Raw genomic sequence first — 110794 nt, 5'->3', positions numbered from 1 at the left:
CGCCGTTCGGCAGGGTCTTGACGATGGCCTGCTGCAGGGCCCGGGCCAGCGGCTCCCACTGCGCGTACGCGTCCGGGAAGCCGGAGCGCTGCACGGCTTGGGCGGCCTGGGTGATGGTCATCTGCTGCCACCCCTTGACCTCCAGCAGTCCCTTGTAGAACTTCGTGGAGGCGTAGACGGGGTCGCGGATCTGCTCGGGGGTGCCCCAGCCCTGGCTGGGCCGCTGCTGGAACAGGCCCAGCGAGTCCCGGTCGCCGGAGTTGAGGTTGCGCAGCCGCGATTCCTGGATGGCGGTGGCGAGTGCGACGACCTGTCCGCGCTCGGGGACCTTCAGGGCGATGCCGGTGGCGACGATGGTCTTGGCGTGGGGGATCTGTTCGGCGGGCAGTTCCAGGCCCTCGACGCGGATCGAGCTGTCGCCGCCCTGGCCACCGAGGATCGCCGCAACCTGCTTGGCGACCGCGGAAGCGTCGACGCTGCTGCCGCCGGGAGCGCAGGCGGAGCTTCTGGAGGCTGCGCCGCTTCCGGCCGCCGCCATGGCGGCGGTGGTGGCGAGGACGAGGGGGGAGAGGCAGAGGACGCCGATGGCGGCGGCTACGGCCTTCAACCCGGGGTGCCTCCGCCCTCGCCGGTCAGGGCCGGCGGACGGGTTTCAGGCAGGGGAGGGCGCAGAAATGGCATAGCGGTGTCCTTGAAGTGTGTGAAGCCCCGGCCGCGCGGTGCCGTGGAGATGTGAGAAGGGCGCGGCAGGCCGGGTGATGGGTGAGCTGTGCCTCGGTACGTCGCTGCGAGTTGCCGCTCGCTGCGACGTACGGGCGGATCAGGGGTACCGGGACAAGGGGGTGCCTCTGTGTGGGCATGACGGGGGAGTACGGCCATCGGCACTGTGTGCGCCGGGCAGTTCCAAAACAGTAAGTGCGGATCCCCGGTTGACCAAGAAAAAGATGATCAAGGCTCTATTTCAAGGGTTCTCGCGGCGACCGTGGTCAACCGGGGATCGTGCCCTACAGTTTTGGAACTCCCCTCGCACGACCGCCTTATGGCCCTGTGGCACATCTATGTCCACATCCAGGCAGGCGTTGTTATTGCGGCATGCCGGAGCCCGCCCTCACCTTTCCCGAACCGATAATTGGGGTACCTCTTTGCCTTTCTCCCTGCACCAGGGCGACGCCCTCAGCGTCCTGTCCACCCTCCCGGACAACTGCGTCGACTCCGTTATCACCGACCCGCCGTACAACTCGGGCGGGCGGACGGCGAAGGAGCGCACGAGCCGGACGGCCCGGCAGAAGTACACCTCCGCGGACGCTGGCCATGCCCTGCCGGACTTCACCGGCGAGAACATGGACCAGCGCAGCTACGGCTTCTGGCTGACGCAGATCATGACCGAAGCCCAGCGGGCAACCCGCCCCGGCGGCACGGCGCTGCTGTTCACGGACTGGCGTCAGCTGCCCATCACCACCGACGCGATCCAGGCCGCCGGCTGGGTATGGCGCGGGGTGCTGGCCTGGCACAAGCCGGCCGCCCGCCCGCAGAAGGGCCGGTTTACCCAGAACTGCGAGTTCATCGTCTGGGGGTCCAACGGGGACATGGACGGCTCCCGTAACGAGGTCTACCTCCCGGGCCTGTACTCCGGCTCGCAGCCGACGGGCCGAAAGCGGCAGCACATCACGCAGAAGCCGGTCGAGGTGATGCGCGAGCTCGTCAAGATCAGCCCGCCGGGCGGTACCGTCCTGGACTTCTGCGCCGGATCCGGCTCCACCGGTGTCGCAGCCCTGCTGGAGGGCCGGGACTTCATCGGCGTCGAGAAGACCAAGCACTACGCCGAGATCGCCTCCGACCGGCTGACCGAAGCCCTCCAGCAGACCTATTCCCAGGACGACTTCGTCTTGTCCGCCTGACCCTCAACCGCTCGCCGCGGGGCCAGGAGACGGGTATCTCGCTCTTCTGTCCCCGCTGTGCGCGGGGCTTTGTAACACGCGATCCCCGGTCAGCCAAACCGGGGAATGTGTGGATGGTTGAACTCCAGCCCCTCTTTCGAATTCCGACGTGCCGCATGCGGCTGCGAGGAGAGACCTTCCGTGCTCGAACCCATAGACGGCCCCGACGGCCAGGCGATGGATCCGATCCGTGTTCCCGAAGCCGACCTGGAGAGCATCGAGGCCAGCGTCCGCAAGCTCCTGGATCAGTCGGCCCACCAGGCGAGGCAGCTCGACAGCCTGGCCGCCGCACCCGATCCGATGCCCTTCGCTGGCTTCTCCATGCCGGGCCTTCCCGGCATGCCCGCCCCCGTGCTGCCACCCGAGCCGAAACCGATCCTCGAGCTGGACGGCGAGGAGCGGGAGAACGAACTCGACTCGCTGACCGACTGGGTGGAGGACTTCCTCATGCCGGTCTACGGCGCGGAGATCACCACATCCGCGCCCTGGTGTGAACAGTGGCAGGAACACCTCGATGTCGTCGCCTGGCTGCACGCCCTGTGGATGGCCTACCAGCAGCACAAAGATCCCGAGGCCGGCCCGTCGGGGATGTTCGTGTGGCACCGGGACTTTCTTACCCACGCGATGGCCGCCGTCCGCGCGGCCGGCGGACCGCTGTCGGCCTGCCAGACCGACCCCGACCGTCCCGCCCACCGCCTGCTGCCAGGCCCCGGCCGATCCACCCGCCCGGCGACCACCGCGGCCGAGGAAACGGAAGACGCCTTCGAGGCGGCCTCGTGAGCGACCAACCCGCGTTCGGTCTGACCTTTGACCCGCGCGCCCTGACCGACCTCCTCCAAGCGCCCAGCGACATCCGCGACCTCGCGCTCGCCAAGCTCCAGGACGTCGTCAATGCCAACCTGTTCGGCGGGAAACTCACCCACGAACTGGACGGGCTCCGCAAGGTCTACGTCGACTCCCGCTCGGCCTGGCGCATCGTCTACGCCACGCGCCGGGCCCCCGAAGGATCCGCGTTCCGCACCGAGATCCACGTGGTCGCGGTCCGGCCCCGGGAACGGAGCGACGTCTATAGGACGGCCGCCGCCCGCCTGGGCATCAAGTCCCGGCCTGTCGACGCCCTCACCCACGCTGCCCGAGGCCGGTCCCCTCAGCTCGGCACCACCCGCACCGTCCCCAAGCCAGGGCCGCCGCCCTACGCGATGCCCGGACTTCCCCAGCCCGCCCTTCCCCTCACTTCGAAAGGCCCCACCCGTTGACGACCTTCCCCAACTTCCTCGACACCGTCACCACCACTGTCCTGGGCACCAAGCCTCTTAAGGAGAACCCCCGTCACCGGGCGCTGCTGGACGCCTTCACCAAGGTCCAGAACCTCGAAGAGCGTCTACTGACCGCGATCACTACCCCGCCGGAGCCCGGCACGGGAGTCTCCGGGCTGATGGAGGCGTGCACCGACCTCCTGATCGAACGCCTCGACGCCGGATACGACCTGTCCATGCTCCTGTCCGCCGATTGCTGCTGCGCGGCCGACGTCGCCGCGGTTGAGCGCTGCAGGCCGTGCGGTCTGGAGCAGGACGAGGAGTGCTGCCAGGAACCGGCGGAACCGACGGCCAACCTGCTCGATGCCTGCAGCAGCGTCTTCGCCGAGCTCGGCCACCCGCACGCCGTGGCCTCCGCCGACCTCGTGGACGCTCTTCGACACCTGCCGGGCACCGCCGGAAACCACTGGCGCTACAGCGACCTCACTCAGGCCCGCCTCGCCGAGCTCCTGGCCCCGCACGGCATGCGGACCCGCGACATCACTCTGCCGGACGGCCGGCGCCGCAAGTCCTACCTGCGCGAAGCCCTCCTCACGGCCATGGGCGTGTGCACCAGCTGCTGAACTCGACCGGAGCCGCCCGTATCCGGACCGCGACCCTCGCGGACTGGCCGCTCATCGAGACATTCCACCGCAACTGCTCAGAGCAGGCCTTGCACCGCCGCTGGGGCAGAACGCGGATCGTCCACCGCGACATCGAGCGACTGCTGCACCACTCCAGCTGCTGGATCGCTCTGCACGGCACCGACGAGGTCGTCGCCCTGGGCTCGGCCGGACCAGTCAGCCGACAACCGGGCGTCTTCGACCTCGGCCTGCAGGTCGCCGACGTCCATCAGCGCCGAGGCATCGGCCTGGCCCTCGCACGGCACGCCGCGGCCCATGCCCGCTCCCGTGGCCCGCACACCCTCTCCGTATACGCCGAGGCGTCGAACCTGCCGATGCTCGGCCTGGTTCGGCGGCTCGGCCACCCCACCGAAATCCGAGAGGGCGCACACCTCGACGTCCGCGTGCCGCTGTGCGGGGCCAGCGCCGATAGTCCGACGACACCAGCCCCCAGCCCCCTTCTAGGAGGTGATCTCTCTGCCGTCCATCACGCCGCCGGCGAAGGCCCTGACCAGCCTTGACCACCGCGTCGAGGCCGCCACCGGCCACAGCATCGACCGCCTGTGGACGTACCAAGACCGAGGGCTGCTCGATGAGCCGCTCAGCCGTCTCGCCGAAGCCCACCGATCCCTCGCCGACGCAGAGCGGGGCGTTACCTTCTACCGGGTCCTGCTCCAGCGCCTTGCCTCAGGCGAACTAGCCGTCGATCAAGACCTGTTCACGCGCATCGACAGGACCGTCGCCCAGCTCAAGGACGCCACCGCCACACGGGACAGCCGCCAGGACCTTGCGGTCGCCGTACTGGAACCGCTGGAAGCCGCCAACCCGGTAGCCGCCGAGGCAGGTGCGGAACTGATCGCCCACGAGTTCGCCGCGCTCCTCGCCATCACCCAGGGCGCCAAGCTCCATCAGCATCTGCAGACCGGCCGCATGTCCGTCGTGACGGCCTCCGGAGTACGGGTCGCCCACCCGGTCTTCCAACGACTGGAGGAGGCCGGACTGGTGGTACGAGACACCTCCCGCCCGCTCCACGCCGGACAGCCCGTCTCACTCACGGACAGCGGGCGTACGACGGTGACCGGCGCCGCCCGTCCTGCGGCCACGGCCGCACCCGCGCCCCGGATGGGCTCCTGGCCCGCGGCACCCACACGGTCCCGCTGACCTACCGGCCCCCTTACAGACACGAAATGAACTGAATGCCGCGAACCGACTACCGGCCTGACTTTCGCCTCGATGGCTTCGAGCCCGTCAACGACGCTGTGGACGAGGCGTTCTGGGATCACATCGACTCGGACCGCGACTCGATGACCACGCTCGCCGCCCACCACAGCCCCGATGGCCGCCACAGCTTTTACGTGATCCACAACGGCGCCGTCACGTGGGGAATCCCCGGCGAACCGCAGCTCATCGCGCTGCTCCTCGAACGCGACATCCCAACCAAGTCGTACAGCTTCGAGCACGCCACGCTGCCACTTCCGGCGATGGCCCAGTCCTGGCTCATCAAGCGCGGCTGTCCCGCCGAGGCCATCGCCTTGCCGCCGGGAATGGGCACCCAGCCCGCCGACACGGCCACCGTGGCCCTACAGCAGCGGCTCATGAGCGACGGAGACCACTACGCCCTGCTCCACAGCTACACCGACGACACCTCGTCCAAGCCGGAAACCACGGTGCTCCTGCGCGCGCTGGACGAGCGGGTGGAGAAGCCGTTCCGAATCCTGCTGGAGCAGGCCGACCTCGACACGTTCACGCACACGCTGCGCGAGGGCAGTTCTGTTGGGGTCCGAGGTGCGTCGCGCACTGTCGTGCTGGACAGGCCACCCGGTCGAGTGAGACAGGATCGGTAGGGGTGTCGCGCACGTCAGGAATGTCGTTCCCGTCGCGTGAGCGTACAAGCACATCCTTCTACGATCTTCCGGTCCTTCCGTGTACTGCTTCCCTCCGGAGTTGCCTACTGGACCGTCCTGGACTTCGAACTGCGCGTCGCCGAAGGGGCGGACGAGTTCCTGCGCCATAAGCGGTTCGGCAAGGACAGCGCGGAGTCCACGACGGAGGCGTACGCCGGTGCCATCGCTCTGTATCTGCGCTGGTGCGGGGAGAGCGGGCGGGGCTGGACCACCGGCGCCCGCCATCTGGGCATGTTCATGGTCTGGCTCAGACACGCGCCGAGGCGCCCGTCGCCGACACCGGTGTTCACCGGAACAGGAGCCAAGCAGGTTCGCGGTCCTCGCCGGGTAAACGCCGTGCTCGCCGCGGTCCGCGAGTTCCTGAAGTACACCGTGGGCACCGGTGCGGCCCCGGCCTGGGTCATCGACCAGCTCTACGAGATCGGCGACAGCCGTGATCTGCCTGCGGAGGTTCGGGGCGAGTACGGCATGCCTCGTGGCTACCTGAAGGTCCGCCACCGCCTGCACGAGCCGGACGACCCGATCGACAGGGCGAGTGACGAGGAGATCGTCGCGCTCGTGCGGGCGTGCCGCTCGGCCCGGGACCGGCTGATCGTGCTGCTGATGGCCCGCGCCGGTATCCGTCGCGGTGAACTCGTCGGTCTGCGCAGGGCTGACCTGCATTTCGTGCTCGATGCCCGGCCGCTTGGATGCCCCGTGCTGGGCAGTCACCTGCACGTCATTCGCCGAGACAACATCAACAGGGCCTGGGCCAAATCCCGTAACTCCCGAGCGGTTCCGGTCGATGCCCTGCTCTTGCAGGCCCACGACCAGTACGTCATCGAACGAGCTGCTGTTCCGGCTGCAGTCGACAGCGACTTTCTGCTGGTGAACCTCTTCCGCGGCCGCATCGGCGCCCCGATGCGGCCCGGCGCGATCAACGAACTCCTGGCCTCGCTCAGCCGCCGGGCCGACCTGCAACGCCGCATCCGCCCGCACCAGGGGCGCCACGGATTCGCGGACAACGTCATGGCCGCCGGCGGCCAACTCGATGAGCTGGCAGAGCTGTTGGGCCACACATCACCCATGTCATCACAGCCCTACCTGCACCCCTCGCACCAGCGGCTGCGGGACGCCGTCGAGCGAGTCCCCAGCCCCCGCCTGCCCCGACACGGAGACTGATCATGGCCCACGCCGCCCAGGCGAGCGCGCTCGCCGCCCCTCCGGACGACGACACGGTCGCCGACCGCCTGCGGGACCAGATGGATACCGGCTTCCTGACGAAGATCGGCTGGATCGAAGAGACGCTGACCTGGCACCCTCCACGCGAGGACCCGCTCGTCGGCTACGAGATCTGCCGCATCACCGGCTGCAAGACCGTGATCGGCCACCGCAGGCGGTGGTGCGTCGCCTGCACCAGGGCATGGAAGGCCAGCGGGCTTGCGGAGGAGGAGTTTCAAGCGGTACGCCGTCGTGACGTCAAGGAGTGGAACGAGACCATCTGCACGGTCGTCCGGTGCGAGCGACCCGCCAAGACCGGGCGGTCAATGATCTGCACCGCTCATATGTGGCACTTCCAGCAAAGCTGCCAGAGCCTGGAAGAGTTCGCCGCCCGCACGGATCTGACCCCCTACCCGCATCCGGGATTCTGCCGGGTGAACCTCTGCGACTGGCGCCGCTACACGACCCAGGGCCAATATCAGGGGCTCTGCCGCCCCCATACCAAGAGGGCGCAGGCCCTTCGGCGCGCAGACTCCGACGCTGACCTGGAACAGTGGATGCGGACCGCGCCCGCCCGGCGCGACGGCCGCCGGGTCGACATGCGCGGCCTGCCGCCGCAGGTCGTCGCGGAGATTCTCTTCGGACTCCAGGAACGCTACAGGGCCGGGAACATCACCGAGCTCGCCCGCATCCAGCTGCTCTGCAACCAGGCCCGCGACCAGCAAGTCACCACTCTTTCGGACTTGGCCCTCCTGCCCGGCAATATCGAGTCGCTGCGGTCCACCATCGCCAGGGCCGCCCGCCGGGCCCTGGCCGATCCCGAAACCGAACGCCACAAGGACATCTGGAACCTCGAAGCCTTCGGACAAGGCAACCGCACCGTCGACTTCACCGGCATCACACAGCCCTGGCTGCGAGAGGTGGTCAAGTACTGGGTCAGCGAGGAGATGCCCCGACGCCGCGGCGACGCGATCGGCTCCGTCATGCAGCACTACGTGCTCAGCCTGACCCGGCTCTCGGAGAGCCTGCGCCTGCACCGCGCCGACGACCACGGCGACATCCCCGCCCGGCTCACCCGCGGTGACGCGGTCTGCTTCCTCAACCGTCTCGCCTACCTGGTCAGCATCGGCAAGATCAGCCAGCGCAGCCGCATCGTGGACTGCCGCAACGTCAAGCGTGTCATCAACGGCCTGCGCAACCGCGGCAGGCGGATGCCCGGCGACATCACCCGCACCCTGCCACCGGAATTCACCTTCCTCGCCGAGGACATCCCCCGCCAGGACAACGGCGACGAACCCGGCCGGGCACTGCCCGAACGCGTGCTTGCCCAGATCTGCCAGGCCCTGCCCGAGCTGGAGCAACGCTCCGGGTCCTCGACCCGTGTCGCCGCCGAGCTCCTGATCGACACCGGCCGGCGCCCCGACGAGATCTGCCGCCTTCCCTGGGACTGCCTCGCCACCGGCGCCGACGGCAAGACCGTGCTCATCTACCACGACTACAAGGCCAACCGACCCGGCCGGCGTCTGCCGATCGCGGACGCCACCGCGAACGTCGTACGCAACCAGCAACGTGCCGTCCAGGCCCGCTTCCCCGACACCCCGCTCAGCGACCTCGCCCTGCTGCCCGCCCTGAAACGCAACCCCGCCGGCAGTCGTCGGCTCTCCGACGTCTCCCTCAGTTCCTCCCACCGGGACTGGGTCGATGCCCTGCCCGCGCTGCTGGCCGACGGCGACATCGAGTTCAATAAGGCGGCGATCGTCCCCTACGCCTACCGCCACAGCTATGCCCAACGGCATGCGGACGCCGGCGTCCCGCCCGACGTCCTGCGCGATCTCATGGGCCACCGAACCATGCGCACAACTCAGACCTACTACCGCATTACCGGCAAGCGGATGCGTCAGGCGGTCGAGCGGGTGGCGGCCCACCAGTTCGACCGCAACGGCCAGCGGACCTGGCAGCAGATCCAGGGCGCCCTGGACGACGAGCACACCCGCCTGCGGATTGGACAGGTCTCCGTCCCCTTCGGCATCTGCATGGAACCCAGCAACATCAAGGCCGGCGGACAAGCCTGCCCTTACCGCTTCCGCTGCCTCGGCTGCGGCCACTTCCGCACCGACGCCTCCTACCTCTCCGAGCTCAAGGACTACCTCCAGACCCTCCTGCGCGACCGCGAACGCGTCCTGGCCACCGGCGAACTCGACGGCTGGGCCCGAACCGAAGCGGCCCCGTCCGAGACCGAGATCAGCAAGCTCCGCCAGCTCATCCACCGAGTCGAGGACTCCCTGGACGAGCTCACCGACGACGAACGTGAACAGATCCAGGACGCCACCACCGCCCTGCGCCGCACCCGCCAGGTCATCGACCTCGGCATGCCCACCATCGGCTCCTTCATCGACCAGACCAGGAACACGCACCGCCCGTGAACAGCGCAAAGCACCTCACCGACGCCCGCCACCAGGACAGCCAACGCCGCCGAACCAAGGTCCTCGCCGCACTCGACCAACTCGCCGCCAGCGGCGCCGACATCAGCGTCTCCGCCGTCTCGCGGGCCGCCGGAGTCCACCGTAGCCTCATCTACCGCCACCCCGACCTGCACGCCGCCGTCACCACCCGCGCAGCCGAACCCCAGATCAACACCACAACCGGCCCCACCGCGAGCAAACAGTCCCTCCTGGCCGACATCGCGAACCTCACCGACCGCGTCCGCCGCCAGGACACCCACATCCGCCACCTCGAACAACGCCTCGCCGAGACCCTCGGTGAACAGGTCTGGCAACGCGCCGGACTCGGCGGACCGCCCGACCACGACGCCCTGCAAAAGCGCATCAGCCACCTGGAACAGCACACCACCGAACTGCAACAACAACTCGCCGACCGCGACGACGACCTCGACGCCGCACGCGCCGCAAACCGTCAGCTCATCGCCAGCCTGAACAACTTGAAGGACAAACCTTGAGTACCTATATCTGATCCGTTCATGACGTGTGGTGCATTTCAGGGTGCCCGGGATGGCTTGTGGAGCGGCCAGCCGGAGGGGAGGGGCGCGTGGCGTCCCGGGAGAGAATCGATTCGCCTCATTCGGGCCTGTTTAGCGTGGTCGCTGCGCATGGTGCGCAGCAATTTGTGTTCCTCAGACCTGAAGGAGAAGCCATGTCCAACCCGATCACCGGTGCCGCCGTAGGCGCCGTCAAGGGCGCTACCGGGCAGCTCAACAACAAGCCCGTCGACATCAAGATCGTTACTGCTGAGGGTGATCACATCGGCCGTGCGACCGAGGTCCGCGCACCCGCAGGCTACGTGGTGACCGGGGGCGGCCACAGCTCGGTGAAGCAGGTCCACCAGTCCCAGCCCAGCGCCGACGGGAAGGGTTGGATCGTGTCGGCCGAGATGAATCACGGACTGGATGGGGGGCCCTCCCCTTACACCGTCTACGCGGTCTGCCTGAAGGTGTCCTGACTCCCTCAGTCACGAGGCCCTGACGTCTATCAGTCCGCCATGCTGACCGCTCGACACCGCGGCGGTTCTCCACCGAGAAGGCCGCCGCGGTCCGTAGCTGCTGCACGCCCCGCTCGGGTGGTGTCCTGCGGGGCGTGCGTCCGATTGCGGGCGGGCTGCTATCCCTTCGTGGCTGTGTAGTTCACATAGGGGGAGCCGCTCGTTGGGTACCGGCCGGCGGCCGTGTTCTGGCCATTGGTGAACCAACCCAGGTCCTTGGGGCTGAGCTTCCAGTCGACGAGGGCGTCTGCGAACACGACACGGATCTTTGTGATTTTGAAGGGATCCCCGGAGCCGTCACCCGCGAAATCACGGCTCTTCGAGGCAGGCTTTTCGGGAGTGGACTCAAGGTATTCCCCGTCCATGGTGAACTTGAACTGCTTGACGGACCCTCCGCCGAGGAAGAGCTCGCTCACCTGGAGTGTGACCAGGTCCTCTCCCCAGACGACGGCGTCGTAGGAGGTGGTCTCGCTCATCTTGGCGGGGATACCGTCGAGGGTCTGGAGGGTGTAGCCGATCATCCCGTAACTCTTGAACTTCTGCGTCTTGGAGAAGTAGTCCTTGAGCGTGCCGTCGGTCAGGAGCCCCTTGACCATGTCGGGAGTGACCGATAGCCCGACGATGCGACCTCGGACTGGTTGATGACCTCCTTGTAGCGGGCCTTGGCCGAGGCGGAGACGTTCGCGAATCCGCTGTAGCTCGCCTTGAGCGTGGCGTTGATCTCGGCCTCGGACGTCTTGGCCGTGAAGGTGAACGTCAGGATGCGGCCGTAACTGACGCTATTGACCAGCAGCGGCGGATTGTCATGCCCCATCGCTCCGTTGGTAATCAGCTGGGTGAGCTTCTCCTCGGTGAAGCTGTCCTTGAACAGCGCGGCGGGCGTAGAGGTGTCACAGAAGGCGGTGAAGGCGCGTTCCCGCAAATACACCAGAACCGTGTTCTGCGTTTCCTTCCGCTTCGCCTCCACGTCCAGCGAGGCAGAGAACCCGCCGTACGTGGCTGAGATGCCCAGCTCCAGAGCGGCCTCCGCACTCGAGTACGCCTCGACGCGGCGATAGACGATGTCGGAGGAGCCGGGGGTGTCCTCGCCCACTACCTTCCCGATGGCGGCCGTCACATTACTCGCCGACGGCGGCGAGGCCGTCTCCTTCTTCCCGGTCAGCCGGTCTACCGTCACCCCCAGGTCAGCACGGTCACTGTCCTCGATCTGCGCCGAAATGAGGTAGCCGTTGCGCATGGCCGGCCGGGCCTGGACGATCGCCCCGGGAAAGCAGAGGTTTACGTTCGGGTTGAACGTGACCACCTCATTGGGGTTCTTCGTCAGGGTGTAGGACTGCTTGGTCCGCTTAACGCCCTTGACGCGGCTGACGTCCGGATCGCCGACCTTCGACTTGGCGTTCTTCTTGTGCGGCGCAAGCTGCGACCACTGCTGCCACTCCCTGAGCCGCTTACTGATATCCGCCTTGCCGCTTCGCTCACCAACACCCACTGCGGAGACCCGCAGGGGCACGATCGCGCCGTCCGAGTAAGCGGCGACGGCGTAGTGCCCGGCGCCCAGCTCTGCCGCTGCGGTGAACGCCAGCTCCTCGGCACTTGCACCCTTCGCCACCGCGGCCATCTCCCCGTCCTCCTCAGACCCGTCCGGCACCTGGTAGAGCTCGTACCGGGTGGCGCCTGGCACCTCCCACTCCACCCCCCAGCGCCCCGCGCCCCGATCCACCGCCCACGCCGGCGCGAAGCGTGCCTGACCCTGCTCCTCGTCCGTGCCACGCGTTGTCGTCATCTGATTCTCCTTTTTGACGCCGGAATCACCTGAGCACAGCTCGTCAGGCCGCTACGGCACGACTCTGACAACGACGCAGGACCTGGCCCCGGCCGCAGCGACACACGCCACCGATGCCGTTCAAGGCGGCGAACCAACGAGTGCACGCCAACCCTTTCCAAGATCGGCCCGAAGGTGGAGGCTGCACCGCTCCCATCACCCCATTCGGGGAAAGGTGCAACGGTTCTCCCGCTCACTTGCCGGAGCGCGCACCGGAGACCCACAGGGGCGCACACCGCTCTCACGCGCCTCCTCCCACGTGCCCCCTGGGCTAAGGAGAGGCGCCACTTGCGGACCCAAGGGGCCGAATCCAGCCGCAGAGATACACAGGCGCCCGGGCGCAGGCGGATGACTCGTGTACGACACCTGTCGCATCAACGGCGCAGTGAGGCCCGGCTGTGACCTGGGCCGACGCCCACCCACTCCGCCTGGCCGCCGGTTCAACCCAACAGAACGGCACCTTCGAGACCTTCGAGGCCGCCGTCGGGTGGATGGACGACCGCTCCACCCCCCTGCCGCCGGCGGTGCCGTCCACCCGGACCACCAGCCCCGCCGCCCCGCCGGTCGCTCCGCCACAGGCTCGCGGCCGGACCCGCTGAGACCGGGGCGCCGGAACATAGCAGCACATCCCCGGTCAGCCAAACCGGGGATTCTCCGGACCCTAGTAACTGGCCCCACCGCACAACTTGGGCCCCCTCCGTCCATTTCGCCTTGTCGCCCCATGCCCTCATGGAGAGGAGTTCGCCATGCCCGAAGAACTCGACGATCTGCTGGCCGCCTACACCCAGCAGATCGAAGCCCGCTTCCAGATGCCTCTTCGCCGGCTGCGCGATGCCGTAACGGCCGCCCCCGAGGCGAATCCCGATGTGACAACGGTGGTCCGCTGGTACGGGCACCTCGAAGAAGCCCAAGGGCTGCTGTCGCGGGCCGAGGACGACCTCGTCCTTGCCCTCGACCGCGCACCCGTGGGCGAGCTCGAAGACCCGGTGATGGCGCTCGCCGACCGCGTGAACACCCTGGTCGCCGTACGGGACGGCCGGGCAATGGTCGTGGCCCATCTCCTGGACGACAACGCCCCGAGGAGAGGTACGCCGGGAGCTTGGCGCGGGGGCGTCCGCACGGGGCCTGCGATCGAGACCACGCCCGTCGCCCGGCCAGCGGCAGTGCCCGCCGGCCCGGTCAGGGGAGGCATGCGATGAGTACCTCGACGAAGCCGACCAGCAAGGACGCGCACCTCGAAGAGGTCTTCGGTGCCCCCTTGGCCCGGCTCTACGCCGCTGCGACAGCCGGGACCGCCACGGCGGCCGAGCAGCGCGCGCTGGAGCTGCGGTCGTTCCTGGCTCTGGCCGAGGAACAGGTCGCCCGCGTCCGTGACCGCGTCCACCGATACACCGCCCCTGACACGGACATGGGCGCGCTGTCCGCCTCCGAGCTGCGCTTCGACTCCCAGTGGATGGATGCCGCCCTGTCTGCCCGCACCCAGTACGTCACCGCCCTGGACCAACTCCTTCGGAGCATGCCCCCGCCGGGTTCGCCCCGGCCGGAGAGCCGGGTGCGGTTCAACCAAAACAAGATCACCACCCGTGCCGCATTCAGAGTGCCGCCCCTCGCGGCGGACCCCGCGGCCCAGGGCGCGAGAGGCCACTGATTGCCCCACGACACCTCCCGGCTGATCGCCGAGCACATCGAATCCCTCTACGGCCGACCGCGTGCCGAACTTGAAGCCCACGCCGACTCCACCAGCCACCCGAACATGCTGTCCGCGCTCTTGGCAGCCCACGCCGCTGTCGAATTCGCGGAGCGCGACCTCGACTTCCAGCTCCAGCGCTTGCGGCAGCTGACTCACCCTGAGCGCGAGGTCAGCCGCTACACCGCCGGCCACCTCCACGATTGCGCCCGCCGTATCGGTGAAGCCGTCGCCGTCCGCGACACCCAGGCCCAGCACGTCACCGCAGTGCTGCAGAGCCTGCACCGCGCCCCCGCAGTGGAGACCACGCCCGCCGCCACGGTCGCGCCGCCAGTCCCTGCCGCTCCCGCGACAGCAGCCACGCCCGCCCGCACCCGCTGACCCCCGACACCACGTTCCAGGAGCACCCCCTTTTGGCTACCACCGGCTTGCCCGAATCCATATCGTCCGACCTGTCCCGCGTCACCGAAAGCCTGCAGATGCTGGCCCCGCGGTGGAACGTCTGGGTGCTGATGACCCTGTCCGAGAAGCCACTGCGCTACCGGGAGATCAAGAGCGCACTGCCCTGGCTCCCCGACGGCCAGCTCCACCCCAGGGTCGGCAAGCTCGTCGATTCCGGCCTCGTCGAACGGACCGAGTTCGAGTCCCACGACGTGCTGTACGGCCTGTCTGTCCGAGGTCGCGAGCTGCTGCCGGTCCTGGGCGTGATCGCTGCTTGGGGCGGCAAGCACCTGGAGAAGGAGATGGTGCTGGATCCGGCGACCGGCAACCGGGTACCCAAGGAGGTGCCCCGCGCACAGGACATCGAGGACACGATTGCGCTGATCGCACCTCGGCAGGCCACCCCGATCCTCTGGGCGCTGCGCATCCGAGGGGCATCCAGCGCCAAGGCCCTGGCCGCCACCGCCATGCCCGAGCGGCACCTGACCAATGTCTACCAGCCGCTGAACCGCCTGGCCGAGGACTTCCTCGTCACCAAGGACCGTCAAGGACGCGCCGAACTGACTGCCGCCGGGCGGGACCTGGCTCCCGTCTACCAGGCACTGTCCGCCTGGGCCGCCGGCAGCACCCTGACCGAGGCCGTGAACCACCCGGTGTGGGCGCCGAAACCCGCGCAGCCGCTGGACCGCCCCGCTATGTGGGCCACCACCCAGCCGCGTATCCCGGCGGTGCCGACGACCCCGGCCCATGCGACATGGAACCCGGGCGACCTCTTCTCCCACACCGCTCCCGTCCGCTCCGCCAGCGCGGGGGCGACCGGAGGCCGCACCCGATGAACACCCGCACCCACGCGGGCGCCCTGGCACCGGCCACGGCAGCCCTGTCGCACCCCGGCCTCATCCGGATCATCAGCGAGATCGACGACAACGGGCCACTCCAACGGCACCTCCTGAGTCGGACCCTCACGGGTCTCACCCGGTGGCAGCTGCGCCAAGCCTCCGCGGTCGGGCGCGCACTGGGCCTGCTGGAAGCCTCCACCGATGACGGGAACCCGAGCCTGGTACTTACGCCGGCAGGCGAGGAGCTGGCCGAGGTCTACGACACGGCGGCCCGCTGGGCCCGAACCCACCATCACCCCAGCGACGTGAGTGACTTCGTCACGCGGGTCCAGGCCACCCTTACCCTCGTCGGCTCCGGCACGCCCGGCACCACCAGCCACGCACCCGGGACGGACTACGGATCCCTGCACGGGCCCCGTACCGCGCTCGCGTCGTGGGTCCGCGACCACGGGTCGACCCTGGCCGCCCAGCTGACCGGCGCATCCCAGGACGAGATGGAGCTCGCCGCGTGAGCCCCCCACCGTACGAGGGTGCTGTGGCCGCGCTGGGGACCAGCGAGGTGGCACGCGCGGTCGGCATGGACCCCAACGTCTGGGCCTTCACCGCCATGCAGGGCGCACCCGGCCACATGCAAGAGACCGTGGCGGCCGTGATGAACACGGCACTGAACGTTGATGACGTGCAGCGCCAGCTCCTAGGCGAAGCGGCTCGTGCCATCCAGGAACTGTCCAAGACACTGACCGGCAAGGACACCGTCGGCCACCGCTGGACCGAGGGCCTCCTCGGTAACCGCGGCACCCGCATCGAACACCTGGCGATCAAGCGCGGCTACCTCCTCCGCCAGCTCGACACGCACCTGGCCATCTACCGCCAAGCCGCAGCAGAGCCGGGCTCCCCGGCCACCCCGTCGAAGGCCCCGGGCCCGACGCATCCGGCGGACATCTCGCCGAAGGCGCGCACCCCGCGCCGCTGACCCTCTTCTGATCTGCTCGCCCGCGGCGGGCGCCTTCTTGCGTGAAAGCGACGATGACCGATCTTGTGATCGCCGGCCCACGGCACGCCCTCCTCCCGCAGCTGTCCCTGCTGCGCCGCATCTACCTCCCCCGTACCGCCGACGCCGGCGCCTTCGCGATGACCACGTACGGCATCCCGCTCATCGTGCTCGCCACCACCCGCTCCGCCACCCTTACCGGGCTGGCGTTCGCGCTGGAGTGGATCCCCCGCCTCGCGGCGTTCAGCCTGGCAGGGACGATGGTCGACCGGCACGGAACCAAGAGGGTCTTCCGCATCGCCTCCGTGCTGCGCGCCCTGGTGGTCCTGGCCGCGGCCGTCATCCTGCCCACCCAGGCAGGTGGCCTTGGGGCGACGATCACGGTGATGGCGCTCGCCGCCATCACCGGTGTGGCCACCGAGTTCTCCTACATCGCGGCCGAGACGGCAGGGGCCACGGCCAGCAAGGACGCGGGGGAGCGGGCCCACCGGGTGCAGTCGGCTCTCCTGGGCATCGACCAGACCGCCACCCTTGCCGGCCCCGCAGCCGCCGGATTCCTCCTGCACTGGGCCGGAGTCACCGGCACCCTGATCACCATTGCCGCCTGCTCCCTCCTGGGCGCCGCCCTCGCCCCCTGGCACCGCGAGCCCCGGATGGTCCCGCCCGCCGCGTCCGCGCTCACCGGACTGCGCACCGGATGGAAGACCCTCGCCTCCCTTCCCGCCCTCGCGTGGCTGATCGCCGGACTCACCGTCTCCAACATCGCCACCGGCATGCTCCAGGCCGCCGCCCCGATCATCGTCGTGCAACACCTGGGCTACACCAGCGCCGCCGTCGGCATGATCTGGTCGGCCGCCGCCGCAGCCTCCCTCGTCACGGTCGCCTGCTGCCGCTACGCCATCGACCGCATCGGCCTGTGGCCCGCCGGAGCCGCCAGCGCGGCGGTCGCCGCACTGGCCGGCCTCGCCGTCTCCCAGGCCGGCACCTACACCCACTTCCTCGTCCTGACCGCCGTACTGATGGCCGGCGAAGGCGGCATGACCGTCGTCCTGCGCACCCTGCGCTCCCACCTCATCCCCGAGAACGTCTTCGGCGCCACCCTCAGCATCACCATCCTGATCATGCTCCTGCCGTTCCCGCTCGCCGGAGTCCTCGTCGCCCTCACCCCCGCGCCGGCACTCGGACACGTCCTGACCGGCTGCGCCGCCCTCCAGGCCATCGGCCTCCTCGCCGCCTTCTGGCGCCTGCGCCGCGAACCCGCTATGCGCCACCGCCGCTCTCCCGCACGCGAGCGGCCCTGACCTCCCCAGCCCCGCTCACCCGACCTGGGAGACCCATGCCCCCGAGCTCTTCGGCTATCTCCTCGCTCCACGCGGATCAAGCAGCCGCAGCGGGCAGCCTCGTACGCCTGCTCACCGACCGCTTCGACACCCTGCCCGCCGCCGCGACCACCGCCCTGGCCCAGACCCTGCTGGCCCAGGACGGCCTCGTCGCCGACGTCCACCACCTGCTCCGCGCCGTTTCCCACTGGGCGGGCACCACCGGCCCCACCCTCTACGAGGGGCCGCTCCCCTTCGAAGTCCAGGACGCACTGGGCCAGGCAGCAGACCAGCTGGAACCGCTCGCGCTCCTGGCCAAGGAGACGGCCTTCCCCCAGACCCTGCCCCGCAGGCAACCACCCGCCGCGGTAACACCCGCGGCCCGCACTGCAGCCTCCGCCCAGAGCCCCGGCATGCGCCGCTGAACTTCCCCGCCCCGATAGCTCCTCGCTCCCCGTCTGTTTCGAAAGGCCCCCTGACCCTTGACCCCGTCCGAGAACCTCCGTACTGCCCCGGCCCGCCCCGTTGTCCTGGTCGTCGCGCCCAACGATTCGCTGTACCGCGGCTACTGCCTCGAGTCCGTCGCCGCCGCCTACGACACCGTGGTCATCACCCCGGCCGCCCTCACCTGGGAGAAGTCCCTCGTCGTCGACCACGAGGTCGCCGACCCGTACGACATCGATGCGCTGCTGGCAGCGGGGGAGGCGCTGGCCGCACGACAGCCCATCTCCGGCGTGCTCACCTGGAACGAGATGCTCCTGGTCAACACCGCGGCCCTCGCCCAGCACCTGCAGGTGGCCACCGACGGCCCGGACGTCCTCCACGGATGCCGCGACAAGTCCCTCAGCCGCGAGCTCTTCGATCTCCACCGGGTTCCGTCCGCCCGGTCGATGAAGTCCGCCAACCTTCTGGAGGCAGCCCTCGCTGCCGAGTTCATCGGCTACCCCGTCGTCGTCAAACCGTCCGGGCAGGCCGGCAGCGTCGGCGTCATCCGCGTCGACCGCGCCGAAGAACTCCCCGCCGGCTTCGAGTTCGCGACCGAAGGAGCGGGCCTGTGGGGCAGCGAGTCCACCGACGTCCTGGTCGAGGAGTACCTCGACGGCGAAGAGATATCCGTTGAATGCGTCACCCACCACGGAGTCACCACCCCGGTCGCTGTCACCCGCAAGCAGCTCGCCTTCGCTCCGTACTTCGAAGAAGTCGGCCACACGGTGGACGGGGCCGACCCCCTGCTCCGCCGCGTCGGACCCGTCGCCCAGGCAGCCATCGCCGCCCTCGGGATTACCACAGGCATCCAGCACGTGGAGATGCGCCTCACGGCCACGGGCCCGCGGATCATCGAAGTGAACGGCCGGATCGGCGGCGACCTGATCGGCAAGCTCGTCCTGCTCGCCACCGGCATAGACCTGCCGCGCGCCGCCGCCGACCTCGCCCTCGGCCTGCAGCCCGACCTCACTCCCACCCGGCAGCAGGCCGCGGCCATCGCCCTCCTCTACCCCGAGGTCTCCGGCACCATCGTCGAGCTCGGCATCGACCCGGAGTTCGCGAAGGCCACCGACTGGCTGGAGCAGACCAGCTGGATCCTCTCCCCGGGCGAACAGGTCACCCTGCCGCCGGAGGGCGACGTCGATGTCGCCCGCGTCGGCCTCCTCGTCGTCACCGCCCCCGACGCCGACCAGGCCGAAGCGCGGATCCAGGCCGCCCGCGACCACATCACGATCACCGTCACGCCGACCGCCTAGCCGCCACCCACCCCTGCCCCCTGGACTGCTCTTTGACCGACACCGCACCTGACCCGATCGAGGGCGACGTCTACGTCACCCCCCGCTACCTGGCTGGCAGCGCCTGGATCGGAGACCCAGCCCTCCAGCCCCTGTTCGAACTCGGCTGGGACCGCCACCACGACGACGTCGGCAACCTGTACGTCGCCTCCCCGGACCGCAAGGTCCGACTCGGCTTCCTCCCCGAAGGAGACGATGACGGCCTGTGGCGCATCACGGCCTACCGCGACCCCTTCGCGGCTCCCGCCTGGGGCGTGTGCTTCAACGACATGACTCCCACGGAGCTGGTCACGGCCTTCACCACCGCCCTCGCCGCCGCGTACACCCAGGGCGCGGACGCCTACCTCGACAAGGAGCCGCGCGACCGGTTCGACGCCGTTGCCCCGCTCCTGAAGGGAGGTTGGGAACTTCAGCACCCCCGCTGGGGCGTCCTGGAACTCCAGAGCGCCGACGGCCTGGCTGGCCTGGAATACGTCACCGGCCGGCTCGACGAGACCAAGGAGCTGACCACCCTGGAGGCACGCTGGTACATGTGGGGCGGCCCGAAGGGACCCCGCTGGTACGCCACCGCCTCCACCGGCACCCCGGTCCACCTGGTCACCGCGATCACCACGGCTCTGGCCGACCCGGCACCCGTTCCTCGCTGGCAGGAAGGGATCCTCTCCTCCCTGCTCCCGCACATCCAGATCACTCCGATCGTCCCGCCCCCGCCACCGGCACCCACTCCGCTCGATGTGCACCGCCGTACGGCAGCCCGACCGCGGCCGGTGCTCACCACGACCAGCGTGCCGCGCTGGAGCACCAGCACCACTCCAGCTCCCGCCCGCCGCTGACTGGCCCTGGAGGTTCACCTGTCCCTACACGCAGTGGAGTTCTTCGCCGAACTCCAGCCACCCTTCCCCGTCGGCGCCGTCGTCGGGAACACCTACTACGGCAGCCCCGTAGCCGATTCCCCGGTACGGATCCGTATCGACTTCCAGAGCACGATCCGCCACCGGGAATACGACGGCCTGCGCTTGGCGGTGGTCCATCCCGACCGGGGAACCCTGGACACGACCTACCTCTGCTTCGCCGACCACCAGACCTTCGCCAGGCGTGACGCGGCAACGGGCATCGGCCCCGGACGGGACGGCTACGCCCGCATCCGCGACTGGCACGAGAACGGGCCCCCGCCCTGGAAGGGCGCCGACCTGACCGGACTCCGCCGCGCCATCACGCAGTACACCCAGATCTGGGCTCCCGCCCCGGCACCCGATCACTCCCGCCCGAGTCTGCCCACCCTGCCTACCGCGCGCCCCGCCTCCGGCCGCTCCCGCTGACCTCCGGCTTCCGACGCCGCCTCGGCACACCGCCCTCCACGATCAAGGACCTCACTCCCCCCATGCACTCCAGCGCTGCCAACCGCTTCCCGACCGTAGTCACCGCAACCGTCGCGGCCCTCGTGGCGAGCACCCTGCTCAGCACACCGACCGCCTGGGCGGAAGCCCACGAACCGCAGCCCGGCACCGTCGAGGTCACCAAGAAGGACCCCGACGGAGCCCTCCTCGCGGGCGCCGAGTTCAACCTGCTCGACACCCTCAACGGGACCAAGGCCCTGACCGGCAAGACCAACGCGGACGGCGTCTTTCGCTTCGAAGGCGTCACCCCCGGCGTCTGGCGACTCAAGGAGACCGCGACCGGCAGCCCGATCCACGACCTTGCACCGGACCAGGACGTCATCGTCACCCCCGGACAGACCGTGAAGCTCGCCGTCGTAGATCCATTCAAGCCCGCCGACCTCACGGTCACCAAGACCGACAAGGCCAGCGGCAAGCCGCTCGCCGGCGCCGTCATCAACATCGCCCCCGCCTCTGGCGACGGCAAGCCCGTCACCCTGACCACCGGCAAGGACGGCACCGCCACCTCCAAGCTCCCGGTCACCGCCCGCGCCGGCACCAGCTACACCGCCACCGAGACCAAGGCCCCCGACGGCTACCAGCTGAACTCCACCCCGGTGAAGATCACCGCCAAGCCGGGCGCCCCGGTCACCGCCACCTTCACCAACACCAAGAAGGAACAGCCGACCCAGCCGCCCACCACCCCGGCACCTACCCCGACCGCCCCCACCATCCCGCCGGCCACACCGTCCACCAAGCCGACCCCGAGCACGCCGGCCACCTCCCAGCCCCCCACCAGCTCCGCGACCCCGACCCCCGAGGAGTCCATCTCCAGCCCATCCTCGCCCGCCCCCACGGGCTCCCTCGCCCAGACCGGCGCCGACGCCACCGGATGGCTGCTCGCCGGAGCCGGAGTGCTGGTCGCCGCAGGCGGCGGCGCACTGATCGCCGTACGTCGGCGCCGCGATGCGGACCAGGATGACCAGACCACCGGCTGACCAGACCACCACCCAGAACTAAGCACCAACGCCACGAGGCCCCAGGAACCGAGCACAACCGGTTCCTGGGGCCTTCGTGCGTCTACGCGGCCGGTGGCGATGCGTCGCCGGGACTCGCGCAGGCCATACGTCCTGAGATGCCTTCGATCGTGCGGCAAGTGCCCCAGGAGGCGGACGCCGCGCCCACGGATGATCTTCAGGCGGCTGCGGTCGGGCCCGTTAGAGTTCTGCGATGACGACTGCTCCAAACGGGCGAACCAAGACGAGGAAGCCCGCCGATGCCGCCTTTTGGCTGGCGTATGAGATGCAGGTGGCCGCGCTTGTCCAGGCCCTGGACGCCAATGCTTCCATCACGCACAACGAGTTGAGGATCGGCGAACTGAGCGGCGTTGCTCGCCAGGTCGACGCGCTGGCAGTGGGCTCGATCGCCGGCCAGACACTCCAAGTGGTCTTCGAAGCTAAGTGCTACGGACGTCGCGTCTCGATCGGAACGGTCGATGAATTCATCGGCAAGTTGCTTGATCTGGGCGCAGAGCGAGGCATCCTCTACGCGGCTGGCGGCTTCACCGAAGGAGCAGTGAGGCGGGCGGAACGTGCTCTGAACCCGCGGGTCGGGCTGGAGCACCTTGCCGTGCCAGTTCCTGACTGCGCGGAGCCCGAGGCGCCCCTCGGCGGGGTCGACCCCCGTTTCGACCGTCGCCCTCCGACCGTCCACGAGTACGCGCGGCTTGAGTCCCGCCGGTACGAGGACTCGCTGGACCAACCGTGCAGGGTTGAATCCCCAGCAATCAGGCGGGAAGAGCCGTACGAGCCGTCGGCACCCACCACCAGGAGTTACCGGACGTTTCTGCTCGGTCAGGCCTTCCTCTACAAGCCGTAATCACCTCGTACACGCGACCGCCCCCTCCTTCCGTTCGGGCGGAGAAGGGGGCGGCGTGTTGTCCGACTTCGGTAGGGTGCTACCCCTTACGGAGGTAGGACATGACCGACGAACCCCTTGAACGCTGGGCCGCCCGCCGGCAAGGGCGTCTGCGCAAGCCCGGCGAACTCAAGGCCATCACCCTCGGCACCGGCCCGCAGCGCGCCGCCCACGTCGACCCCGATGCCCCGCGCCTGATCTTGGAGTGGGACGGTTTCGCATGGCAGCCGCTCATGCCCGTGGAAAACTACGCAGCGGCCCGGCGCGTTCTGAACCCGCAGCCTGAAAGCACGCCCGCCGAACAGGTCGAGGCAACCGGTACCGTCACGGGACGCAACCCCCTGGCCCCGGGCACCGGACGCCACCGCAAGCCCAGTCCGTGAGGCAGGCCAGCTGACCCGAGCCCGTCCCGGTGGCGGGCTGCATCCCTGCGGACGCCGGGGCTGCGTGGAGGCCGGCTGTTCTCCAGGAGCAAGTCTGCCCTCCTGTGCCATCCCGCCTCTACCTTTTCCAGGAGTAGGGGGCCAGGGGCTCAGGTGACCGGGTACGGCCTCGGGTAGCCCATCCGCTCGTACTTCACGGCCTTCGCGTCGACCTCCTCCAGCGCGCGGACACGGCCAAAGGCCTGCAGTGCCATGACCACAGTGCAGACCGAGATCGCGTGGACCTGGTCGGGTAGCGCCAGATCCCCCACTGCGGCAGCAAGCCCCGTCTCCCGCGCTGCGACTCGGCGTACGGCCGCCGTCGTCGCGAACTCGTTCTCCATGGGGGAGAGGGATGCCACCGCGTCGATCTCGCGCACCGCCATCGACGGCTCGCCCAGCCTGTCGAAGAGCTCGTCGTGTTCGAGGACCAGCCAGGTCAGCACATGCTCCAGCCGGGTGGTGTCCAGGCCCGCGAGGCACGCCTCGACCTGGGCCCGGTTCGGGGAGAGGTAGGCGCGTGTCAGGTCGGTCGCCCGCCACATCGCGTCGACCAGCCACGGATCATCGAATTCCGCCATGGCCTCCTTCTATCGGAATTGGGGAGGCCGCGGGGGCAATCTTCCCTCTTTACCGCTATCGGTGTCACAGTGGTATGTAAGACCGTTGGGCCTGGCCGCCCTTCCCCTCCGGGGAAAGCGCTTCGGCGGCAGTGCGATAAATGTGCGACACGGTCTGGCCGCCCTCTTGTCGGGCAGCTCCGAAGTGCAGTTCGCCCGGGGCAGACAAGAAAGAATCCCAAAAGACTGGTGCAATGCCGCAACGGATGTCAACGTAGACACCTTCCCAAGAAACCCCAGGTCAGAGAGGTGTCTGCCGTTGACCGTGGACACAACGAAACCCGGATTCTCCACGACGATCGAGGCCCTTCGGCTACGCACTTGGCGACTCGGCGCCGGACAGCCCGCCATGGTGATCGACCAGTTCACCGACGAGGACTTCAAACTCGTCGTGGACGACCGGGCCGATATGCACATCAACTCCCGTGACGGCCGCTTCTATCTCGGATGGTTCCCCACTGGGCGTCCCGGCACGGATGGCGACGGCTGGGTGATCGCCGTCACGGGCACGGCCACCGTTCCCGGGTATCGCGTCACCTTCGACACCGAGACCCCCGCCCAGGTCGTAGCAGCAGTGGTGGCCGAGGTCATCGCCACCTCCGCACCCCTACGCTCGCACTGAACCTCACCCCGCGTGCGCCATGGCACGAACGCCGCACACGCGTCCTGTTGACGATGAAGGAGAACACCTTGGACCCGGAGTACACCATCGGCGAGATCATCGACCGACTCTCCGTCTTCGACCGCGATGCCATCTTCCGGCTGGCCATCAACCCGCTCTTCGCGATGGAGCACACGGCAGGCTCCATCGTCAGCACCGTGGACCCGCAGGGGCGGACCGTCGTCTACCTCGCCGAAGGCGGCGAGCAACTCGGCCCTCTGCCCAAGTCTGTAGCCGTTGACCTGACCTGGCACGAGCCGGTCGAAGCCCCGCCCCGCCGGCGCCGAAGCGCCACCGGCAACCTGTAACCCGTTCCCCCGTTCCGTACCGCCTTGGAGGCGCCCCTGAACCCCCGCTCTTCCGGCTACCCGTCCACCCCCGACCCCAGCCCGTCCTACTGGGTCACTCCCCGACACCTCGCCGGCGACGACGGTGTCCTCGCCGACCGGATCTGCGACACCCTCGCCGAGTCCGGCTGGACGAGCTGGACGACGGCCCGCAGCACCCTGCTCTTCCTGAGCCCGAACGGGCTGTGCGGCGCCGAGTGGATCCGCACCGACCACGCCTTCCTACTGGGCGGACTGCCCGTGGCCTGGCAGATCTCCGCCCGCACGCACCGAGGCAGTGCCCTGGCCGAGTGGAACGCGTACTTCACTCCCGACACCCCGCCCGAGGCCGTCGCGGACTTCCTCCTCGCCGTCGAGGCCCGGATCGATCCCGCCGTCAACTACTGCGGACCGGAGGCCGTCATGTCGGCATTGACGGCCCTGGGCTGGCCCCGGGACTTCGACCACCCGGAGACCACCGCCTGGGACGTGGGAATGTCTGCCGGCTTCACCTGGGGGGAGCTGCCGGCGGGGATCCAGGACGGGGACCCGCGCCCGGACCTCGTGGGCTGGCAGGCGTGGGCCGAGCCCGTCCTCGGGGCCCCCTACCTCTGGTGCGCGACCTTCAGCGCCAGCACCCCTCACGACCTGGTCGCGGCCTTCGCCGCTTCGATCGCCTCGCCCTCCCCGGTGCGGCGCCGCATCCTGCCGGAACTCGCCGCGGGACGTCTTACCTTCAGCATCCCCGGCTGACACTGCCGGCCTGCACCGCAACGCGCTGCCATCCGCCGTTCCCTCCAAGCCGACGGCAGGCCCCTTCGGCATGTCCACTTCTCTGGCCGCCAGGAGGCCCTTTGCCCTACCCCCTGATCCGACTCTCCATCGGCCGCACCAACGGCGTCGCCCACTACGGCGTGATATTCGGAGGTGGCGAGCCCCTGACGGCGTGCGCCACGCACTCGCCCGACCTCGCCCCGATCGGCGACCGTACAGCGCACCAGACCTGCCAGAGCTGCACGCGGGCTCTCCTGACGCTGACAACTCCGCCACACCCTGGCGAGCTCGACGCTCGGCCCGCAGCCGGTGCGGGAAGGAGCGCAGCCGCCCACCGCCCGATCCCCGGCCACCTCCTCGGCTACTGCGGCAAATCCCTCGACTACCGCCGCGCCACCGGCAAGCGGGCCTGCGCCAACTGTGCCCACCTCACCAAGACCCTGGAGGCACTGCGCGGGAGAGCGGGCGAACTCATCCTGCCCGCGGCCCAGCCGTGTCACAGCGACGACAGCCTGCTGTGGACTTCACCCGGCGCCGGCCCCCTCACCTTCGGCCACCGCCGCAACAGCGCCACCGGCCAGACGTACTGCGGCGAACGGCAGCCCACTGTTCCGCACCCTGGGGCGCACGAGTGCCCCGCCTGCCTGCGCCTGTGGGCCGAGGAGGAGACCTTCCGCCAGATGTACACCCTGCCCGAAATGCGCGCGCACGCCACCGAATGGGAGGCGGATGTGCACGGCGCCTTCGAGGAACGGGCGTGGCTGTTGGAGCCGGGCGACCGGTACACGATCTCTGGCTGCGCCGAAGCCCACCACGTGGTCGCCGCCTCCCGGCACCGCTACGACAGCCACGTCGACCTCGTCGTCTATCTGCCCGGCGAGGACCGCGTCACCGATGCCCGAGTCCACCGCGACCGGCTCCTCGGCATCCAGCGCCCCTTCACCGACGGCAGCGCGACCGCACTGCCCGCCCCGCAACGCGAGGGGTAACGAGCCGCGCGCCGCCTGGGGAGATCCCCGAGCGGCTCTGGCCCCACCCTGAGCACGGGGTGGCCAACCCCAACACGCGTCGCCAGCCGGTCAGGCCCGGTTCCCACTCCACCAGGAGACGGAAACCGGGCCTGACGCGTACCACCCACGCATTGCCCATGCCTGCCCCGGCGACCCACGGCGTACAGGTCGGCCCCGCCGGTCCTGGAGGAGCGGCGGGGCCGTGCAGGGCCGTGCGATCAGCTTCCGGTGCCGGCCTTGGCGAGGGCCTTCTCCACATGGGAGTCGACCAAGGCTGGTGATCCGGAGACGACCAGCAGGACAGCCCCGATGCGGACGGCGGTCTGCTTGACGATGCTGTCCTGCCCGCCTGCGGTGAAGGTGAGCAGTTGGCTCCAGGCCTCGTCGCCCAGAGCGGGGGCGGCCAGCTTCTGCGTGGCGATCTTCACGGGCTTGCTGCCGATCACCAGCTGGTAGACGGGACAGCCGGTCATCGCCTCGAAGATGCGCTTCGTGCCGGCGGTCAGTTTCGGGGCGGTATCGCTGTAGAGCTCCTCGGAGATCTCGGAGCCGGTGCTGCCGCTGTAGAGGAACGTGGCCGTCGCCTTGTTCGGGAAGTCCAGGCTTCCGCCGGCGGCGGCGTCACCGCCGAGCTGTTCCAGTGCGGGGCAGCCGATCACCGTCGTGTCGTCGTGACGGGCGGTCTTCTCGGGCTTGCGCGTGTAGTCCTGGCCGAGATCAGCCTCGGCGAGGAGCCGCCCGGCGAGCGCGGAAGCGGACAGGGGGGTGCTGGACGCTGGGGCACTGGCCTTGGTCTGCCCCGACGGCTTCCCGAGCGAGGAGGCGGAGCCTGCGGGCGTACTGCCGGAGCACCCGGATATGGCGAGGGAGGCGGCGACGGTAATACCGGTGGCGATGGTGCGCATGCGCATGTGAACCCCTGGGGTGGTCGTATGGGTCTGACGGCCGGGCCCCCGTGGGGCTCTCCTCCGGCGTTACGGGTGGCAGGGGTTGGGGTCAGTGGCCGAGGAAGCGCAGGCATTCCTCGTAGGTGGCGTGGTGTCCGGTGGTGGGCCCGCTGGTGCGGTTGTACCAGGCCGCGTCGAGCCGGGGCTCGACCTGTTCGTGGCCGGCCGGGCACCGCAGCCACACCCCGTCGGGGGTGCTGGCGACGATCCACTTCCGGTACGCGCCGCACTCGGAGCAGGCGCGGACCTCGCCGTCGAGGACGAGCGGAAGGTCGTGGGCCATCAGCATTCCGGCCAGCTCCTCGTGCGTCGGCAGGCGCAGGTCGGGCGGCAGGAAGTCGTCCACGACCGGCACGGCCGCCGGCTCCTCATGGACCGGGCCCAGCGGCGGCTCGACGTGCCCCGCACTCCACGCTTCCCACCGCTTCTGGGCTTCGAGCCGTTCTCGTCGTTCGCGATTGCGTCCGAACATAAGGTTTCCCCTCGTCCTTGTCCTGCCGGGCACCATAGATCGTGCACCACGCCCCTGTCGTCGTTCCACTCTGAAATCTCTCAATGTCCACGGGCCCGGTTACGGCTGTCCTGGCGGATGTCTGTGGGGTTGTTCGTGTGCGAAAGCGACGGCAGGTCGGTGGTGGAACTGCTGTGGAGCGGCATCGCGGACGCGTCGGCGGGGAGCCCGGCAAGACGGCGCAGTCGCCACACCAGGACGTCACTGACCGAGGACGCGGTGTCCAACTCCCTTCGCTCAGTGGCCTGCACGAGGAGTTCGGCGGGTTCGTGGCCGGCCGCTTCGGCGTCGGCGAGGGTGGAGGCGAGCGCAGGCCAGCCCGCCTCGGCCAGGACCTGCTCCGCGAGTTCCGGTACCGCTTCGCGCAGGACGGCGGCCTGCCGCCGTTGGAGCGCGGGGGGCAGGAGGCGGCCCCGCTGGTGCAGTACGGCCATGGGGTGGCCGGCTGCTGCCTGGTAGGCGGCGCGCAGGTGTTCGGCGGCCTGGAGTGCAGCGGCGGCCTGTTGGGCGTGTTCCTTCCTGCCGTGCCAGGCTGCGGCAGCGGTGACGAGGAAGAACGCCATGTCGATCAGCATCGCGGTGCTCGCACCGTCCTCCCCACGGCCGAGTGCCGGTCCGCCGTGGACGAGGTCACGGGCGGCCTGGCGCAGGGCGCGGTCGTGGCCGCGTGCGGCCCGGACGTGGGAGCGTGACGCCCGCTCGAACGCGGAGGCGGCCTCGCCCAGTTGCTTGCGGGTGTGCGCGGCGGAGGTCTTGGCGAGTGCGTCCAGGACCTCGCCCGCCGCCGCGATGTGCGCGGAGATCACGCCGTCGTCACCGTCGTCGAAGACCAGCACCGCTTGCCAGGCGGCGGTCGTCGCGGACCGCCGGGCGGAAGCAGGCCCGGGCACCGAGCGCAGAGGAGCATCCGCAGTGACGCCCTCGCCGTCCAGGCTGAGGGGCACCGTGGTCGTCCAGCGCTCGCGGATCCGGGGCAGGGACAGGTCCGGGGCGAGCCGCGCGCCGGGATAGAACACCGGCTCGCCCTTCTTGTTGCGGTCGTCGGGGAGCGCGACCTTGTACCCGAGGAGATCACCGGACGGCGCGACCCTCTTGCGGACGAGCAGGCCGGCGGCGGCCAGGCGGTCGAAGAACTCCCCCTCGCTCTGGGCGCCGGCCACCGAGCGGCGCACGGTCTCGCGCAGTTCTTCCCGGGCGGTGCGCTCGCGGCCCTGGCGCTCGGCCTTGTGGCGCTCGGCGCTGGTGGGGCGCTGGGCGGCGGTGCCGTCCCCGGGAGCGACCTGGTGCAGGCCGAGTTCCTTCTCGATGAGTCGGCACTCGGCCTGGGCCCGCTTGCCGGAGCGGAAGTCGTCGGGGCGGCTGCCGTCCTCGCATACCAGGGTGGCGATGATGTGGATGTGGTCGTCCGCGTGCCGTACGGCGGCCCAGCGGCAGCCGGGCTGGCCGTCACCGGGGTCGATGCCGGTGGCGGCCACGATCCGGCGGGCGATCTCGCCCCACTCCTCGTCGGACAGGATCCGGTCGTCCGCGGTCGCGCGGACGGAGGTGTGCCACACATGCTTGGCGGGCCGCGCGTGCTCCGGGAGGGCCTGGACGGGCTGATCGAGAAGTTGCTGGAGGTCCTCGAAGGTGACGTCCGGGTCGCGGCCGGGGTCGGGGGACATGCCGTCGAAGGACGCGACGAGGTGCGGATCGGTGTGCTCCTCGTGCGTGCCAGGCCCGTACAGGTAGGCGAGAAGGCCGATGGTGCGTGATCCCGCCGCGTTGACGCTGGGGATCACGAGGTGCGCTGCGCGATCAACTGCGAGGCGGCCTCGTGAACGGTGTCGGCGGCCCGCCGGACGGCGTCGAGTGCTGCTTCGAGCTGCGGGGCGTCAGCACCGGAGTTCAGGACCTTGGAGACCTGGTTGAGGTTGCTGCCGGCCCAGCCGAGCCTGCGACGACTCTCGAACAGGGCGGTGATCACTTCGCGCTCGTCGGCGATCTCGGCGCTGGTGCGGTCGAGGTCGTGGGCGGCGGAGAGAGCCGCGCGGGCGAGGAATCCGGCGACGGACAGGTTGCAGCGGGCGGCGGCGGACTTGATCAGGGCGAACTCTTCTTCGTTGAAACGAGTGTTGGGCTGGTGCAGGCGCTTCTTCTCGCGCGGCTGTCGCGGTCGCTGTCGGGCGCGGTCGGCGCGGTTACGGCGGCTGCGGCGCTCGGACGGCTTCTCCTCCTGCTCTGGCTTCAATCCGCCCCCGGTCGAAGCCAGAAGGACCTGCGCCCCCTGGTGCAGGTCCGCTCCCGCCCACTCAGGGGCGGGTATGACGGAAGCTACGCTTCCGTCCCAACTTGCTCGCCGCGAGAGCGAGTTGTAGTCCGGCTGAACTGGGTCGGTGGTCGCGCTATTCGGCGGGTTCGCCATCGGGTTCGGGTCCTCGTGATGCTGGTTCGGGTCGGGGGACGGCGGCGGTGTTCGGGAACCTGCTGCCCCGGAACGGCAGGGGGCCCGGCAAAGAGCCCGGGCCGCCCTGTGGAGCGCGCCTCAGAGGCGCTCCGCCTGCCGCTATGGGTGGTTCAGCCGCATTCGAGGCAATGCTCGTAGTGCCGTGTGAGGGCTTTGGCCATTCGCTGCTTGGTGCCGAGCGCGGTCCGGGCGCTGGCCTTCGCCGGGGCGGTGCCCTGGTGGCGGGTGGCGTGGTTGCCGAGGTAGCGGATGTCCCGCTCGAAGTCGGCGCGGATGCGGGTGAAGCGTGGGCAGGTCTTCATCGGGGGCTCCTCGTCGTGGTGTTGTCGTCGCGCAGTCGGGCGAGGACTGGGGTGAGGCGGTCGTTGCGGATGGGGATCTGCTCGGCGCGCATGATCGCTCGCAGTTGCACCCGCGTGACTGCTTCGTTGCCGTCCCGTTCAAGTGCGGTCCGCACGTGGGGACGCAGCCGGTCGACGATCTCGTCCTCGGTGAGGCGGGGACGGGACCGCGGTCCCGGTCCGGTGCGGGACCGGTCCGGTGCGCGGTTCCCCATCCCCCGCTTCGGTTTGGGGACCGGTCCCCGACGCGGCTTCGCCGCCGGGTCCTCGGGGTCGGCGCTGCCCCGGTCCCCTTCACGGTCCCCGGCCTTGTCCTGGTCCCCGTCTGGCGCGGGGTGGGGACGGGGACCGTCCGTCTGGGTCCCGGGGACCGTCCCCTGACGGTCCCCGGTCCCCGGGACCGAGGAGGTGCGGTCGTGTCGGGGACGGTCCCCGCTGATGCCGTTGTGCCGCACCTTTGCGGGCGCGTGTGCTCGGTCCCCGGTGGTGGCCTTGCCGTTGGGGATCGGGTTGGGGACCGTGCGGGGCTCGTTGCTGGTCCCCGCAGGGGTGACGGTCCCGGGACGGTCCCCGTGCCGGGGAACGTCGGTCCCCTTGGGACGGTCCCCGACCTGGGGACCGGGGACCGTGTGGGGACCGGGGTTCGGTGGGGGGACCGTGCCTGTCCGGTCCCCGCTGTGGCGGTCCCCGGTCCCCGTTGCCTTCGGGGTATCGCCGCCAACGGGGACCGGTTGGGGACTGTGCCCCTGTTCGGGGACCGTGCTCGTCCGGTCCCCAGCCGGACGTGCCCCCGTGCGATGGTCCCCGCCGGCGGGGACCGCGGTCCCGTTGCCGTCCCCCGGCTGTGCGGACGGCTGGTCCCCACTGGTTGTCCGGACGGGCATCTCGCCGCCAGAGTGACCCCCCGCGGGGAGCGGAGCTTGGTCTGCGGGTGCGGCGACGTGCTGGTGGATCTGTCGCATCAGCACGCCGAAGGCGAGCAGGGCAGCGGTGGGTGGGACGGCGGCCACTACGTAGTCCAGCAGGGGGACCGGACCGGTCCCGGTCCCGCTGACGCCGGCGACGTTGAGCGCGATGGAACCGATCGATCCGATGGCGGTGAGGGCCACGGCCCACCAGTCGGTGACCTTACGCAGTCCCGCCCGCAGCATGAGCAGTTCGCCGATGACGATGAAGGCGTCCAAGGTGCCCGGCCAGGCCCACTGCCGCTCGGGTGACTTGGCCAGGCCGTGCTGGCCGGCGACCTCAGCCAGGTGTGCGTAGGACAGCCAGAACGCGGCGGCGGTGAGGGCCGCGATGACAGCTCCGGCGGCGGCGAGTGTGAACCGCTCGGCGGACTCGGTGCTCTTCGTGGCCCTGGGGCCCGTGCCGGTGCTCATACTGCCTTTCGGAGGTTGTCGATCAGAGCCTGGGTATGCACGTGACGAGCCACCGGCTTCGGCTTCTGCACCACGACCTTGCCTCGCTTGTCCTTGCGGGGAAGGCTGCGGTCGCGCTCGGGACCGTCTCCGTCGTGAGCTTGGCCCGAGCGCGGGGGCTGCTGCCCGTCCAGGACGGCCTGCCGGGCGGTCTCGGCCGGATTGGGATCCGAGGCGAGGTTGTCGCGGTCGCGGTTCTCGATGGCGCGGGCCTCCACCCGGAGGAGGTCGCGGGCCCACTCGACGCCGATCTGGAGGGTGTGGGCGAGTCGATTCGGGCTCCAGCCCTGGGCGCTCGCGTAGCGGGTGAGGGTTCTGCGCTCCAGCCGGCTCAGCTGAACGTCCCGGCCTTCGAGAGCCGCCTTCACCCGGCTGTAGTCCAGCCGGGTCTCGACCTGGTCGTGCCAGGTCAGGCGTTCGCTCTCCGTCAGGCCGCCCCAGACGCCCTCCTTGACCTCGTTATCCAAGGCGTAGTTGAAGCATTCGCGGCGGACCGGGCACCAGCTGCAGATCTCCTTCGCCTCGGCGATGGCGTAGTCGTCGTTGGGCGTGTGGAAGAACAGCTCGTCCGCGGTGGCGGGGTCGACTCCGTTGCAGGCGGCTCGGGCGTGCCAGCTGATATCCGCGACCCCATGGAGGTCTGTGGGAGGCGTGTTGGTGGTGATGTAGCGCATGGGGATGTTCTCCGGGTACGCCTCATGGGCCGGCGGGCGGGCAGCGCGGCACACCAGCGGTGAAGCGGTGTGGGTGCGGCTCGGCGGCGAGGCAGGGCAGGGGGAGCGGCTACGGGGCCGCACCGAAAGGGAGAGGAAGGAGAAGGGGCCGGTCAGGCGCGCTGGAAGCGGCGGTCCGGGCCGTCGAACTCGACGGGGGTGCACATCCCGGACAGCCGGGAGAGGATCCGGTCACCGACCTTGTCGCGCAGCACAAGCTGGCGCCGGTCCATGCCTTCGGTGCGTACGGGCGGCAGGTTGCTGGTGATGATGGTCGGGAGCTGGTTCTCCGCGCGCCAGTTCAGCAGGCGGAAGTTGATCTCCTCGTTCCATTCGCTGGACTTGGCGGCACCGAGGTCGTCCAGGAGGAGCAGGGGTACGCGCACGATCCGTCGGAGCATGAACTCCAGGTCCACACCGGGTCGCGGTCGGGTCTGGGCGTAGAGGTCCGCGGCTGTGATCGCCTGCCAGTCGACCCCGCAGCCGGCGGCGGTCAGGGCTCGGATGGCCCCGTACGCCTCGTGGGTCTTGCCAGTCCCGGTGTTGCCCCAGAGCAGCAGCGACGGGCCGTGCGCGATCCACCGGCGTCCGGTCCAGCCCCAGTGGGCGTGGCGATCCTCGGCGCTCGGGGCGACCGCGGCGTCCGCGATGGTCCGCACCCAGGCAGCGACCGCCTGGTGCTGGGGGACCGCATTCCGGTAGGCGTACGGGATCCGCCGCTGAGCGGCCTCCAGGGCCGGGATCGGCTCCGGGGTGTCAGGCACGGTGCTAGCCGGGTCGACGCCCCGGGCGACGAGGTGAGCTTGCAGGCGGCTGCGCAGACGGTCGGAGACGGCGGGCTGCGGGTCGGCGAGGCGGGCGCGGGTCACAGGTTGCCTCCGAACGTGGTCGGCTCGGATGCGGCCGGGTTGAAGTAAGGCGTGTAGGCGGATCCGGTGCTGGCCCATGGCCCCGCGCCGGAGGCGGAGGGCGACGGGGAGCCGACGTGCTGCGGTGAGGCGTTGACGACCTGGTTCACCAGGCTGGGCAGGACGCTCGGATGCAGGCCCTTGTCCCGCAGCAGGCCCATGGCGACGCGGATGTCGCTGGGCGCGAAGTCCTCGTCGAGGAGCATCTTGATCTTCCGGCCCAGCAGCCCACGCGTGTCACTCGGAGGCTTCTGCCTGCAGCCCTTCACGTACTCGGCCACCAGGTCCTTGGCGGACACCTTCTCTGAGACGCTGCCAGACGCTGGCGCCTGGCGCCCCGTAGGTACAGATCCAGGATCCAAGATCCTAGATCCAGACGACGAGTCCTCGTGTATTTGTGTCGAGCCCTCGCCGAATGCCTCCTGACCTGCGGTTTCTCCGGGCAGATCGGAAAGCGGCTCCTGAAGGGCCTTCGGAGCGGATCGCGGGGCCGTGCCGAAGCCGACGGGTGCGGGGTCTGGCTTCGCCGCAGGAGCAGAATCGGGCGAAACCGGCTGATCGAGTACTCGACGAGTATTCGTCGAATCCTGCGAGGCGGTACCGGCAAGCCCGGCTGCCGTGGTCGGCGCCGACGCCTTGGCGGGGGCGGGTGCGGGGGAGGCGGGGCAGGCCGCGCTACCGCACTCGCTGCACATGCGCTGAGCCTGGTGCACGGGGCACCGAGGCATGCGCGACGCGGAGGGCCGGTCGATCTTCTGGTGCTTCTCCCACTTCACGACGTGCAAGTAGTCCTTGTCGTCGCACCCGGTGTAGCGGCAGATGATGCCTACGGCGGCCAGCTGGTCGAGGTCCCTGGCCACATGGGCCGGGGTGTGCTCGATGCGCAGCGGCCACACGAATCCGGCAATGATCGCCGGGTGGGCAAGGAACCGCCCGCTGTCATCGGCCTGGGTGAGCAGTCCCTGGAAGGTCACCATCGCGGTGACGTCGCACGCTGCGAGGTCCTCCGACCAGAACATCTCGGGCTTGATTGTGCGGATGCGCGCCATCAGGCGGCACCCCCTTGCTTGCTGGCCGCAGGGGCGGCCGTATGCTCCGGTCTTTTGCGCAGGGCGGTCGCCATGCGACACTCTCCTCTGGTGTGACCCGCCGTCCCGGTGTGCCCGTGAGAAGGTCCGGTTCGGCGATGTTGGGTGGCTGTCCGCTCATTCGTGGGCGGTTGTGCTGCCAGAAGCGTCCGGCGTCCGAGAGTTCCCGCTCTCGGGCGCCGTCGCTGTTTCCGGGCTCAGCCAGCCCGTAAGGTCCATCCGCTGCGCATCCAGTCCCCCTTCGAGTCCTCCGCCGATCCTGGTGGCCGGCGGGCGACGACGAACATACGTAAAACCTGCCGGAATACCTAGACTTCGCTCTAGAACTCCTCACAGGTCACGACATGCATCCTGACCTGTGCGGATCCCTCGGGTGACAAGACAGTCACGAGGGCTAGGCGGCCTGACCGGCGGCCGGTACCGTTCGCCGAGTCGAAGTTATCTGCGTTCAGCAAACCACACAAGTGGCTAAAACTAGGTTTCCTGAATACAGTGAACCAGGACAGGGATGGAAGGGAGGAGGGGCATGCCGGCACGTATCTTCGATGGACAGCGTGTACGCGCGCTCCGTCGCTCCGCCGAGCTGACGCAGGAGGCCGTGGCTACCGCCGTGGGAGTCCACGCGACCAGCGTCACCGCCTGGGAGAAGGGCACGAGCCACCCGGATCCGGAGCGGTTTCCCGCTCTCGCCCGTGCGCTGGGGCAGCCCCTCGATGACCTGTTCCCGCGTGATGGCCTGCCCACTCTGGCGGACCTGCGGGCCGATGCCGGGTTCTTCCAGAACGAGGTCCCTGGACTGCTGGGCACCAAGTCCGCCGGCCCGGTGGCGAACGCGGAGCGGGCCAAGAGGCGACTCTCGGGCGTATACGTCGAGCCGCTTGCCAAGGCATACGGCGTGAGCGTCGAGCAGCTGATGGCAGCACAGGAACGGTCCTTCGGAGTGGAGGTCCCCGAACCTCACCCGGAGGTGCCCACGAGCCTCGCCGACAAGATGCGGTATCTCCTGGAGAACCCGGATGACGACAGAGTTCCACCCTCGGACGCGGAGATCGCCCGTGCGGTGAACGCCTATGTCGGCGCCCAGGTGATCTCCGCGGCCGGTGTGGCGGACCTGCGGACCGGCGAGGTGACGGAGGCGTCCCCACCGGTGCTGGAGGGGCTGTCGGCTGCCCTCGGTGTCAGCGCTCTCTTCTTCCGAAGCCGCGACGTGGTCAAGAGGCAAGTCGCCGAGGGACTGACTCTGCTCGCGAACGTGCAGGCCGGCAAGATCCGTGGGCTGAAGGGCCGGCAGATGGGACCCGAGGGGCTGCCCACCGAGGTCATGGCCCTGATCAACAACATCGTCGCGGAAATCGAAGAGCGGGGCCTGCCCAGCGCCTGACGACGCCAGGCGAAGCCCCGCTTGGCCGTTCCGGTTCCTACGCGGCCTGGTGCTGGCGGCCGTTGGTGAAGACGGCGCGCACCGCATTCAGGGCGGACAGGTCTTCGAGCGGGTTGCCATCGACCAGGAGCAGGTCGGCGCTGTAGCCGGGGGCGATGCGGCCGGTCTGGTCGTCTACTCCGAGGGCTGCCGCCGCTTCGGTGGTGGCCATGGCCAGGATCCGGTCTCGGGAGACCCCCAGGTGCTCGTAGAAGCCGAGGGCGCCGACGATCCCGTCGAACCCGGCACGCTGTACCCCTGCGTCGGTGCCGGCGATCAGGCGGGCTCCGGACTCGGCCATCCGCTGTACGAGCCCGAACATGGTGGCCGCCTTCTCCTCGCCGAAGAAGCGGGGGAGCATCCGCCAGTGTGGACTGACGGCCGGGCAGACGTAGATCCCCTTCTCGATGATCTGCGCCAGGACGTCCTCGCGAAGGTCGAAGCCGTCCTCGGTCATCCAGGTGCAGTGCTCGATGGTGTCGACACCGGCGGCCACCGCGTCGGTGATGGCGTCGGTGCCGTGCGCGTGTGCGGCCACCTTCAGGCCGGCCTGGTGAGCCTCCTCGACGACGACGGCGAGCTCCTCCGCGCCGAACTGGCTCTTCCAGCTGGGTGCTCCGCCCTTCGTCAGCCCGCCGCCGCCGGCCATGACCTTGACGACCTTGGCGCCGGCGGCCACGTTGTGGCGAACGAGGGCACGGGCCTCGTCGGCTGTGGAAACCTCTCCCCCGAGGAACCAGCAGTGTCCCCCAGGCGGCGTGACGGGAGCTCCGGCTCCGATGATGCGCGGCCCCGTCGCGGTACCGGCGGCGATTTCCTGAGCGAGGCGCAGTGCGAGGCCGCCTCGGTCGCCGAGATCGCGGGCCGTGGTGACGCCGGTGGCAAGCAGCTGGTCTGCCCGCTTGCGCATTCCCTCCAGCAGGTCCTCGTCACTGGCTTCCTGCATGGTGGCCACGGGGTCGGCGCCGGCGTCGAAGACGAGGTGGACGTGGGCGTCGATCAGGCCGGGCAGCAGGGTGGAGTCCGGAAAGTCCTGGCGCGGTTCGCCGCCGTCTGCCTTGGCTTCGACCTCGGCGCGCGGGCCGACGGCCGTGATGATGCCGTCCTGTACGAGTACGGCGCCGTCGGTTACGTCGGTGTCTCCGGAGAGGATGCGGCCAGCTGTGATCAGCATCGGGGTTCTCTTTCCGTGAAGGGTTGTCAGGCGGCGCGGAGGGCGTCGGAGAGCGCAAACAGGTGGGCGGCGTCAGCGCCCGCGCTGTCGATCTTGGGTACGGCCAGGGGAATGACCGGCTGGGCCTCCTCCGGCGCGGGCACGTCTGCGGCGGCTGCTGAGCGAAGCCGGTCGGCCAGGACGGCCGTGTCCATGGACAGGAGTTCCTCCGTGGTCAGGTCGCCCATGAGCGGGCTGATGCGGACCAGCCCGTCCCGACACTCGACCACGCGACGGTGGTAGAGACGGTGCACGCCACGCACACCCCAGGTTTCGAGCACCGTCCGCCGAGAGGCCAGAACCGTCTCGGGGAACCGGTCGGACAGCAGAATCCAGAGGGGCTCGAGGCGGCGGTATCCGCGGCGGTGCTGTCGCCACACCCGCAGAGCCGACAGGCGGCTGCGGGCGCCGGAATAGGAGACACCGACGACGAAAAGGAAGATGGAAAGGACCAGCAGCATCGCGACGGCGGACATCAGGCCCTTCGGCACGGTGCCGCCCTGCCACCGGGTTGCCACGAAGACTGCCCGGATCGCACAGGCAGCGGCCATGGCCAGCAGCCCGACGGCCGTGATCCATAGTCCAGTGGAGTGTGGGCGCGGCGAAAGCCGGGCATAGCGGACCGTCCAGATGCCGGCCGCACCCAGCGTGTAGGTCAGGTACAGGCCGGCGACGCCGTAGAACGCGGCGAGCTGCGTGATCGTCATGTCCGCCGACGAGAAGGATCCGGCGAACACCTCGTGCGGCACAGTCATGGCTGAGACGAGGAGAACTGCTGCGACCACGAGAACGAGGATGGCCTCGCGACGCGCCCGCCGCCTACTCGTTGCCCGGTCGGCAGATGAATAGAGGTAGAAGCACATCAGGAAGTACACCGTGCCGAGTAGCAGGATGTTCTGTATGAGCTTGGCCGCGCCGTGGCCGGCAACCGTGTCCACGCCGCTGGCGCCGCCCGGCATGGCTACCGGATAGGACAGGGCCGCACACACGAGGCACAGGGTGACGGAGCGCAGGGCGCCGTCCTTGGGTGCTTTCGTGAGTTGGTAGACCTTCCACGCTACGGCGGCAGCCAGGATGAGGAGGAACAGGATCGTCATCACAGCCACCCCTGCCGGTCGCCCAGGGCCAAATTCACGCTACGTACGGCCGGATCGGTGGCCGGCGGAGGGCCGACCTGCTCCAGGACGGACGCCCACTCCATGATGATCGTGGCGGCCTTCTCCACCTGACACTCCTCCTTGTCGAGGTACGAGCATCGCTGCCCGCCCTCCGTTCCAACTCCCGACGCGAGGTCTTCCCAGCGGTGGCCCTGCGGTCCGTCGGCCTTCAAGTGGCATAGCTCGTGCAGGATGATGTGGTCCTGGTGGAGCTGGGTCGTGCGCTCCTGGACGACGATGACGTCGGCGTCCGGAAGGTCGAGCCAGAGCCCCACCGGGCCCGGCATAGGTAGCGGCGCGCGTCGAATCAGAATGGGCCGCCCGCGCTGGGCCGCCAACGCGAGCCGAAGCTCGTCGATGCGCAGCGGCGGCTGGACGCCCAGCTCTTGGAGCTCCAGGCGGATACGCCTACGAAGCTGCCGGTCCGCCCGCCCTGCAGGGGTGAAGGCTCCCGGTCGGCGGAGAGGCCAGGGACGTACCCGGCGCTCGGTGTTGCTGTGGGGACGCATGTCCCCGGTTCGCCACCACATAGGTCCCTCGTCAGCCAGCGTTCATCCGCCAATCCCGTGGGAGGCGACGAATGGCACAGGCGTCATCGTTCGTATGCTCGATATCCGAGGCGGATGCCACAGCAGTGGGGACGCGGCTCGGCTTTGGTCCTGTTGCTTGACGGGTGGGGTTCGCGGTCGGTCAAACCGCACCCCTGCACCGTGCGAGCGCTCTTCGCCCGGCGAGTCCGCAGGGCCAACGCTCAGGGCCATGCAGGGGACGCGTCCCCCGCATGGCCTGGCGGGCGGAAGGGTCGCGAAGGCCAGCCTTGCTGAACCAATGATTCCGCCTGCTTGATCGAACCGTACGTCATTCCTGGGGCGGTTTGATCAGCGGTCGGACGCGGCAATAGGGCCCGAAAAGCCATTCAAGATCGAAATCATCTATTCGATCAACATTGCTCGCGGCGTGTGTTGTCGTGAACGCCATCTGACCTGCCGTTATGCGGTGGTGTGGTTGACAGGTTCGCGGAAAGTACTCGCGGGTAGATCTGTTATCAATCTGAAATGAGGTGCGCCGAGGGCGAGTTGTTAGAGTGGTGCGTATCGGGCATATAGGATCCCTTCTTGGCGATCTTGATTTGCGTGACATAGGTCGCATGCGAGGGAATGGAGAAGTGAATTAACCTGGCGCCATGGCTACCGCGATCACCGAAACCGAAGCCTTCGTGGGCTTCTGGTCCGAATACCACTTGGCCACGCTGACCACGCTGCGTCCCGATGGAACTCCGCATGTGGTGCCTGTTGGCGTGACCTACGACCATGAGGTGGGTGTCGCGCGAGTCATCACGCGAAAGGGCAGCGTGAAAATTGCCAACATCCTTGCCGCCCTTCCGGGCGAGGCGCGCGTCGCGGTATCGCAGGTGGCCGGCCCAAGGTGGCTGACCATCGAGGGTATTGCGGAAGTTCGAACCGCGGGTGATGAAGTTTCGAATGCTGTCGACCGATACGCGGATCGCTATGGTCGCCGCCCCGCCCCAGACCCTGAGCGGGTGCTGGTTGAGATAACCCCTGTGCGTGCCATGGGTATGTTGGAGATTCCATCCCGCCCGTGAAGTTGCCTGGGCTGTCGCCCTGAGGCGAAGGTGACATGCTCCTATTCCCTAGCGGGACAGAATTTCCCGTCGTGCGCTGGGACTTCAGGCTCTGTGGTGGGGTGCGACCGTGGGGGCTGGTCTGTAGAACTTCCATTTTTCTGGGGCTACTTGGCAACGCAGTCGGTTCTATCGCTGATGTGGTCCACGAAACCGAGAGCGGTCGGTTGCAGCGGATTCGGAGCGTGATTCCTGTCCGCCCCCAAGTGCATCCGTGACGACGGATGTTCTGGCTGCCCCGCACGTGGAGGAGAGGCGGGGGCCACCAGCGGGGCAGATCACTGGCCGTCCGCGGGGAGCACGACGACTCTTCGACACTTTCCGTGAAGCGGGCTGGATGCTCTTATGGATGTCAAGCGGCGGTTGTGAGCTGTTCTGCGGTGATGGTCGTCGGCGTGGGGGCGGTCAGGATCTGGTAGATCTCGCGGGCGATGTACCGCTTGAGGCAGCGGATGATCTCCTTCTTCGACAGGCCCTCCTTCGTCCGGCGTTCCATGTACTTCTTGGTGCGTTCGTCCCAGCGCAGGCGGCAGAGGACGATGCGGTAGAGGGCCGAGTTGGCCGCTCGGTCGCCGCCCCGGTTGAGGCGGTGGCGCTGCGTGCGCCCGGAGGATGCCGGCAGCGGGGCGGCGCCGCAGAGCATGGCAAAGGCGGCTTCCGAGCGAAGGCGTTCGGGGTTCTGACCGACGGTGACCAGCAGCTGCCCGGCGACGTCGGAGCCCACGCCGTTCAGAGCCAGCAGCGCCGGGGCGATATCCGCGGTCAGCGGGTGGATGAGCTCGTCGAGCTCGCCGACTTCCTCGGTGAGTCGCTGGTGGCGGCGGGCCAGGGTGCGCAAGGCGAGCCTGGCCGCGACGGCTGGCTCTCCGGCACGGGCCGCGTCGGGCCGGGAGGCCGCGCACGTGGTGATCAGTTGCTTGTCACCCAGCTCACGCAGGGCGGCGCGTAGTTCCTCCGGCGCGCTGATGACCAGGGTCTTCATCTGCCGTTGAACATCGGCTCGTTGGCGGACCGCGCTGCGGCGGGCGACGCGCAGGCTCCGCAGGGCCTCCACCTGGCCGTCGCGCTGCTTGGGTATGCCGGTGCGGCGTCGGGCCAGGGCCGCGCGGGCCGCCGCCTCGGCATCTACCGGGTCGGACTTGCCCTGCCAGCGGCGGGCCTTGCGGTCCGGGCGGTCGATCTCGATCACGCTCATGCCCTGCTCGTGCAGGTAGCGGGCGAGGCCGGCCCCGTAGGCGCCGGTGCCCTCCACGCCGACCAGCACCAGGGTGCCGAACGAGCGGAGCCAGGCCAGGAGCTTGCGGTAGCCGGCCGCGGTGGCTTCGAACTGCTCGGCCCCCAGCGGGCGCCCCGCCGAGTCGATGGCCGCCGCGGTGTGGGTGTCCTTGTGGGTGTCGACGCCGCCGGTGATCTCGCGGTCCTGCTGTGCGATGGTGGACATCGCCGTCCTCTCCACTCGAGCGGTCAGGGCGGCAGCCACCGGCCGAGCGGGCGGACGAGACAGTGATGGGGCCTCTGGCCAGGCTCTTATGAAGTCACGCAGGCCGGTCCGGTGGCTGCACACGAGCGTCTCCCGGGCGGAGTCGACAGATCCCGTTGAGGACCCGAGGTCAGTCAGTGGGTGGGTCAGACCCTGCCGGGAGACGCTCACGAACATCCTCACTGTCAGTGGGCCAGGAGGATGCGTCGGCGGAGGAGATCGAACCCGGCCCGGCCGTAGTGCTGGCGCTTGAGGAGTTTGATTCTCGTGACGTTGCCTTCGACGGCGCCGGAGCTCAGTGGGAGTGTGAGTCCTGCGGTGACGGCGGAGAGGTCCTTGCGGAGCTCGTTGGCGAAGGTGCGAATCTCTTTGACCTGGGACGCGTCGGCCTGGGCGAGCCAGTCTCCCAGCCGGTGGCCTTCGCGGCGGCGCAGGATGGTGGCGAATCCGCGGGCCAGGCGGCTGGCCTCGGCGATCTCCGGGCAGCGTCCGCAGACGTCCTTGAGGTCCGTGACTCTGTTGTCCCTGGGCCTACCGGCAGCGGTCCTTGGGGTTGCCCAGGCACCCCGGCTGATGGTCTCCGGCGCGGAGCGGGGCGGCGGTCAGGGGCAGCCGCGTGTCGGCGCCGGCCCGTACAGGGCGGGCGCCGACCGGCCGAATCACGAGGGGATGAGTTCAGGAGCGGACGATGTTCTCCGCCTGCGGACCCTTCTGGCCCTGTGTCACGTCGAAGGTCACCGCATCTCCTTCCGCGAGCTCGCGGTATCCGTTGCCGGAAATGTTGGAGTAGTGGGCGAAGACGTCCGGTCCGCCGCCGTCCTGGGCGATGAAGCCGAAGCCCTTTTCGGAGTTGAACCACTTCACGGTGCCGCTGGCCATGCTCATCCTTATGTTCAATCAGCGAGCAGCCCGACAGGGCCGCCCCCGCGCCCTCGATTCGGGCGCCATGACACTCCTCCCCACGCTGCCCCGTCCCTACACCCGCCGGGTGGCTGCCCTGCCCTGGCCGGTCCGGCCAGGGCAGACGCCTGCGGGCCGCCCTTGAACGTGCAGCGTCCAAGCCGGTGGATCTGGGGCACGTGGTGATGTGCTGGGTGGTACTCCGCCCTGGTCGTTTCGTGGTCGCGCGACTGGTCCGGCCGTAGCGGCCAAGTCCTTGCACGCGCACGTCCACGGGACAGCCTGGCGTGCGTGAGCGGTCAATATAGGGGGACGATGGAGCCGGGCGGACCACCAGTGCCGGTATATGGCCTCGGCCCGGTAGATGGCAGCAGCCTGAGCCGGCCGGAAGGAGGGCCCGGACGATGAATGCAACCGAGCCTCCGCGGAGCGGTCCCGGCGCGGCGCGGGCCGCTCCGTCCGGGCCGGGCGGTCTGCTCGATGTGCTGAACGTGGCGGCTGTTCTCCTCGATGCCGAGGGCAGGATCGATCTGTGGAGCCCGCAGGCCGAGGACCTGTTCGGCTACAGCGCCGAGGAGGCCCTCGGCGCGTTCGCGGGCCAGCTGCTGGTCCACGAGGACTACCTGAGCATCGTGCTGGACATGTTCGCCGAGGTCATGGAAGGCGGCGGCAGCTGGGCGGGCGCCTTCCCCGTCCGGCACAAAGACGGCAGCACACGGATGGTGGAGTTCCGCAACATGCGGTTGCAGGACGGCGCGCGGGACTACTGGGCCCTGGGTCTGGCCACCGACCAGTCGACCGTACGGCGGGTTGAGCGCGAGCTGGCCCTGGCCGCACGGCTGGTGGCGCAGTCGCCGACCGGACTGGGTGTGCTGGACACCGATCTTCGCTACGTGTCGGTCAACCCGGCGGAGGAGCAGATGAACGGCGTGCCGGCCGCCGAGCACATTGGGCGGCACGTCCATGAGGTGCTGCCGTTCCTGGACGAGTCCTTCGAGGCGGCGATGCGGGAGGTCCTGGCCACCGGCATTCCCATCGTGGACCAGTACACCGTCGGCCGGACTCCGGCGGACCCGGACCATGATCACGCCTGGTCGATCTCGTTCTATCGGCTCGAAGCCCCTAACGGGAGAGTGCTGGGGGTGGCCACCTCCAGCGTGGATGTCACCGAGCGCCACCGTGCAGTCGAGGAACAACGCCTTACCGCCCTGACCCTCCAGCGCAGCCTGCTGCCGCACCCGCCACCGCGGCGGCCGGGCCTGGAGATCGCTACCCGCTACCGCCCTGCCCAGGCCGCCATGGAGATCGGCGGCGACTGGTTCGACGTCATCCCCCTGAGCGGCGACAAGACCGCCCTGGTCGTCGGTGACGTCATGGGCAGCGGGGTCGTCGCCGCGGCCACCATGGGCCAGCTGCGCACCGCCACCCGGACGCTGGCCGACCTTGATCTCGACCCCGCCCAGGTTCTGCACCACCTCGACCACGTCACCGATGGTCTCGAGACCATCGCGACCTGCGTCTATGCCGTCTACGACCCCCAGATGGCGCAGTGCCACCTCTCCCTCGCCGGGCACCTGCCGCCCGTCCTCCTCCACCCGGACGGTACGCGCAAGCTGCTCGACCTGCCCACCGGCGCACCCCTGGGCGGCTGCGGCGTCGCCTTCAGTACGACCCGCCTCGACATCGAGCCAGGCGACCAGTTCATCCTGTACACCGACGGCCTGGTCGAGACTCGCGACCAGGCGATCGATGAACGCCTAGAAGCTCTGCTTGAGGTCCTCGATGACCCCCACAGATCGCTGGATATCACCTGCGACCTGCTTCTGGACAAGCTGCGCCACCCGGGAGACCACGACGACGTAGCCCTGCTCATTGCCCGGGCCACACCGGTGGGCGGGCAGATTACCGAGTTCGAATCACCTCGAGCGGTTCGCGGGCCAGGCTGAGGCTGCACGCGGTTCCGGCCGGGCGCGGGGGATGCTGTCAGTTCACGCCGGCGAAGGCGACGGAGCCGCTGCCGTGATGTGGCTCAGCACGCACAGCCAGCGGCCGTCCCGCCTCACGAAGACATCGGTCGTCCACTCGTCGGCGTCGAACCGCCGGCCTGCGTAGTGGGCCGTGTTCGTCGCCCGCGCCGTGAACACGGCGGTATCACCGTGCACCCGGATCCTGGGCGGGCTGATGAGATCCATCGCCGAGTGAGTCAACTCGCCGGACTCGACGAACGCAAGGAACTGCTCTTTGGTGGAGATGCCCGAATCGGAGACGATCGCCCAGTCGTCTGCCATGAAGCCCGCGATCCGCGCGGCGTCATTGGAGACGATCGCAGCCGCCCAGTCCTTAACGACTGCGGTGAGCTGCGCGTGAACCGCGTCGTCCTCGGGGAGCTTCGGGGATAGATCGGCACTGTCGCCCATGATCCGAGCGTAGCCGGGACCCGACCCCACAGCCTGCTGACGGCGCCCCGCTCGTAGCCCGCCCCGCCGCCAGTGGCGCAGACGACATCAGCGTTCCCTGCACGTGAGCCGGTGACCGCTGGGCTCGCGCGATCCCAGCCAGACCGAGCTCCTGGCCTCGCCAGGGGGGCGGGCTGGTGTGGCCGGGTTGCTGGGGGCAGGCTGAGACGTGTACCGGCTACGGGCATCCCGCCACGCGAAGGAAGCTGTAAGACCTCTGGCGGAGCGGTGGCCAGGTCTGCTGCGGGCGGCCGCAGAGCGGGTCGTAGCCCACGGGCAGCTGAAGCGGATCCGGTTCAGCAGGGCATCGCCCGCGATGTCGGCCACGACGCTGAGCACGGTAGCCGTGCCCGCCTCGTTCAACATGTACGCCGCCACCAGCCGGTTCACGATCACGGTCCACAACCTCACGACCGGGCAGACCGTGGCCACCAAGACCGCGCCCCGGACCCTGACCCCCGCGGCGACGGCCCGGCGGGACTCCTACCCCGTCCCCATGACCTCGCTCCCCGGCGCCCCCGCCGTGAACGACGGAGACGTCCTCCAGGCCCGCTACTCTTACCAGATCACGGGCGGCATCTTCAGGTCCTCCGACCCCGCGGAGTCTGAGACCGCGGTCGCGGTCTCCTGACACGGCCAAACGCCGCTGCTCCCGCCCGGGCCGAGTCCGGGTGGCAGGAAGAGCGCGACCACCCCGACTCCACCCGCTCCACCCCGCCGGTTACCGGCGGGGTGGACGCCGGGCGGAGCCGTGCCCCGCTGTGCGGGGTTCTCCCCACCCGTCAATCGGCGTCCGCGGGCCTCGCCCCGCGGACCAGGCTGCCGTCACCCGGCACATCGACCCGAAGGCCGGCCAGGACCCCGGCCAGGCGTTCTTCGCTCTCCGCGCCGGTCAGGAGGGGGAAGTCCTCCGAGTATTCGACTTCCCCACCTTGCCGGCCGGGGCCCGGCGCGAACTCGATGGGGGGCGCGTCGACGGCGTGGGTGGTCACCGATACGACGTTCCCGTGTTTGTCATGAATGACGAAAGCGCGCATTTTCTCTCCGTTCGTCAGGGCGAGATGAGGCCGATCTCCAGGGACCAGATGAGTGCACGGCCGCGGCCCACGTTCCGGACCGTGACCTCCAGGAACTGATCCGGTGTGGTGCGACGCCGCACCTCTGCCACGGCAAGCGCACGATCCTGCCCGGGGGCATCGAATAGATGGGCGTTGACGACCACTGCGCTCTGATTCCAAGGCCACGGCCCGATGACTTAGTTCCGTGTGGCTCCAGGATCGAACCCGCCCGGATCAAAGTGGTCGTAGTGGAAATGTGCGAGGTTCGCCATGGCGTCCTCCTTCGGGTCTCGTTTTCCGTTGCTCACGACGGTAGGCCGGGCGGGGCCCGGCCCGGCAGGTGGGGAAAATGCGTATGGACGGGCGGCGGGGACAATGGGTATGTGGCCTCTCTCGGCCCGGGCGACTACCGCCTCCTGTGGGCGGTCACCGAACGCGGCATCACGTGTGATCAGTCGGAGTTCCCCGCGATACTGGCGGACTCCGACCTCGCCGACCTGTTCCAGGCCGACGCCGTGGACACCTGCGAGATGGACCTGCGCGCAGGACAGTGCCGGCAGCTGGCCGCCTACCCGGCGAAACAGCTCGGGCTCTGCACCCACGATCCCTCCGCGTTCCGCACCTTCCTCACCGGGCACCCCGCCGCCCGGTACTTCCAGAACGGCGGCCCCGAACCCGCGGTGAACGCCGGCCGGCTCACCACCCGCGCCGAGTGGCGGGCCTCACCCTCGTACGCGTTCCTGCGCGAGCACTCCGGCATGACCGAACAGCTCGTCATCCGGCTTGTCGGCAGCCCCACCCTGGTCCGGGGCATGGCCGTCATGAGGGCCCGTACGCCCTTCACCGCCCTCGACCTGGCCATGGCGCGGCAACTGGGCACCCTGCTCGGCGGCGTGCACCACCTGCGCTTCGGAGACCCCACCCGCGGCTCCGACGGCATCCGGCTCACCCCCCGTGAGGCCGAGGTCCTGAACCTGTGGCAATACGGGCTCACCGGGCACGCGATCGCGCACAGACTCGGTATCACCCCGCGCACCGTCGACAAACACGCCGAGAACCTGCGCGCCAAGTTCGGCACCCCCGACCGCACCAGCACCGTCCTGCGGGCCCAGACCCTCGGCCTGCTGACCGCCGATGCACGGAACCGGAGACCACGCTGACCAGCAGGGCGGACACCCCACCCCCTCGAATGCCGGAGTCCGGCCGGATCACCCCGGGTCCGTGATTCTTTAGGCCCCGATCCCGTCGAACTGCCGCCGGGGCCCAGCCGGGTGCGCGAGGATCATCCCCCGGACCGGCACGGCGAAGGAGACGACCGTGGACAAAGGCAAGAGGATCACCGGCGTGGCACGCGAGACGCTCGCCGCCCAGCTCAAGACCGATTACGAGGGCGGTGCCTCCATCCGCAGCCTGGCGAACAGCACCGGACGCAGTTACGGCTTCGTCCACCGCATCCTCACCGAAACCGGCGTCACCTTGCGCGCACGCGGCGGAGCCATCCGCCCCAAGCCCGGCGCGTAAGCCGCCCCACAGCCCGCAGTGCGTGGGATCGTGGCGGCATGTTCGAGACGACCAGCCCACTTCCCGGGCATCTGCGACTGATCTGGGTCGGCGACGCCGAGGACGACAGCGGGCGCCGCCAGGTCATCTCCGACACCATCAGCCGCTGCACCTGGACCAGCCCCGCCACCTGGGACAGCTCCGGGCGCCTCCTCGTACGCAGCACGCTCGGACAGCAAGCCCACGCCTCGGCCCCACTTGAGTCCGGGGTGATCTCCCGCAACGGCGACTGCAGCGAGAGCCTGCGCAGCACCTGCGGCCACCTCCTGCACCTCGACGGCCGCGGCGGCGCCATCATCGACACCCCCGACGGCATCCAGGACGCCCCCGTCACCGGCGTCTTCTTCATCCACCACCCCGAGCGCACCGCCGGCCGTCGAACCAGCGCCCCCGCATAGCCGTCGACGGCAAACCTGCTGGTCATCACCGCTACGGGCACGACCGCTCTTCCCCCGCCAGAGCCGACCGCAGACCGGCCCGCAAGTCGGCTACCACCGCTTGCCGGAGCGGTACTCCTGGCCAAGGGCGGCGAGTTCCTTGCGGCGCTGGCTGATGATGCGGCTGCCGTCCAGGGCGGCGTCCAGGAGGTAGACGCCAGCGTTGAACGGCTGGAAGCCGATGGATTCCCACAGCGCCGCGATCCTGGCCGTGGCCTCAATCTTTTCGGCATCGCTGAGCAGGGACGGGTCGCGGGGAAAGTCGGGACCTCACGGCCGACCCCCGAGCCCGAGCAGCGCCGCCAGGCCCACCTCCGCGTCCGAGGCGGCCATCACCGTGTCGATGTTGCCCTTGCCCAGCTCGTCGGCGAGCTCCAGCACCTACTTGTTCAGCTCCCGTAGCTCAGCCAGCTGCTCGTTCAGCGCCTTCAGCTTCTGGCGCCTCGACGGGCTGAGATCTGGAAGCTGGCCCCACCTCTCCGCCTGCTCCTCGAACAGGTCAGGTCACCGGCCTGCTCCGTGTAGACCGCTTCACCCTTGCCACGTCGGTGTCGGCAAAGACGTGCGGTTGGCGGGGAGCGTCAATTCGAAGTGCGGCGCCAGAACCACGATCGAGTGATAGTGGGTCCGGTATGCCAGAGATGGCCGGTCGGCCGGGAAGTCTCCTCGAGGTCGCACTCACCTTGCTGAAGGAACGGCGGAAAATGACTGGTCAGCTGTTTCGGGTATCCGGGGCTGTGGTGTCGTCACGGGACGGGTTGCCGGTTCGCGGTGCCAAGGTGGCCGTCTATGACCGTGACTTCTGGCGCAAACAACCGCTGGGCACGTCCATCACCGGTAATTCGGGAGACTACGAGGTCAGGTTCAGCCTCGACGACTTCACCGGCCCGGGCATCCGACTGGAGCGTGCACCGGACGTCTTCGTCGAGGTGTGGGACGGCAACGGAACGAGACTGGCGTCCACGGAGGACTCCGTAGTCGTCGACGCGGGGCCCGACACCCGTATCGACGTGCGTATCGATCAGCCGCCCGGCCCGGATTCCGGACGGGTCGGAGTGATCGGGGGACAGGAGGTCGATCTCCCGTCCGCGGCTGCGCTGCGCGTCGAGGAGCTGCTCACCGCCTATCGGTTCGCGCTGGGGCGGAAGGCCGAGTTCGAACGGCCTGAACTCGTGCGCCGGGCCTTGCCCTGGCTGTTCAAGCCGCCGGTCGACGATTGCGGTTTCGGCGCGATCCTGCCGTTGCTGGTGCTCCTGGAGGAGCGCGGCGTCGATACCACGGACATCGACGTCGGAGACGACTTTCCGGCCGGGACGACGGTGCAGTCCTTCTTCACCGACCGGATCGAGGTTCGGTACACCACGGACGTCGGCTCACCACACCGCGTCGATCCCACGGTGCCTGCGGCGGACTCCCCATACCAGCTGCCCGGCGGCGGCCCTGTGGTCGGGACACTACGAGCCGCTCTGGCGAGCACGCACCCGGACAATACCGTCCTCGCGCCGACCTATGTCCAGAAGGTCGGTCTGCTGGCCGAGTACGCCCTCGACCGGTTCCTCGCCGCGGCGTTCCGCGATCCGCGCAATGGCGCGGCCCGGCTGCAGTACCGCATCCTGCAGATGCCGGCAAACATCGCCGGACAGACGAACTCGGCGTGGTCGCACGTGGAAGTCGGCCCCGCCAACACCGATGACCAGAATGCGGGCACGGTCCCGCACGAGATGTTCCATCAGGTGCAATTCCGCTACAGCTCATCGGCGGGCGGCGGAATCGGCTGGGCCGTCCTCGAAGGGGGCGCCCGGTTCATCGAGGACATGATCAGTGACCCGCGCAACCGATGGGTCAGACAGTCGCAGGACATCTTCGACAATCCGGCCAACTCGCTGCTCGACGTCGGCGGCGTGAAGAACCCGATCCGCTACGCCTTCGCCCTCCTGTGGAAGTACTACTCCGAGCAACACAGCACCCAGGTGACACCTGCGGATGAGCCTGCCATTGGCATCGACGCGCACCGCACCATGCTGCAGCAGATGGGTACCGCAGCCGGGGACCCGGGCCTGGGGTATTCCGTGACCGCCCTGCGCACGGCCCGGTCGCAGCAGCCCTGGTACGGGCAGTTCGACCGCTTCTCCTACTACGACACGGCACGTACCGAGCTCGGGAGCAACGAAACGACCTGGGGCAACTACCTGGTCGCCAACTGGCTCCACGGGTCCGCGAGCCCGGTGACCGACCGCCGCTTCGACTACCTCGAAGACGAGGACGCTGTAGGCTTCGGCGGCGAGGGAGCCGCAGGCCGTCTGGCGCTCAAGTCCCCGCTGGTGCAGGCGAGCGATGTTGTCGCGCTTGCCCAGGGCGGCGATGTGAGCCTCAGCGTCACGGGCGTCGCCCCGTGGGCGGCCCGGTACTACAGGGTGATACCGGCGGGCGGCGGCTCTGCGCCGCGCATGCTGAGGATCACGTTCACCGCGTCGGGGGCACTGACCGACCCACTCGTGCAGATCCTGCGACTTGGTCCGTCCGGGCTCGTTGACCTGCATCGCATGGACAGCACCTCGTTCACGAAGACGATCAACATGTCCGGCCTCACGGAGGCCGTCGTTATCGTGGGTACCCGCGACACCGGCGGCGACTACACGGTGCGGTTCACGGAGGTTTCCTCGGCCTCGGATGTCATGGTGACCCGCTGGAACTCCCGAGCCGGCACCGAGTACGAGATCGATCCCATCGGCTGGTCCTGGACCTGGATCTCCCCTGACGTCATGGTCGACAACGACGACGACCTGCTCCGGGACGGCCAGGTGTTCTTCGATCAGAACAACAAGCTCAAGATCCGGCTGCGCAACAGGGGAAACGCTGCCGCAACCGGCATCAGCGTCCAGTTCTGGTACCAGAAGGCCACCACGGGCCTGTCCACCACCGGATGGATCCCGGTGACCGACACCGCGGGTACGGTCCAGACGGTCACCGGCGCCTCGCTGGCCCCGGGCGCCGAGCAATGGTTCACGGTGAACTGGGCACCGGCCAATGACGGAACGAACCATCCGCACTGGTGCGTAAAAGCGCGGATCACCGTGCCAGGTGATCCGAACACGGACGACAAGCTCGTGCTGAGCAACTTCGGCAACGTCGTCGTCAGCACCGGCGACCGCTTCGACCTCCTCCTGCGCCACCCCGAGCTGTGGCGCTCGTCCCAGCTGCTCGTCGTGCCGCACGGCCACGCTCCTACGGTCACGATCGTGCGGGAACCGTCACCAGGCGAGAATCAAGGGGAGCTCTGCTCCTGCGGACCCGACTCCGTTCTGCCCCCGCTCGACCGCGCGAGCATGGCGACCCTCCAGGTCCGACGCGGCCATCCCGTGGAGGGTGGCGGCGCCGAGGGCGGGCCGCCGGTCGACCCCGATACCTTGCCGCCAGGCGCTGATCCGGACAAGTTGGTGACCGTCGCGCACTGGGTGGACGGCCAGGTGGTGGGGGGAGTGACGTACGAGATCTCGGAGTGACGGTGCGCAGGCCTGCCGCCACAGTGGGCGCTGCTGCGCTCGCCGTAACACTGCCGGGTGAACGGGCCCGGGTCGACCAGGACGTCACCCTGCTCGCCGACATCCACCAGGTCCCACATGCCCTGGACGCAGCAGATGGGCCAGCGTGTTGTTTGGGCTTGCAGGTACATGTGAGGCAGGCTCGTGCCCGCTACGCGATCCGTAATGAGGGCGGGGCACCCGGCGGTCTTCGACTGGGTGCCCCGCCCCCGTATACGAATGCTCTTGACGGCCTCAGATGCACGACCCGTACGGCGCTGTGCCGCTGCGGGCGGAGGGCAGGCGGCGGACGTTACCGAGGGCGGCAGCCTGTTCCCGCAGCCGCGTGATCTCGTCGTGCTGGGCCGCGAGTCGCGAGAGGGCGACCGTTTTGAAGGCATTGAGCTCCGCCACGGCGTCGCCCCGGTTGGCGACCCGACCCTTGAGCTCGGCGACCTGGGCCTTGAGCCGTTCAATCTGCGCGGCCCGTGGGTCGACGATCTCGCCGACCTCCCGCAGAGAGGTAAGGCGCCGTTCGAACTCATCGGCGAGGTGCTGGTACGGGCCAGGCCGCGGGGAGTCGTCCCGGTTCCTCTTTGGGTAGAAGCCGGTGCGAGCCACCCCAGACAGGATGGCCAGGGTCTTGATGTCGCACTTCCTGCCTTCGGGCGCGTCGCCCGCCAGGAGCCGTTCCATGACAGCGCGGATCGCTGCTTCGTTGCTCTGGCGGGCCTGATCGGTGATGCGGGCCATGTCATGCTCCCGTTCCGGCGGCGGCATCGATCTCGGACAGCACCCGCTCGTCGCGTGCGAGGTCGGCGGCAAGCCGTGCCTTCTCGGTGTTCTGCGCCCGGCCGATGGTGGCGATGAAGACCTTCTTATTCTGGGCGCTCGAGGCCCACACCGGGCGGTGGTCGGCGTGGTGCGTGGCCTGCGGGCAGCGGGCCGAGTCACACATGCCGATCAGGGGTGCCGTCGCGTCGCTGGCGTTGCGGCCCGAGAGCTTGAGGCAGAGTGCCTTGGACGGGTCGAGGAACCAGCAGTGGTTCGCCTGCCCAAGGTGCAGCATGCCGGCCCGCTTGGCGAGCAGGTTTATCACCTCCTGTTCGCTCCGCTTGACGTTCGGCGCCCCCGGCTGACCGACGGTGCCGTCGACGGACTCGAAGAACTCGGTGAGTTCCTTGGCTCCGGGGCCGGCCGGTCGTATGCCGTCCTTGTAGTCCTGGTAGGCGGCGAGGGTGACACGCATTTTGTGCTCGCGCTCTTCGCGCCCGAACTCGGCCAGCAGGACGGACTGGGCTCCGCCTGGTCGGCTTATTGGTGCAGTCGGGTATTGAAACCCGCCGAATAGCTCATCAAGGGACAGCACCGATCTGTTCCCCTTCTCTAACTCAGCGATTGGCCTCGGAGTGTCCCCAGGTACCGGACGGCCCTGAGCTGGATCGCCCAGCCGACCGGTTCCTGGCGACCGGCCGCTACATCGTGATCGCCACGAACGCTGTCTACAGCGGTCCTGCCCGGAACCGCATCGTCGCCCTGGGTGAACCCACCCTCAAGACCCTCACCACGACCTGACCGGAGGCCGTGAGGGAGCTGCTGGCCGACCGCACCACCTTGCGGCTCGGCGGCCCTCGCCCGCCACTGGTTCGGTCATACGCCCCTGCCGCATGGCCCGGCCTCGCAGCTGCCGTCCCTGCGGGATGCTGCAGGAGGGCGGGTTCAAGGTCAGTGGGGGGCTGATTCCGGTCTGTGGCGCGGCTTGGGTACGTACTCGGGGCAGTCGGGGTTGTGGCAGGGTCCCGGGCCCCATGTCGGTACGAAGACGCCGAGCGTTTTGTGGCGTGTGATCTGGGCGGTGACGGGCCGCTCGCAGGCCGGACACACATACGTATCAGGATCACGCTTCCTTTTGACCATTTTTTTACGATATTCCCGTACTGGCGAGTCGGGAAGCGGTGAAGGCGTTCTCCGCACTCGCTTCCGCGAGTGTCTCTACCTGTCGGTGTCGGTGTCGGGCGGGTCGCGCGCTGGTTCGCCGCTCTCGGGTGCGGGGGCGCGGCTGGCTTCGCTGTCCCGGCTGGGGCCCGTTCCGCGTTCCTGGGGCGCGGCGATGGGCGGCTGGACGGGCCTGGTGAGGCTGAGGGCGATTGAGCCGGCCAGGACGACGACGATGACGGCCAAGCTGACTGGTGAGGGGATCTCGGGGATGCTCGTGCTGATCGTTTTGTGCGAGGCCTGGAGGATCAACTTGACGCCGATGAACGACAGGATGATCGCAAGGCCCCTGTTGAGGTAGTGGAAGCGGTCGAGGAGGCCGGCGAGCATGAAGTACAGGGCGCGCAGGCCGAGGATCGCGAAGGCATTGCTGGTGTAGACGATGAACGCGTCGTCGCTGACGGCGAGGACGGCCGGGACGCTGTCGACGGCGAAGATCAGGTCGGCGGCCTCGATCGCCGCGACCACCGCGAGCAGCGGCGTGGCGACCCGCTTCCCGGCCTCCTTGACGAAGAACCTCGTCCCGGCGTACTCGTCACGGACCGGGATGATCTTGCGGAGCATCCGTACCGCGAAGCTCTGTCCGGGGTCGAAGCTCTCCTCCTCTTCCTTGAGGAGCTTGTAGGTGCTGTAGAACAGGACGGCCGCGAAAGCGAACAGCACCGCGGTGAAGCGGCTGACCACGGCCACGCCGAGGGAGAGGAAGATTCCCCGGAAGACGAGGGCGCCGATGACGCCGAAGAACAGGACGCGGTGCTGGTAGGCGCGAGGGACCTTGAAGTAGGCGAAGATCACGGCGAAGACGAACAGGTTGTCGACCGACAGGCTCTTCTCCAGCAGCCAGGCGGTCGTGTATTCGGTGCCAGCTGTCGTGCCCAGGGCGAGGAAGACGACGGCGCCGAAGAGGAGCGCCAGGCTGACCCACAGGGCGCTCCAGGCGGCGGCTTCCTTGAACCCGATGACGTGGGCGGTTCGGTGCGCCAGCAAGTCCACCGCGAGCGAGACCACCACCGTCGCGGCGAACGCCCCCCACAGCCAGAACGGGACCTCGAGCACACTGGGCCGCTTTCACCGTGGTCGGCGCGAGAATGCACCGGCCCTTATACAGGAGTCTGCGGCATTCGGCTCGGCGCAGCGCGTCGGCGTAGCCGCGGTATCGCCGACGCCGGCGACGGGAGAGCAGGACGGGTACACCGGTCTCAGCGGTCAGGCGCCCGAGCGGGGCGTGCGCGGGGCATGCTTGTTCCAGGCCCCTGGCAACACGGCATGGGCGGTGACCGGTATTGCGGGCAGGCCGCAGGACCTGGCGAGAACACTCCGTGCGCCGCCCGCACGGCAGGGTTCGGGGGGCCTCGCAGCGGAGACGGAGGATGGGATCGTGGCACGTCAGCACATGCGGCGGCGTAGACCGCTGCTGATCAGCGGCCTGGCGGTGGCGGCGGGCGGGTTGGCCTTCGGCCTGTACTGGTTCGAGCCCTGGCAGCTGTGGGCGGACGAGACGGTCAACGAGGCCGTACCGTCGGTATCCGCTGCCCCGACACCCGACGCGCCGGCCACCTCGACCGCTGAGCCGCGCACAGTGGCGCAGGGCACCCTGATCAGCCACGAGCACACCACCACGGGCACGGTGAGAGTCCTCCGACTCGCCGACGGCTCCCACAGCCTGCGCCTGGAGAACCTGGACACCAGCAACGGCCCGGACCTGCGGGTCTGGCTGACCGACGCCCCGGTCATCGAGGGCCGCGCCGGCTGGCACGTCTTCGACGACGGCAGGCACATCAGCCTTGGCGAGCTCAAGGGCAACAAGGGCGACCAGAACTATCCCGTCCCGGCGGACGTGAATTTGGCCGACTACAGATCCATCTCCATCTGGTGCGACCGCTTCGACGTCTCCTTCGGCGCGGCCGTCCTTGACCACACCCCGTGACGCCCCGGAAGCTGGTGCGTGACAGGCGGTTCTCGTGAACAGAGCCAGATGTCCGAGGGCGCCGTCGGGGGGCTGGCGTGTTCCCCGTGCTCATGGTCTTGAGCTGGGGGTCAGCCGAGGAGCTTCCAGACGCCCGGATCGCCGCTGACCTTGCACAGGTAGAGGTCGGCCTGGAGGTCCAGGTAGAGCATTCCCGCTGAGTGGAAGCCGCCGGAAGGAGGCCCCGGCTGGGCACCACTGAGACCCAGCTGGAGGGCGGCGGTCTGGCCGGAGGCGAGGATGCCGACACCACGGCCGCCGCTCGCGTCGATGGCCGGCTTGTCATCGGTGTCGGACACCGCGAACACTGCGCTGTCGTGCTCACTGCTCACGAGGAGCCCCAACTGGTCACGGCTGTTCGCTGTGATGGCGTTGGTGACGAAGCTCGCCACATTCAGTTCACCGCCGACATCGAGTGCGTACGAGCTCATGGTGATCTGCCGAGTGTTCCGGGTGTTCCGGTGCGGGATTCGGTCGGTCGACATTGCTGGACTTCCTTTCTGCCCGGTCGGGATCGATTCGTTGCGTCGACCGTAGGCCGCATCCCAGCACCCTGACAGGTGCGGAAAGTGCGTATGGACAGATGCCTGGGGCTTTGGGCGCATGGCCCGTCTCGGCCCGGGCGACTACCGCCTGCTGTGGGCGGTGGCCGAACGAGGCATCTGCTGTGACCAGTCGGAGTTCCCCGGAGTGCTGGCGAACTCCGAGCTCGCCAGCGTGTGCCAGGCCGACGCCGTGGATGCCTGCGAGATGAACCTCCGAGTGGGTCGGTTCCGGCAGACGGCGGCGTATCCGGCGGAGCAGTTTCGGCTCAGCACAGCCGACTCGGCGGGCTTTCAGGCATTCCTCACCGGGCATCCGGTTGCACGGTACTTCCAGAGTGCCGGCGGCGATTGCGCGGTCGACTCCGGACGGCTTACCACCCGCGCCGAGTGGCGGGCCTCGGGCTCGTACGCGTTCCTGCGCGAGCACTCGGGCATGTCCGAGCAACTGGTCATCCGACTGGCTGGAAGCCCCGGCCTGGTCCGGGGAATGGCCGTCATGCGGGCCCGGACGGCCTTCACCGCCCTGGACCTGGCCAGGGCGCGGGAACTGCGCAAGGTGCTCGGCGGGGTGCACCGCCTCCGCTTCGGCGATGCCTCTTCAAGCGGCCAGGGCCTGCGGCTCACGCCCCGGGAGGCACGGGTCCTGCACCTGTGGCAGTACGGGCTCACCGCCCGGGCGATCGCCCGCAGACTCGGGATCACCCCGCACACCGTGGACAAGCACGCCTAGAACCTGCGCCGCAAGCTCGCCGCGCCGGACCGCACGAGTGCCGTCCTCCGCGCCCAGGCACTCGGTCTGCTGCCCCCGGGTGGACCCGGTACGGCCGGGGGATCGACCTGGCGCGACCTGTCCGGCTAGCCGGAGGGTGCTGCGGGGGGCTGCCCTTCCGGCAGGCGATCGGCGAGCAAGGAAGGGCCGGCTGCCAGACCGCGCGGTTCTGGCCGTGTACGGGGCCGAGTGGTCATTCGTGACCTGCGAGGACGTCAGACAGATCTTCGTGTCTCACGCCCGCCATCGTTACCCGACAGCCGGGTCACCCGCTCCGCTTCCCCCGCCAGTGGGCCAGGTTGTTCCGGGCGGTGAGGGTATCGGCGTGGTCGGGGCCGAGGATTTGAAGCAGGTCGTCCAGCAGTTCCGCGAGGGCCTCGGCGGCCCCGGCCGCGTCCCCCGCCTCCCCGCGCCAGTGGGCCAGGTTGTGCCGGGTGGTGAGGGTGAGGGGGTGGTCGGGGCCGAGGATCTGCAGCAGGTCGTCCAGCAGTTCGGCGAGGGCCTCGGCGGCCTCGGCCGCGTCTCCCGCCTCCCGCCGCCAGTAGGCCAGGCTGTGCCGAGTGGCAAGGGTGGTGGGGTGCTCGGGGCCGAACACCCGAACCCAGTCGTCCAGCAGCCCCGCGAAGGCCTCGGCAGCCTCGACCGCATCCCCCGCATCCCCCCGCGACTGGGCCAGGTCGTGCCGGGTGGTGAGGGTGATGGGATGGTCGGGGCCGAGGATCTGCAGCAGGTCGTCCAGCAGTCCCGCGAGGGCCTCGGCGGCCCCGGCCGCGTCCCCCGCCTCCCCCCGCCACCGAGCGAGGCTGTTCCGGGTGGTGAGGATGTCGGGGTGGTCTGGGACGTGCACCCGCAGCAGGTCGTCCAGCAGTTCGGCGGTCGTGTCCGCGGCCTCGGCCGCGTCCCCCGCCGCCCCCCACCAGTAGGCGAGGTTGTGCCGGGTGGTGAGGGTGATGGGGTGGTCGGGGCCGAGGATCTGCAGCAGGTCGTCCAGCAGTTCGGCGAGGGCCTCGGCGGCCCCGGCCGCGTCCCCCGCCTTCCCCTGCCACCGGGCCAGGTGGTGCCGGGCGGCGAGGGTGATGGGGTGCTCGGGGCCGAGGCGGCGGCGGGTGGTGATGGCGACGGAGCGGAAGTGGTTGATGGCGGCAGCGATCTGGCCGCTCTCACCCAGGCTGGTGCCCATGCGCTGCAGCACCATATGCGCGTCCGGCTCGTACAAGGCGTCCGCGGCGCAGCGGGTGAGGGCTGCTGTGTTGGCGCGCAGAGCCTGGGCGAGGGAGCTGTCACGTTCGATCGCTGGCCAGGCGTCTGTGAGGGCGTCGGCGGCGGTGCGGGCGAGTTGGGCGTGCTGGTCGGGGGTGAGGGTGTCGCGGGTGGTGCGCTGGATGAGTTGGTGGACGCGGATGGCCTGTTGGGGGGTGGTGGGGGTGTGGTCGATGAGGCTGAGGCGGTGCAGCGCGCGGAGGGCCTGCACCGCGTCCCGAGGGGAGGCCGGGTCGGGCTCCCCAAGGAAGGGCTCGGGGCTGGTTCGGGTGCGGTGTCGGGCGAGGTGGGTGAGGGCGGGCGCGCTGGTCAGGACGGTCTGGGGAATGCCGTTGGGGTCGAGCAGGGCGGCCAGGTGGAGCATGGGGCGGGCCAGGCCGGCGGGGCGGAGGGTGTCGGCGCGGTCGATGGACAGCGACCAGGCGGCGGCGAGGGGGAGGGCCTGGTCGTCGGGGAGCCGGTCGGGGGTGGTGTCGGCGAGGGTGGTGGCGCGGTCGGCGAGCAGGGCCCGGTACGCGGCCGCGTCCTCGCCGGAGTCGATGAGGTAGGCGGCGGCCTGGGCGAGGGCCAGGGGCAGGTGTCCGAGGTCGGAGGCGAGGGTGGTGAGCTGCTCTTCGGGCTCCTGTCGGTCGTGGGCGGCCAGGGACCGGGTGAGGTAGGCGGCGGCTTCTTTCTCGGTGAACAGGCCGACGTCGATCCGGCGGCGGTTTTCCCCGGTCAGGGCGGCGTCGCGGCGGCGGGTGGTGACCAGGGTGCGGCCGTGCGCGCCGGCGGGCGGCCACAGGTCGCGCAGGTCGTCGGGGTCGGCGACGTCGTCCAGGACGATCAGCCACCGGCACGGCTCCGCGCCGCCCTTGGGGGTCAGCCAGGCCAGAAAGGCCTGTGCGGCCTGTTCGGGGTCGTCGGGATCGGCCCGGCACAGTTCGACGCCGGCCCTCGCGTAGCTGGCTACCACCGCCGAGCGGGCGCTTGCGGTGACCCAGACCAGGACGTCCAGGTTGTCGCCCGAGCCGCCGGCCCAGGCGGTGCGTGCGTAGTCAGCGGCGAGCTGCGTCTTGCCGACCCCACCCATGCCGGTCAGGACCTGGCCCAGCACTGCCGTGCCGCCGCCGTCGACCGCCGCCCGCAGTCTCTCTGCCTCGGCACGGTGCTGGAAGGACTGCGCCCGTGGGGGGATCACGCCCACCTGGTGCGGCCAGGCGGCGGGCTCGCGGGGCGACGCGGGTTGGTGCACCACGGTCAGTTGCTGGATGTAGCCGGTGTTGGCGACCCCGCCCGCAAAGGCGGTCGCCTGGCCGGTCCCGGACACCCGTACCGAGGCAGCGGATGTGCCGCCGGCGCTTGGTGCCGGGCCGCGGTAGCCGGTCACCGCCGTGGCCCCGGACGCGGCCGCGGCGTTCCCCGTATCGGTCACCGCCACCTGCGAGTCGGTCGGGTCCACAGGGCCTTGGGGGCGTTTGTCTCCTCTGGCCACGCGACGGTTTCCCCTTCTGCCGTGCTCTGCCCGGGTCGGTCAGGTGTAGTCGATGCCGCTGATGGCACCGCTGCCGTCGCTGTCGGCGGTGGCGTTCCCGGTCCGCTCCGCCTTCGCCGAGCCACTGCCCCGGCCCTGCGTGCGTTTGATGCCGGTGACGGCCCTTCCCCCACGGCTCGCGCGGGCATGCCCGGTCCTGACTGCCGTGTCGTCCGTGCGGTTTGCCGCAGGCTGGAACAGCGCCCACACCAGGGCTGCGATGCCGGCGGCGGCCTGGACGCAGGCCCCGGCCAGCTGTCCCGCATCGGGGCTGTCCAGCAGCCAGACCAGCGGCGTGGAGAGGACTCCGGCCGCCGCCAGCACAATGACCGTGATCTTCCACCCCTGCGACATCACGACCCCTCCCTCGCCCTGGCGTGCCCGCCGACAGTCGGCTGACGGCCCGCCCTTCGAAGCGGCGCGGAGCCGTGTGTGCCCCGCGCCGCAGCCGGTGCTGTTGCTGTAGTGGGTTGTCACTACGCGCGGTCGACGACCGCCGCGTCGATGTGGTCGATGTACGGCTTCGCGTACCGGCTGACCGACGCGATCTGGTTGATCGGCTTGTCGATCCGGCTGGGACAGGTGGGGTCCGTGGTGGGGCAGGCCGTCTCCAGCACGATGTCGGTCGTGGCGGCGGTGCGGCCCTCGTCGTCCACGAACGTCACGACCAGCTTCTTGCGGCAGGCCACAAACCACAGGTGATTCTGCACCGTTGCGGTGCCCGTGAGGCGAGAGGTCGACCTGTCCCACTGGACGTTCGCGCTGTACGAGCAGGCGGCCTGGTACTCGCTCTCCGTGGTCGCGTACAGAACCGGGTCGCCCACCGCGGCTGATGCCGGCATGGGCGCCCAGATCGCGGCCGCGGCAGCGATTGCGACCGCCCCCCGCACGGTCCTGCGGGCACCTCGATTGTTCAGCACTCTTTCCTCCTTACGTCGGCGTGTCCGTGGACAGGCTCATCAGAGGAGCCCCACGTCGCCACGGAGCGTGGCCAGCTGGTGACTCCCCCTCGTCGCAGGGTGGAAAACGGGCACACAGAGGGCGCGCGGAAGCGCACGTCAAGCCACATCAAGGCGTGCGCGCCGACTGAGCGCGCTGTCAGGGGCGGCGTCCGCTACGGGCCGGCTCCGGGCTCCTCCGCGGCCACGGTCCGCAGTGGCCGGTGTCCCTTGTCGTCGAGCTGCACGAGCTCGTGCTCGTGGTCGACGGTGAGACGACCTGCCGGTGGCTGGAGGCCGCCGAGCGGGCCGCGGAGGGGGCGCGTCCAGCAGGCAGCATCATGCTTTCCTGCTGATAATCGACTGCGTGGCCAGATCGTCATTCGACACGGCGACGCGGATCGGCGGTCGTGAGCCTGTCGTGGTTCGGCCGTTCAGCGACGGTGACTCCGTTGCTGATCTGACTCGCCTGCTTCACCGAGCCTATTCCGGTCATGCTGCCGAAGGCCGGGTCTTCTTCGCCTCGTATCAGTCGGTGCAGGACACGGCCTACAGGCTGAGCCGGGGTGAGTGCTGGGTGGTTCTGCAGGGGAGCGAGCTAGCGGGCACGGTGACGGTGGCGGCTGCGTACGAGGCCCCGGAGGGGTATCCGGCTGGGGAGGGCCGGGGTCGTTCTGGCAGTTGGCCGTGGACCCCTCGTACCGGGGGGTCGGGTCTTGGGCAGCGGCTGCTGTCCTTGGCGGAGGAACGCATTGCTGCGCTGGGGTCCGATGCCGTGGTCATCGACACGTCGGTCGCTGCGGCCGAGCTGATCGGCCGCCTCGACGGCGGCGCCATGAGCCGGTACAGCCCCCAGCGGAGCGCGTGACTCGTGGGGCGGGTTCGGCAAAGGATCAGGCGGCCTCCGCCTCGACAGGCAGGTCGGCCAGACGCCATTCCAGCATGCCGTCGGTGAGTCGCAGGGCCTTGCGGCCGTGCTGGTGGAGCAGGCGTACGGCGTCGTGGGCGAGGACGCAGTAGGCGCCGCGGCAGTACGCGACGACCTCGACGTCGTCCGGTAGTTCGGCGATGCGCTCGGCGAGTTCCTCGACCGGGATGGAGATCGCACCGGGGATGTGGCCTGCGGCGTATTCCTCGGCCGGGCGGACGTCGAGGACGACGACTTCGCCCGCTCGGGCGCGGGCCCGTAGTTCCTCGCGGTCGACCTCTTCCGCTGCGTCCGTGCCGAGGTATGCGGTGCGAGCCGGTTCGACGGCGGCCTGGTGGGTTTGGGCGACCTGGCGCAGGAGGGCGTAGAGGGCGGCGACGTCGTCGCCGGCGAGGCGATAGTGGATCCGCACTCCCTCTCGGCGGGTGGCGACGAGTCCGGCCTGCTTGAGGGTCTGCAGGTGCGCCGAGGCCGTGGTCAGGTTCAGTCCGGCCGCCTTGGCGAGCGCATCCACCGTGCGTTCGCCCTGCGCCAGCAGGTCGAGCAGTTCCAAGCGCTTCCCGCTGCTCAGTGCCTTGCCCGTGAGGGCGAAAGCGTCGTACAGGGCCGACTTGTGTACGGCATCTCCCATGGCATCCTCCATAGATCCATGGAATATTGTATCTATGGATAGGCGCTGGAACCACCGAGCCCCTACCGTGGCATCTGGAGGACCTGATGGGCTTCGCCGACGATCACTTGATACCGCTGGTGGACGAGGGGCTGGGCAACAGCGCCTACCTCGTCGACCTCGGTGACGGTCGCGCCCTCGCGGTGGACGCGAGCCGGGACCTGCGCGCGCTGCGGGCCGCTGCCGGACGGCGGCGGCTGCGGGTGGCGTACGCGGCCGACACCCACTTGCACGCCGATTTCCTCTCCGGCGCCGTCCAGCTCGCGCACGACGACGACGCGACCGTGCTGGCCTCCGCCGCCGGCCACCGCGGCTTCCCGCACACGCCCCTCCGCGACGGCGAAGAGACCGACCTCGGCGGGCTCACCCTGCGGGCGCTGGCCACACCGGGCCACACCGACGAACACCTCTCCTTCCTCTTCCTGGATGGCGCACGTGAGCTGGGCGTTTTTACCGGCGGATCGCTGATCGTCGGTTCGGCCGCCCGTACCGACCTCCTGGGCGCCGACCGCGCCGAGGAGCTGGCCCGCGCCCAGTACCACTCGCTGCGGCGGCTGGTCGAGCTGCCGGACAGCACGGCGGTCTGGCCCACCCACGGCGCGGGCTCCTTCTGCTCCGCCCCTCCCGGCGCCGAGCGCACCACCACCATCGGTGACCAGCGATGGGCCAACCCGCTGCTCGCCGCGCCGGACGAGGACTCCTTCGTGCGGCAGCTGCTCGGGAGCCTCGGCTCCTACCCGGCGTACTTCGACCGGCTCGGCGAGGAGAACCGGCGCGGGCCCTCTGTCCTCGGCTCCGCACCCACGCTCGCCCCGCTCACGGCGGCCGAGGTCCGAAGCCTGCTCTGCGAGGGTGCTCAGGTCGTCGACGTCCGCTCCATCGCCGATTTCGCCGTCGGCCACATACCCGGCGCGATCTCCAACCCGCTGCGCGGGCAGTTCGCCACCTGGCTGGGCTGGCTGCTGCCCGACGACAGCCCGCTCGTGTTCGTCACCTCCCCCGGCCAGGACCTCGCGGAAATCACCTGGCAGGCCTTGAAGATCGGGTACGAGCAGCTGGCCGGGCACCTCGACGGTGGCATGGATGCCTGGACCGCCGCCGGGGGACAGCTCCAGCGCATCGAACTGCTCACCGCCGACCGCGTGGAGGGCAGGCCGGTCCTGGACGTCCGCCAGCGGGCGGAGCACCTCGCGGGGCACATCGCCGATGCGGTCCACATCGAACTCGGCGATCTCGCGGCCCGCTCCGGTGAGACTCCGGCCGGTGCCGTGGTGGCCTGCGGTCACGGTGAGCGCGCCATGACGGCGGCCAGCCTCTTGCAGCGCGCCGGGCAGCGGGATCTCGCCGTCCTCGACGGCGGCCCGGGCGACTGGGCCAAGGCCACCGGCCACCCCCTCCAGGAGGGGGCGTGAGCACCCACGTCACCGGCGAGACCAGTTCCGGCATACGACTCGGACTGCGGGCCAACCTCCCCCAGTTCGCCCTGCTCGTCGCGGTCAACGCGCTCGTCGGCGGGATGCTCGGCCAGGAACGCACCGTCCTGCCTCTGCTCGCCGACGACGTCTTCCACCTGTCCGCCTACACCGCCGCCCTCACCTACATCGTGGCGTTCGGCGCGACGAAGGCCGTCACCAACTTCTTCGCCGGCACCTGGTCCGACCGCTTCGGCCGCAAACCGGTCCTGATCACCGGATGGCTGATCGCCCTGCCCGTCCCCGCGATGCTCGCCTGGGGACCTTCCTGGGGCTGGATCATCGCCGCGAACATCCTGCTCGGCATCAACCAGGGCATGACCTGGTCCACCACCGTCATCATGAAGATCGACCTGGCCGGCCCCGAACGCCGGGGACTCGCCATGGGATTCAACGAAGCCGCCGGATACGGCGCCGTCGCGGCGACCGCCATGGCCACCGGCGCCATCGCCGAACACGCCGGACTGCGCCCCGCCCCGTTCCTCCTCGGGGCCGCCTACGTCGTCCTGGCTCTGGGCCTGTCCACCTTCGCCGTACGCGAGACCCGCGACCACGCCCGCTTCGAAGCCGCCCGCCACACCAAGCCCACAGGCGGCGGTCACGACGCGGAGCTGACCACCGGCCAGATCGCCCGCCTGACCAGCCTCCACGACAAGGCCCTCTCGGCCGCAAGCCAGGCCGGCCTCGTCAACAACCTCAACGACGCCCTCGCCTGGGGCATCTTCCCCCTGCTCTTCGCCGCCCACGGCCTGTCCATCGCGCAGATCGGCATCCTTGCCGCCCTCTACCCCGCCGTTTGGGGCGCCGGCCAGATGCTCACCGGCTGGTGGTCCGACCACACCGGCCGCAAACACCTCATCACCGCGGGCATGCTGCTCCAGGCCGCCGCCATCGCCCTCGTCGCCTCCGGAACCACCTTCGGCGTCTGGGCCACCGCACAAATCCTGCTGGGCATCGGCACCGCCCTGGTCTACCCGACCCTGCTCGCCGTCATCGGCGACGTCGCCCACCCCGCCTGGCGCGCCCGCGCCGTCGGCGTCTACCGCCTCTGGCGGGACGGCGGCTTCGCCATCGGCGCCCTCCTCGCCGGCGTCCTCGCCGACGCCTACGGCCTGACCACCGCCATCTACGCCATCGCCGCCCTCACCGCAGCCTCAGGCCTCCTCGTCGCGGTACGCATGTACGAAACACACCCCCGCACCTGACCACCACACCGTCGAGGTTCCCCAGCCACACGAGGCGCCGGGGCACCCGTCGGCGTCGCCGCAACCTCCCGATGACGACGCGCTACGCCGGGGCGCGTGCCACTACGCCGGTCGAGGCGGTCAGGCCGCGTTCCCCGGATGGCCACTCATCCGTTCCTCCATGTGTCCGAAGAACACCTCGGGCGGCGTCACTCCAGCCGTCACCCTGGCGAACTCGTCCTGCGCCGACGGGCTCTGGGACACCGCGAGGAGCAGCTGCTCCATCTCGGGAGGTGGCGGCTCCAACGTTGCGAACTCCGCCGTGAATTCGTACATGCTCATGACCTGGGCATCCCTGGCCTCCTGGGTCGCCCGCATGGCTTCTTCGAAGGGCTGCCGTCCGTCGAGCGTGTCGTCCAGTGCCCGGGCGCACCGCTCCGCATCCCGGAAGGCGTCCTGGATGCCCTGGGCGGTGATGGGGTCCTTGAGGTATCCGGCATCGCCGACCAGCACCCAGCCGGGGCCGTAGGGCTTGCGGAAGTAATTGGGGATGGCCATGCCCAGGAACCGCTCGGCCCGGGTGGCGGCCGAGACCCGCTCGGCGAAGGCCGGCGCCAGGGCCAGGGTCGCACGGTAATTGCCTTCGACGTCCGCGCGGTTGGCCTCGAAGTCGCGCATCGGCCAGGCGCAGATGAGCAGTGTCAGATCGTCGTTGGTGGGCCAGGCGGCGAAGGCCCGGTCCCCGCGGTCGTACGCCTCGAACGTCCCGCGCATGGGAAGCCCGGACCAGTAGGTGTAGTAGTAGGCGTTGATCTTCGGTTTCTCCGCGTAGCCGACGGCGCCCACCGCCTTCGCGACCGACGAGTGGAGTCCGTCCGCGCCCACGACGAACCGGGCGTACTCGGTGACGGTCCTCCCGTCCTTCCCGTGGCCCTTGATGCCGGTCACCGTGTCCCCGTCGGTCAGAATCTCCTCGACCGTGAACCCCTGGCGCACCTCTGCACCGGACTCCGCCGCAGCGTCGATGAGGATCTCGTCCAGGACGGTGCGTCGCGGTGCGTACGAGGCGTCGAAGCCCTCTCCGGCCGGCGAACCCGTGATGGTGAAGGGGCCGAGGTCGAACGCGTAGGTGTCTATGGGCGGGCAACCGGTCTCGACCACCCGATCCAGCAACCCCCAACGCTCCAGCGCGGCGAGGCCCGGCGGGTGGATCAGATGGGTGGAGATCGTGTCGCTCGGAAACGTCGCCCGGTCAACCAGGAGGACCTTGTGTCCAAGGCGGGCGAGAAGCATGGCGGTCGGCGCCCCGGCGCAGCGTCCACCGACGACGATCACGTCGTGGTCACGGGTACCGGTGCCGGTCGCGCTGGCTGCACTGGTCATGGCCCCACCTGCCCATCGGTCGGCACCGCCCTCCCGGCTCCTGATCCGGTCGACCAGGAGCCGGGCGCCCACCCGTCGTCGCGATGCGGTTTCGGCCCCCTTCCACGCTAGACCAGGCCCGTCTTCGGGGCCCGCCGGAGCACGGTCGGTACAGAAGCCCAGGGAGGGCATCCTGGTCAACCTGCCCGCCCGACGACGTCCAGCTCCAATGGGATCGCCCTGGGCGCGACCGGTCACACGCCGGACCTCTGAGGGCGGGCGGCCGTCAGTCGGGGCGGATGTTCTTGTTGTGGTGGAAGGCGTTGTCCGGGTCGTACTTCGCCTTCACCTCCGCGAGTCGCCGGTAGGTCCGTTCACCGTAGGCCTCGCGGACGCGGCCGGGGGCGTCGTCGGAGTCGAGGAAGTTGACGTAGACGCCGGGGGCGCGGTGCGGTTGGAGGGCTTGGAGGAACCGCCGCGCCCAGGCGGTCTCGGTCGCGGCGTGCTCTCCGGCCTCGTCGGGGAGCCACACGCCGTCGATGACGATGTTGTGGGCCACGTCCCGGCCGGCGTAGGCGGTGGCGTCGTGCGGGACCCGGGCCACGGCGCCGCCCATGTGGAACATCGCCGTGTACGACCGGGGCGAGCGGGCACCGTAGGCGTGCTCGGCGATGACGTCGATGGTGGCGTCGGAGAGGCCGGCGAGGTTCGTGGACTTCCAGTAGTAGTGCCACCCGTGACGGACGGTGTCGTCGAGGCCGCTCTGGAAGGCGGCGTACGGCGTGGGACCGAGGAGGTCCACGAGCGGCGTCCGGAACCGGCGCAGGGCCCGCACCGCACGCTCGCCGTCCTTGACGGCGCCGGAGTAGCAGCAGGCGACGGCGATGGCCTGCCGCCCGTGCAGGTTCTCCGGGATGACCGGCAGTGGGGGGACGGTGCCGAGCCGGACCACCGTGCCGAGCTCGTCGGGCGCCGCGGCGGCGAAGTCCCGGTAGGAGCGCAGCACATCCACGGTGTCCTCGGCCGCCCAGAAGACGGGTCCGGCCAGCACCGTCGGGCCGAGGGGATGCAGGGCGAACCGGAACGAGGTGACGACACCGAAGTTGCCGCCGCCGCCCCGCAGCGCCCAGAACAGGTCGGGGTGCTCGTCGGCGGCCGCCCGGACGACGTCACCGTCGGCTGTCACCACCTCCGCGGCCAGGAGGTTGTCGACTGCGAGCCCGTACCTGCGCATGAGGAAGCCGATGCCGCCGCCGAGGGTGAGTCCGGCGACACCGGTGTGGCTCACGATGCCGCCGGTGGTGGCCAGCCCGTGGGCCTGCGTCTCGTGGTCGACGTCGCTCCACAGTGCGCCGCCCCGCACCCGTGCCGTGCGGCCGGCGGGGTCGACCGCCACGGCCCGCATCTGCGACAGGTCGATGACGATGCCGTCGTCGCACACCGCGGTGCCGGCCACATTGTGCCCACCGCCCCGTACGGCGATCTCCAGGTCGCGATCGCGCGCGAAGCGCACGGCCGCGGCCACGTCGGCGGTCCCGCCGCATCGGGCGATCAGCCGGGGGTGACGGTCGACAGCGCCGTTCCACACGGCCCGGGCGGTGTCGTAGTCGGCGTGGCCGGCGCTGATCAGCCGGCCCCGGAACCCGTCGATCTTCATCGCGGTCGCCTCCTCGCTCAGGTGGCCGGCCTGCCTGTGGGCCGGTCGCCGGTCCTACCGTCCCGAGGCCTCCATCGCACCACTGCGGGTGGTGGCCGTGAAGTCAAGAATCTGGACTTCACACCCGCGGGCAGCAGCGCGACACTGGTCTGGTGCGGAGTTACGGCCAGTACTGTCCGATCGCCCGTGGCGCCGAGATCTTCGCCGAGCGCTGGACGCCCTTGATCGTCCGCAACCTCTACCTGGGCTGCGGAAGCTTCAGCGAGATCCTGGAAGGCGCGCCCGGGCTCTCCCGCACCCTGCTCTCGCAGCGGCTCAAGCAGCTCGAACGGCTCGGGATCGTCGCGTCGGCACCCAAGCCCGACGGGCACGGGCGCGGGCACCACTACACACTCACGCCCGCGGGCCTCGACCTCTTCAAAGTCTGCGGATCGCTCGGCGAGTGGGGCGCCCGCTGGCTGGAGATCGCCCCCGAGCACCTCGATCCCTTCGTGGCCCTGTGGTCGATGTGCAACGCACTGCGCCGCGACCGCCTACCGGACCGGCGCCTCGTCATCCGCTTCGACTTCACCGGCCCCAGGCGCCACGAGCGCTACTGGCTGCTGATCGAGCACGGGGACACCGAAATCTGCAAGACGTACCCCGGAATCGACGAGGACCTCTACATCACGGCGGAATCCGAAGCCTTCGTCAAATGGCATGCCGGCCAGCTCACTTGGCCCGAGGCCACGGGCGACCAACGCATCCGGCTCCACGGTCCCTCGGGCCTCGTACGGGCCTTCCCGACCTGGAACGCCCGCAGCATGTTCGCCCACATCAAACCGGCCTCCCGACCCGCGGCGAGCCCAGAAGCCGAAGATCCGCACGGGGCCCTCCCAAGAGTCCCGGAGGCACTCACCGAAGGGACCCTGGAGTAGCCCCGAACTGCGATGACGCGAGGTCGGACCAGGCCGCCTAGGCTGCCGCCGAGATACCCGCCTCGACCCCTTCGAGGAAGCTCTCGACGGTCCGGCGGAACTGCTCGGGCTCCTCGGCCGAGGGCAGATGGGCGCTCTGCTCGAACAGCACCCACTCGGCACCGGGGATGCCCTCCGCCAGCGGGCGGACCACCGCGGGGGTCGTCGCGTCGTACCGGCCCGAGGTCACCAGGACGGGCAGGTCGAGTTCGCCCAGCCGGGCGCTCACGTCCCAGTTCTTCAGGTTGCCGGTCAGGTGCCACTCCGCGCCCCACATGGCCTCGTACACGTCCGGGCGCCAGTTCTCCAGGCTCCGCACCAGATGGTCGGGCCACGGGTCCAGCCTGCAGAGGAACCGCCGGTAGAAGACCATGACAGCCTCCTGGTACGCCTCGGCGCCGGTGGTGCCCTCCGCCTCGTGCCGGTCGATGACTTCCTGCACCTCCGGTGCCAGGGATTCCTTGAGCCGACGGGCCTCGGCCTCGTAGACGGGCGCGCTGGCCAGTGGTCCGGACAGGACCAGACCGGCGAGCCCGCTCGGTCGGCCGAGCACGTACTCAAGGGCGATCTGACTGCCCCAGGAGTGGCCGAGCAGGTGCAGCCGGCTGAGCCCCAGACCCTCGCGGACGGCATCGACCTCGTCCACGAAGGTGCCCATGACCCACAGGTCGGTGTCGTCCGGCTGCGAGGAGCGGCCACAGCCGAGCTGGTCGTAGTAGATGACCGGTCGGCCTCCGGCCTCGGCCAGGGCGTCGAGGTCCTCCATGTAGTCGTGCGGGCAGCCCGGCCCCCCGTTGATCACGAGCAGCGGTAGCTTCCCGCCGGGCGCCTGGAACTCACCCGCGATCCGGTACCAGGTACGGAATCCCCGGAAGGGCACGGTCCCCTCGGTGACGGTCATGATGCGCATCCGATCGCGTTGGCACCCTTCCATCATGGGAAGCTCGGGCCCCTCGCCGCTACTCCCGTTCTTGTCGTCGACAAGGCCATGTTTCTCGACGTCGATGGCTCTTGGGTCGGGTCAGCGGTGTTGTCGTGAGTGTCGTCGCCACAGGAAAGCGGCGCCAGCGGTGATGGCGAGGGTCAGGGTGCCGTACCCGTAGAGGAGTGTCAGGTCGGGGCGGTGGGCGAGGGTGACGCGGATTCCGAGGGCGAGGGGCAGGGCGACGAGGAAGTCTTCGCTGTCGCATGACGGGGACGTTTTGAGTACTGCCCGTGCGAGCAGGAAGGTGCCGAAGCCGAGGATTGCCCAGGCGGTGAGGTAGGGCCATGGTGATCCCGGCAGCGCCGCCAGGGGCAGAGCGGTCCCGGTCCAGCTGTAGGACACGTAGCCGATTCCTGTCACGAAGGCCGTCAGGACCGAGGCCGAGGCAAGGGAACGCAGAGGTTCACGCCGGATCCACGGGCGGTGAACGGCGGTCGTGTGAGGGCTGGGCTTTTCCATACATGGACAGATGGGTGGTTATCGGTTCTGGTTGCCTGCGCAAGGATGACGTTCCCGGGTGTGCCGCCTCACGGGAGATGCGCAGGTTCTCGTCGCGGCGGGCGGCTCAGCCTGAAGCGGTGGGCGGATCATGGCGCCGTGCGTACGGGGCCCGGACGGGCAAAGGCCGGGGGTTCGGCCACGGCCCATCGTCGTCACGGATGACGACGGGCCGCGGTTGTGCCGTGGGTGAGGGGAGCCGTGGGCCGTACACGTCGAAGCGGCGTTCCAGGCCGCGTGCCCCGGCCCGGTCGGCCCGGGCTACGCCAAGGTGACGATCTCCTGGAACGACGGAAGCACCTCGGTCATCAACCAGTCGACATTTCGTGGCGCCTTTCAGTCGTTCGCCCTTGAAGGGGGCAGGGTCACGAGCGGTCCCTTCCTCGGCGGCACTGTACGGGCGAACGTCTAGAGTTCGACGGCTCCGCGTGGCCGTGCCCAAGTGCCCTGGAGCACGGCCACCGCCAGGCGCGGTTTGCGGCATTCCGGCTGCCAGCTGGAATTCCCCGGTGGTGGCCAGTTGCGGGGGGAGCTAGCCGGCCAATCCCGGTCACGTTGAGTTGACTGCTGGAAGGCCCCTTACAGCCCTCCTTCTGTGCGGATGGTCCCGGCTTGGAGGGTGACCTCGAAGTCGAGGAGCAGACCGACATTGATACTGGTCACCTGCAAGGTGCGGAGCTCGGGGGTGACCGGGTCGCTGGTTTCGCTTGCGATCGGGATGTCGGACTTGGGGGCGATGCTGCGGACGGTGAACGGGGTGCGCTGTTCGAAGGCTTCGGTGGCTTCGGCGATGAGCGCGGGGTCGTCGGTGAGGGTGCCGTCCGGTGTGATGGTGTCGAGAAGAACGGGCAGTGCTTCGGCAAGTTGACCGGCGACGTCCTCGGGGGTGGCGCCGGCCTTGGCGGCGGCCGCGGCCACCTGGTCGTGGTCGAGCGTTTCGAGGATCTCCTTGCCGGTGATCGGCTGGTTCGGGCCGGTCGATACCCAGGATTCGGCGGCGCTGGACAGCGACGTCACGGAGCTCTCCCTCCAGAAGGGGCGTTTGCGTGATGATTCCATCACTCATTGGAGTTGTCTGCGAAAGCGTCCGGAAGCTGTTTCAGATATCGCCACCATGCTGCCGTCCCCTTGCCCGCCGCCGCACTGCCGCAGGGCGTACTAGCATTGCCCGCAGCGAACGATCGACTCCTGCGCACACAGTCACCGCACAGGGGAGAGCCGTGAACCACCGCACCGCCAGCGTCGTACTTGCGGCTGGCATCGCCGCCGCGTTGACCGCCTGCGGCAGCGACTCGGGCGCCGACACAAGATCCCCATCACCGGCTGCCAGCACGGCCAGACGGACCAGTCGGCCTGAACCGCTCGGAGGCCAGGGGCGGCGAGCCGGTGAGAGGAGGAGGCCCGTCTCACGCGTCCACGCATGCACGGTCCACCCTGCGGGCTCAGAGCCGAGCACCGGGTCGGTGGGCTTGGGCGATGAGGAGGACGGCGTCGTCCTGGACGGCGTGGGGGCCGGTTGTGAAGGCCGGGGTGAGCTCGGCTCGGAGTGCTTCGCGCATATCCAGGTTTCGGCGGTGGCCGGTGTGCCAGAAGTCGGCGAGGATGCCGGCCGCCGCGCGGGCGGATGCGTCGGGGGTGGGTTCGTCGAGGGCGAGGCGTGCGCCGACACGGCGGAAGGAGATGTCGTCCAGGCCGGCCGCGGCCAGGAGTTCGGCGGCGCGGGCCAGGAGGTAGCCCTGGTGGTCGGGGTGTTCTCCGGCGAGTGCGGTGCAGTGTTCGTTGAGGAGGCGGACCATCTCGTTGTCGGGAGTGCCCTGGATGAGTACGACCTTCGCCGCGGGGTGGTTCAGGTCCAGGACGCGGAGCATTTCGGCGACCGCAGCGTCCGGGTCCTCGGTGTAGTGCAGGACCCAGGTGGCGACGACGGCGTCGAAGGAATCGTCGGGCAGCGGCAGGGCCTCGGCCCGGCCGGAGTGGACCTCGATGCCGGGCAGCGAGGCCCGGATCGCCTCCTCGCGCGCGGCGTATGGCTCCACGGTGGTGCAGCTACCGATGCGGGCGGCGATCGCCTTCACCCCGGCGCCGGTGCCGCCGCCGACGTCCAGGACCCGCTCATTGCCGTCCAGCGCGTCGACGACTGCGGGGATGTCCTCACGCTCGAAATGCGGCTCGAACGCCGCCCACGCCTGTCCGCTCAGCCCGTGCGGGCCCCGGTACTTCCCCGGCAGGGGATAGGGGCCGAGCAGGGCGTGCTGGGGCACCGCGGATCCACCGCGGCGGCGGGCGTAGCAGAAGAGGTGGTCCTCCGGCTCTGCCAGCTCGCTGTCGGGTGAGAACACGGAGCGGGCCGAGTGCAGGACGCTCAGCCCCGTCCGCTCGATCTCCTTCAGGTACTGCTCGGCGGGGAAGCTGGTGACCGGCATCGGCAGGCCCATCCACACCATGGGATGGTCCTCCAGGCGCCGTAGCCGACACGAAGAGACCGCCGGGGACCAGCCAGGCGGCGATCCGCTCCAGCACGGCCGCCTGCTCCGCGCGGGACATCCGCAACAGCGGGAAGAACGCGCACACCGCTTCGAACGAGCCGTCCGGTGCCCGGAAGTCTCGTACGTCCTGCTGCTCGAACCGGCCACCGGGCACCCGGTCACGGGCCAGGCCCACCATCGTCGCCGACACATCGATCCCGGTCACGCGGAAACCGGCCCGGACCAGCGCTTCGGCCACCGGCCGCCCCGTCCCGCTGCCGACGTCCAGCACCCGGGCACCCTCCGGCAAACGGGCCGCCAGCCACTCCACGGCCGCGAGCTGCTCCGGCAGATGCCCGAAGGCCCGCTCGTATTCCGCGCCCAGCCTGTCGAAAGGCTCCGCCGCCGCTGCCAGCCGATCCATCGCCTGCCCGTCCCTTCCAACTCGGCACCCACAGTTGCATTCCGTAACGCACCGTAGTGGACCTGCGGGGTGCGGCGGTCTGCGGCTCGCTTGCCGACAACCGCAGAACATCCCGATCGATGGCCCGCGAACGGGTGAAGGAAGTCATCCAGGCACGGGGCGCGCTCGGGGTCAGCCGCCCCGGCGGAATCCTCGTCTGCCCAGGAACCGCGCGTAGAACAGCATCCTTGAGGTGTGTCGACAACTTCTGCGGCGCGGTGTGTGTACGTGCCGGAGGGGGCGGGGCGGCCGCTAGCGGATGCGGGCTTCCACTTCGCTCGTGTCAAGGTCGCTGAGGTCAGTGGCCTGGATCTCGGAGTGGATGTCCCCCAGGGTCTGACGGAAGGTGCTCTTGCTCGACGACAGGACCATCTTGGTCTTGATCGGGCTGGAGTCGGGGAGCCAGCTGAACAAGATGATCTTGCTGGTCTTCCGGCCGTCCGGAAGGGCGTACTCGTAGTCGTGGATGGCGAACCGGGGCTCACTCTCCGGCAGGATCCCGACGAACTCGTCATAGGTCATGGTGCCCTTGGTGTCGGGCACGATGGCGGTGAAGTCATCGCTGACGCGGCACAGCAAAGTGTTGTTCTTCCGCACCTTGAGCTCCCTGAACGCGGCGACGCAAGCGTCCTCCACAGACATTCCACTGCTCATCCGAGCCTCCTCATCCGTGACCAGTACACGAAACCCAACGAGGCCCTCTGCCGGAGGTTCTCCCCACCAGCCCGGCCTCGCGCCGTCGTGCGGCAAACGGCCCGGCCAGCCGCAGCGGCCGTCTGCGCTGGCTGGGTCCGCCCCGTGAGGGCGGACAAGGAACGCCGCCAGGCGGCCGTACGGGTGAATTCGCTGCCACCTGCGAGTCTCTGACCTGCGGAAACGATACCTCCGCAGCGGGGTCGCAATGATCATTCCGAACCGCTCCTCACCGAAAGGGAGCGACCCGCACAGCTGGTGTCGCAGCGACCCGGCCACCATCACCGTCGTCATCACCGACAGCGCCGGCAACGCACTGGACGCACCGTTCACCGTCGCCGTGCTGTAGCGGCCGATCCGATGTCGAGAGGGCACTGAAAGCTGTCAGGGCCCACTCGACATCGCGCAGGAAACAGCCCGACTCCTGTTATTGCGGGTCGTCGGCTGGTCGGCTGCGGTCGCTGTCCTTGTGGTGGCCGTGAGTTGGCTGGGGTACCGGTGGACGGGCCTGGGCTCGGTTCTGGAACCGCTGCCGGGTTCACCGTGGCCCTAATCTCACGGCCTGGGGAGTGCTCTCCCTCGGTACCTGTCCGGTGGTGCGGTTGGCGATAGCCGGCATGGGGTTCGAGAACCGCAGCGAGTTCGTTTTCCCGCCGCTGCTCCTGGCGGTTCGGCTCACTCTGGCGCTCCGTCCAAACCTGGGCCTCCTGTACGGATACGGGGCTGCAGCCCTGGTCTTGGGGGCGGGCGTGGCCCGGTGGCGGCTGAGGCCGCAGCAAGCCTGACCTTGGGCGCGACACCGAGATCCATGTGACTTCCGCCGACGGACAGAGCGTCGAGGAGGTTGCGGAGACCTTCACCGCGATCCCGTCAGCGGTGTCCCGGAAACACAGGAGCTGCGCGGACGACCAGCCCGCATCGAGGGCTGAACACGCCGGCCTGTGCCTCCGTGACCGGTGACAGGCCTGGACGCCGGACGGCGGCGGGCTGGTGGTCGTGTTGCGGATCGGATGCGAGCCCGCAGGATGGGTCTTGGAAGTCGGGTCGGCAGCTCGTCGAGTCCCGGCCCTGGGTCCAGGCCAACCTGGCGCCCGACCAAGCCGGATGTGTTGGCCTGGATCTCGACAAGAGTGGAAGGTAGCCACTACATGCCGGAAGCCACATCAGCTCTGCGGTACGAGACGTTGTGCTTGCGCCGGTCAGGTCTGACCCGCGACCTGCCGGCCGGCACTCCGCCAGAGCTCCAGTGGGTGGTCAACACCGCGACGCTGATCCTCGGTGAGCGTGACGCCGCGCTGGTCGACACGTTCCTCACCGTCGAACAGAACCAGCAGCTGGTCGACTGGGTGAAGGCCCACGACCGCAACCTGGCCTACGTCTACATCACGCACGGCCATGGCGACCACGGCTTCGGCGTGAAGCAGCTCCTCGAGGCATTTCCCGAGGCCAAGGCGGTCTCGACCGCCGCAGCCGTGGCCAAGGCGAGGTTCGAGGGCACACCGCCCTACGTCGACACCTTCTGGACCTCGCGTTTCCCGGGGCAGGTCCCGCTTCCCCAGGTCTTCCCGGAAGTCCTTGAAGGCGACACCTTCACCCTCGAAGGCCACGAGCTACGGGCAGTGGAGACCGGCTTCACCGACTGCGAGGGCAGCACCGCGCTGTGGGCGGCGGACCTGCGGCTGGTCGTCGCCGGCGATGTCGCCTACAACGGCATCCACCAGTACCTGGGCGAGACCACCACCGCGTCACGCGAGGAGTGGATGCGCGCCACCGACACCCTCGCCGCACTCGACCCCGCCTACGTCGTCGCCGGCCACAAGAACCCCGACCTGCCCGACGACCCGAAGATCCTGGCCGAGACCAAGCAGTACCTGGCGGACTTCAACCGGCTCGACGCCGAGACCAAGACCGCGGCCGAACTGTACGAGGCGATGCTCGCCCTGTACCCGACCCGGGCGAACCCGGGCTCACTCTGGGCTGGAGCAAAGCGGGCCAAGGCGTCATCGCAGTAACGTCACGCCCGGCCGACAACAGGCCGCCGACGCTCAGACCCCGCCTGCCGGGCCCACTCGGGAGCCGAAGCCCCTGACCCAGAGACCAGCCCTCGGCATCGCACAGGTCGAGCCGCCCAGCGAAGCAGCGATTGCGCTTGCAAGGTCCTCTCGGGCATGCCGTCGTTGGGCCTCGGCATCGCCGGTATCGCCACCTGGGTCGAACCCTCGCCCGGGCGCGTGCCGGGTACGTGCCCCAACCGTGCCCTTAAGGACGGTCAGCAGCGGCCAGAAGGGGATCGCGGAGGGCCTCTACGAAGGACAGCCCAGGAACTGTTTGTGCAGGTCAGGCGCCATCTCCACACGCTCCGCGCCATAGACTCCGTCTCCCATGGCACGAGCTTCGCTCTTGAGGATCCGCGCCGACTTGCCCATGGAACGGGCCAGTTCAGGCAGCTTCTTCGCCCCGAAGACCAGGATGGCGATGATGAGGAGGATCGCTATCTCGCTGATACCGAACATGGGGTCCTTCCCTCCAGGAAGCTGCGGGGCGCGAGTTTACGGCCGGTGCCGCTGGAGTTCCCAGGCCCGGTCAGAGGTGGGAGGCGATGGCGGGCAGCAGGTCCTTGAAGGTGCGGCCGTCGGCCGGCTCCCCGATCGCGGACATGTTCCACCCGGTGCCGGAGCGGTGGACCTTGGCCATGACCTGTGCGGTGTATTTGCCGCCGCCGGAGAGGGTGTAGCGGGCCAGCTCCTGGCCGTTGCTCTCGTCGATGAGGCGGCAGAAGGCGTTCTCCACCTCGGCGAAGGTCTGCCCGGTGAAGGAGTTGACGGTGAAGATGATCTGGTCCACGTGCACGGGCAGCCGCTGGAGGTCCACCAGGATCGATTCGTCGTCCCCGCCCTGGCCGGCGCCGCCCACGCGATTGTCGCCGGTGTGGCGTACGGAGCCGTCCTTGCTGGTCAGTTGCTGGAAGAAGACCACGTCCACCGGTTCCTTCCCTGCGAAGAGCACGGCCGAGGCGTCCAGATCGATCTCGCGGGCCGTCATCCGGGCGAGGAAGCCCTTTCGTGGTGCCGCACGCCAGCCCAGCCCCATCCGCACCACGCTCAGTGAGCCCCCGCCGGCCTTCTCCAGGCTGATCTGCTGGCCCTTGTCCAGGCTGATTCCCACGGGGTGCCTCCTAGTTCGCGGCCTTCACTTGCGGCTTCGGTAGCCTGCCGACGCTGAATCTACAGCACTGTAGAGGTTGGTAGCGGGTGCGCTCGCACGCCTCGTGGTCGCCGGCGCCTGCTTGCGCCTCGGGTACGGGGGTCTTCCGGGGGGTGGGCGAGTCCCTGCGGACCCGCCCACCCCTCCCGGGCCGTGTGGCGAGGGCTGTCAGACGCCGACGCCGAAGTCGGCGGCGATGCCGGACAGGCCGGAGGCGTAGCCCTGGCCGACGGCTCGGAACTTCCACTCGGCGCCGCTGCGGTAGAGCTCGCCGAAGACCATCGCGGTCTCGGTGGAGGCGTCCTCGGAGAGGTCGTAGCGGGCGATCTCCGCCCCGCCGGCCTGGTTGACGACGCGGATGAACGCGCCCCTGACCTGGCCGAAGCTCTGACTGCGGGCTTCGGCATCGTGAATGGAGACCGGAAAGACGATTTTGTCGACCTCCGCGGGCACGGTGGCGAGGTTCACCTTGACGACTTCGTCGTCCCCCTCGCCCTCACCGGTGAGGTTGTCGCCGGTGTGCTCGACGGAGCCGTCGGGGCTCTTGAGGTTGTTGTAGAAGACGAAGTGCTGGTCGGAGGGGACCTTCCCGGACGCGTTCACCAGCAGGGCGCTGGCGTCGAGGTCGAAGTCGACCCCGGTGGTCGTCCGTACGTCCCAGCCCAGGCCGACCAGTACGGCGGTCAGGCCCGGGGCCTCCTTGCTCAGCGAGACGTTGCCGCCCTTGGAAAGGCTCACACTCATGTCTTGACTCCCTGTTCCGTGCCGCCGCGCCCAGGCGTGGATCGCCTGGGCTGCCGGCCGCCCCGCTTGAAATCTACAGCAATGTAGAAACCTGTTGGGGTGAGTGGCACAGTGGGTCTGGAGCGGAAGGCCCCATCCGGCCAGTCCGGCGCCAGTGGCCCGAGGCAACGAGCACCGTCGGCCACGATGCATCAGGAGCTCGACACTGCGACACCGGCGCGCCGTACTCGGGACCTTCGAGTTCAGCGGGGCCGGACGGCGGCCCCGCTTGGACCGTCTGTCGGCCTCGGCTGCAGAAGCTGCTGCCGCGGCGCCTTGAACGCGCCAGTGGGAAGATCGTCTGGTCTGTACGATGAACCGCCCCTCCGTGCGGCGGACGGGGCCTTGAGGCGGGAGGTTGACGGCATGACGGTGCAGAACACGGGCGGTGCCGACCCTTCTCGCCGCCGCGGTCAGGGCGAGCTGGAGGCCCAGGTGCTTGCCGCGCTGGGCCGGGGGCCGGGCCCGGTCACCGCGGGCTGGGTGCAGGAGCACATCGGAGGCGGCATCGCCTACACCACGGTGATGACGATCCTGACCCGGCTGCAGGCCAAGGGCGCTGTCGCCCGCGAGCGGGTGGGCCGGTCCTTTCAGTGGACCCCGGTCGCCGACGAGGCCGGCCTGGCCGCCTGGCGGATGCGGCGGGTCCTGGACGCGGAGAGTGACCGGCAGGCGGTACTGGCCAGCTTCGTGACCACCCTGTCGCCCCGGGACGAACAGCTGCTGCGGGAGCTGCTGGCCCAGGCGCCCGAGGATGGGGAAGACTGACCGTCATGGGGGTTTTCGTCTTCCTGCCGCTGGTGCTGCCCTTAACGGCATGGCCCGTTGCGCGCCTGGCGGAACATCATCTGCATCCGCGGACCGCGACGTGGCTGCTGACCGGTGTCGCGGCGGTGCTGGCGGTCTGCAGCACGCTGTGCCTGGCGCTTCTGATGGTGGTCGGGACCGCGCAGCTTCCGGGCAATCCGCTCCCCGACGGCTGGTCGGATCCCGAGGTCCGCGAAGCGGTGCCGTACGACGAGGTCGCGGGCAAGGCGGCCATCCCGGCCCTCCTCGCGGTCATCGCCTCGTGCTGGTCGGCCGCGTGGCGTCACCAGTGGGTGCGCCGGTCCAGTGGGCGGGCCCTTCGAGGTCTTCCCCCCGCCCCGGTCGCTGTGCTGCCCGACGAGATTCCGTACGCGTACGCGCTGCCCGGCGGCCGGCGGGACCGGATCGTAGTGAGCACCGGCATGCTCGCCGCCCTGTCCTCCCGTGAGCGCCGGGCCCTGTTCGCCCATGAGCGCGCCCACCTGGCCGGAGGGCACCACCGGTTCCTGCTGGCCGTACAGCTGGCCGCGCGGGCCAATCCGTTCTTGCGCCCGTTGCGCTCGGCGGTGACCTATACCGCTGAGCGGTGGGCGGATGAGGAGGCGGCCCGCGCGGTCGGCAGCCGCCGCACGGTGGCCGTGGCGATCGGCAGGGCCGCTCTGATCAGCCGCGGTTCGCCGCTGGCCACACTGGCCTCACTCGCCGAGGCGGGCCCGGTGCCGCGGCGGGTCGCCGCGCTGCTGGGCCCGGCCCCCCACGCCCACCGCTGGCCGTCGCTGTTCACCGCGGTGGGGATGGCGACCTGGGGTGCCGCGGCCGGCACCACCGTCTCCGCGCTGTCGTCGGCGAACTCGGCCGTCACCCCCTTCTTCATCCTTCACGCGGCCACCCCCCTGTGAGCCGTAGTGGCGCCTGTGCTGCCTGCGGGAGAAGCTGAAGAGGGCAGCGGTCAGGGTGTGAGGGCCGGTGACGGGAGGCGAGGCGATGTCCGGGCCGGTGGTGGTCGGGGTGGACGGCTCCGCTGCCGCTCTGGCCGCCGTGGACGCTGCCGCTACCGAGGCCAGGCTGCGCAATGCGGAGCTGCACGTCGTGCACTGTTTCGTGTGGCCCGCCCTGCACGTGCCGCGGGGAGCCTCGCCTTTGGGGCCGCCGGCCGGGGGTGTGCGCGAGAGCGTCGAGCGGATGCTCGCCGAGGCCCTGGCCCGGGCCCAGGCCGCGGCCCCAGGGGTGGAGGCGAGCCACGGCGTGATCGTGGGCGAGGCGGTGACCGCACTGGAGACGGAGTCGCGGACCGCACAGCTCCTGGTGGTCGGCCATCGCGGCTCGGACGGCTTGATTCATGCGCTGCTGGGGTCGACGGCGGTCCACCTGGCCGCCCACGCCTCGTGCCCGGTGATGGTGGTTCGCGGGCGGCCGGAGCCGGCCGGGCCGGTGCTGGTGGCGGTGGACGGCTCCGCTCAAGGGCAGTCAGCGGTGGCATTTTCGTTCAACGAGGCGGCCCTGCGGGGCGCGGACCTGGCGGCGCTGCACGCCTGGAGCACCTGGACCGACCACGACAAGCCGGCCCCTGGCCGCCCGCTGGAGATAGTGGACCTGATCGGTGATGTCCGCGAGCTGCAAGCTGCGGAGGACCGTCTGCTGGCCGAGGCCCTGTCCGGGTACCGCGCGCGGTACCCGGACGTGACCGTACGCCCACGCCTGGTGCGCGGACGCACCCGGTCGGCCCTGATCGAGGCGACCGGCGGCGCCCAGCTGATCGTGGTCGGTGCGCGCGGGCGCGGAGGGTTCGCCGGACTGGTTCTGGGCTCGGTCAGTCAGGCTGTCCTCCATCACGCCCTGTGCCCGGTGATCGTGGTCCGAGCCGGCTTGGGGTGACCGTCACGAGACGCCGCTGCCCAACAGGAGCCCACCCTCTCTCTTCGAGACGGACAACGGCCGTGCCGCTGCGAAGGCGGAACACGGTGCTGCCGCAGGTCTGGGCCGCATCTCTGAGGGCGCGGCCTCGTGTTGCCTTCGGCGCGCGGTCCGCGAGCGCCGGGTGGTGAGGGCTGGCGGCTCAGAGGTCGAACTCGTGCGGGGGCAGGTCGAGGGTGTAGCAGGCTTCACGGACGATGGCCTGTTCGGTCTTGTCGAAGTCGCCGTCGGCGCCTCCGATGACGATGCCGATCTGGATGACCGCACGGGCCTCGGCCGGCTTCTTCTTGGCCTTGGCGATCTCCTGCAGGACGCTGACCTTGCCGAAGTCGAAGTCGGCGGTGAGCTTGTTGAGGTTCTCGTCGAAGCGCCGCTGAAGGTCGGCGGCGTCGAAATTGCGCAGCACGTCGTTCGTGGCGATCAGTTGGGCGACCCGCTGGCGTTCGGAGGGGTCGACGGTGCCGTCGGCCGCGGCGACGAGGGCGCACATGGCCATCGACGCGTCACGGAACGCACCGGACTTGAGGTCGTTCTTCTTCGCTTCGAGCTGCGCCTGCATCTGCTGGGCGGATTCCTTGAAACGGTCCCACAGGGCCATGCCAACTCCACTGGTTCGAAGGGGGTGTCCGGGCCGGGAACGGACGGACCGGCCCGGACAACTTATTTCTACACCAATGTAGAAGGTGTCGTGGGGGTGGCCGGGGTGCTATGCCTCGTCGTTCCCGCCCTCGTCCTCGTCGTCGCCTTCGAAGAAGTCGCCGATTTCGTCGACGGCTTCGGCGGCGACCATGCCGCCGACCACACCGACCGCGAGGCCGGCGGCGCCGGCTGCGACCACGGTGCCCATGCCGGGCCCGGAACGGTGCCCGCTGTGGTGGCTGTCATGGCCGCCGTGGTGGCCGTGCTCGTCCTTGTGTGCGTGGGAGCCGTGTACGTCGCTGTGCCCGTGCGGGCCGTGGGCGGTGCGGGCGTCGATGAGCTGGCTGATCCAGGATCCGACGACGGCGTTCCAGTCGCGGTGGGTCGCGCCTTCGTGGCTGACGTGATGCCGGCCGAGCACGTCGTGGCCCCCGGAGAACAGGCCACCGCGCTTGTCGGCCTCCAGGACGATCTCCATCCCGCCCGGGTTGGCAAGGAAGGTCACTTCGATCTCGTTGACCTGGTGGGTGTACTGCGGGGCGGGGGTGAGTTCGAGCTCCTGGTAGAAGGGCAGCTGCTGGCCGGTGCCGCCGATGCGGCCGTATTCGAGGTCGGCGGACTTGAAGCCGAATCCGAGCTGTCCGAAGGCTTCCAGGATCGCTTCCTGGACGGGAAGCGGGCCCACTGCCAGGGGGTCGAGGTCACCCTTGTCCTTGGCGCCGGCCACGCCCAGCTCGGTCCGCACACCCAGGACCATGCCCAGCGGCTGACCGTGCAGCTGTGTGATGGGGGTCTCCCAAGGCAGCGTGACCGCGAACGGCACGGTGCGCTGCTCCCCTTCGGCCAGGCGGAAGCCGCCGCCGACGTGGAACCGCTCGAAGACGGCCGTGCCCTTGTGTTCGCCGTCGTCGTGCTCGGCTTCGACGCGGGCGACGAGTTCGAGGGTGATGTGCTCGATGTCGAAGTCGGCCCGGCCGCCGGTGAGGCGGACCTCGCCGGTCAGCGTGCCGCCGGGCACCGCGGTGGCCAGGTCGAGAACGGTGTCCACGGCGGGGCCGCCGACACCCATCGAGCCCAGCAGGCGCTTGAACACCATCGTGGCGTTCTCCTTCACATGTGTGACGTCGTGACTTCGTTGGGCTGCGCGCAGCGGTGCTGCGGGGACGCGGATTCCGGTCCCGCAGCACCGCGCGCGAGCCGGCGTGCTACTTCGCAGCGTCCAGCGCCGCCAGGGCCTGCGCCCAGCCGACGTACTTCAGATCAGCGAGATCGGCGACCGTCTTGACGCCGAACGCCTCCTTGAGCAGCTCCCCCTGCCGGTCCGAGACACCCTTGAGCGCCGACACGGGCGCGGCCAGCACCTCGGGCAGGCTCTTGTCCGCCCACGCCTTGTCCAGCACCTTGTCCAGATCGATCGAAGCCATACTTCTTCCCCTCCGGCTCGACGCACCCCACTGGATGCGCGCACGTCACCGGCGGCACGGAATCACACCGCCCCGCCCTGGCATTATCTACAAGCATGTAGAAGCATAGGAGCAGTACGGCAGCTGCGGAGCACGCAGGCACAGGTTGGCCGGGAAAGTCTGCATGCGGACCACTCTTCTCGCCGTGTGGGACCCGCTGGCCAGGCCCTTTACTGCTCCTTTACAGTTGCCGTGCGGATACTGACCGCCAAGCCCCAGGACCATGCCCCGGTCCCACGAGTGAAGAAGGAGCAGCAGATCCGCAATGGGTGAACCTCCCAGTCCCGGCCGTGCCACGCCCTGCCCGCAGAACATCGAGCCGGGAACGGGGGTGGCACGGTGACCGAAGTCCTGCTGCTGCTTCTCGCCCTGACCCTGACGCTGGCGTGTGCGGTGTTCGTCGCCGCCGAGTTCTCCCTCACCACCGTCGAGCGCAGTGAACTCGAACGCGCCGCCCAGGCCGGTGAGCGGGGCGCCGAAGGCGCCCTGAAGGCCGCCAAACGGCTGACCTTCCAGCTTTCCGGCGCCCAGCTCGGTATCACGGTGACCTCGCTGGTGATCGGCATGCTCGCCGAGCCGTCCGTCTCCGCGCTGCTGCGCGGGCCGCTGACCGCGATCGGCCTGCCGGCCGGGGCGGTGTCGACGACCGCGACCCTGCTCGGTGTGGCCATCTCCACCGTGGTCCTGATGGTGGTCGGTGAGCTGGTGCCGAAGAACTGGGCGATCTCCCGGCCGCTGGCCGTGGCCAAGGTCGTCGCTGGTCCGCAGCGCGCGTTCACCGCTGCGTTCGGCCCGCTGATCCGGCACCTGAACAACACTGCGAACCGCCTCGTGCGCCGCCTCGGGCTGGAGCCGGCCGAGGAGCTGGCCTCCGCACGCACCCCGGAGGAACTGGTCGCGCTCGCCCGCCACTCCGCCCGCGAGGGCGCGATCGAGGCGGACTCGGCCGAGCTGTTCGTCAGGACCCTGCACCTGGCGGAGCTGACCGCGGAGAACGTGATGACCCCGCGGGTGGACGTGCAGGCCCTGGAGGCCCACGCCACCGCGGCGGACGCCGCGAACCTGACCCTGGCCACCGGCATCTCCCGCTTCCCCGTCTACCGCGACGCACTCGACCAGGTCATCGGCACCGTCCACATCCGCGACATCCTCACCCTGGAGGAGGACCAGCGAGTCAAGACGGAGGTCACCGAGCTGATGACCGAGCCGCTGCTGGTGCCGCACTCCCTGCCCGTGGACCGACTGCTGGGCCGGCTGCGCAAGGCCCGCACCATGGCCGTGATCATCGACGAGTACGGCGGCACCGCCGGCGTCGCCACCGTCGAGGACATCGTGGAAGAAGTCGTCGGCGAAGTCCGCGACGAGCACGACCCGATGGAGGTCCCCGACCTCCTCGAAGCCCCCGAACAGGACGGCCGCCGGGTCTGGGAGGCCGATGGAAGCGTCCGCGTCGACGAGCTGGCAGAGATCGGCTTTACCGTGCCCGAGGGCCCGTACGAGACCCTCGCCGGCCTGATCGCGACCCGCCTGGAGCGCATCCCCGTCGAAGGCGACACGGTCGTCGTCGACGGCTGGGAACTCTCGGTGCTCGACATAGAACACCACCGCGCCGACCGGATCACGCTCACCACACCGGCCGATGCCGCCACCGACGAGGAGACGGGCCGATGACCGCGATCCAGCTGCTGATCGGCGCCTTCACGCTGATCACCAACGCCTTCTTCGTCGGTGCCGAGTTCGCCCTGATCTCCGTACGGCGCAGCCAGATCGAACCGGCGGCCCTCAAGGGCAACCGGCGGGCCAAGACCACCCTGTGGGGCCTGCAACACCTCTCGGCGATGATGGCCACCGCCCAGCTCGGCATCACCGTCTCCTCGCTCGTGTTGGGTGCGGTCGCCGAGCCTGCCATCGCGCACCTGCTGGAGCCCCCCTTCCATGCCATCGGGGTGCCCGAGGCACTGATCCACCCGATCGCGTTCGTCATCGCGCTCACCCTGGCCACCTACCTGCACATGCTCGTCGGCGAGATGGTGCCCAAGAACATCGCGCTCGCCGCCCCCGCGCCCACCGCCCTGCTGCTGGGCCCCCCGCTGGTCGCCCTGACCCGCGGCCTGCGACCGTTCGTCTTCGGCATCAACGCCTTCGCCAACATGCTGCTGCGGCTGATGAAGGTGGAGCCCAAGGACGAAATCGGCGCGGTATTCACCGACGACGAACTGGCCCGCCTCGTCAAGGACTCTTCCGCCGCCGGCCTCCTCGGCCCGGAAGACGGAGAGCGCCTCCAGGACGCCCTGGAGCTCGGCACCCGGCCCGTCGGCGAAGTGATGGTCCCACTGGAGCGGGTCACCACCGTCAGTCACGACATCACACCACAGGGCCTGGAACGGGCGGCAGCCGCATACGGGTTCTCCCGCCTGCCGGTCACCGGCCCCGGCGAGGAGATCCTGGGCTACCTGCATATCAAGGACGCCCTCGCCGCACACAACCGCACGCGGCCCTTCCCCCGCGGCGCACTGCATCCGATCACCAAGGTCGCCCTCGACACCCCCCTCGACGACACCATGACCGCCATGCGCGCGGCCGGCACCCACCTCGCCGCCGTCACCGGCGCCAAGGGCACCGTCATCGGCTTCGTCACCATGGAAGACGTCCTGGACGAACTCGTCGGCGCCGCCCACGACCCCAATGCATGACGCACATGACACGGCACTCGGCATCCCCCGCTCGGGATGCCGACCGCCCGGTCACGCCCTGCTCCTGAGCAGTCGTGACGTGTGACGGAGCCTCACCCTGCTGGCGTGTCAATGGAGGGCGGCACGGTGCGGGCAGGAACCAACATCATCCGCCCCGGAAGCTCAACCGCGCGCTGCGGGCGCTGCGGCCCTCGCGGGTCGACATCACGGTCGACCCAGGGCAGCATCGTCACCGGTGTCCCGTACCTGCCGAGCGGCCTGCTCGTAGTAGCCGCGCACCAGACGTGCCATGGTCTGCATGGCCATGGTGTGGCGGAGCCGATGCGGCGCAACGTGCGGGAATCTCGGTTCGTATCGCTCACGGATCCGGTCCGCGGTACGCGCGAAAACGGTAGACCAGGCGGTGAACGGAGCACCCTTCCCCCAGACCGACAGCAGCATCGAGCCCCCGTCCGGGGCCACCAGGCGCCGCCGCTCAGCGGGACCGAGAGCTGCCCATCGCACCCTGCCCTCACTGATGTCCCGCGCGAGGCTGCCGCGGCCCTCGGCCGATGCGGCGGCCGGCTCGGGGGTGCGGATGCGCCACACGAGAAATGCGGAGACGAGGTAGGACAGGACGTCGGCGAGGACCGAGCGGGCGGCGCCGACGGCGCCTACCAGCGCGGCGCCCACATTGCTGCCCGCGCTGTCGGCCACCGACGAGGCCGCGCCCAGCCGCGAGTTCGCGTGCTGCAGCAGGTCAGCCTCGACGAGGACAAGCAGATAGCTGATGGACGCCGAACTGTGCACGATCTTGGCGATGCCGAGGACGACGGCGACCGCGTAGAGCTGGCCGATGCCGAGCACCCCGGCGAAGGCGGCGGCCGGAATGGTCACGAGGACTGCGGCAGCGGTGAGGTCCGCGGCGATCATCAGCGGGCGCTTGGCGTGCCGGTCCGAGAACGCGCCGGCCGGGAGCGCCACGATGGCGTTCGGGAGCTGGCCGAGGAAGGCGAGCAGCGCGATCTGGGTGGTGGAGGCATCGAGATCGAGCACGGCCGGGGCGGGGAGGGCGACGGTGCTGACCACCGAGCCTGACAGGCTCGCGCACTCGCTGCCGACGAGACGCCGCAGGTCCAGGGAGACGCGCTTCCGGAACTTGGCCGGCTGGGTGGAGGTCGTCACCCGGCCTCACCGCCGCGCATCTCCGGGGCGATCACGTTCGCGTAGAGCTGGCCGGTGACGAAACGGGTCAGGACCTCGTGTGTGAACGGATGGCAGTCGGGCGGCGGCGCAGCAGGATCGACCCACACCAACTCGCTGTGCGTCTGCGGCTCGCGGTTGTACGGGGTGCCCTCCCACTCCCGCACCGTGAAGACGGCGCCGATCACCCGCTCGCCGTCCGCTGCGTGGAAGTGGGGCAGCTGGCAAAACCGCAGCCGGTCCGGGGCGAGGTGGATGCCGACTTCCTCGGCGAGCTCCCGCGCCGCACCCTCGTCAAGGAACTCGCCTTCCTCCAGGCGCCCCCCGACCACGGTCAGCATCCCGGGGGAGTGCCACGACGTCTCCCGGTGCCGCACGGTCAGGACCCAGCCGTCGCCAGGGCGCTGGAGCAGGACCATGACGTTGCCGATGCTGCGGTGTACTGCGCTCACGGGCGGTCCTCCCTCATGAGGCGGTCCAGGGTCCGCCGGCCCCGGGCCGTGACGAGCTCGTCTCCGTTGTCCGGCCCCCAGGCCAGGCAGTTGACCGCGTCCAGCGCGGTCAAGCAGCGCAGGGCCTGACGCTCGGCGTCGGTGAGCGACCGCCCGTACCCCCGCAAGAACGCCTTCTCGCGGTCCGGATGGTCGGCCCACTGGGTGGCCGCGAGGATGACGAAGTCCTGCACACGGGCCGCCGGCCTGGCCTGCTCGAAGTCGATGAGCGCGAGCACACCCTCGGACACCATCCAGTTCCTGGGCTGGTTGTCGCCATGGATGTAGCCGACGGGTACGGGGCCGACGCGGCGAAGCCGGGCAGTGTGGTCCCGGATCAGCTGCTGCTCGTCCTCGGGCAGCCGGTCCCCGGCGCGACCGAGGTACTTCTCCGCTCCGTCCGCAGCGGAGTCCAGGGAGGCTTCGGCCTCGCCCCGATCGGCGCGGTCGAGTTCCCCGGCCTCGTGAAGCCGGGCACACAGCACTCCCGCCTGCTGGTGCACCACCCGCCACTCGGCGGCCTCCAGACCGAGGTTCTTTGCCGGGACTCCGGGGACCGCGGTGAGCAGCAGGACCAGGTCCTGGGCCTGGCTGTCGACGAGCTGCGGTGCCCGGGTGTGACCCAAGGCAGGAACGACATGACGGTACGCCCGGCTCTCACGCATGTAGAACTTCTCGTTGGGCGAGACCTTCAGGTACCAGGAGACCCCGCCGATGCCCTCCAGCTCCCACACCCGGGAGCGGTCCCAGTCGTGCGAGGCGTCACGTACCGCCGCGACGGCCCCGATCCGATCCTCCGCCCAGCGAAGCAGCAACGCGGGCAGGGGCTTCGACGTCTGCTTCACGCTGCGCTTCCCTCCATGAACAAGGCGAGCGCACGCCGGCCGCGCACCTCGGCCGCGTTGTGGAAATCAGGCACGGGCTTCTCCTCGGTGATGTGCGGCCCGCCGCTTCGTGCGCGGGCCGCAGGGGCAGGCGAAGTGGATGCTCTTATGGATGTCAAGCGGCGGTTGTGAGCTGTTCTGCGGTGATGGTCGTCGGCGTGGGGGCGGTCAGGATCTGGTAGATCTCGCGGGCGATGTACCGCTTGAGGCAGCGGATGATCTCCTTCTTCGACAGGCCCTCCTTCGTCCGGCGTTCCATGTACCTCTTGGTGCGTTCGTCCCAGCGCAGGCGGCAGAGGACGATGCGGTAGAGGGCCGAGTTGGCCGCTCGGTCGCCGCCCCGGTTGAGGCGGTGGCGCTGCGTGCGCCCGGAGGATGCCGGCAGCGGGGCGGCGCCGCAGAGCATGGCAAAGGCGGCTTCCGAGCGAAGGCGTTCGGGGTTCTGACCGACGGTGACCAGCAGCTGCCCGGCGACGTCGGAGCCCACGCCGTTCAGAGCCAGCAGCGCCGGGGCGATATCCGCGGTCAGCGGGTGGATGAGCTCGTCGAGCTCGCCGACTTCCTCGGTGAGTCGCTGGTGGCGGCGGGCCAGGGTGCGCAAGGCGAGCCTGGCCGCGACGGCTGGCTCTCCGGCACGGGCCGCGTCGGGCCGGGAGGCCGCGCACGTGGTGATCAGTTGCTTGTCACCCAGCTCACGCAGGGCGGCGCGTAGTTCCTCCGGCGCGCTGATGACCAGGGTCTTCATCTGCCGTTGAACATCGGCTCGTTGGCGGACCGCGCTGCGGCGGGCGACGCGCAGGCTCCGCAGGGCCTCCACCTGGCCGTCGCGCTGCTTGGGTATGCCGGTGCGGCGTCGGGCCAGGGCCGCGCGGGCCGCCGCCTCGGCATCTACCGGGTCGGACTTGCCCTGCCAGCGGCGGGCCTTGCGGTCCGGGCGGTCGATCTCGACCACGCTCATGCCCTGCTCGTGCAGGTAGCGGGCGAGGCCGGCCCCGTAGGCGCCGGTGCCCTCCACGCCGACCAGCACCAGGGTGCCGAACGAGCGGAGCCAGGCCAGGAGCTTGCGGTAGCCGGCCGCGGTGGCTTCGAACTGCTCGGCCCCCAGCGGGCGCCCCGCCGAGTCGATGGCCGCCGCGGTGTGGGTGTCCTTGTGGGTGTCGACGCCGCCGGTGATCTCGCGGTCCTGCTGTGCGATGGTGGACATCGCCGTCCTCTCCACTCGAGCGGTCAGGGCGGCAGCCACCGGCCGAGCGGGCGGACGAGACAGTGATGGGGCCTCTGGCCAGGCTCTTATGAAGTCACGCAGGCCGGTCCGGTGGCTGCACACGAGCGTCTCCCGGGCGGAGTCGACAGATCCCGTTGAGGACCCGAGGTCAGTCAGTGGGTGGGTCAGACCCTGCCGGGAGACGCTCACGAACATCCTCACTGTCAGTGGTCCTGGGAGAGCGCGAGGAGCTCCGCGAAGGTCCCACCGCCATGGACGAGATCGTCGTAGCGGCCCTGCTCGGAGATCCGGCCGTCTTCCATCACGACGATGTGGTCCGCGATCTTCGTGTTCTCCAGGCGGTGGGTGACCATGATGGTGATCCGGTCGACGGCGATCGCTTTGATCTGTTCGAAGATCAGGTGCTCACCGCGCGGGTCCATCTGGGACGTCGGCTCGTCCAGGATCAGCAGCTCGGGCTTGCGGTACAGCGCCCGGGCGCACGCCTCGCGCTGCCACTGCCCGCCGGAGAACTCGACGCCACCCCAGATGTCGCGTGCCTGGAGGCTGTCCAGGCCGTCGGGGAGCTCTTCGACGGCTTCGCGCAGACCGACCGCGTCGATGGCCTCCCACACGGGGCCGTCGTCGTGGGTGCGGGGCTGGCCCAGGGTGATGTTCTCGCGCACCCGAAGCGGCCACTTGGCGAAGTCCTGCGGGACCAGACCGGTGCGCCGCCAGACGGTGCCCGGGTCGGTGTCGGAGAGGTCGCTTCCGTTCCAGGTGACCTTGCCCTTGTCACTCAGGTAGATCCCTGTGAGCAGTCGCAACAGGGTCGACTTCCCCGAGCCGTTCGCTCCGACGATCGCGAGGATCTGCCCGCGCTCCAGGGTGAGGGAGACGCCGTCGACCGCGGGGCGGTCCTTGCCCGGGTACTGGTAGACGACCTCGTCGAGCCGGATCTCCTCGACCGGGCCGGTGATCTCGCGCGGTCCGCGCTGGGGAGTGCGGGCGGCGGCCTCGTCGAGGAAAGCCTGCATGTCGGTGAGGTAGAGGCTGGTGTGGAAGATGGCCGCCCCGTTGATGATCACCTGGGAGAGGGCGGCGAGTGCGGTCTGGACGGCGATGACTGCCGTGGCGGCGATGGCCGGTTCGATCCGGCCGGTCACCGCGAGCCAGGCGAGCGCTCCCCAGGTCGCCAGGAGGAAGACGCCGCCGGCCAACGCTGAAAGCAGGGAGATCCGCAGGGTTCGGGGCGCGGCAGCGAGGTTCCGGCGGTCGCACCGGTCGGACAGGGCCCGGTACCAGTAGACGAGGTAGTCGGTCATCGAGTTGGCGCGTACCTCGTCGCCGTACTGGGATGCGGTGGCCCACCAGCGCATCATCCCGCGCACGTTCCGGTCGGAGACGTTGGAGTAGTGGATCTCGTAGTCGACGCGGGCGGTCAGCACGGCGCCGATGCCGGCTGGCAACACGGCCAGGAGCAGCAGGGGCAGCATCAGGACGTTGAGCACGGACAGGACGCTGCCGGCGGTGACCAGGCGGATCAGGGAGGACATGAAGCGCTGGGCGTCCGTGACCATCACGTGGGTACGGACCACCCCCATCTCGGCCGCCTCCTGCCGGTCGGAGAAGCCGTCCCCGGCATAGGCCGCGGCCTCGACCCGACAGACCGCCTCGACCAGGGCACTGTCCGCCTCCGAGGTCAGCCGGGGAGTGATCCGCCGCTCGGCGTAGGTGGCCACGGCCCCCGCGACACGGTTCATCGTGGCAGCGAGCGCGACCACGACCAGCGCGGGCAAAGCGCCTTGGAGACGGTCGCCGGCACTTCCGGAGCCGAGTACGGGCCCCATGGCGCGGGCGGTGGCGGCCAGCAGCACCGCGGCGGATACGCCCGTGATGATCTGGCACCCGACCAGGAGCCGGACGGCCTGCCGGTCGGTCCGCCACGACAGGCGGCCGATCCGGGCCAGGACGGAAGGGAGCGTGGCGCACATCTGCCGGAAGGAGACCTCGGCGAGCGGATTGACGGAGTACTGCCCGCTGTAGGTGATTTCCGCCGGCGGCGGTGGGGGTGGTGTGTCGGCCGGTTTGCTGTGCAGTCCGGATGTGGCCATCGGATCCCCCTGGATCGCCGTTCGGATGCTGTCGGAAGCTCAACGACAGCCGCTGATTTTTCGAACACATGTGTTTCGGTCGGCCATGAAATCCGGGAATGGAGCGCCTGTCGGATCGTGGGAGCTACACCGACCCGGCTCCCATAACATCCGTGCCACGAACGGGGGTTGGCCGAATCGCCGAGGGTCCCAAGTGCTGCAAGGCAACGGGCCCGTTAGCGCGTGTCGGGGCTGGGTGGACTTGTAGAGTGCGGGACTTCTCGTACCCCTTGGACCCCTGTGGAGCAGACTGTGCACGTGCCTGTTGGCGGCCTTCGAGCGGCCGGTTTCGGCGGAACTCCCCTGCGTAGCGGCATGGGGGTGAGCACCTATGGCGATCACTGACTCCGAGATCGCGGGCGTGCTCACCGCCTACCTGGAGCGCTACCCTCAGGAAGCCGGACAGTTGGCCGAGCCGCTGCGTCTCCTGGCCGAAGGCCAAGGGTTCGCCTCGCGGCGAACCTTCCCGATGCATGTGACCGCCGGCGCCCTGCTGGTCCGGGACGGCACCGAGGTCCTGCTCATCGAACACCGCGCGTACCAGCTCACTTTGCAGCCGGGCGGGCATCTTGAGCCGACCGATTCCACGCTGCTCGGCGCGGCCCTTCGTGAGCTGTCCGAGGAGACTGGCATCGACCCCGGGCTGGTCGTCCCCGTTTCGGCGTACCCCGCGTATGTCGAGTTCGGCCAGGTGCCGGCCAGGCCTGCGAAGGATGAGCCAGACCACTACCACCTGGACTTCGGCTATGCCTTTGCGACGGCCGAGGCTGAGGTCGGAACCATCCAGGAGTCCGAGGTGTCCGGCGCTTCCTGGTACCCGTTGGATCTGGCCGAGCGCTTGGTGGGGCCGCGGATCGCGCGGGCGACCGCGGCGACTGGGAGTAGATAGCCCCTGCGAAGGCCTCGGGGTGGAGAGGCGCGACATCACGTCGTCTCTTGAGGCGGTCGGCGGTGATCCCAAATCGGCTCGTCACCGTGGCGTCGACCGATCTGGTCTGGGCGGATGCCTCCGTGAGGATCGCCCTCTCCTGCTTGTAGGGGAGGGCCCGCTCGGGGGCGAGCGAAGAGGGGGGTGGACAGCCTGTACTCTGACGCCCAATCGCACTCTGACACCAAAGGTGACGCACTGTGACAACCGCAATCGAAGTGGCGGTCAGCGACTTCTACTGCAACCAGGTACTCAGCGGCCGGGTGGAAGTCCAACGGGTGGTCGAGACGGACCGGGTCCTCGCCTTCCACCACACCAACCCCTCGTACCCGGTCCACATCGTGGTGATCCCGAAGGAGCATGTTCCCTCCCTGACGGATCTCGGCGACGCGGACCCCGGCTTGCTGCATGAGGTGGTCGCGGTGGTCCAGGAGGTCGCGGCGATGGTGGAGAAGGAGCACGGCTCCTGTTCGGTCAACACCAACCTGGGGCTCTACCAGGAGTCGAAGCACATGCACTGGCACGTGTTCAACCGTGGCGAGAGCGACAGCGAGATCTTCGCGATGTACGGGCACCACGACCGCTGACGTCATCGCCGCACGAGGGCTGACCTTGCGACGGCCAAGGTCAGCCGAGCAACCTGGCCGGCCGCCTCGCGGGCGTGATGTGCAACGGTGCCTGGGTCTGCCTCGCGTGGGGCTTCGCGGAGTCTCTCGCAGGCCTCCACGAGCGGCTTGCCGTCGGTCAGGGCCTCGTCCGCGACGACGATGCAGCGGCCCGGATTCCGTTCGGCGTAGGCGGCGGCGTTCTCGATCTGGTCGCCGCGACTGACGGACGTGGGCAGCGGTACGAGCACGGCGGGGATGGCGAGAGCTTCGAGTTCGGCGAGGGTGGTTGCCCCGGCTCGGCCGATCACGGTGTCGGCGAGGTGCAGGGCGTCGTTCATGTCCTCGTGCAGGTACTCGACCTGCCAGTACCCGGCTCGTCCTTCGAGGCTGGGATCCAGGTTGCCCTTGCCGCAGACGTGCAGGACTGCGTACTGGTCGCACAGGGCGTCGAGTTGGGCGCGGACGGCCTGGTTGACGCGTTGAGAGCCGCTGCTGCCGCAGAAGGCGAGCAGCACCCGGGCGCTGCCGGTCACCCCGAGGCGTTCCCGGAGTCCGTCGGGGTCAGCCGTGGTGAGGTCGGAGCGCAGTGGAAGCCCGGTGACGGCTGCCTTCGCGGAGAGCCAACGGGGTGTCGTCGGGGCGGGGGGCGTACTGAAGCAGACGGTTTCGGCGAGGCGCGCGAGGATGCGGTTGGCGAGCCCGAGTGAGCGGTCGGACTCGTGGATCACGATAGGGACCTTGCAGAGCCACGCGGCCATCCCGACCGGGACCGACACGTATGAGCCCTTGGAGAACAGGGCGTCGGGGCGTTCGAGACGCATCACGCGCCAGGCGGCCGCCACACCACGTAGGACGGTGAGGGGCATGAGGAGGTTGCCCCAGGAGCGGTGGCGCTTCAGCCCGGCGGCGGGCACGGCCCGGAAGGGCAGGCCGGCGCGCTCGGCGTACTCGCTTTCGATGCTGCCGCCACGGCCGATGAACACGAGCTGGGCTCCGAAGGTGGCGAGTTCGTCGGCCACCGCCAGGGCGGGGACGACGTGACCGGCGCTCGCACCGCCAGTGATAGCGATCTTCACAGGATTCCCATTCGAGTTCCGTGCGGCACGCTGCAGCCGCATCCACCTGCAGAATTGAATTTTTTGTTTGGTCGGGTCGACTGGATTCGAACCAGTTCCTCGGCAACGCTTTTGCCGTGCTCCACCATTGAGCTACGACCCGTACTTATTACGATGACGGAGACCATAGGGTGGCCCGTCGTGGCATGTCAATGCCGGGATGTGGACTGCCTGGGATGAGAATTAGGGACTGTTGGTGAATTATGGCAGCCCGAATTGGCGCCGCCTGATATCCGAATTCAGGCGGCACCGTCTGCGGTTTAGTGGGTTGTTTGTTCTATCGGCGTGTGGAGCAGATTCGGGGAAGCTTGCTGGATTCGGTAGTTATGGTGCGGCTGGTCCAGCGGTTGGTGACCTCCACGTCGCCTTCGCTGTGGCGGGGAGAGATGACCGCGTGGTGGGGCAGGCCCAGGAGCCGGGCGTAGCGGAGTTTGTTGCCGGCGGGCAGAGGGCGGTCGTCGACGAGCAGGCTCAGGCCGAGGGCGCGGAGTTGCCCGACGAGGCGGTCGGTGCGCTCTCGCATGGCGGGCAGGTCGGCGCGCAGGACGGTGATGTGGAGGTCGGCGGGGCCGGTGCCGGGTTTCCAGCGCAGTCCGTGGTGGTCGCGGTGGAGTTCGGCGGCGGTCTGGAGGCAGCGGGTGATGCCGATGCCGGAGCAGGCCATCCAGGGTGTCTGGGGGGCGTCGTGCTCGTCGGTGAAGGTCAGGTTCATGGGTGCGGAGTACTGGCGGCCGAGTTCGAAGACGTGGGCGACTTCGACTGCGTGGGTGTCTCTGTAGTGGCCCTGGTGGCAACGGAGGCAGGTGGAGCCGGGCGTGGCCTGGTGGACGTCGGCGCCCGAGGGGGTGAGCGCCGGCAGGCCGCGACCGCCGTCCCAGGACATGGAGGTGCGCAATCCGTCGGCCACGTCGGAGATGGCGAACTTCTCCAGGGAGGCGACGGAGGTGTCGAAGAGCAGGGCGGTGCCGGCGGCTCGGGCGGCGTCCCACGGGGTGAGGGTGCCAGCTGGGGTGCCGTACAGCTCCGGGAGCTCGCCAGGGTCCAGGAGCGTGACGTGGGCGGCGCCGGTGGCTTCGGCGAGCTTGCGGGTGCTGACTTGGAGGTCGGAGCGGATGGCGACTGCGGTGGGCTGGCATCTGCCGTCGGGTCCGGTCAAGGCGAAGGCGATGACGTTAACGACGGGTTCCCCCGTCTGTGGAGTGGGCTGGGAGCTGAGGACGGCGGCGTCTCCGCGGTTGCCGCAGTGCCCGCAGGCCAGGATGGTGCTCTGTCCGCTGTCGCCGAGGAGGAGGTGTTCGGTGCTGGGGCCGGCAGAGATGCTGCCTCCGTCGGCGGGGGCTTGGAAGGTGCCGGTCAAGCCCATACCGGTGAGGGCGGCCGCGCAGGCGTCGTTGAGGAAGCGGATCGAGGCCTGCATCGCCTCGGGGCTCCTGTCGAAGGTGTAGCAGTCGGCCATCGTGAACTCGCGAGAGCGCATGAGGCCGCCGCGGGGGGAGAGCTCGTCGCGGAACTTGGTGGTGCTGAGGAACAGGCGCGCGGGCAGGTCACGGTGGGACCGCAGGCGGTCGCGGACCGTGGCGGTGGCGATCTCCTCGGAGGTCGGCGCCAGGCACATTTCCTCGCCGCTGCGGCTCCGGGCGGTCAGGAGGGCGCCCTCGCGCTGGTAGGCGTCCCAGCGGCCGGTCTCCCTCCACAGCCTGCTGCTCTGGAGGGTGGGGAAGGCGACCGTGTGAGCGCCGCGTTCCTCGAAGGCCTGGCGGGCGATGCCGACCAGCCGGTCGTGGACCCTCAGCCCGAGCGGCAGGAGGGTGAAGACACCGCTCGCGGCTGTGGCGGAGACCAGGCCGAGGGAGTCGAGGAGCTCCATCGTGGTGGACCCGGGGTCGGCGGCGCGGGGGCGGACCGGGGGCCACAGGGTGCTGGTGTAGAGGGGGGTGTCATGCACGGGCTGCTCCGATCACAGTGTCGGACAGGGCGCCGAGGCGGTCGGCGGTGGCGGTGATGCTGTGCCGTCGGCTGTTGTCGACGGCGGACTGGTGGAGGACTTGGCGCAGGTGCGGATTGGCGGCCAGGCAGTCGATGACCGCGGCGAGCGCCTGGCTGTCACCGGGCGGGTAGGACAGGCCGCCGTGGCCGAGGGTGGAGCCGAGGCCTGGTACGTCGCTGTAGAGGACCGGCAGACCATGTGCCTGGGCTTCGATCGCCACCAGCCCGTACGCCTCCAGGGTGCGGGTGGTGAACACGAAGGCGTCGTAGGCCCGGAACCTGGCCCACAGATCGTCACGGGGTGCGAACGGTTCGAAGGTGACACTGTGGGCGATGCTGTGGTGCTGCACGCGGGCCTGGAGGGCGGGCAGTTCGGGTCCGCTGCCGATGACGGTGAGGTGGTGCGGCTCGCGGGTGGCGGCGAGCGCGTCGATGGCGGTGATGGTCGACTTGTTGCCGTCCAGGCGCCCGGCGTGCAGGAGCCGCAAGCCGCTGCCGGTGGTGGGCGTGGCGGTGGGGGACGAAGGGAGCGGAATGCCCCACGGGATGGTGACCAGCCGGTCCGCGTACCGGTTGCTGGTGAGGGTGTTCACCTGGCCGGCCATGGCCTGGTTGGGGACGGCGACCGCCGTGCTCGCGGCGACGATCTCGTTCAGCACCGCGCGGGCCTGGTCGCTCTCGGTGGCCGCGATGATGTCCGTGCCGTGCGCGATCGAGATCACGGGGACGGCGCCGGCCGCGCGGGCGAAGGCCAGGGCCAGGCCGAAGCCGAGGTGCTGGGCGTGGATGAGGTCGGGCTCTGCGCGGGTGAGGATCTGGGCGACCTCGCGGGTCAGGGCGTCGGCGTACTGCTCGAAGGCAGGTCCGTACGGCGCCTTCGGGGAGGCGAGGTCGATGGTCTCTTCGAAGCTGTGCTTCCAGGTGCCGGAGCCGGCTAGGGCGGCGAACGTGGTGTGGAAGTAGTTGGTCAGCCGCGGGTAGGTGTCGTTGCACCAGATGGTCGAGCCGCAGGAGGGCTCCAGCGGCAGGTCGATGCCGGTCAGGATGCGGTGTCGTTTCACGCGCTTGCTCCTGTGGACGCGGTCGGGAGGTAGGCGTCCAGTCCGGTGCGCAGCATCGCGGCCAGACCGGCCCAGCCGGTCGCGGATACTGCGTCGATGAACGACATGCCGGGGATGAAGCCCTGCCGAGGCCATGTCTGCGCGTACTGGGGGTGTCGGTCCGCGAACTCGTTCCACACCACGGAGATCCCGTGGCCGGCCAGGGAGTCGGTGTCGAGATATCCGCGGGTGCCTGAACCGGCCCACATCACCTGCTCGTTGGCCTGGATGGTGATCTGCGCCAGCCGCAGGGATTTGTCGCTGTCGGTCGTGGTGTCCATGTCGGAGGTGAGCCGCAGGCGGGTGCGCGAGCCGAGCGCGGTGGCGATCTGGGTGATGAGGTCGACGTTCAGGTCAAGGAGCCAGCGGTGGTCTGCGCCGAGGGCGGGGCGAAGTACGTTCAGCGCCTCCTCGACGTAGGGTGCGCGGGCGTAGGTGAGGCGGACGCGGCGCAGCAGGCTGTCGGGGTCGAAGGCGTCAGAGAGGCGGGTGTCGCGGATCAGCTGGCCCGTGTCGCGGACGACGGGCACGGTGAGCCAGGCCGCCCCCTGGGGCGTCTTGACGCGGTTGCGGTTCTGGAAACCGCCCTCGGTGTACTGGACGTCGTCGTACAGGGCGACCGTGGTGCAGCCGAGGAGCGCTTCGCAGAAGCCCAGCCATGGGGCGAACCCGGGCTGCTCGATGTAGATCATGAGGGCTCCAGTCCGAGGGCCGGGTGGCAGAGGGTGAGCAGGGGTGTCTCGAACGCCTCGAAGGCGCGGCCTGCCGCGGCGGCGGCCGGGTGCAGCCGCCACCCGGCGTCAGCGGCGCGGTGGCGGGTGTACTCCTCGCTGAGGTACCAGCGTCCGGCCTGACTCTGGTGGGCGTGCAGGGCCTTGACCTTGTCGTCGAGGACGTCGGTGATGTCGACGAGAACGGTCGGAGTGAACCCAGAGCGCGGTGCGTGGGGTTCGCCGTACAGGACGGTGTGACAGGTGGTGACCCGGGTGGCCGCGTTCGAGGCCGCCGCCGCTACCGCGAGGTGGTCCTGGTGGTCATTGGCCCCGCGCGGGCTGTGGGTGATCAGCGTCGTGCACCCGGACCGGACGAGCTCGGCTTCAAGGAGGGAGATCAGGTGCCGGTCCGCGGTCAGGGCACCGTCTTCCAGGCCGAGGCAGGACAGCTCGATTCCGGTACCGGCCCAGGCCGCGGCGGACTCGAGGACGCGTTCCTCCTGGCTCAGGCGCCGTCCCGCCGCGCTGTCCGCGACCGAGACGCCGTTCGCACCGTGGGTGGCGGTCAGGACGCTGACGCGGGTCCCGCCCTGGTGAAGGCGTAAGAGGGTTCCTCCGCACAGCAGTTCCGCATCATCGGGATGGGCCACGACGGCAACCACGTGCCCGTGCACGTCGGCGTGTGACCTGGTCATGGCGGTCACCGGGTCTCGAAGTCGCGGTAGGACTGGGAGGGCATGGGACCGGTGCTGTTCTGGTACTTGCCGTCGTACAGGACGACCTCTCCGCTGGTCTCCCAGAAGGTCGCCTGGCCGATCAACATGCCGGGATAGATCTGCACCGGCTCGACGCAGTGCAGCTGGAGGGTCAGCTGTCCGTAGGACCCGAGGTCGATCAGGTCTGCGGTCACATGAACGAACAATCCCAGGCGGGCCGTGGAGGACTTGGCGCGAATAATCGGGACCACGGAGTCGCTGCCGATCCGCTCTCGGGTCGGCGCGAGGTAGATGCGCTCCGGGGACAGCACCATTCCGCTCGCGGGGATGGGGTGCTCTTCGAAGGCGTTCTCCCGTGCGCAGTCGAGGACTTCGCCCGTGTACCAGCCGATGGTGTCCCCGAGGCGGAAGTCGAGGGAGTTCGGCTGGATGAGGCCGGGGTCGTAGGGCGAGACCTTGATCTCGCCACGTTCGATGCGGGCGTGGATCTCGGGGCCGGTGAGGATCATGCGACTGCCTCCCGTACGTGCGTGCCGGCGGCGGCGGCGCGGGGCGAACAGGGGGCGGGCTCGCTGAGCGTTCCGTAGTAGCCGCCGTAGGGCATGGTCGGGCCCTTGGGACGCCAGAAACTGACCTGTCCGATCCGCATCCCCGCGTACACGCGCAGCGGCTGCACGACGACGATTTCCAGGGTCCAGCAGTGGATGGCGCCGAGCTGGCCGAGGTCCGCGGAAACCTGGAGGTAGGTGCCAAGCCGCCCCAACGAGGAGCGCCCGATGAGGCTCGTCACGTACTGGGCGCTGCCGATCCGTTCCACGGTCGCGCCCAGGTAGAGGGTGTGGGGCTGCAGGATGTAACCGTCCGGGCCGATCTCGATGCTCTTGGTCTCGGTCTCGCGGTGCGGGTTGACGGGCCGGCCGACCAGGGTCTTGAGAGTGCTGCCGAGGTGGTAGTTGTAGCTGTTGGGGTTCAGGAGCGCGGGGTCGAAGGGGTCGATGGTGATCGCCCCCGCCGCGACCGCGTCCCGGACTGCGGGGCCGGTGAGGATCACAGGACGCCTCCGACGTAGGTCTGCTGCAGGAGCCGCCGCTCGTCCGGAGCGAGCACCGCCTGGTCGGGACCGAGCGGCATCCGGCCGTGGGCGTAGCGGTGCTGGTCGAAGACGAGAAGCTGCCCGGGGAGCAGACGGACCGTGGTGCGGCGGCGCTCGACCAGGGCAGCGAACCGGCCGAAGGCATCAGCGACACGGCGGGTGTCGGTGCCCGCCGTCAGGAGCTCCCCCTTCTCCAGGTGCGGCAGGATCTTCGCGGTGAACCGGACCGGGCCCCTCTCGCCGGGCGGAGGCAAGACCGCGAACGTGTCCAGACTCGAGCCGACGCCGTGCACGCCCTGGTCGGTGAAGTAGGAGAACACAGGCTCCTCCAGCACCGCCCGGTCCGTGTCGGTCAGGTCCTCGATTGCCTCGCGCAGGTTCGCCAGCGCCGAGGCGCCGCCGTCCCGGGGGTCCGCGCGTACGCAGTACAGGGCGATGTAGCGGGGCATCAGGGTCCGGTCGACGAGGTCGACGTGGAGCCGGTTCTCACCGACACCGTGCGTGCGGCCCGGGTCGGCGTCGGTGCGCACGCTCAGCGCGCTCCAGCATCCGTCCTGCGGGTAGACCGCCAGCACAGGGCCCAGGGCGGAGAGCAGGCTCAGCGACAGCTCCATGTTGCGGGCGTGCGCCTCCGGGTCCTCGAAGGCGATCAGGGCCCGATCGTTCCCGGCCCCGCGCACCAAGTCGGCGAAGTCCCGCGGAGCTGCGGCGCTGTGCGTCAGGTCCCGGCTTGGAAGGGGGGCGAAGTCGTTCATGGGGACGTCTCCTCGGTGAGGCGGGTGAGGATGCCGCGCAGGGTGCACGGCGGATCGGACGGTCGGCAGGCCAGGCCCAACCGGTCGGCGAGGTAGCGGGTCGTGGCGACGACGGCCAGCTCTGCTGGCGGCGTGTCGGGCGCGCTCGTCACGCCCTCGCCGAGTTCGACGGCCCTGCCCGCCAGAGCCTGCGGGTCATGCAGGCCGTCGAGGACGACGATGTCGCTGTCGAAAGGCGCGCAGTTCAGCAGGTCGCTACGCAGGACCTGCGTGGGCAGGCCGGTGCGCAGGCTGAAGGTGTTGACGAGGAAGGTACCGGCCCGGGTATCGCGCAGGGCCTGTCGTACGAGGGCGCGGGCGGCGCGTTCGCGGTCGGGCAGCGGCACGGGCAGGGTGCCGACGCGGTCCGACCCCCACTGGCGGAAGGCGGCGACATCATTGGCGAGCCCTTCGGCCGGCTCGGCGTCGCAGTTGAACGTGTCGATGGTGACGCGGTGGGCACCCGCCCGGTCCAGGCCCAGGCGCAGCAGCCCCATGCCGGTCTCCGGCGCCTTGGCGACGTGCCGGCCGTGCGAGAACCAGTGGGAGGACGGGCTGTGGCAGTGGCCGGCGACGACCACCGTGAGGGGCCAGTCGCGGGCCTGGTCGGTGATGTCGTGGGCGAACCCGGAGTGGCTGACGCCGACGACGAGGTCCGCGCCGGCCTCCAGGAGCCGGTCCCGCTCCGCCGCGATCAGCCCGGCAGTCGGCTCGACGTAGGCAAATCCGGCCCGCTCCGAAGCCGGGATCGCTTCGAAAGCCTGCCGGCCGAGGTAGCCGACGATGCCGATGTCCAGCTCGCGGCCATGCAGCACCAGGCCGCTCTCCCACTGTCCGCGGAAGGCGGGCGGCGGGCGCAGGTTCGCGCAGATCACGGGGGGGAACAGGTCAGGGCGGGCGAGGTTCATCAGGTCGGCGAGGTCATGGTTCCCGGGCACGACCGCGTCGTAGTGCTCGCGCAGGATCCGCTCTTCGATCCGCCCCCCGGAGAACTCGTGGAAGGCGCTGCCGCCGAAGAAGTCGCCGGCGTCCACGACCAGCGCCCCGGCCTGCCTCCGCTCACGCAGGACGGCCAGCATCCCGTTGCCCTCGGGGACATTGGAGTGGAAGCAGCCGGTCGCGATCAGTTGCTGCACGCTCCTCAACTCCGCTCGATCGACACGACACGCAGAACGGACGGAGCCGCGGGCCAGAAGTCGGAGCGAGATATGCCATCGACCTCCTCCAGGCGCAGACCGCTGCTCTCCTTGTCGAGCTGCGCCATCGTCTGCCTGGTGATCACGACCAGCCCCCGCTCCACCCGCGGGGAGGCAAAGACATGCAGGGTCAAAGCCGTGGAGAGGGCGGCGTCGAAGGGCATGATCGCCAGGAGATGGGTCCCGGCGGCCAGCCCTCCATCCAGGTCGACGGCCCGGACATCGGCGATGGTCACCCGCGCCTCCTCGCCGAAGCCGGAGAGACGGCCGGTCAGGTGCGCCCCGAGCCGGTCGTCCTTCTCCACCGCCCACAGAGGGTGCCCGGCGCTAGCCGCAGCCAGGGAAAGGGTTCCCAGCCCGGCGCCGACTTCCAGTACCTGCCGCCCCTTGGGGATAGCCGCGGACGCCAGCAGGCGCAGCGCCGAGTCCTCAGATCGCAGGAAGTACTGGCCCAGGTCGGTCCGTGTGGTGAAGCCGGTCGCGGCAACAGCCTCCGCCGCGGAGGGCGCCGACGGCTCCGTCAGGCCCCGGGCCGGTGAGATCTCGATCAACTCGGTTGTCCCTTCAAGAAGAAGGCGCAAGGACGCGCCGCGAGGGGGAATTCCACGGGGGAAGGCAAGGTCGCATGCGGGGCGAGTCCAGTCCGAGCCCCGTGCCGCTTGGCGTCTGCGTCACAGGAAACCTGGCCCGCAGGCTTTGCGGGAGGCGAACTAGGGGGGCGAACACCCCACGAACCGATGCGGCCCCGCACCCGACCCCCTACGCTCAAATCCACCTTCGAAGCACGGCGCGACAATCGAACAGGGAGGGACCTGTGGCAGGCAGCCAACGGCGGGCAGGACAGCCGAACGTGGCGCTGGCGCGACTCATCGAGGCCGCCGGGGCCAGCCACATCTCGCTGGCCGCGCAGATCAACAAGATCGCGGCGGCGGCCGGCGTCGTCACCCGCTACGAGAAGACCAGCGTCGCCAATTGGGTGAATCTGGGGATGGTCCCGCGGGGCCGGGCACCGGAGTTCCTGGCCGCTGCGCTGCATGAACGCCTCGGCAGACCCATCAGTCTCGAAGAAATGGGTATGTACCGCCGTGAACGAGGCGACGACGGCATGGGGTTGGATTTCGTACGCGACCCCGCCGACGCCGTTCGCGTCGCCGCGACTTACTGGAGCACCGTGGACCGCCGAAAGCTCATCGCCAGCGGATTTGCCGTATCCGCCTACGCCACTCCGGTAATGCGATGGATGACCACACCGGCCGACCCGGCGGTCACCCACCAAGGCGGCCAACGAGTGGGGCGCGGCGACGTCGAGGACCTCTGGCAGGCCGCCGAGGAGGCCCGGCTGTGGGACTCCCGTTACGGAGGCGGAAACGGCAAGGCGAACTCGGTCACCGAGTGCCTCAAGCTCAAGGCGGCCCCGCTGCTGTCGGGGACCTACACCGAGACGGTGGGTAAAGAACTGTTCACCGCCACCGCCGAGCTCTCCCGCGTCGTCGGATGGAGCGCCTTCGACATGGGGCAGCACGAACTCGCGCAGCGCCATTTCGTCCAGGCCCTGCGCCTGGCTCGGGCCGCCGGAGACGTCCAGATCGGCTGCTACGTCCTGACGACCATGTCCCTGCAGACGTTCCTGCGGGGATTCCCTCGCGAAGCAGCAGACATGGCCGAGGGCGCCTTCGAGCGGGCCAAGGGGCATGCGGCACCCCGAGTCCTTGCATTCGCCAAGCTCGCCCAAGCCCGGGCCCACGCCCGAGAAGGCGACGCCCGGGCGGCGGGCACGGCGCTGGCCCTCTCCGAGAACCTCCTCGACTCGATCGGCCCTCACACCCAAGACCCCGAATGGCTCGCCTACTTCACCCACGCCCGCCTGGCCACCGACGCCACCGAGATCTACCGGGACCTGGCCAACCCGAAGGCCGCCCTCACCTGGGCCCGGCAGGCAGACGCCATGCCCCCTGGCCGTTTCACCCGCGCAGTCGGCATCCGCCTTGCGGTCCTGGCCACCAGCCACCTTCAGGCCCGCGACCTCACTCAAGGCCTCCAACTCGGCGCCCAGGCCCTGCAAGTGCTCCGCAAGGTCCACTCCAGCCGAGCCCACGGCTACGTTCGTGACATCACCACAGCCCTCGGCCCCTGGCGCACCGAGCCTCAAGTAGCCGACTTCACCCATCAGGCCCGGACGGCGCTCGCGGCAACCGCATGAGCAGCCCAGAGCTGTAGCCGAGGACCCCGAGCCACCGGTGGGGCGATCCCGTATGTCAAGAGCATCCACGGCTTCGCACATGCGGGGGCAGACCAACAGGTCGGCAGAGGCTGAGGCGGCTTCGCCCTCCCGCCCGGAAACGGCACCGGCCCGCCTCCGCTGATTGACCGAACCTCCCCGGAAGCCCCGCTGACGGGGGCCACCCAGAACCCGGCCCTCCGCAGTGGAAGCGGCCTTTCCCCCGGTCCGCTCCGCGCTGCTACGACGTCCGCCATCAGCCGGGCGGCATCCAGTTGCGCATCGGGGCGTCATGAACGGCTCCGGCTGATAGGGGGCGGTGGTCAAGGACGTGTGAAGTTCATGGCTGGTGTCCGGGAGCGGCGCGTGGACCGCCTCCTGGAGGAGGAGCACGGCGTGCCGGCCACGGTCCGGAGGCCCGATGGTGTCCTCGGTGCGGTCCGCCAGCAGCACGACGGCCATCTCCCGCAGGCTCTCCCACCGTGTTGTGACTTCCTCGGGAGGCAAGAAGCGGCGGTGGCGCCATGCGTTGTGGGCTTCGCGCATCGCGAGGCGGAGCACCTCTGGCGCGGGACACCTCCCGCCCTGGGCAGGAGGGAGCTCCGCGAGGTACTCGGGCCGGGCGAGCAGATGAGCAGAGGGCAGGACCAGGGCGGGCCGACCCCGTCTCCGGGCAATCCACCCGTCGTGCTCCAGGAGCCACAGGGCCTCGGTGACCAGCTTCACGTCGGAGACGGTGTAGTCGCCGAGCTCTGCGGCGCCCGGAAGACTGGATTCGGGCGGGTAGAGCCCGAAGGCCATCTGGTCGAGCAGCCGGTCGGAGAGGTGGCGAGCCCGGCCGGGCCGCTCGTCACGGGACCCGCAGACCATGGTTCGGTGATGGGAGGAGGTCAGCACGCCGGCTGATGAAAGGTCGGCGAAGGCGAGCGGCACCAGTTCGGCGGGCACGCCGAGGTCCGTGGCCGTCGTCTCCCGGCTCAGCAGCATCCCCGGCGCGTACCGGCGGCTCGCGACGTGCGCGGTATCGCTCTGGTCTGCATGGGCGATGAGGCCGGACCATCGGCCGGTGTCACTGGGCGATCCGGCGGCGGCCTCGGCCCTTTCGAGGGCCAGGGGCATCCAGAGGAACACCGTCGAGCGGATCCACGCCGCGTAGCCGGCGGCATGTGTCTCGATCATCAGGGCCCGGTGCGCTATATCCAGGGCCCTGCGGATGTCGAAGCTCAAACCCTCAGGCGTGGAACCAGCAACTGGGGACGCAAGGGGTTGGGAGAAGCCGGAGGCAGCCGGCAGGGGAACCGGGGCACGTGCGCTGTCGACCGCGAGGAGGGTCACCGTGCGCACGCGACTTCCTCCGGGACGGGGGAGCGGAGGGGTGCGGGGCGCTCACGGAGGTAGAGGCCGGGCCCGTGGGGCCCGTGAGGCCGGTACCGCAGGAGACCGGACGAGATCAACGGCCGGGCCGCGCGCCGTACGCGCGCCGCCTCGACCCCGGCGTCCAGGGCGATCAGCCCGTGAGGCAGGACTTGCCCGGGGCGGTAGGCCAGGGCGGTCTCCTGGATCAGGATGGTGATGTCCAGATCGTCGGGGTGCGGCTGCCCCGGGGGGACGACGACCAGCGTGCGACCGGCAAAGGCAAGGTCGCCGCGCTGTTCGAGGACGCCGAGCGCGGCCGCGGCCAGCGATTCCGAAAGACCGAGGGGCGAGCCGAGAACCCGGGCCGTCTTCGCTCTCGACGCCCCGCATGGCACCGCTACCGGGGTGCTGCGCAGGTGGCGGCGTAGTGTGAGGACGGCCACTGCCAGGCGCCTCAGACGGGCCGGGGAGTCCTTGGCGACGTGGGCTCGGCGTCCGTCAGACCCGCCGGCTGGACGAGTGGGGTTGGTGTCGATCACGGTCGGCCCCGTCCCGCTGTGTCAGGACCCGCACCGCGCGCGAGGTAGTCGGCGGTCTGCTCGGCCAGGGGCACAAGCCCGATGTCGGCTCGCAGGCGCTCTGCGGCTTCGACGTCCCTGATCGGGTACGGGCGCAGAGTGCGGGGATTGACCTGGGTCCCGTAGGTCTGGGGCACGGACATCGTGACCGCGCAGACGTCTACGACGTGGGCGAAGAGCTGCTCCGGGAGCTCGCCGCTGTCGACGGCCGGCTTCATCAAGTCGCGACACTGGAGCAGGAAGGCAGTCTCCTGACAGGCCAGCAGGATCCGGACGGCGTAGACGGCGGCCTCGTCGCCCACCATCCCGGCCGTCGGCCACCCGTGGGCGGACACGATTCCCTTGAGGCGGTCGGCATTGGTCCGCTGGACCTGGAGCAGTTCCTTCTGCCGATGCGTCGAGGGAATCCGCCAGGCGATCAGTTGGGTGCGGCGCTCAGCACGCCCCATCTCCGTCAGCTGTTGCGCGACCGCGGCCAGGGGGACCGTCACGGTGGTGGTTGGGCCGGTCATGCGGCACCGGCCAGCGTGGGGAGGGGACGCTGCGGGGCGATGATCTGCCCGTCCGGCAGAAGGGCACCGGTGTCGTCGAAGATCATCAAACCGTTGCACAGGACGCCCCACCCCTGGGAGACGGCGTGGGCAACGAGCTGGGCCTGGTCCCGGTCTGCGGAGTCGGCGTCCGGGCAGCGGGGTTCGTGCTGGCACATCGGAAGTCCTCGGTTGAAGGGGGCCATGACGGGTGCCGGGGCCGATGTTCGAGTGGTGCGGTGCGGCAGGTCGTTGCCTACGGGGTGTCGCCGGCGAGGTCGAAGATCACCCCCGCGGACCCGGCCAGAAGGCGCAGGTAGCCCAGCTCCGTCTGGGCTGCTGCCGGGTTGCGAAGCAGCGCTTGGGCGCGGAGGAGAACGTTCTCCATCGCGGCTTCCTCCGCCTGCTCCGAGACCACCGCCTTCCGGTGGATGGCTAGTAATCGCGGCGCACAGCCCACGAGCGTGTGCAAAATCCCCTGGAGTTCCGTGATCAACGCCGGGATCTCGTGGGCGGCGGGAGCCGAAGGCCCGGTGGCCAGGTCGAGGGCGTCCCAGGTACGGGCGGCCTCCGACAAGGCGGTCAAGTCGCGGGCGCGGGTCAAGCCGTTGATAAGGAGGAGGACGTCCTCCTGCGGACTCGGCCGTGCAGGGGCGGAGACGGACACGACGACTCCTCGGAGAAGCGGACGCGGGCGGTCGGGCCCGCAGGGGCGGGGGGATGAACTGGCTAACCGGGGAGCGTGCTGGCCATGGCCGTTCGAAGGAGCGGCATGAGGCAGATGCCGTCACTCAAGGTGACGGGTTTGGGCTCGGTGAGTGCCCAGGGCCATGTGTCCCATCGCGCTCCACCGGCAGGAGGAAGGGCGACACGGCCACCTGGACCGGACTCCACCCGAACACCCGCCACCCCGATCAGGGAGGCGGCGGTCCCCGGTGCGACGAGCAGTACCTTCTCGCCACTTCCGTACGCGAGGGCCGGAAGCGGCGGGAGGTCTTGGTCACGGCGATCGGCCAGAACAAGGAGATCCGACCCCAGTGCGGCGGGCACGATCACCGCGTCGAACGCGGAGCACGTCGTGTGCAGCTCAAGATGGGGGGACTCCCGCAATAGCGAGAGCGCGCGGCGCGTGGAGACGATGTCGTTCCCCACGATCAGGGGCCAGGCAAGCACGTCCTCGTATGCGGACACAAGGTCAGGGACGTCCCGGCTGACCGGGGGCCATCGAGAGGCCTGGAGAGCTGTCACAGCCCGCCACCTCCGTCCACCACTGGTGCGCCGGCTGCCTGCCGCAGGGCTGCGTGGGAGAAGCCAGTCAGCATCGGGAAGCGGGGGGCGCCCAGGGCGCGCAGGCAAACCCGGTCGCCAGTGAATGCGGTTCGCGCATGGAGCCAACGGGAGTTGTCGATCAGGTAGCCCTGACCCGCTTCGAGGGTGAGGCGCTGTTGCACTGCGCCGATGGCCTGTCGGAGCAGGGGGAGATACCCGCTGACGAGGGGGCTGAACGCGGCCAGAGAGTCCTGGCGCAGCCGGATTGAAGCTCTTCGGCCGGGATAGCGGGTGAAGACTTGGGACGGGTGACCGCCACCGTCGCCGTAGAAGGCGGTGTTCGGTAGGGCGAGGGCCTCCAGGGCAGCGGGGGAGTGCTCGGCGAGGTAGTCGTGGACGGCCCGGCCGTCGGCCAGGACCACGTCGCCGCCTCTGGCCGAGGGGCGCTGGCACACCAAGAGCATCAGCCGTGGAGGATGCGGCTCGCTCGAGCGCTCCGTGTGCGGCAGGAGCTCACCGTTACCCAGTCCTCCCAAGCCCGGCTGCTGGGACCGCCGACCGATGTCCCGGATCGTGGTGAGTTCATCCGAGTCGCTGTCCCGGTGCGGAACCACCCTCATCATGGCCTGGGCGAGGGCGAGTACGGCAGTGCGAGTACGCAGGCCCTCGACGGTCGCCAGTCCCTGGGTCTGCAACTGGGCAGCTATGCCGCGAGGCTGCTCCGGAATGGTCCGAATCGTGCGGTGGGCCTCGAACAGGCTGAGCGTCGGCATCAACGTGCTCCTCATGCGGTGGGCGGTGGGACGAGGGTCCGGACCGGCGGCTGCGTGCGTAAAGCGACAGACTGTCGACTCGGACATATCCGGCAACTTGAGTCGCTGCCGCGAGCGTGGTGCTACGTTCCGAGGGCCACCCCAGCTACCACCTCTCAGGGACGGTCGATGTACAAGCCCTCGCTGTGGCCCGTATCCGTCAAGGGCGTTGCTCTCGACTCGAAGGACCGGGTACTGCTTCTCAAGAACGAACGGGCTGAGTGGGAACTGCCCGGCGGACGGCTGGAGATCGGAGTAGAAGGGGGCGGTTCGGCACCCGCCGACGCCGGCCCCGCCCAGGCCCTGGAACGTGAGATTGCCGAAGAGGCCGGCTGGGCGGTCACGGCCGGCGCCGAATTGGCGGGCGGTACCTGGATCTACGAGCCGATTCCCGGCCGGCGCGTCCTGATCGTCACCTACGGCTGTACCGTCCTGACCCCCGACCGCGATCCGATCCTGAGCCACGAGCACAAGGAGCTCGGCCTCTTCCACCGCGACGAGGTCGGCGCCCTGAACATGCCTGTCGGCTACAAGCACTCGATCGCGGCCTGGTACGAACACCCCCAGAGGTAAGTAGCTGTGGACACCTCGCAGAAGACCGGCAAACCGCCGCGACGATCGCCCCGGCTCGTCTCCTGGCAATGGGCAACTCCCGAAGCCCAGGCCATCCTCGCCACCCGGAACCTGTCCGCGATCCTGAAGTACTACCGGCGTGTCCACGGCGACAGCCAGACCCAGACCGGTGAACTCCTCGGCTACGACAAGACGTACGTCTCCGCCCTCGAACTCGGCAAACGCCACCTCAACGACGTTGGAAGCCTGCGCCACGTCGCCGAACGCCTCTCCCTGCCGGCGCACGTCCTCGGCGTCACCGACCCCGCCGACGCGGACCACCGCGCGATGCTCCAGTTCGGCCAGTCCACCGTCCGCCTCGCTGAGATCGCCCGCCAGTCCGGACACGCCACCGAAGCCGTCGCGGAGCTCTGGCCACTCGTCGCCCGACTTGAAGCCCGAGCCCGCGACGGGAACACCGAACGCGAAGTCCTGCACCTCCTTGCCCATGCCCGGTTGGGCCTGGGCACGGCCCTCGGTAACGTGCTGCCGGAGGAGCGCCTTGCCACCGCCGCGCACTGGACAGCGCAGAGCTTGGACGTTGTCCGCATCTTCGACGACCCGGCGCTCACCACCACGGCTCTCCGCATGCACGGAAACGAGCTGCGAAAGTCGGGCCTGGTCGGCGCCGCCGTCCACCGCCTCACCCATGCCGCGGCCATCGCCCCGAACCAGACCGAGCGCGCAGCCGTCCTGCCCCTGCTCGCACGAGCCGCCGGAACCCTCGGCAACCAGACCCTCTTCGACCGCACGATGGAGGAGGCACACCAACTCCTCGACGAGGTCGACCACACGAGCCTCGTCAACCCCACGGCACTCTACGAGATCCATCTGCGGGGCCTCATCGCCACCGGCAGGGCAGAAGACGCGATACAACGCGCTGAAGCTTCCTCCCCCACCCCGACCATGTCGATCGCGCCCCAGTGGCGAGTCATCGAACTCATCACCTCGGGCCGTGTCCGACTCCTGGCCGGAGACCACCGCGGCGCCACCGAACTGCTCGTGGGAGCCGTACGCGAAGCGCGCGCCCAACGCCTCCCACACCAGCTCCAGCGCGCCCTGCGCGCCGCCGGCGACGTCCTCCCCGATGCCCGTGAATCCGCCGAACAGGCGCTGACCCAGCTGCGCACCGAAATGGCCGCATAGAGAAGTTGACCCGCGGTGGCTTCGCGGTGTGCCGGTCGCACGGTGCGAAGGATCTCTTCCGAACATCGAACGACCCCTCCATTCCGTGGATTGGACGTCTGAGGCCCCATCAGGCTCAGGCAGTAGGTAAGAGTCGCCACGGCCCGCATGGGCCTCAACCGGCGTACCCGCCGGATCCGGCGCATGTGGGGGCAGATTTTGGGAATCCCACGGTTTCTCCGGCGCATCCGCCGGAGAATCGTGGGAACCCGAGGCGCCCCTGGGCGGCGCCCCCTGATCGGAGCCCACGTGATGACACCCGCGCCTCCTCACCGGCCAAGTTGCGCGCGCGCTATCCGTGTCCGCGAAGTGCAGGCCGGCCGGTCCCATCACGACATCGCCGACCTGATCCACCAGCACTGCGGAGTCTCGCGCCTCCGGGCCTACCGCCTGGCCCTGGGCAAGACGCTGGCCGTCGCTGGTCGAGAGGTCCGCACCCTGGCTCTAAACCACGACCCCGAAGGGCCACGAGTCGAAGGCGACCAGCTGAGCTCATGGGAAACCGGCGGCCGCGAACCACGAAGGGCCGTCGTCTCCGTCCTGTGCGCGTACTACGGCGCCACGCCACGCGCACTCGGTCTCTCCGGCGAACC

The 110794-nt window shown here is 69.6% G+C and carries 118 protein-coding genes, 1 tRNA gene and 3 pseudogenes (2 of these 122 running past the window's edge); 58 read left to right on the top strand and 64 right to left on the bottom strand.

Annotated elements, in window-relative coordinates:
- Positions 1-607: the 5' portion of a C40 family peptidase gene (locus tag ACTVZO_RS07695; protein ID WP_443297668.1), read on the bottom strand. It extends 533 nt beyond the left edge of the window; only the first 607 of its 1140 coding nucleotides appear in the window; its start codon is at positions 605-607; its stop codon lies beyond the left edge, outside the window.
- 535 nt (positions 608-1142) lie between these two features.
- Here ACTVZO_RS07695 and ACTVZO_RS07690 point away from each other — a divergent pair.
- From ACTVZO_RS07690 to ACTVZO_RS07640, 11 genes are all read left to right on the top strand, one after another.
- Positions 1143-1898, top strand: a complete 756-nt coding sequence (locus ACTVZO_RS07690) for a DNA-methyltransferase (protein ID WP_443297667.1) — start codon at positions 1143-1145, stop codon at positions 1896-1898.
- Between the two features lie 279 nt (positions 1899-2177).
- Positions 2178-2717, top strand: coding sequence for a DUF4913 domain-containing protein (locus tag ACTVZO_RS07685; protein WP_443303077.1), 540 nt, complete (start codon positions 2178-2180; stop codon positions 2715-2717).
- On the top strand, positions 2714-3193 hold the full coding sequence (locus ACTVZO_RS07680; RefSeq protein ID WP_443297666.1) for a type II toxin-antitoxin system RelE family toxin: 480 nt from the start codon (positions 2714-2716) through the stop codon (positions 3191-3193). The genes ACTVZO_RS07685 and ACTVZO_RS07680 overlap by 4 nt, the downstream gene beginning before the upstream one ends.
- Entirely contained in the window at positions 3190-3816 is a 627-nt protein-coding gene (locus ACTVZO_RS07675; protein WP_443297665.1) for a DUF3631 domain-containing protein, read from the top strand. Before ACTVZO_RS07680 ends, ACTVZO_RS07675 begins: the two co-directional genes overlap by 4 nt.
- The gene (locus ACTVZO_RS07670; protein WP_443297664.1) at positions 3801-4376 is read left to right on the top strand and encodes a GNAT family N-acetyltransferase; all 576 of its coding nucleotides are present in this window, start codon (positions 3801-3803) and stop codon (positions 4374-4376) included. The genes ACTVZO_RS07675 and ACTVZO_RS07670 overlap by 16 nt, the downstream gene beginning before the upstream one ends.
- Complete coding sequence (locus ACTVZO_RS07665; RefSeq protein WP_443297663.1) at positions 4324-5016, top strand: hypothetical protein; 693 nt, start codon at positions 4324-4326, stop codon at positions 5014-5016. Before ACTVZO_RS07670 ends, ACTVZO_RS07665 begins: the two co-directional genes overlap by 53 nt.
- Positions 5017-5051: 35 nt before the next feature.
- Positions 5052-5699 (top strand): hypothetical protein, encoded by a 648-nt coding sequence (locus ACTVZO_RS07660; protein WP_443297662.1) that lies wholly within the window; start codon positions 5052-5054, stop codon positions 5697-5699.
- 36 nt (positions 5700-5735) lie between these two features.
- The gene (locus ACTVZO_RS07655) at positions 5736-6920 is read left to right on the top strand and encodes a tyrosine-type recombinase/integrase (protein WP_443297661.1); all 1185 of its coding nucleotides are present in this window, start codon (positions 5736-5738) and stop codon (positions 6918-6920) included.
- Between the two features lie 2 nt (positions 6921-6922).
- Positions 6923-9382 carry a tyrosine-type recombinase/integrase gene (locus tag ACTVZO_RS07650; RefSeq protein ID WP_443297660.1) on the top strand — a complete coding sequence of 820 codons (2460 nt, stop codon included), beginning with the start codon at positions 6923-6925 and terminating at the stop codon, positions 9380-9382.
- Positions 9379-9915: a DUF6262 family protein gene (locus tag ACTVZO_RS07645; protein ID WP_443297659.1), complete on the top strand. Its 537-nt coding sequence runs from the start codon at positions 9379-9381 to the stop codon at positions 9913-9915. Before ACTVZO_RS07650 ends, ACTVZO_RS07645 begins: the two co-directional genes overlap by 4 nt.
- A 194-nt stretch (positions 9916-10109) precedes the next feature.
- Entirely contained in the window at positions 10110-10415 is a 306-nt protein-coding gene (locus ACTVZO_RS07640; protein ID WP_443297658.1) for a hypothetical protein, read from the top strand.
- 158 nt (positions 10416-10573) lie between these two features.
- Here the strand turns inward: ACTVZO_RS07640 and ACTVZO_RS07635 are convergent, their stop codons facing one another.
- Together ACTVZO_RS07635 and ACTVZO_RS07630 are read right to left on the bottom strand one after the other, a co-directional pair.
- A complete protein-coding gene (locus tag ACTVZO_RS07635; RefSeq protein WP_443297657.1) occupies positions 10574-11050 on the bottom strand; it encodes a hypothetical protein in 477 nt (158 codons plus the stop codon).
- On the bottom strand, positions 11032-12237 hold the full coding sequence (locus ACTVZO_RS07630; RefSeq protein ID WP_443297656.1) for a thiol-activated cytolysin family protein: 1206 nt from the start codon (positions 12235-12237) through the stop codon (positions 11032-11034). Before ACTVZO_RS07630 ends, ACTVZO_RS07635 begins: the two co-directional genes overlap by 19 nt.
- A gap of 437 nt (positions 12238-12674) precedes the next feature.
- On the opposite strand from ACTVZO_RS07630, the gene ACTVZO_RS07625 reads away from it, so the two are divergent.
- The 15 genes from ACTVZO_RS07625 to ACTVZO_RS07555 all read left to right on the top strand — a co-directional run bounded on the left by ACTVZO_RS07625 (position 12675) and on the right by ACTVZO_RS07555 (position 23010).
- Positions 12675-12875: a hypothetical protein gene (locus ACTVZO_RS07625; protein ID WP_443297655.1), complete on the top strand. Its 201-nt coding sequence runs from the start codon at positions 12675-12677 to the stop codon at positions 12873-12875.
- 147 nt (positions 12876-13022) lie between these two features.
- The gene (locus tag ACTVZO_RS07620; RefSeq protein WP_443297654.1) at positions 13023-13475 is read left to right on the top strand and encodes a hypothetical protein; all 453 of its coding nucleotides are present in this window, start codon (positions 13023-13025) and stop codon (positions 13473-13475) included.
- Positions 13472-13924 (top strand): hypothetical protein, encoded by a 453-nt coding sequence (locus tag ACTVZO_RS07615; RefSeq protein ID WP_443297653.1) that lies wholly within the window; start codon positions 13472-13474, stop codon positions 13922-13924. The genes ACTVZO_RS07620 and ACTVZO_RS07615 overlap by 4 nt, the downstream gene beginning before the upstream one ends.
- Positions 13925-14344: a hypothetical protein gene (locus ACTVZO_RS07610; protein WP_443297652.1), complete on the top strand. Its 420-nt coding sequence runs from the start codon at positions 13925-13927 to the stop codon at positions 14342-14344.
- A 47-nt stretch (positions 14345-14391) separates the two neighbouring features.
- On the top strand, positions 14392-15240 hold the full coding sequence (locus ACTVZO_RS07605) for a winged helix-turn-helix transcriptional regulator (protein ID WP_443297651.1): 849 nt from the start codon (positions 14392-14394) through the stop codon (positions 15238-15240).
- Positions 15237-15755, top strand: coding sequence for a hypothetical protein (locus ACTVZO_RS07600; protein WP_443297650.1), 519 nt, complete (start codon positions 15237-15239; stop codon positions 15753-15755). The genes ACTVZO_RS07605 and ACTVZO_RS07600 overlap by 4 nt, the downstream gene beginning before the upstream one ends.
- The gene (locus ACTVZO_RS07595) at positions 15752-16216 is read left to right on the top strand and encodes a hypothetical protein (protein WP_443297649.1); all 465 of its coding nucleotides are present in this window, start codon (positions 15752-15754) and stop codon (positions 16214-16216) included. Before ACTVZO_RS07600 ends, ACTVZO_RS07595 begins: the two co-directional genes overlap by 4 nt.
- A gap of 53 nt (positions 16217-16269) precedes the next feature.
- Positions 16270-17535 carry an MFS transporter gene (locus ACTVZO_RS07590; protein WP_443297648.1) on the top strand — a complete coding sequence of 422 codons (1266 nt, stop codon included), beginning with the start codon at positions 16270-16272 and terminating at the stop codon, positions 17533-17535.
- Positions 17536-17570: 35 nt separating this feature from the next.
- Complete coding sequence (locus tag ACTVZO_RS07585; RefSeq protein ID WP_443297647.1) at positions 17571-17978, top strand: hypothetical protein; 408 nt, start codon at positions 17571-17573, stop codon at positions 17976-17978.
- A 57-nt stretch (positions 17979-18035) separates the two neighbouring features.
- Positions 18036-19295 carry an ATP-grasp domain-containing protein gene (locus tag ACTVZO_RS07580; RefSeq protein ID WP_443297646.1) on the top strand — a complete coding sequence of 420 codons (1260 nt, stop codon included), beginning with the start codon at positions 18036-18038 and terminating at the stop codon, positions 19293-19295.
- A gap of 32 nt (positions 19296-19327) precedes the next feature.
- Complete coding sequence (locus tag ACTVZO_RS07575; protein WP_443297645.1) at positions 19328-20167, top strand: DUF317 domain-containing protein; 840 nt, start codon at positions 19328-19330, stop codon at positions 20165-20167.
- 33 nt (positions 20168-20200) lie between these two features.
- On the top strand, positions 20201-20653 hold the full coding sequence (locus ACTVZO_RS07570) for a hypothetical protein (protein ID WP_443297644.1): 453 nt from the start codon (positions 20201-20203) through the stop codon (positions 20651-20653).
- Positions 20654-20715: 62 nt separating this feature from the next.
- On the top strand, positions 20716-21708 hold the full coding sequence (locus tag ACTVZO_RS07565) for an MSCRAMM family protein (RefSeq protein WP_443297643.1): 993 nt from the start codon (positions 20716-20718) through the stop codon (positions 21706-21708).
- 232 nt (positions 21709-21940) lie between these two features.
- Complete coding sequence (locus ACTVZO_RS07560) at positions 21941-22588, top strand: restriction endonuclease (protein WP_443297642.1); 648 nt, start codon at positions 21941-21943, stop codon at positions 22586-22588.
- A gap of 101 nt (positions 22589-22689) precedes the next feature.
- Positions 22690-23010 carry a DUF6087 family protein gene (locus tag ACTVZO_RS07555; protein ID WP_443297641.1) on the top strand — a complete coding sequence of 107 codons (321 nt, stop codon included), beginning with the start codon at positions 22690-22692 and terminating at the stop codon, positions 23008-23010.
- A gap of 149 nt (positions 23011-23159) precedes the next feature.
- Here ACTVZO_RS07555 and ACTVZO_RS07550 read toward each other — a convergent pair whose 3' ends face one another.
- Positions 23160-23630: a hypothetical protein gene (locus ACTVZO_RS07550; RefSeq protein ID WP_443297640.1), complete on the bottom strand. Its 471-nt coding sequence runs from the start codon at positions 23628-23630 to the stop codon at positions 23160-23162.
- Positions 23631-23928: 298 nt separating this feature from the next.
- On the opposite strand from ACTVZO_RS07550, the gene ACTVZO_RS07545 reads away from it, so the two are divergent.
- The 4 genes from ACTVZO_RS07545 (at position 23929) to ACTVZO_RS07530 (ending at position 26419) form a co-directional block, all read left to right on the top strand.
- Positions 23929-24291 (top strand): DUF317 domain-containing protein, encoded by a 363-nt coding sequence (locus ACTVZO_RS07545; protein ID WP_443297639.1) that lies wholly within the window; start codon positions 23929-23931, stop codon positions 24289-24291.
- Between the two features lie 53 nt (positions 24292-24344).
- Positions 24345-24638: a hypothetical protein gene (locus tag ACTVZO_RS07540; RefSeq protein ID WP_443297638.1), complete on the top strand. Its 294-nt coding sequence runs from the start codon at positions 24345-24347 to the stop codon at positions 24636-24638.
- A 24-nt stretch (positions 24639-24662) separates the two neighbouring features.
- Complete coding sequence (locus tag ACTVZO_RS07535; protein ID WP_443297637.1) at positions 24663-25409, top strand: DUF317 domain-containing protein; 747 nt, start codon at positions 24663-24665, stop codon at positions 25407-25409.
- 101 nt (positions 25410-25510) lie between these two features.
- On the top strand, positions 25511-26419 hold the full coding sequence (locus tag ACTVZO_RS07530) for a hypothetical protein (protein ID WP_443297636.1): 909 nt from the start codon (positions 25511-25513) through the stop codon (positions 26417-26419).
- A gap of 239 nt (positions 26420-26658) precedes the next feature.
- Here ACTVZO_RS07530 and ACTVZO_RS07525 read toward each other — a convergent pair whose 3' ends face one another.
- The 9 genes and pseudogenes from ACTVZO_RS07525 to ACTVZO_RS07485 all read right to left on the bottom strand — a co-directional run bounded on the left by ACTVZO_RS07525 (position 26659) and on the right by ACTVZO_RS07485 (position 34773).
- Positions 26659-27351: a hypothetical protein gene (locus ACTVZO_RS07525; RefSeq protein ID WP_443297635.1), complete on the bottom strand. Its 693-nt coding sequence runs from the start codon at positions 27349-27351 to the stop codon at positions 26659-26661.
- Between the two features lie 85 nt (positions 27352-27436).
- Complete coding sequence (locus ACTVZO_RS07520) at positions 27437-27859, bottom strand: hypothetical protein (RefSeq protein ID WP_443297634.1); 423 nt, start codon at positions 27857-27859, stop codon at positions 27437-27439.
- 80 nt (positions 27860-27939) lie between these two features.
- A complete protein-coding gene (locus ACTVZO_RS07515; RefSeq protein WP_443297633.1) occupies positions 27940-29679 on the bottom strand; it encodes a relaxase/mobilization nuclease domain-containing protein in 1740 nt (579 codons plus the stop codon).
- Positions 29676-30128: a plasmid mobilization protein gene (locus ACTVZO_RS07510; RefSeq protein ID WP_443297632.1), complete on the bottom strand. Its 453-nt coding sequence runs from the start codon at positions 30126-30128 to the stop codon at positions 29676-29678. The genes ACTVZO_RS07515 and ACTVZO_RS07510 overlap by 4 nt, the downstream gene beginning before the upstream one ends.
- Before the next feature lie 326 nt (positions 30129-30454).
- Entirely contained in the window at positions 30455-30646 is a 192-nt protein-coding gene (locus ACTVZO_RS07505) for a hypothetical protein (protein ID WP_351913589.1), read from the bottom strand.
- A gap of 959 nt (positions 30647-31605) precedes the next feature.
- A pseudogene (locus ACTVZO_RS07500) lies at positions 31606-32064 on the bottom strand (DUF2637 domain-containing protein); the annotation flags it as partial.
- Positions 32061-32777, bottom strand: coding sequence for a WhiB family transcriptional regulator (locus ACTVZO_RS07495; protein WP_443297631.1), 717 nt, complete (start codon positions 32775-32777; stop codon positions 32061-32063). The pseudogene ACTVZO_RS07500 and the gene ACTVZO_RS07495, both read right to left, overlap by 4 nt.
- Before the next feature lie 152 nt (positions 32778-32929).
- Positions 32930-33685, bottom strand: coding sequence for an ATP-binding protein (locus tag ACTVZO_RS07490; RefSeq protein WP_443297630.1), 756 nt, complete (start codon positions 33683-33685; stop codon positions 32930-32932).
- Positions 33682-34773, bottom strand: a complete 1092-nt coding sequence (locus ACTVZO_RS07485) for a hypothetical protein (RefSeq protein WP_443297629.1) — start codon at positions 34771-34773, stop codon at positions 33682-33684. Before ACTVZO_RS07485 ends, ACTVZO_RS07490 begins: the two co-directional genes overlap by 4 nt.
- A gap of 565 nt (positions 34774-35338) precedes the next feature.
- Here ACTVZO_RS07485 and ACTVZO_RS07480 point away from each other — a divergent pair.
- Positions 35339-36193: a helix-turn-helix transcriptional regulator gene (locus tag ACTVZO_RS07480; RefSeq protein ID WP_443297628.1), complete on the top strand. Its 855-nt coding sequence runs from the start codon at positions 35339-35341 to the stop codon at positions 36191-36193.
- 37 nt (positions 36194-36230) lie between these two features.
- Here ACTVZO_RS07480 and ACTVZO_RS07475 read toward each other — a convergent pair whose 3' ends face one another.
- From ACTVZO_RS07475 to ACTVZO_RS07465, 3 genes are read right to left on the bottom strand one after another with little or no spacing between them, the layout of a single operon-like run.
- On the bottom strand, positions 36231-37406 hold the full coding sequence (locus ACTVZO_RS07475; protein ID WP_443297627.1) for an amidohydrolase family protein: 1176 nt from the start codon (positions 37404-37406) through the stop codon (positions 36231-36233).
- Positions 37407-37432: 26 nt separating this feature from the next.
- Positions 37433-38542, bottom strand: coding sequence for an MAB_1171c family putative transporter (locus tag ACTVZO_RS07470; RefSeq protein WP_443297626.1), 1110 nt, complete (start codon positions 38540-38542; stop codon positions 37433-37435).
- Entirely contained in the window at positions 38542-38877 is a 336-nt protein-coding gene (locus tag ACTVZO_RS07465; protein WP_267838901.1) for a hypothetical protein, read from the bottom strand. The genes ACTVZO_RS07470 and ACTVZO_RS07465 overlap by 1 nt, the downstream gene beginning before the upstream one ends.
- Positions 38878-39785: 908 nt before the next feature.
- Between ACTVZO_RS07465 and ACTVZO_RS07460 the strand changes: the two genes are divergently transcribed.
- Positions 39786-40205 carry a TIGR03618 family F420-dependent PPOX class oxidoreductase gene (locus ACTVZO_RS07460; RefSeq protein WP_443297625.1) on the top strand — a complete coding sequence of 140 codons (420 nt, stop codon included), beginning with the start codon at positions 39786-39788 and terminating at the stop codon, positions 40203-40205.
- 391 nt (positions 40206-40596) lie between these two features.
- On the opposite strand, the gene ACTVZO_RS07455 is transcribed toward ACTVZO_RS07460, so the two are convergent.
- The 3 genes from ACTVZO_RS07455 to ACTVZO_RS07445 all read right to left on the bottom strand — a co-directional run bounded on the left by ACTVZO_RS07455 (position 40597) and on the right by ACTVZO_RS07445 (position 42603).
- On the bottom strand, positions 40597-41685 hold the full coding sequence (locus ACTVZO_RS07455; protein ID WP_443297624.1) for an IS110 family transposase: 1089 nt from the start codon (positions 41683-41685) through the stop codon (positions 40597-40599).
- Positions 41686-41909: 224 nt separating this feature from the next.
- Entirely contained in the window at positions 41910-42299 is a 390-nt protein-coding gene (locus ACTVZO_RS07450) for a transposase (protein ID WP_443303076.1), read from the bottom strand.
- A gap of 100 nt (positions 42300-42399) precedes the next feature.
- The gene (locus tag ACTVZO_RS07445) at positions 42400-42603 is read right to left on the bottom strand and encodes a cold-shock protein (RefSeq protein ID WP_443297623.1); all 204 of its coding nucleotides are present in this window, start codon (positions 42601-42603) and stop codon (positions 42400-42402) included.
- Between the two features lie 425 nt (positions 42604-43028).
- On the opposite strand from ACTVZO_RS07445, the gene ACTVZO_RS07440 reads away from it, so the two are divergent.
- Entirely contained in the window at positions 43029-44570 is a 1542-nt protein-coding gene (locus tag ACTVZO_RS07440; protein ID WP_443297622.1) for a SpoIIE family protein phosphatase, read from the top strand.
- 42 nt (positions 44571-44612) lie between these two features.
- On the opposite strand, the gene ACTVZO_RS07435 is transcribed toward ACTVZO_RS07440, so the two are convergent.
- Positions 44613-45041 carry a nuclear transport factor 2 family protein gene (locus ACTVZO_RS07435; protein ID WP_443297621.1) on the bottom strand — a complete coding sequence of 143 codons (429 nt, stop codon included), beginning with the start codon at positions 45039-45041 and terminating at the stop codon, positions 44613-44615.
- Between the two features lie 355 nt (positions 45042-45396).
- Between ACTVZO_RS07435 and ACTVZO_RS07430 the strand changes: the two genes are divergently transcribed.
- A complete protein-coding gene (locus ACTVZO_RS07430; RefSeq protein WP_443297620.1) occupies positions 45397-45711 on the top strand; it encodes a hypothetical protein in 315 nt (104 codons plus the stop codon).
- Positions 45712-45862: 151 nt separating this feature from the next.
- On the opposite strand, the gene ACTVZO_RS07425 is transcribed toward ACTVZO_RS07430, so the two are convergent.
- Positions 45863-46117, bottom strand: a complete 255-nt coding sequence (locus tag ACTVZO_RS07425; RefSeq protein WP_443297619.1) for a hypothetical protein — start codon at positions 46115-46117, stop codon at positions 45863-45865.
- A gap of 404 nt (positions 46118-46521) precedes the next feature.
- Here ACTVZO_RS07425 and ACTVZO_RS07420 point away from each other — a divergent pair, with 404 nt between their 5' ends.
- The 4 genes from ACTVZO_RS07420 (at position 46522) to ACTVZO_RS07405 (ending at position 51638) form a co-directional block, all read left to right on the top strand.
- Positions 46522-47298: a LuxR C-terminal-related transcriptional regulator gene (locus ACTVZO_RS07420; RefSeq protein WP_443297618.1), complete on the top strand. Its 777-nt coding sequence runs from the start codon at positions 46522-46524 to the stop codon at positions 47296-47298.
- Between the two features lie 124 nt (positions 47299-47422).
- Positions 47423-47659, top strand: coding sequence for a helix-turn-helix domain-containing protein (locus ACTVZO_RS07415; protein WP_443303075.1), 237 nt, complete (start codon positions 47423-47425; stop codon positions 47657-47659).
- Between the two features lie 38 nt (positions 47660-47697).
- On the top strand, positions 47698-48096 hold the full coding sequence (locus ACTVZO_RS07410; RefSeq protein ID WP_443297617.1) for a hypothetical protein: 399 nt from the start codon (positions 47698-47700) through the stop codon (positions 48094-48096).
- Between the two features lie 743 nt (positions 48097-48839).
- The gene (locus ACTVZO_RS07405) at positions 48840-51638 is read left to right on the top strand and encodes a hypothetical protein (protein WP_443297616.1); all 2799 of its coding nucleotides are present in this window, start codon (positions 48840-48842) and stop codon (positions 51636-51638) included.
- Positions 51639-51911: 273 nt separating this feature from the next.
- On the opposite strand, the gene ACTVZO_RS07400 is transcribed toward ACTVZO_RS07405, so the two are convergent.
- The 3 genes from ACTVZO_RS07400 to ACTVZO_RS07390 form a co-directional block, all read right to left on the bottom strand.
- Positions 51912-52409 (bottom strand): hypothetical protein, encoded by a 498-nt coding sequence (locus tag ACTVZO_RS07400; protein ID WP_443297615.1) that lies wholly within the window; start codon positions 52407-52409, stop codon positions 51912-51914.
- A gap of 1 nt (position 52410) precedes the next feature.
- A complete protein-coding gene (locus ACTVZO_RS07395) occupies positions 52411-52905 on the bottom strand; it encodes a hypothetical protein (RefSeq protein ID WP_443297614.1) in 495 nt (164 codons plus the stop codon).
- Positions 52906-53648: 743 nt separating this feature from the next.
- Positions 53649-54707, bottom strand: a complete 1059-nt coding sequence (locus ACTVZO_RS07390) for a TerC family protein (protein ID WP_443297613.1) — start codon at positions 54705-54707, stop codon at positions 53649-53651.
- Between the two features lie 337 nt (positions 54708-55044).
- Between ACTVZO_RS07390 and ACTVZO_RS07385 the strand changes: the two genes are divergently transcribed.
- Positions 55045-55578, top strand: coding sequence for a DM13 domain-containing protein (locus ACTVZO_RS07385; RefSeq protein ID WP_443303074.1), 534 nt, complete (start codon positions 55045-55047; stop codon positions 55576-55578).
- 110 nt (positions 55579-55688) lie between these two features.
- Here the strand turns inward: ACTVZO_RS07385 and ACTVZO_RS07380 are convergent, their stop codons facing one another.
- Entirely contained in the window at positions 55689-56102 is a 414-nt protein-coding gene (locus ACTVZO_RS07380) for a hypothetical protein (protein WP_443297612.1), read from the bottom strand.
- Positions 56103-56220: 118 nt separating this feature from the next.
- Between ACTVZO_RS07380 and ACTVZO_RS07375 the strand changes: the two genes are divergently transcribed.
- A complete protein-coding gene (locus ACTVZO_RS07375; protein WP_443297611.1) occupies positions 56221-56892 on the top strand; it encodes a helix-turn-helix transcriptional regulator in 672 nt (223 codons plus the stop codon).
- A 304-nt stretch (positions 56893-57196) separates the two neighbouring features.
- Here ACTVZO_RS07375 and ACTVZO_RS07370 read toward each other — a convergent pair whose 3' ends face one another.
- From ACTVZO_RS07370 to ACTVZO_RS07360, 3 genes are all read right to left on the bottom strand, one after another.
- Positions 57197-59605 (bottom strand): tetratricopeptide repeat protein, encoded by a 2409-nt coding sequence (locus tag ACTVZO_RS07370; protein ID WP_443297610.1) that lies wholly within the window; start codon positions 59603-59605, stop codon positions 57197-57199.
- A 99-nt stretch (positions 59606-59704) separates the two neighbouring features.
- The gene (locus ACTVZO_RS07365; RefSeq protein ID WP_443297609.1) at positions 59705-60058 is read right to left on the bottom strand and encodes a hypothetical protein; all 354 of its coding nucleotides are present in this window, start codon (positions 60056-60058) and stop codon (positions 59705-59707) included.
- Positions 60059-60180: 122 nt separating this feature from the next.
- A complete protein-coding gene (locus ACTVZO_RS07360; RefSeq protein ID WP_443297608.1) occupies positions 60181-60624 on the bottom strand; it encodes a hypothetical protein in 444 nt (147 codons plus the stop codon).
- Between the two features lie 242 nt (positions 60625-60866).
- On the opposite strand from ACTVZO_RS07360, the gene ACTVZO_RS07355 reads away from it, so the two are divergent.
- Positions 60867-60998 carry a hypothetical protein gene (locus ACTVZO_RS07355; RefSeq protein ID WP_443297607.1) on the top strand — a complete coding sequence of 44 codons (132 nt, stop codon included), beginning with the start codon at positions 60867-60869 and terminating at the stop codon, positions 60996-60998.
- A gap of 11 nt (positions 60999-61009) precedes the next feature.
- Positions 61010-61510, top strand: a complete 501-nt coding sequence (locus tag ACTVZO_RS07350; RefSeq protein ID WP_443297606.1) for a hypothetical protein — start codon at positions 61010-61012, stop codon at positions 61508-61510.
- A gap of 25 nt (positions 61511-61535) precedes the next feature.
- Here ACTVZO_RS07350 and ACTVZO_RS07345 read toward each other — a convergent pair whose 3' ends face one another.
- Positions 61536-62201 (bottom strand): ArsR/SmtB family transcription factor, encoded by a 666-nt coding sequence (locus tag ACTVZO_RS07345; protein WP_443297605.1) that lies wholly within the window; start codon positions 62199-62201, stop codon positions 61536-61538.
- 86 nt (positions 62202-62287) lie between these two features.
- On the opposite strand from ACTVZO_RS07345, the gene ACTVZO_RS07340 reads away from it, so the two are divergent.
- On the top strand, positions 62288-63652 hold the full coding sequence (locus ACTVZO_RS07340) for an MBL fold metallo-hydrolase (protein WP_443297604.1): 1365 nt from the start codon (positions 62288-62290) through the stop codon (positions 63650-63652).
- On the top strand, positions 63649-64917 hold the full coding sequence (locus tag ACTVZO_RS07335) for an MFS transporter (RefSeq protein WP_443297603.1): 1269 nt from the start codon (positions 63649-63651) through the stop codon (positions 64915-64917). Before ACTVZO_RS07340 ends, ACTVZO_RS07335 begins: the two co-directional genes overlap by 4 nt.
- A gap of 120 nt (positions 64918-65037) precedes the next feature.
- Here ACTVZO_RS07335 and ACTVZO_RS07330 read toward each other — a convergent pair whose 3' ends face one another.
- Positions 65038-66279, bottom strand: coding sequence for an NAD(P)/FAD-dependent oxidoreductase (locus tag ACTVZO_RS07330; RefSeq protein ID WP_443297602.1), 1242 nt, complete (start codon positions 66277-66279; stop codon positions 65038-65040).
- Between the two features lie 265 nt (positions 66280-66544).
- Positions 66545-67915, bottom strand: a complete 1371-nt coding sequence (locus tag ACTVZO_RS07325; protein ID WP_443297601.1) for an FAD-binding oxidoreductase — start codon at positions 67913-67915, stop codon at positions 66545-66547.
- A 152-nt stretch (positions 67916-68067) separates the two neighbouring features.
- On the opposite strand from ACTVZO_RS07325, the gene ACTVZO_RS07320 reads away from it, so the two are divergent.
- Positions 68068-68832 carry a winged helix-turn-helix transcriptional regulator gene (locus ACTVZO_RS07320; protein ID WP_443297600.1) on the top strand — a complete coding sequence of 255 codons (765 nt, stop codon included), beginning with the start codon at positions 68068-68070 and terminating at the stop codon, positions 68830-68832.
- A 37-nt stretch (positions 68833-68869) separates the two neighbouring features.
- Here the strand turns inward: ACTVZO_RS07320 and ACTVZO_RS07315 are convergent, their stop codons facing one another.
- From ACTVZO_RS07315 to ACTVZO_RS07290, 6 genes and pseudogenes are all read right to left on the bottom strand, one after another.
- Positions 68870-69772: a proline iminopeptidase-family hydrolase gene (locus tag ACTVZO_RS07315; protein WP_443297599.1), complete on the bottom strand. Its 903-nt coding sequence runs from the start codon at positions 69770-69772 to the stop codon at positions 68870-68872.
- Positions 69773-69892: 120 nt separating this feature from the next.
- Positions 69893-70198: a hypothetical protein gene (locus ACTVZO_RS07310; RefSeq protein WP_443297598.1), complete on the bottom strand. Its 306-nt coding sequence runs from the start codon at positions 70196-70198 to the stop codon at positions 69893-69895.
- 735 nt (positions 70199-70933) lie between these two features.
- Positions 70934-71371: a YidB family protein gene (locus tag ACTVZO_RS07305; protein ID WP_443297597.1), complete on the bottom strand. Its 438-nt coding sequence runs from the start codon at positions 71369-71371 to the stop codon at positions 70934-70936.
- A gap of 425 nt (positions 71372-71796) precedes the next feature.
- Positions 71797-72798 (bottom strand): class I SAM-dependent methyltransferase, encoded by a 1002-nt coding sequence (locus tag ACTVZO_RS07300; RefSeq protein ID WP_443297596.1) that lies wholly within the window; start codon positions 72796-72798, stop codon positions 71797-71799.
- Between the two features lie 79 nt (positions 72799-72877).
- Positions 72878-73243 (bottom strand): annotated as a pseudogene (locus tag ACTVZO_RS07295) (class I SAM-dependent methyltransferase); the annotation flags it as partial.
- Between the two features lie 291 nt (positions 73244-73534).
- Positions 73535-73936: an actin-binding ADF family protein gene (locus ACTVZO_RS07290; RefSeq protein ID WP_443297595.1), complete on the bottom strand. Its 402-nt coding sequence runs from the start codon at positions 73934-73936 to the stop codon at positions 73535-73537.
- Positions 73937-74183: 247 nt separating this feature from the next.
- Between ACTVZO_RS07290 and ACTVZO_RS07285 the strand changes: the two genes are divergently transcribed.
- Together ACTVZO_RS07285 and ACTVZO_RS07280 are read left to right on the top strand one after the other, a co-directional pair.
- Complete coding sequence (locus ACTVZO_RS07285) at positions 74184-74324, top strand: hypothetical protein (protein ID WP_443297594.1); 141 nt, start codon at positions 74184-74186, stop codon at positions 74322-74324.
- A 799-nt stretch (positions 74325-75123) separates the two neighbouring features.
- Positions 75124-75987, top strand: a complete 864-nt coding sequence (locus tag ACTVZO_RS07280; protein ID WP_443297593.1) for an MBL fold metallo-hydrolase — start codon at positions 75124-75126, stop codon at positions 75985-75987.
- A 291-nt stretch (positions 75988-76278) separates the two neighbouring features.
- On the opposite strand, the gene tatA is transcribed toward ACTVZO_RS07280, so the two are convergent.
- The 3 genes from tatA to ACTVZO_RS07265 form a co-directional block, all read right to left on the bottom strand.
- On the bottom strand, positions 76279-76488 hold the full coding sequence (gene tatA / locus ACTVZO_RS07275) for a twin-arginine translocase TatA/TatE family subunit (RefSeq protein ID WP_443297592.1): 210 nt from the start codon (positions 76486-76488) through the stop codon (positions 76279-76281).
- 70 nt (positions 76489-76558) lie between these two features.
- Positions 76559-77140: a TerD family protein gene (locus ACTVZO_RS07270; protein ID WP_443297591.1), complete on the bottom strand. Its 582-nt coding sequence runs from the start codon at positions 77138-77140 to the stop codon at positions 76559-76561.
- Positions 77141-77347: 207 nt separating this feature from the next.
- Entirely contained in the window at positions 77348-77923 is a 576-nt protein-coding gene (locus ACTVZO_RS07265; protein ID WP_443297590.1) for a TerD family protein, read from the bottom strand.
- A 405-nt stretch (positions 77924-78328) separates the two neighbouring features.
- Between ACTVZO_RS07265 and ACTVZO_RS07260 the strand changes: the two genes are divergently transcribed.
- The 3 genes from ACTVZO_RS07260 to ACTVZO_RS07250 all read left to right on the top strand — a co-directional run bounded on the left by ACTVZO_RS07260 (position 78329) and on the right by ACTVZO_RS07250 (position 80644).
- Positions 78329-78730 carry a BlaI/MecI/CopY family transcriptional regulator gene (locus ACTVZO_RS07260; protein WP_443297589.1) on the top strand — a complete coding sequence of 134 codons (402 nt, stop codon included), beginning with the start codon at positions 78329-78331 and terminating at the stop codon, positions 78728-78730.
- Between the two features lie 5 nt (positions 78731-78735).
- Entirely contained in the window at positions 78736-79668 is a 933-nt protein-coding gene (locus ACTVZO_RS07255) for a M56 family metallopeptidase (protein WP_443297588.1), read from the top strand.
- Between the two features lie 85 nt (positions 79669-79753).
- On the top strand, positions 79754-80644 hold the full coding sequence (locus ACTVZO_RS07250) for a universal stress protein (protein ID WP_443303073.1): 891 nt from the start codon (positions 79754-79756) through the stop codon (positions 80642-80644).
- Between the two features lie 181 nt (positions 80645-80825).
- Here the strand turns inward: ACTVZO_RS07250 and ACTVZO_RS07245 are convergent, their stop codons facing one another.
- From ACTVZO_RS07245 to ACTVZO_RS07235, 3 genes are all read right to left on the bottom strand, one after another.
- Positions 80826-81281: a tellurite resistance TerB family protein gene (locus ACTVZO_RS07245; protein WP_443297587.1), complete on the bottom strand. Its 456-nt coding sequence runs from the start codon at positions 81279-81281 to the stop codon at positions 80826-80828.
- Between the two features lie 108 nt (positions 81282-81389).
- Positions 81390-82418: a sporulation protein gene (locus ACTVZO_RS07240; RefSeq protein ID WP_443297586.1), complete on the bottom strand. Its 1029-nt coding sequence runs from the start codon at positions 82416-82418 to the stop codon at positions 81390-81392.
- 109 nt (positions 82419-82527) lie between these two features.
- Positions 82528-82746, bottom strand: coding sequence for a hypothetical protein (locus ACTVZO_RS07235; RefSeq protein WP_443297585.1), 219 nt, complete (start codon positions 82744-82746; stop codon positions 82528-82530).
- Between the two features lie 378 nt (positions 82747-83124).
- Here ACTVZO_RS07235 and ACTVZO_RS07230 point away from each other — a divergent pair, with 378 nt between their 5' ends.
- Both ACTVZO_RS07230 and ACTVZO_RS07225 read left to right on the top strand, forming a co-directional pair.
- On the top strand, positions 83125-84456 hold the full coding sequence (locus tag ACTVZO_RS07230) for a hemolysin family protein (protein WP_443297584.1): 1332 nt from the start codon (positions 83125-83127) through the stop codon (positions 84454-84456).
- Positions 84453-85478: a hemolysin family protein gene (locus tag ACTVZO_RS07225; protein ID WP_443297583.1), complete on the top strand. Its 1026-nt coding sequence runs from the start codon at positions 84453-84455 to the stop codon at positions 85476-85478. The genes ACTVZO_RS07230 and ACTVZO_RS07225 overlap by 4 nt, the downstream gene beginning before the upstream one ends.
- A gap of 216 nt (positions 85479-85694) precedes the next feature.
- Here ACTVZO_RS07225 and ACTVZO_RS07220 read toward each other — a convergent pair.
- The 5 genes and pseudogenes from ACTVZO_RS07220 to ACTVZO_RS07200 all read right to left on the bottom strand — a co-directional run.
- A pseudogene (locus tag ACTVZO_RS07220) lies at positions 85695-86642 on the bottom strand (MFS transporter); the annotation flags it as partial.
- Positions 86639-87112, bottom strand: a complete 474-nt coding sequence (locus tag ACTVZO_RS07215) for an NUDIX domain-containing protein (protein WP_443297582.1) — start codon at positions 87110-87112, stop codon at positions 86639-86641. The pseudogene ACTVZO_RS07220 and the gene ACTVZO_RS07215, both read right to left, overlap by 4 nt.
- The gene (locus tag ACTVZO_RS07210; protein WP_443297581.1) at positions 87109-87996 is read right to left on the bottom strand and encodes a phosphotransferase enzyme family protein; all 888 of its coding nucleotides are present in this window, start codon (positions 87994-87996) and stop codon (positions 87109-87111) included. The genes ACTVZO_RS07215 and ACTVZO_RS07210 overlap by 4 nt, the downstream gene beginning before the upstream one ends.
- A 154-nt stretch (positions 87997-88150) precedes the next feature.
- Entirely contained in the window at positions 88151-89239 is a 1089-nt protein-coding gene (locus ACTVZO_RS07205) for an IS110 family transposase (protein ID WP_443297374.1), read from the bottom strand.
- Between the two features lie 224 nt (positions 89240-89463).
- Positions 89464-91353, bottom strand: coding sequence for an ATP-binding cassette domain-containing protein (locus ACTVZO_RS07200; protein WP_443297580.1), 1890 nt, complete (start codon positions 91351-91353; stop codon positions 89464-89466).
- Between the two features lie 370 nt (positions 91354-91723).
- On the opposite strand from ACTVZO_RS07200, the gene ACTVZO_RS07195 reads away from it, so the two are divergent.
- On the top strand, positions 91724-92281 hold the full coding sequence (locus ACTVZO_RS07195; RefSeq protein ID WP_443297579.1) for an NUDIX hydrolase: 558 nt from the start codon (positions 91724-91726) through the stop codon (positions 92279-92281).
- Positions 92282-92520: 239 nt separating this feature from the next.
- A complete protein-coding gene (locus ACTVZO_RS07190; protein ID WP_443297578.1) occupies positions 92521-92907 on the top strand; it encodes an HIT domain-containing protein in 387 nt (128 codons plus the stop codon).
- A gap of 2 nt (positions 92908-92909) precedes the next feature.
- Here the strand turns inward: ACTVZO_RS07190 and ACTVZO_RS07185 are convergent, their stop codons facing one another.
- From ACTVZO_RS07185 to ACTVZO_RS07135, 11 genes are all read right to left on the bottom strand, one after another.
- Positions 92910-94004 (bottom strand): UDP-N-acetylglucosamine--N-acetylmuramyl-(pentapeptide) pyrophosphoryl-undecaprenol N-acetylglucosamine transferase, encoded by a 1095-nt coding sequence (locus ACTVZO_RS07185; protein WP_443297577.1) that lies wholly within the window; start codon positions 94002-94004, stop codon positions 92910-92912.
- Positions 94005-94072: 68 nt separating this feature from the next.
- Positions 94073-94146: transfer RNA gene (locus ACTVZO_RS07180), tRNA-Ala, on the bottom strand.
- Positions 94147-94320: 174 nt separating this feature from the next.
- Positions 94321-95988, bottom strand: coding sequence for a proline--tRNA ligase (locus ACTVZO_RS07175; protein ID WP_443297576.1), 1668 nt, complete (start codon positions 95986-95988; stop codon positions 94321-94323).
- Positions 95981-97090, bottom strand: coding sequence for a glycosyltransferase family 4 protein (locus tag ACTVZO_RS07170; protein ID WP_443297575.1), 1110 nt, complete (start codon positions 97088-97090; stop codon positions 95981-95983). Before ACTVZO_RS07170 ends, ACTVZO_RS07175 begins: the two co-directional genes overlap by 8 nt.
- A complete protein-coding gene (locus ACTVZO_RS07165; protein ID WP_443297574.1) occupies positions 97087-97821 on the bottom strand; it encodes a WbqC family protein in 735 nt (244 codons plus the stop codon). Before ACTVZO_RS07165 ends, ACTVZO_RS07170 begins: the two co-directional genes overlap by 4 nt.
- Entirely contained in the window at positions 97818-98537 is a 720-nt protein-coding gene (locus ACTVZO_RS07160) for a PIG-L deacetylase family protein (RefSeq protein ID WP_443297573.1), read from the bottom strand. Before ACTVZO_RS07160 ends, ACTVZO_RS07165 begins: the two co-directional genes overlap by 4 nt.
- 5 nt (positions 98538-98542) lie before the next feature.
- Positions 98543-99067 (bottom strand): dCTP deaminase, encoded by a 525-nt coding sequence (gene dcd / locus ACTVZO_RS07155; RefSeq protein ID WP_443297572.1) that lies wholly within the window; start codon positions 99065-99067, stop codon positions 98543-98545.
- Entirely contained in the window at positions 99064-99609 is a 546-nt protein-coding gene (locus tag ACTVZO_RS07150) for a dCTP deaminase (protein ID WP_443297571.1), read from the bottom strand. Before ACTVZO_RS07150 ends, dcd begins: the two co-directional genes overlap by 4 nt.
- Positions 99606-100406, bottom strand: coding sequence for a TauD/TfdA family dioxygenase (locus tag ACTVZO_RS07145; protein WP_443297570.1), 801 nt, complete (start codon positions 100404-100406; stop codon positions 99606-99608). The genes ACTVZO_RS07150 and ACTVZO_RS07145 overlap by 4 nt, the downstream gene beginning before the upstream one ends.
- A complete protein-coding gene (locus ACTVZO_RS07140; RefSeq protein WP_443297569.1) occupies positions 100403-101581 on the bottom strand; it encodes a metallophosphoesterase in 1179 nt (392 codons plus the stop codon). Before ACTVZO_RS07140 ends, ACTVZO_RS07145 begins: the two co-directional genes overlap by 4 nt.
- Before the next feature lie 5 nt (positions 101582-101586).
- A complete protein-coding gene (locus tag ACTVZO_RS07135; RefSeq protein WP_443297568.1) occupies positions 101587-102192 on the bottom strand; it encodes an rRNA adenine N-6-methyltransferase family protein in 606 nt (201 codons plus the stop codon).
- A gap of 263 nt (positions 102193-102455) precedes the next feature.
- On the opposite strand from ACTVZO_RS07135, the gene ACTVZO_RS07130 reads away from it, so the two are divergent.
- The gene (locus ACTVZO_RS07130) at positions 102456-103841 is read left to right on the top strand and encodes a sporulation protein (RefSeq protein WP_443297567.1); all 1386 of its coding nucleotides are present in this window, start codon (positions 102456-102458) and stop codon (positions 103839-103841) included.
- A gap of 1349 nt (positions 103842-105190) precedes the next feature.
- On the opposite strand, the gene ACTVZO_RS07125 is transcribed toward ACTVZO_RS07130, so the two are convergent.
- The 5 genes from ACTVZO_RS07125 to ACTVZO_RS07105 all read right to left on the bottom strand — a co-directional run bounded on the left by ACTVZO_RS07125 (position 105191) and on the right by ACTVZO_RS07105 (position 108365).
- Entirely contained in the window at positions 105191-105658 is a 468-nt protein-coding gene (locus tag ACTVZO_RS07125) for a hypothetical protein (protein ID WP_443297566.1), read from the bottom strand.
- A 92-nt stretch (positions 105659-105750) separates the two neighbouring features.
- Positions 105751-106305: a DUF6624 domain-containing protein gene (locus ACTVZO_RS07120; RefSeq protein WP_443297565.1), complete on the bottom strand. Its 555-nt coding sequence runs from the start codon at positions 106303-106305 to the stop codon at positions 105751-105753.
- Positions 106302-106502 (bottom strand): DUF5999 family protein, encoded by a 201-nt coding sequence (locus ACTVZO_RS07115; RefSeq protein ID WP_443297564.1) that lies wholly within the window; start codon positions 106500-106502, stop codon positions 106302-106304. Before ACTVZO_RS07115 ends, ACTVZO_RS07120 begins: the two co-directional genes overlap by 4 nt.
- Before the next feature lie 77 nt (positions 106503-106579).
- A complete protein-coding gene (locus ACTVZO_RS07110) occupies positions 106580-106990 on the bottom strand; it encodes a hypothetical protein (protein ID WP_443297563.1) in 411 nt (136 codons plus the stop codon).
- A 577-nt stretch (positions 106991-107567) separates the two neighbouring features.
- A complete protein-coding gene (locus tag ACTVZO_RS07105; RefSeq protein WP_443297562.1) occupies positions 107568-108365 on the bottom strand; it encodes a TauD/TfdA family dioxygenase in 798 nt (265 codons plus the stop codon).
- A gap of 168 nt (positions 108366-108533) precedes the next feature.
- Here ACTVZO_RS07105 and ACTVZO_RS07100 point away from each other — a divergent pair, with 168 nt between their 5' ends.
- The 3 genes from ACTVZO_RS07100 to ACTVZO_RS07090 all read left to right on the top strand — a co-directional run.
- A complete protein-coding gene (locus ACTVZO_RS07100; RefSeq protein WP_443297561.1) occupies positions 108534-108977 on the top strand; it encodes an NUDIX domain-containing protein in 444 nt (147 codons plus the stop codon).
- Positions 108978-108983: 6 nt separating this feature from the next.
- The gene (locus ACTVZO_RS07095; protein WP_443297560.1) at positions 108984-110162 is read left to right on the top strand and encodes a hypothetical protein; all 1179 of its coding nucleotides are present in this window, start codon (positions 108984-108986) and stop codon (positions 110160-110162) included.
- Positions 110163-110510: 348 nt separating this feature from the next.
- Positions 110511-110794: the beginning of a helix-turn-helix domain-containing protein gene (locus tag ACTVZO_RS07090; protein WP_443297559.1), read on the top strand. Its footprint extends 1024 nt past the window's final position; 284 of the gene's 1308 nt are visible here — the first part of the coding sequence; the start codon lies at positions 110511-110513; its stop codon lies off the right edge, out of view.

The sequence above is a fragment of the Streptomyces sp. IBSNAI002 genome (genome assembly GCF_052244475.1).
In the GTDB taxonomy this organism is placed as follows: Bacteria; Actinomycetota; Actinomycetes; order Streptomycetales; family Streptomycetaceae; genus Streptomyces.
This window is presented reverse-complemented; position numbering and strand designations above follow the sequence as displayed.

Coding starts and splice junctions, on each gene's coding strand:
- ACTVZO_RS07195 (WP_443297579.1), top strand. CDS start 91,724: ATGGCGATCACTGACTCCGAGATCGCGGGCGTGCTCACCGCCTACCTG.
- ACTVZO_RS07245 (WP_443297587.1), bottom strand. CDS start 81,281: ATGGCCCTGTGGGACCGTTTCAAGGAATCCGCCCAGCAGATGCAGGCG.
- ACTVZO_RS07100 (WP_443297561.1), top strand. CDS start 108,534: ATGTACAAGCCCTCGCTGTGGCCCGTATCCGTCAAGGGCGTTGCTCTC.
- ACTVZO_RS07445 (WP_443297623.1), bottom strand. CDS start 42,603: ATGGCCAGCGGCACCGTGAAGTGGTTCAACTCCGAAAAGGGCTTCGGC.
- ACTVZO_RS07435 (WP_443297621.1), bottom strand. CDS start 45,041: ATGGGCGACAGTGCCGATCTATCCCCGAAGCTCCCCGAGGACGACGCG.
- ACTVZO_RS07525 (WP_443297635.1), bottom strand. CDS start 27,351: ATGCGCATGCGCACCATCGCCACCGGTATTACCGTCGCCGCCTCCCTC.
- ACTVZO_RS07505 (WP_351913589.1), bottom strand. CDS start 30,646: ATGAAGACCTGCCCACGCTTCACCCGCATCCGCGCCGACTTCGAGCGG.
- ACTVZO_RS07540 (WP_443297638.1), top strand. CDS start 24,345: ATGAAGGAGAACACCTTGGACCCGGAGTACACCATCGGCGAGATCATC.
- ACTVZO_RS07405 (WP_443297616.1), top strand. CDS start 48,840: ATGACTGGTCAGCTGTTTCGGGTATCCGGGGCTGTGGTGTCGTCACGG.
- ACTVZO_RS07120 (WP_443297565.1), bottom strand. CDS start 106,305: ATGACCGGCCCAACCACCACCGTGACGGTCCCCCTGGCCGCGGTCGCG.
- ACTVZO_RS07620 (WP_443297654.1), top strand. CDS start 13,023: ATGCCCGAAGAACTCGACGATCTGCTGGCCGCCTACACCCAGCAGATC.
- ACTVZO_RS07560 (WP_443297642.1), top strand. CDS start 21,941: ATGACGACTGCTCCAAACGGGCGAACCAAGACGAGGAAGCCCGCCGAT.
- ACTVZO_RS07250 (WP_443303073.1), top strand. CDS start 79,754: ATGTCCGGGCCGGTGGTGGTCGGGGTGGACGGCTCCGCTGCCGCTCTG.
- ACTVZO_RS07615 (WP_443297653.1), top strand. CDS start 13,472: ATGAGTACCTCGACGAAGCCGACCAGCAAGGACGCGCACCTCGAAGAG.
- ACTVZO_RS07585 (WP_443297647.1), top strand. CDS start 17,571: ATGCCCCCGAGCTCTTCGGCTATCTCCTCGCTCCACGCGGATCAAGCA.
- ACTVZO_RS07235 (WP_443297585.1), bottom strand. CDS start 82,746: ATGGCTTCGATCGATCTGGACAAGGTGCTGGACAAGGCGTGGGCGGAC.
- ACTVZO_RS07265 (WP_443297590.1), bottom strand. CDS start 77,923: ATGAGTGTGAGCCTTTCCAAGGGCGGCAACGTCTCGCTGAGCAAGGAG.
- ACTVZO_RS07630 (WP_443297656.1), bottom strand. CDS start 12,237: ATGACGACAACGCGTGGCACGGACGAGGAGCAGGGTCAGGCACGCTTC.
- ACTVZO_RS07105 (WP_443297562.1), bottom strand. CDS start 108,365: ATGCCGACGCTCAGCCTGTTCGAGGCCCACCGCACGATTCGGACCATT.
- ACTVZO_RS07330 (WP_443297602.1), bottom strand. CDS start 66,279: ATGACCAGTGCAGCCAGCGCGACCGGCACCGGTACCCGTGACCACGAC.
- ACTVZO_RS07280 (WP_443297593.1), top strand. CDS start 75,124: ATGCCGGAAGCCACATCAGCTCTGCGGTACGAGACGTTGTGCTTGCGC.
- dcd (WP_443297572.1), bottom strand. CDS start 99,067: ATGATCCTCACCGGCCCCGAGATCCACGCCCGCATCGAACGTGGCGAG.
- ACTVZO_RS07460 (WP_443297625.1), top strand. CDS start 39,786: ATGGCTACCGCGATCACCGAAACCGAAGCCTTCGTGGGCTTCTGGTCC.
- ACTVZO_RS07495 (WP_443297631.1), bottom strand. CDS start 32,777: ATGCGCTACATCACCACCAACACGCCTCCCACAGACCTCCATGGGGTC.
- ACTVZO_RS07345 (WP_443297605.1), bottom strand. CDS start 62,201: ATGGGAGATGCCGTACACAAGTCGGCCCTGTACGACGCTTTCGCCCTC.
- ACTVZO_RS07145 (WP_443297570.1), bottom strand. CDS start 100,406: ATGAACGACTTCGCCCCCCTTCCAAGCCGGGACCTGACGCACAGCGCC.
- ACTVZO_RS07300 (WP_443297596.1), bottom strand. CDS start 72,798: ATGGTGTGGATGGGCCTGCCGATGCCGGTCACCAGCTTCCCCGCCGAG.
- ACTVZO_RS07640 (WP_443297658.1), top strand. CDS start 10,110: ATGTCCAACCCGATCACCGGTGCCGCCGTAGGCGCCGTCAAGGGCGCT.
- ACTVZO_RS07225 (WP_443297583.1), top strand. CDS start 84,453: ATGACCGCGATCCAGCTGCTGATCGGCGCCTTCACGCTGATCACCAAC.
- ACTVZO_RS07285 (WP_443297594.1), top strand. CDS start 74,184: ATGATCATTCCGAACCGCTCCTCACCGAAAGGGAGCGACCCGCACAGC.
- ACTVZO_RS07425 (WP_443297619.1), bottom strand. CDS start 46,117: ATGCGCGCTTTCGTCATTCATGACAAACACGGGAACGTCGTATCGGTG.
- ACTVZO_RS07520 (WP_443297634.1), bottom strand. CDS start 27,859: ATGTTCGGACGCAATCGCGAACGACGAGAACGGCTCGAAGCCCAGAAG.
- ACTVZO_RS07260 (WP_443297589.1), top strand. CDS start 78,329: ATGACGGTGCAGAACACGGGCGGTGCCGACCCTTCTCGCCGCCGCGGT.
- ACTVZO_RS07380 (WP_443297612.1), bottom strand. CDS start 56,102: ATGTCGACCGACCGAATCCCGCACCGGAACACCCGGAACACTCGGCAG.
- ACTVZO_RS07565 (WP_443297643.1), top strand. CDS start 20,716: ATGCACTCCAGCGCTGCCAACCGCTTCCCGACCGTAGTCACCGCAACC.
- ACTVZO_RS07470 (WP_443297626.1), bottom strand. CDS start 38,542: ATGACGATCCTGTTCCTCCTCATCCTGGCTGCCGCCGTAGCGTGGAAG.
- ACTVZO_RS07340 (WP_443297604.1), top strand. CDS start 62,288: ATGGGCTTCGCCGACGATCACTTGATACCGCTGGTGGACGAGGGGCTG.
- ACTVZO_RS07550 (WP_443297640.1), bottom strand. CDS start 23,630: ATGGCGGAATTCGATGATCCGTGGCTGGTCGACGCGATGTGGCGGGCG.
- ACTVZO_RS07455 (WP_443297624.1), bottom strand. CDS start 41,685: ATGTCCACCATCGCACAGCAGGACCGCGAGATCACCGGCGGCGTCGAC.
- ACTVZO_RS07315 (WP_443297599.1), bottom strand. CDS start 69,772: ATGACCGTCACCGAGGGGACCGTGCCCTTCCGGGGATTCCGTACCTGG.
- ACTVZO_RS07635 (WP_443297657.1), bottom strand. CDS start 11,050: ATGGTCAAGGGGCTCCTGACCGACGGCACGCTCAAGGACTACTTCTCC.
- ACTVZO_RS07400 (WP_443297615.1), bottom strand. CDS start 52,409: ATGGCCCGCATCACCGATCAGGCCCGCCAGAGCAACGAAGCAGCGATC.
- ACTVZO_RS07165 (WP_443297574.1), bottom strand. CDS start 97,821: ATGATCTACATCGAGCAGCCCGGGTTCGCCCCATGGCTGGGCTTCTGC.
- ACTVZO_RS07480 (WP_443297628.1), top strand. CDS start 35,339: ATGCCGGCACGTATCTTCGATGGACAGCGTGTACGCGCGCTCCGTCGC.
- ACTVZO_RS07395 (WP_443297614.1), bottom strand. CDS start 52,905: ATGCGTGTCACCCTCGCCGCCTACCAGGACTACAAGGACGGCATACGA.
- ACTVZO_RS07600 (WP_443297650.1), top strand. CDS start 15,237: ATGAACACCCGCACCCACGCGGGCGCCCTGGCACCGGCCACGGCAGCC.
- ACTVZO_RS07650 (WP_443297660.1), top strand. CDS start 6,923: ATGGCCCACGCCGCCCAGGCGAGCGCGCTCGCCGCCCCTCCGGACGAC.
- ACTVZO_RS07205 (WP_443297374.1), bottom strand. CDS start 89,239: ATGTCCACCATCGCACAGCAGGACCGCGAGATCACCGGCGGCGTCGAC.
- ACTVZO_RS07440 (WP_443297622.1), top strand. CDS start 43,029: ATGAATGCAACCGAGCCTCCGCGGAGCGGTCCCGGCGCGGCGCGGGCC.
- ACTVZO_RS07290 (WP_443297595.1), bottom strand. CDS start 73,936: ATGAGCAGTGGAATGTCTGTGGAGGACGCTTGCGTCGCCGCGTTCAGG.
- ACTVZO_RS07240 (WP_443297586.1), bottom strand. CDS start 82,418: ATGGTGTTCAAGCGCCTGCTGGGCTCGATGGGTGTCGGCGGCCCCGCC.
- ACTVZO_RS07410 (WP_443297617.1), top strand. CDS start 47,698: ATGTTCGAGACGACCAGCCCACTTCCCGGGCATCTGCGACTGATCTGG.
- ACTVZO_RS07255 (WP_443297588.1), top strand. CDS start 78,736: ATGGGGGTTTTCGTCTTCCTGCCGCTGGTGCTGCCCTTAACGGCATGG.
- ACTVZO_RS07555 (WP_443297641.1), top strand. CDS start 22,690: ATGACCGACGAACCCCTTGAACGCTGGGCCGCCCGCCGGCAAGGGCGT.
- ACTVZO_RS07485 (WP_443297629.1), bottom strand. CDS start 34,773: ATGGCGCGCATCCGCACAATCAAGCCCGAGATGTTCTGGTCGGAGGAC.
- ACTVZO_RS07115 (WP_443297564.1), bottom strand. CDS start 106,502: ATGTGCCAGCACGAACCCCGCTGCCCGGACGCCGACTCCGCAGACCGG.
- ACTVZO_RS07365 (WP_443297609.1), bottom strand. CDS start 60,058: ATGTCGCAGGGGTGGAAGATCACGGTCATTGTGCTGGCGGCGGCCGGA.
- ACTVZO_RS07375 (WP_443297611.1), top strand. CDS start 56,221: ATGGCCCGTCTCGGCCCGGGCGACTACCGCCTGCTGTGGGCGGTGGCC.
- tatA (WP_443297592.1), bottom strand. CDS start 76,488: ATGTTCGGTATCAGCGAGATAGCGATCCTCCTCATCATCGCCATCCTG.
- ACTVZO_RS07160 (WP_443297573.1), bottom strand. CDS start 98,537: ATGACCAGGTCACACGCCGACGTGCACGGGCACGTGGTTGCCGTCGTG.
- ACTVZO_RS07385 (WP_443303074.1), top strand. CDS start 55,045: ATGCGGCGGCGTAGACCGCTGCTGATCAGCGGCCTGGCGGTGGCGGCG.
- ACTVZO_RS07475 (WP_443297627.1), bottom strand. CDS start 37,406: ATGCTGATCACAGCTGGCCGCATCCTCTCCGGAGACACCGACGTAACC.
- ACTVZO_RS07660 (WP_443297662.1), top strand. CDS start 5,052: ATGCCGCGAACCGACTACCGGCCTGACTTTCGCCTCGATGGCTTCGAG.
- ACTVZO_RS07325 (WP_443297601.1), bottom strand. CDS start 67,915: ATGAAGATCGACGGGTTCCGGGGCCGGCTGATCAGCGCCGGCCACGCC.
- ACTVZO_RS07200 (WP_443297580.1), bottom strand. CDS start 91,353: ATGGCCACATCCGGACTGCACAGCAAACCGGCCGACACACCACCCCCA.
- ACTVZO_RS07590 (WP_443297648.1), top strand. CDS start 16,270: ATGACCGATCTTGTGATCGCCGGCCCACGGCACGCCCTCCTCCCGCAG.
- ACTVZO_RS07430 (WP_443297620.1), top strand. CDS start 45,397: ATGTCGGCCACGACGCTGAGCACGGTAGCCGTGCCCGCCTCGTTCAAC.